Here is a 115,343-nt window from a genome sequence, read left to right as displayed (position 1 = left end):
AATGCGGCCGACGAACAATATGTCATTGACCAAAGAAGACCGCTTACACATGATTTAGAAAATATTATTCCCTATCGATTTCTTTATATGGGTAATGCGAGCAACATGATTAACTTATTTAACCATTTACCGCTGAACGAGGTTGAAAAGGACTTTGAACTTAAATCAGACGCCTTTACGATAATAGTTCATTATCACCAATCAGTTTCGGAAATTGGCACCAGCCTTGTCAATCAGTCGATTATTTATAACTCAACAGCTGCCTTTGCGCTGATTCGGAACTTGGAAAAAATCGAATACAGCTTCCCTGACCAATCCTTTGAAGTCAAAAGGAAGAATGTCGAAGGGCTTTATGATGAATTTTACAAGTTGACTAAAAGCAAAACTGTCTGGGAGAAACAAGTCCGTAACCCATTAAAGGATAAGGAATATATAGAGAAGTGTATCGGATCCATACTAAAATAAAATTATTTATATATTTTAGCAATCGGGCAATGTGGTAAAATTAACGAAATAGTCAAATTCTTGAACGAAGGGGAATAGCGATGGAAATTAGATTACTAAGCCCATCAGATGCGGAAAGTTATTGGGCATTGCGATTAGAAGCATTACAGCAAAATCCGGAAGCATTTTTAACAAGCTATGAAGAATCTGTAAAAAGGGAAAATCCAATTGAACAGCTAGCCCGCAACTTTACCACAGAAGGAAACTACACGTTTGGTGCGTTTGACAGTGGGGAACTAATCGGGGTTGTGACCTTACTTTTGGAGGAGCGGGTGAAAATCCAGCACCGGGCAAACATTTTTGCCATGTATGTCACACCCGGGAAACAAGGATTAGGCGTGGGGAGAGCATTGCTCACAGAAGCCGTCAATAAAGCGAGAAGTATAGAAGGAATTGAAAAAATAAATTTAACCGTAACCGCAAGTAATCAAAAAGCGAAAAAGCTTTATACTCGATTAGGATTTAAAGTCTTTGGATTGGAAGAAAAGGCCCTTATCGTAAATGGCGTTTATTATGACGATGAATTTATGGTTCTGCATTTGAAATAGAGATTACAAAATGACAAAGTGAACACGTGGGCTTGGAATTCCAAGCTCGTTTTTTTTGTTTAAAAATTTTCCACATTGTGCGATAAGTAAGTTTCCAGAGCGTCTAATATATAAGAATGATTTTTAACTGCAGGGAGTTGAAAAGTTGCAAAATAAAGATATTCTTGAATGGTTTGAATTATACAGTGATGATATATACCATTTCTTGATTTACCAATTAGGTTCTACAGATGTGGAGGATTTAGTTCAAGACGTTTTTATAAAAGCAATAAAAGCAATCGAAAACTTTGAAGCAAAAGCAAGTCCAAAAACATGGCTGTTTAGTATCGCACGTAATGTTGCAGTGGATGAACTTAGACGAATAAAAAGAACCAGACTAAAAGAGATGTATTTTCAAGCAGGTAAGGAATCCTCAAGTAGCAAAACACCAGAGGAAATCCTCCAATTGAATGAGGAAAACAGGGACATATTCCTGGCGATTCAATCGCAAAAATCAAATTACCGAGATGTCCTCATCCTAAGAGGGATTAAGCAGCTGTCTGTAATCGAAGTTTCCTTGATACTTGGTTGGAGTGAAAACAAGGTCCGTTCTACCTATCACCGTGCCCGAAAAGCGTTATTAAAGGATTTAGGGGGCTATTTAAATGAAGAATGATATGGATAAGATTGATAATAAACTAGCTTTACTGCCCAAACCTAGCTTGAATAATGATAGAAAACAGGAGATTAAACAATCTCTGGCGGAAATTATATCAGAAGACCATAAAGTCAAAAAGGAAGCAAAAATCATGGACGGAATGATTGTAAAAATGGCAGGAGTGGCTGCCATCACACTGTTTTTGTTACTGGCATTTATCCCAATGTTGCAAAATGAGGGTTCTCATCTTAATCAAGGAATAAAAAGAATAACAGATCATTCCACAAAAGAAACTGAAGAAACCGTGATATCAACTGGCTTTAAGGAGGTTAATCACCTGTACGATAATATGGACCGGGGACATCGTGAATATTATGGTGAAGTGGTAGTGGACGAAAAGGCATACGCCAAAAAGGTGCCAACGCGGGGGGATATCGTTTACTATCAAACCCCTGAATTTACCTATGATAAAAATCCGGATTTAAATCCAAGTGAGTATGAGATAGCAAGAGTGGTCGGTTTACCTGGAGAAAAAATTGAAATAAAACAGGGGCAAGTGTATGTCAATGGTGCATTTCTTGATACGTTTTACGGCAGGGAGTATCATACAGGAAAATTGGTTAAAAACAGCAAAGTTGAACTAAAAGAGGTCAAAATTCCCGATGGACATTATTTTATTCTTGGTGATAACTGGTGGCGAAGTATTGACAGCGCCGTCTTTGGTCCGCTAAAAACTCAGTTGATTATGGGGAAGGTATTAGGTGTGGAAAATGATACTGTCCTTTTGGAAAATAGCAAAGGCCATGTAAAAATTGATTTTGTTAAAACAGGTGTGATTGATTTTCAAGTAAGGGCAGAGGGGTTAGATCCAAATGAAAACTACACTATTTCTATTCACAATAATGGTGGGGGTGTCACCTTTGGGCCGAAAGAAAACGTTAAAATCCAAGCTGGAGAAGTAGTCGGAGAAGTAACCTTTAAACCAAATTCCGCTGGAGTTCTAGAGGTTTCCATGTTGAACCCAGTGAGAATAGTAGAGGGTAAAGGCGAGATAACAATTAATATCAAATCTGAAACGAAGTTAAAGGAAATCATAACATCGGAACCATTTGAAATATTATTTGGAAAAGCCGATGACCTTGATATTATCGTTGATTTATATAGTAACTGAGGGTGTCAGGCACCATGTGAATTTTTCACATGGTGCCTGACATCCTTTAATGCTGATATAATGACGATAGAGAAAGGCGGGATACAATGATGAAAATTTTGCTTGTGGAAGATGATAGGACAATCGCCGCTGGGCTTGAATATTCATTACAGCAGGATCAGTTTGCCACGGTTCTTTGCCATGATGCGGTATCAGCAAAAAAGGTGATAGTTGATGAAATTGAACAATTCGCGTTATGTTTATTTGATTTATCCCTGCCTGATGGAAGCGGCTATGAGTTGTGTCAGCTTGTGAAGGAGCGAAGCGATATTCCCGTCATTTTTCTAACGGCGATTGATGATGAAGTCAATGTAGTGATGGGGCTCGACATGGGCGCAGATGATTACATTACCAAGCCATTTCGAATTAGAGAGTTAATCTCAAGAATCAAAACAGTCTTAAGGCGCTACCAAAAGCAGACGGGGACAAAAACGATAATAGAAATAGAAAATGTCCGAATTAATACGCTTGAAGGTAAGGTGTATAAAAATGGCGAAGAAGTTCTATTAACTGCCCTAGAATATCGCCTATTCCTAATCTTTGCGAACCATATTGGACAGGTTCTTTCACGAAATCAGCTATTGGAGCGGATTTGGGATATAGCAGGGGATTTCGTAAATGATAATACCTTAACTGTTTACATAAAAAGACTGCGGGAAAAGTTAGAGGATAATCCGCAACATCCGCAGATTATTAAAACAGTGCGTGGTTTAGGCTACAAGGTCGGTGATTAGCATGCTCCGAAATCGCGAGATTCAAATATTTATAGTAACGATGTGTTTGCTAAGTTTTACCACCATCATAGCAGCGGCTTTTTTCTCGCTCGCTGCCACGGTACTTGTTTTTATCATTTCTGCATTGTTAATAGGTTGCAGCTTATTATTTACAAGCTGGCGATATCGTGAAATCGAAAAGCTGTCCGGCTATTTGCGGCAAATTAGCAGTGGCGATTATTCGCTTGATGTCCGTGATAATCACGAAGGTGAGCTAAGTATTTTAAAAAACAATATTTATAAGGTGACTATCATGCTATCGGAACAGCGCTCCCTTTTACAGCAAGATAAAATTAAACTCACCAATGCAATTTCTGATATCTCCCATCAGCTTAAAACTCCGCTTACTTCGATGATGATGATGGTCGATTTATTAAGTGATGCCAATCTGCCTGCAGTTAAAAGAACAGAGTTTACAAACAATATCCGTATTCAGCTTGAACGGATTGAATGGCTTGTTTCTTCTTTATTAAAACTTTCAAAAATTGACGCGGGAACGGTGCATTTTAAAAAAGAAGTGGTATCTGTGAAAAGGCTGCTACTAAAAGCGTTAGAGCCGGTCGTGATTCCGATGGACATTAAAGAACAAACCGTTTTGCTTGACGGTGATGATCGAGTTTCTTTTGTTGGCGACCTAAATTGGACGGCAGAAGCCGTAATAAATATATTGAAAAACTGTGTGGAGCATACACAAGAAGGCGGGAAGATTACCATTTCATTTTCAGAAAATGCTTTGTTTACGGAAATGGTCATAGCGGATAACGGAAAAGGTATCGCCAAGGAAGATCTCCCGTATATTTTTAAACGTTTTTACAAAGGAAAAAATGCCGGTGAGGATAGCATAGGCATCGGTCTGGCGATGGCACATAGTATTATCACAAGCCAAAATGGCGATATCGAGGTTAAAAGTAAGAACGAGGAGGGCACACAGTTTCGGATTAAGATTTATAAGCAGGTAATCTAGTGAGAATAGTAGGGAAGAGAAAATTTCTCGTAAATGTGTGGTTTACTGTCGGAAGACCGACTCCAACTGTCGGAAGACCGTCTTCAACTGGAGAAGCCCCACTTTTAAGAACAATGTTAAGTGACTAAACTGTCATTTTGCAGTCACTGGAAAGTCATTTTAAACAGATAAACTATGATTAACAGGAAAACGTGGAGGTTTTATCGCAATGGAAAATTTAAAAATAGAAAATCTGTCTAAAGTGTACGGAAAAGGTGAAACGGCAGTAAAGGCACTGGATGATGTTTCTTTTTCAGTAAAAAAAGGCGAATTTGTCGCGATTATCGGCCCGTCAGGCTCAGGGAAGTCGACGCTGCTGCATCTGCTAGGAGGTGTTGACCGGCCAACGAGCGGAAAAGTTCTCGTGGATAACACGGACATTTATAACCTAAATGAAACACAGCTGGCAATTTTTAGACGCAGGCAAATCGGACTCATATACCAATTTTACAACCTGATTCCAGTACTAACAGTCGAGGAGAATATTACTCTGCCACTCCTGCTTGATGAACATAAAGTCGACAAGAAACAGTTTGCTGATATCGTCAAGATCCTCAACCTGCAGGATCGCTTAAACCACCTGCCGAATCAGCTTTCCGGCGGTCAGCAGCAGCGGGTCTCGATTGGCCGGGCGCTGATAAGTAATCCCGCTATCATGCTGGCAGATGAGCCGACCGGCAATCTAGATAGCAAGAATAGTAGTGAAATCATCGACCTGTTAAAAATGTTCAATAAAACCTTTAATCAAACCCTCCTTGTCATTACCCATGATGAGCGGATTGCCCTCCAAGCTGACAGAGTTATTGCAATTGAAGATGGAAGGATTGCTAAAGATGAGGTGATTCGTCCGTGAATATCGTCAATAAACTAACGGTCCGGCATTTGAAGCAAAACAAGCGGCGGACGCTAGTAACCATTATTGGTGTCATTATCTCTGTCGCGATGGTGACGGCAGTGGCAACTCTTGGTGTCTCCTTTATGGAATTAATGCAAAGGCAGGAAATCGCTACTAATGGTGAATGGCATGTCCTTTACAAAGATGTAAATAAAGAGCAGCTTAAAGCGATTAAAAACGATAGGGAAACAAAAAAGGTTGTCCTTTCACGTGACCGCGGCTATGCCTTTTTAGAAGGTGGACAAAATGAAAGCAAGCCGTATTTATTTATTAAGGAGTATAATACCCAAGGATTTAAGCAGTTTCCGATTGAATTGAGTAAAGGCCGGCTGCCAAAAACAAATAATGAGGTTGTGATTTCGGAACATATTGCCACGAATGCCAAAGTAGAATACAAGATTGGCGATCAATTAACCCTTGAAGTCGGACAGCGTAAGATCCCACAAGTTACGGATCATATTTTTGGACAAGAGGATCCATTACAAATAGACGAAGATGGGAAACCGACAGAGAGTTTGACCAATAAAACAACGACAAATTATAAGATCGTAGGCTTCATTAAACGTCCGACATGGGAATCGACCTGGGCCCCCGGTTACACAATCATTAGCTATGTGGACGAAAGCATGATAAGTGCTAAAGATACTGTCAATGCGACGGTCGTGTTAAATAAGATCAAAAGCTCCGTATTCGATCACGCAAACCAATTGGCGAAGAAAAACAAAATAGCTTCTCCTCGATTTAATACTGAGTTACTACGATATTACGGGCTAATAAATAATGACGGTCTATACCGTACGCTCATGTCATTATCAGCCATTATTATGTCGGTCATTATTATCGGTTCCGTTTCCTTGATCTATAATGCCTTTGCAATTTCTGTCTCGGAACGGTCGCGTCATTTAGGGATGCTTTCCAGTGTCGGGGCAACGAAAAAGCAGAAACGAAACTCAGTGTTTTTTGAAGGAGTATTGATTGGCGTAATTAGTATTCCTATTGGAATCCTAGCAGGTCTTACTGGAATTGGAATTACCTTTTATTTCATTAACTCAATCATTCAAGGTGCCTTAGGGATGACGGAAAAGTTAACTTTAACAGTTACTCCATTATCACTCCTAATTGCCTGTGCAGTTTCGATGGTTACGATTTTGATCTCCACTTATCAGCCAGCGATCAAGGCATCAAGAGTATCCGCCATTGATGCCATTCGTCAAACAACCGAAGTGAAGCTCACAGGAAAAGTAGTGAAAACATCGAAACTCGTCCGTAGGCTATTTGGAATCGAAGCGGAAATCGGTTTGAAAAATTTAAAAAGAAACAAACGCAAGTACAAAGCAACCGTATTCTCACTGGTGATTAGTATCGTACTCTTTTTAGCCGTATCATTTTTTACAGAAAATATGAAAAAATCGCTTGTACTCGCACAGGATGGAATAAATTATGATATTTCTGTAGCTGTGCGCGGTAATATAACGGAATCAGACATTCGGCTGTTACAATCATTTTCTTCCCTTGAGGATGTAACGGAATCTAGTGTGGTAAATGAATTAAATATGAACACCTGGATAAACGAAGCATCGATTGCTGAAGAATTGCAAAAAGTGGTGAAGCAGGACAATAGTGTACTGGTCGATGGGAAATATCCTTATTATGTTAAAATTCTTTCATTAAATGAGCAAAATCTAAAGGCCTATGCAAAAACCGTTGGTATTGATTATGATAAACTGACAAAAAAAGAAGATTTAGCAGGAATAGTGATTGACACCATTCCATACGAGGATATGGAAGCAGGAAAATATGTTGAAACAAAGGCCATTCATACGAAAGTTGGCAACACTATCGATTTAACTTATACAGATCCGGAAACAGAAAAAGAAATTCATTTTAATACAGTGAAAATTGCCAGATTAACTGATCAATTTCCGATGGGAATCTTTCCTGTAGGGATTGGCGGATTGAATATTATTGTCTCAGAACAAGTCATGAACCAACTGGTAAACGAAAAGGTGAATGATAGGACCCAGACATTGCTTTACCTCAAAAGTAAGGATCCAATGAAAACCCAGCAGGAAATCGAAGAAATAATTGACAACAAGATGTTTGTTCAGAATGTATATCAAGGCAGACAGCAGGATGAACAAATCATCTTGTTAATGTCCGTCTTTACGTATGGATTTATTGCACTGATTACAGCGATATCGATAGCGAATATTTTCAATACGATTTCGACCTCAATTTCCCTTAGAAAACGGGAATTTGCGATGCTGAAATCCGTGGGAATGACACCAAAAGGGTTTAACAAAATGATCAATTATGAAAGTATTTTTTATGGCATCAATTCGTTGCTTTACGGACTTCCCATCAGTATTGCTGTGATGTATTTAATGCACAAAGCATTGATGAACAGTTTCCGCTATGGATTCACCCTTCCATGGATGAGCATAATGTATGTGATTGCTGGCGTATTTGTCATTGTAACTTCAGCAATGCTCTACTCCAGCGCCAAAGTAAAAAAAGAAAACATCATTGACGCACTAAAGCAGGAAAATATATAGAAACGGGTGTCAGGCTTCATGTGAAAAATTTTTTACATGGTGCCTGACACCTTATCTTTTAGTTTCTCCATTGTCCAGCATTTAAAAGAGGATGCCTGAAGGGGTCATTCATTGCTTTGGCAAATTTAATACATATTAGACAAACTAATTCCTTCACTCGTTGGCGAAGCGTTTTAGGTGGCTAAGAAAATAGAAGTTTTAGAGATTTATAATGGGATTAACGATTTTTAAAATGGAGGAGTTGGGATGAAGATTAGAAAAGCTGTGTTAGCTGATGCCGTTGGAATCGCTAAAGTCCATGTTGATAGTTGGAAAACTACCTATGCTAACATTGTTCCAGACGAATATTTAAACAAACTTTCCTATGAAAGCCGTGAGCAGTTATGGCAGGACAACATTCCTAATGGTGGTGTCTATGTTGCGGAAACCAAGGAAGGGAAAATTGTTGGATTTTCGTCTGGCGGCAAGGAGAGAACGGGCAAATATCACGATTACGCAGGCGAATTATATGCCATTTACATTTTAAAAGAATACCAAGGAAACGGACTTGGAAAGTCATTGGTGAAACCAATCATAGCCGAACTGCTGCAGCAAAATATCTCAACCATGTTGGTGTTAGTGCTTGAAGAGAACAGCTCACGCTTTTTTTATGAGGCACTTGGAGGTAAAAAAATTGATACCATTGAAGTAAACTTTACCGGTGAAAAACTAATTGAACTTGTGTATGGGCTGGAGGATATAAGGAATATCCTTTAAGGAATAAAAGGGGGAAATAGGCAGTGGTTATTAGAGAGATAAAAGTCTCAGATGCAGAAAACTTAGTGCGCCTTATTCTGCAAGTTGAGGCAGAATCAAAATTTATGCTGATGGAAGCTGGAGAAAGACAAGTTACCCCTGAACAGCAAAAAATTAGAATAGAGAATCTGAAAAAGAGTGAAAACTCTACTATATTCGTTGCAGAAAAAGACAACACCTTGATTGGATATTTGTTTGCGATAGGCGGTACTGTAAGAAGAACCAAACATTCAGCTTATATTGTTATTGGGATTCTAAAGGATTATCGAGGAAAAGGCATCGGAACAAAGCTATTTACAAAACTAGAAGAATGGGCGATTGGTAGGAAAATCCACCGTTTAGAGCTGACCGTTGTAGCTCGGAACGAAGCCGGTGTGGCATTGTATAAGAGAATGGGATTTGAGATAGAGGGGATTAAAAAACATTCCCTTTTAATTGCAGGCGAGTATATGGATGAATACTATATGGCAAAACTTTTAGCGATATAAGTAAGATTAAATGGACAAGGGGAAAAAACACTATGACTAAACAATTTTGGATTAACTTGCCGGTAAAAGACATTCATAAATCAAAAGAGTTTTATGCCAAACTTGGCTTTACAATTAATACTCGACATGGCAATCACGATCAAGCGCAATTAATCATCGGGGATCATAATGCTATGGTGATGCTTTTTCCTGATTCCACTTTCAAAAATTTTACCCAACATGAAATTGTCGACACAAAGCAAGCGACGGAAGTATTGCTATCCATTGATGCAGAGAGCAGGGCAGAAGTTGATGAAATGGCTAAGAAGGCTGCAGAGGCTGGCGGTACCATCTTTGGTGAGCCGGCAGTGAGCCAAGGCTGGATGTACGGCTGCGGTTTTGCTGATTTGGATGGTCATCGCTGGAATGTGTTGTATATGGATCTAAGTAAAATGCCAAAAGAGTAAGAACTTGAATACTCCATAAATCTGACTGACTCGTTACAATAACACCGTATAGTGGGCTTTTCTTTTTGATAAGCTTCTGCTCGTTTGGTTTACTAAAATTTCAGGCCAAGAGTAACCCGACTAAAAAACTATAAACCAAGATGTATTTTGACAAATTTCAAATACACCTTGGTTTTGTCATTTTCGGAAATAAAACTAGGCCGCATATTACTATAATAGACCTAATCAAAATAGATAGGCTCTTGAGGATTTTTTAAATAGTTAAAAGCCATTTCAATTTGTGATTTTGTATTCCGCGCTGTAGACAGCGGAGGCAGTTGATTTTCAGCAAAAAATGCAACTGCGCTTGTTTCAATACCCTCCGCAGCCTGCCCGCCAATAATTTCACATTGGATAAGCATTTTATAAATGTGATAGGAGGAAGGCGGATGGGGGTGGCATTTCATATCCATTACGGCTAACAATTTAACGGCTTTCACGTCAAATCCCGACTCTTCCTTGATCTCCTTAACAGCGACTTCACTTGGAGTTAGTCCAATATCGGCCCAACCGCCAGGTAATGACCAGCGTCCATCCATGTTTTCACGGACCATTAATATTTTCCCATCTTTAAAGACTACACCACGAATATCGACTTTAGGCGTCGCATACCCCGTTTCACTCGCAAATAGATCCTTGATAACAGTCCTGTCCATATTAGTGTGGTGTGTCAAAATGTCCACGCTAATATTGCGGATTAATTCAAATCGCTCTAAATCATACACATCTTTTGAATACGTTAAACCCGCTTGGGCAATGGATTGAAGCTGCTTTGCCCAGCCCAGCCATTTCGGTTCCACTATCATCACTCCCAGCTTGTCTTATCATCCTACTATTATATTGCCTCAACTGAAAATTTGGTTCGACTTTTGTACTAGTTCCGAAAAGAAAGTGGTGTCAGGCACTATGTGATTTTTTCACAGGTGCTGACACCTTTGTTTTTATTTTAGTGAAGAAGTAATAGTATTTATAGCAAATGACTAGAAGCAGGATGACTCTTACCATCATACTGTTGAGGAGGATGAAGGGGATGGCAATCATTGCGTCTGCGGTTAATAAAATGGTTAGTTTTTGTTTTAGTGTCATTGCTCGTTCTTTGACAAAGCTCTCCAAATGGTGCTGGTAGATTTTTGTCGCTTTAAACCAGCGTGCGAATCGGTCTGATCCCTTTACGAAGCAGAAGGATGCTAAAAGTAAAAACGGAGTTGTCGGCAGCAGCGGTAATATAATGCCTAAAATGCCTAAGCCAAGGGCAATGAATCCACCGGTAATATAGAGAATCTTAACAATATTATTTATGATGATGCCCCCTTTCAGATTTCAGTAATCTCCATTATAGCATTTGGTGGATGGCAAATTAATGGCTGAAAAAGGACAAAATCATGTGCACATTGCCAACACCATCACTTTTAAGATGATATTTATATGATAAAATAGGAGAATGCAGAGAATGGGGGGTGCACACCTGTGAGTACTATTTATACCATCATTGTTTTCATACATATTTTTTCAGCGATTTTGGGGATGGGCCCCGGTTTTGTTTTAACTACGGTTGTTAAATCGGGCAATACGATGACCGAGTTAAGACATTCTTATAAGATTAGGCATAAATTACATATATTTGTGATGATAGGGGGCATATTTTTACTCCTCACTGGTTTAGCGATGGGCTATTTAAATCCAAGTCTGTTTCGGATGGGGTGGTATGTAACAAGTCTCGTCCTCTTTTTAGCTGCGCTTGCGATGGGTCCGCTCGTATTATCACCAAGGTCAAAACCGGTAAAAGCCCTATTAGAATCCCATAAGGGCGAGGCTATTCCTGAAGAATATTGGCGCCTATCAAAAGCCCTATTTCGCTATGAAAACATTGAAAATGTGATTTTTCTAATCATTATCGCCTTAATGATATTAAAACCATTCTAATAGTAAGAAGGGTGTCAGGCACCATGTGAAATTTTCACATGGTGCCTGACACCCCTTTCCTTTTTTGGGGTAAATTTGAAAACGCTCTCTCGAAATAGAGGGAATTATTTACGAAGAATGGAATATTTAATGATAATGATTATTTATTTCTCTTGAGGGAAGTAGGTAACTTGAGTAGAGGTCAAGAAAAAATCTCTATGATTCAAACTTGTTTATGGAGATGATCAAATGTTTACCAATAAAACGCCGACTATTCCTAATGCACCAAACAGCATTGCTTCGCTTGAAAAGATAAACATTGGGTGTGTAGAGCAATGGCTGCTTCTCCGCGGCCACGATCAGAGCAAGCCTATCATTCTATGGGTACATGGGGGACCAGGCGGGGCGCAAATCGGTTTTATAAGCCGCTACACCGCAGAGCTTGAAAAGGATTTCCTGGTAGTGAACTATGATCAACGGGGATCTGGTCTTTCTTTTTCAAAAAAAACACCGAAAGATTCGATGACCATTAATCAAATGGTCGATGATCTAATTGATATAACAGGAGAATTGTGTGCTCGTTTTCATAAAGAAAAAGTCTATTTACTCGGTCATTCGTGGGGAACGATTCTCTCGTATTTGGCAATTGAGCGCCGGCCGGAACTATTCCATGGATATTTTGCTGTTTCCCAGGTCGTGAATATGAGTGAAAACGAAAGAATCTCTTATGAATACACGCTCAGAAAGGCGAAGGAAATCGGAAATGAAAAAGCCTATGCACAGCTTGAAAAATTAGGATCTCCGCCATGGAAAAGCTTGAACTCCGATCGTATCCACAATAAGTGGTTACAAGAATTTGGCGGAGGACTTGTCCACACGGGGAATTATGCTGGTACCATTATTATGTCAGTCATGAAAAGCCCTGAATATCGTTTCATTGATTTAAATAAATGGATTAGGGGACAAATATATTCGATGAATGTTTTTAAAGAGGAGTTGGAGAATCTTGACTTCTTTCAATCTAGTAAAAGCATTCTGGTTCCGATTGTTATATGTGAAGGACGTCATGATTTCACGGCTCCAAGTGAATTAGCAGAAGCTTTTTTTAACCAACTTCAGGCTCCTTATAAAAAATGGGTGTGGTTTGAGCAGTCTGCACATACATTGATTATAGAAGAAAATAACGCCTTTGTTCAATTAGTGAAAGAGACGGTTAATGAATGGGGCAGCACAAAATAGTAAAATAAAGGTGTGTCCAAAAGTGCTAATATAAGGACTAAAGGTGGTTGTTTTTTTGGTAATCCAATCAAATATGACTTCGAAGGCTATAAGCGGAGTATGGGAAGAAACATTAGAGGTTTTTCAAAAATACAATGTTCCAATTACAGAAAAGACCTTACAAGTATTAGTAAACGACAACATTTTTCAAGAATTGTTAACTGAATTAAATAAAGTTGTAGGAAGCTCCAACGCAACTTGTATAAAAGGCGGCTGACAAATGCCATCTAAAAAGGAGTAGGTTACTCCTTTGATACTTTTGGGGCTTAATTCAACAAAAAATCCACGATAAGTTTAAAACGCTTAGGGGCTCAGAACAGCCCCTAGGAATTTTTTGTGTGCTGATTAATTAGAGTAACATGCTCTTCGGACTCAGCATCCTCCCAGCCTTTACAAACATCCACCCATTCCTTAGCAAATGAATAGTGGAAAATTTCCTCGGTGGTCAATTCGATGGCAGAATTGGAACTGCCGCAAGCCGGGAACAGAGTCTCGAACCGTTTCATTGAGACATCAAGGTAAACATCAAGGTTATTTTCCAACCCAAATGGGCAAACTCCGCCAATTGCATGTCCGGTTTGTTCAAGCACTTCATCAGGATTAAGCATTCGGGCTTTAAAACCAAAGGTATCACGAAATTTCTTGTTATTGATTTTTGCATCTCCAGCGCCGACGATCAAAATGGCTTGTTCTCCGTCACCTCTGAACGATAATGTTTTCGCTATCCGGGCAGGGATGACACCAATTGCTTCTGCTGCAAGTTCAACGGTAGCACTCGAAGTGTCAAATTCCATCACATCTACATCACGATGCCACTGTTTAAAATGAGCTTTTACACTTTCCAACGACACTTTTCCAACATCTCCTATCGATATTATGTAGAAAGATAACATATTTTAAAATAAAGAAAACTACACTTCCTATTAATTTATCACAATTTTCACTCACATTTCAAAGTTATTATACCGAAAATTCCCAATGAGCTGTATAATGTGTATGCAATATCATGGCAAAAGGTAGTTTTAAATTTGTACCTGGGGTTCAAAATGTTGATGAGAAAACAAGTAAGATAACTTATTAACGGAGAAAGTAGAGTGGTAAATTTGAAAGATTATCAGATAAATACATATGAAGAAGCCATTGAAGTTATTAAGGAAGTTGGTTTGCTCCCACTGGCACAGCTCATCCCTGGTTACCCGTCGCTAGATAGCATTACCTTGAAAGAAAATTGGCACTCGGGTTCGGAATTAGATCCATGGATGTGGCGGGCTAAATTCCCGGTCGATGGTGTGGCTGCTTACGGAAAATTCATAAAGAAAAAATCAATTTTAATCTCAAGAGAACTCCTTCCATTCGTAAAGACCATATTGGGCTCCCAGCACTCGGTGAAAAAACGCTATGAGGATGGTCTCGTTTCAAGAGAGGCGCTGGAATTGTATACACTAATTAACGGGGAAGAAGGCATCGATACAAGAGTGCTTAGACTCAAAGCAGGAATGAAAGATAAAGAAAAGAAAAAGCCGTTTGATCACGCCTTGCTAGAGCTTCAGGGATCGATGGATATTGTTGTCTCCGGTACCAAGGAGAAAACGAATAATCAGGGAGAGAAGAATGGCTGGAGCAGTACATCTTTTGAAACGATGAGTTATTGGGCCGAAAATCATCATGTGGATGAGCGTCCTATTAACGTTGAAACGGCAAAAGCAGAACTCATGAACCATTTTGCAAAAATCTGCGGTCCAGAGTCAATGAACGCTTTGGCGAAGGTTTTTAAGTTTTAATAGACTTCAGGGCCCCTTTCTTTTGTAAATTCCGCCTTTTGTGATATTTTGGGTAATATACAATATTGACCATGGAGGGCTGCTTTGTGAAAAAATGGGCGTTTGTTTCGGATTTTGATGGGACGATTTCTAAACAAGACTTCTATATTGTGATGATGGACAAATACTTCCCGGAAGGCAGGGAGCTTTATAAGAACTGGAAAGCCGGCGAAATCATGGATATTGACTTCCTGGCGACGATTTTCAAGTCCATCAATCAGGAGGAAGAAAAAATTATCGAGGATACACTTGCCATCCCAATTGATGAATATGTTCCTGATTTTATTAAAAAGGTACAAGCGAGCGGTGCCGATTTTTATATTTTGAGTGCCGGTACTGACTATTATATTTATCATCTTTTAAAAAAGTATGGTGTTGAAAATGTAAAGGTTTTTTCCAATGAAGGGCACTACCGTGAGAAGAATGTCCATATGAACATTGATAAAAACCAATGGCATTATTCCGAACGTTACGGAATTGATAAATCCAAAGTGATTCAGAAACTAAAGGAAGAGTATGAAACGATTTATTTTATCGGCGATAGTGAACCAGATTCCCACCCAGCACAGTATGCTGATGTTACTTTTGCAAAAAATGGCTTGCAGAACCTGCTTCGTGATAAGAAGGTGCCATTTATTCCGGTTGAAACGTTTAAAGAAGTGGAAGAGTATTTGCTTGAAAAAGGGGTGCTGTCTTAAGTGTTGACACCTGTTACCAGTGTTCCGATTCCCGCAATTTTAGAAATAGGGAAGGGAACTGTTTTTAACCTTGATCGGATTTTGAAACAACATGGTTTTGCAAATGCCGTGTTCTTGTTCGATGAATTTACCTATCAAACGTACAGTCAAGATATTCTCAACTCTATTTCCGATGTGAAAATTTCGGCTTTACTCATGGAGTCGGGTTTGGACATCCAGGATCTCATCAAAAAAGCATTCGAAATGGAGCGCTATGATGTGGTGATTGCCATGGGCGGCGGGACGGTGATTGATTACGGAAAATACATCGCCTTTTCACGAAGAAGTCCATTCCTTAGCATTCCAACGTCAGCTTCCAATGATGGCTTTGCCAGCAGTAATTGCTCGCTGATCGTTAACCAAAAGAAAACGACAGTTCCAGCACGGGTCCCGTACGGAATTATTGCCGACCTTGAGATTATTCAGCATGTCCCGAATCGTTTTATCCTAGCGGGGATTGGCGATTTGCTATCCAACATAACGGCCCTTTATGATTGGGAGTTCGAGGAGCAGCATGGGGCGGCACGGATGAACCATTTCGCCTACATGCTAAGTAAAAAAGCGGTTAATAGTTTTATTCGAACACCGATGACCGACATTCGCAATCCGATTCTTCTAAAGGAACTCATCAGCTCACTTACACTTGGCGGTATCTCGACGGTTATTAGCGGAAACAGTTCACCAATCAGCGGTTCAGAGCATTTGATTTCCCATGCCCTTGATAAAATCGCGTTGCAGCCGCAAATGCACGGAATCCAAGTGGGAATCGCTACCTACATCATGGCCAATGTCCAAGATCATCGCGCTGAGCGAATGATGAAAGTATTCACAAGAACCGGCTTTTTCGATTATGTGAAAGGGCTAGGCCTAAATAAAGAAGAATACCGCCAAGCCATCGAAATCGCTCCAACGGTGAAACCCAATCGCTATACCTATTTGCATGATGAGGTTTTTCGCCAGAAAGCACTAAGATTTTTAGATGAGGATGAGATGCTTCAAGAGATTTTTCAATAAAGAAATGAGCAGGGGAACAACTCCGGCTCATTTCTTTTTATTATTCATATCCCTATAGCGTTCGAAAAAATATGGCGAAAATAAAGTGAATATGTGCTAGTTTTTAATTCGAATACCCACGTGACGACTGGCAAAAATCGCAGTGTAGCTCACTGCGATTTTTGCATGCTTTAAAGTGGTTCAAATTGCTAAAGGAAGAATAATCTCTACCTGAGTCCCCTCGTTAGGAACACTTTTTATAACAATTTTCCCGCCATAAGAATCAATAATTCGTTTGCAGACGGTTAACCCCAATCCCGAACCATCTTTTTTTAAGGTGAAGAAAGGTTTAAAGGCCTGGGTTATTTGTTCCTTCTTCATTCCGATTCCATTATCTGCAACGGTAATCAAACATGAATCGTCAAGTCTTTCTAGGTTAATAGACAATCTCCCGCCATTTGGCATTGCCTGCAAGGAGTTCTTCGCTAAATTAAGAAGGACTTGCTTTAATTGGTCTTTGATACAAGAAACAGGAAGAGTAGCCGAATGATAATGGATCGATAATTCGACATTCATAAAATTGGCTTCGGAATGAATAATTGGTTCAATTTCAGCGACAACTTCGTTGGCATTATATGTTTTAAGTGTGTAGGCGGTTGGTTTTCCCAGTACAAGGAGTTCACCAACAATCGTATTAATTCGGTCAATCTCCAATTGAATCACTTCAAAATAAACTTGTGCTTTTTCTTCCCGATATTCCTCGCTTAAGAGTTTCACTAACCCTTTAATTCCGGTTAAAGGATTCCTGATTTCATGGGCCGTGCTGGCAGCCAGATTGCCAATTAACTCAAGCTTATGAATTTCCATTTGTTTTTTTTCTTTGTTTACTTTTTTTCTTAATAGTAAATTCTGGACTGATAAAAATAATATGTTCGTAATCGTTAGAAAAATGATAAAGTATTGCAACAGAGCTTTCCGAAAAACGAAATCGTTTTCAGAAGTGACATACGCAGAAATTGTCCAAGGTATCTGGGTCACTTTCATGCTAGATTTTACTGAGTTTTTTTCGGGAATGAAACCGGCCTTTATTAAGGTTTGCCCTGTTTCATCGGTAACGACAATCATTTCATCGTTAATTAAAGTATTAATAGCTGCTCCTAATTCGTCTATCCGCAAGCTTGCTATAAGAACTCCTTTTACCTCTCCATAATCCATGATGGGTGTTGCAACAGAAATGATATATCTTCCCATGACCCTTCCTATATGGGCCTCGGATAAACTGGTTTGCTCCGTTTTTAGCGCCTGCTGAAAATAAGGACGATCACTCACATTGATTGGCTTGTTGATTGGATTTGAGCCGATTAACAAGTCACCATTGGAGTTAGACCAATAGAAACCGGAAAAACGGGAATCCTTTTCTTCCGTTTCCTGAAGTATTTTTTGCAAATCATCTTTGTTATTATTTTGAATTTTAATAGAGGTAGCAAGCATCTCTAATCTGCCCACTGTTTCACTCAGAAAATGCTCAATATTCATCGCATGAAAATCGGCATACTCTTGTGCTTCGTTTTTATATTCGTTTTCTACAGAGCTAACCTGATGCTGTGCTAATACAACACTAATGACAGCAGCAGGGACAAAAGTGAGAAATAGATAGATTAACCATTTCTTCTTCATAAATGAGTTAACAAGGGGGATGAAAACCAAAGGGAATCTACTCCTCCAAATATATATTATTCCTATTTTACTATGATTTAGGTATTTCGAAAATAGCTTTCTGTTTGGGTAAATGTTTGATTAGGTTAGGTTAATTTTTGGTTTGGCGGAATCCAGAGCCATAAAACAACCCTAATGGTGTATTATTTTTTGCAAAATGAATTCACCATTGGGATATAGCCATTCCAAAATTAACGGACTTTCATAGTTTATTAGTAAAGTAATCTTTTGGGAGGTGTTGTTGTTGCGAAGAAGAAGGCGTGGGTTCTGTATTTTCCCAGGATATAGATGGTGTGGTCCGGGCTGCAGTGGGCCCGGTGCTCCGATTAATGATGTAGATGCCTGCTGCATGGGCCACGACCTCTGTCTAAGCAGAGGGATTTCACCCTGCCAATGTGACTACCAATTCATAAATTGCCTCCGCTACAAAAAGAACAGTCATACGGATAAGGGAAGAAAGGCAGCTTTGATGCATGATTTCATGAAAGCGAAAGCAACGTTTACGTGCGGCTGGCGGCGCCGATATTAATTTTTTTTACATTAAACTGGTATCATCTTCATTGAAAAAGGGGAATTCTACATTGGAAATCCCTTTTTTCCTTTGTCGTTTATTTTTCCAATTCGTAATGTTTTCCCTCATTAGAGCTTTGGTTATCCGGAACACTCCATGCAATCTGAGAAATGTTATCATCATTAACCAAATAGGTATAAACCCATCCTTTTTCATTTTCAAACCTTACCTCTAGGTGGTATGGATTATATTGTCTGCCGATTTTTCGGTTAATCTCCCATTCTTCATAGGGATATTTTTGTTTCAAGTACTGGTTTAACTGACCCGTTTTTTCTCTAACCTGATAATTTATCCAAATAGGACGAATGGCAAAAAATAAGCCGATTATTAAAGATAAAATCGAGGCAATCAGCAAACTTTTCTTCCTAACCTTTTGAGGAACGAGCAGGGTAGCTGAAAAAAGTATGATAATGATAAGAGCAGATACAATAATTTCGATAACAGTTATCGGATGCATCGCGGGGTGAACCCTTCTTTAAACATAGAATACAGCTTCAAATCTTGGTTTTCTTCTTTGATAACCATTACTTTTCTGAGGACAAGCAGTTCTGTAGCCAAGGCAGGTAAATCAACAAATATGTTTTCAATTTCCATTACACTCACCTCATTAATGTTAGATAATCCTATTATATAGAATATTAAAAGTATAAAAGATTAACAAACTTATTAAATTAGCTGAAACTTTTTGTCAGGGATTCTTCTCTAATGGGCGGAAGGAGGTTAAGGGATGACTGAAATAAAATTGATAAAAAAAGCAATAAACGGAAACAAAAAAGCTTTCGAAAAGCTTTTAGTCTTACATAGTGACCAATTGTACCGGACGGCCTATCTATATGTCGGCAATCGCGAGGATGCTTTGGATGTTATTCAAGAAACAGCCTATAAAGCCCTTTTAGCTGTGGGTCAATTACGGGATGAAAAATTTTTCTTAACCTGGTTAACAAGGATCCTTATCCACTCTGCCTATGATTTGTTGAAAAAGAAGCAGAAGGAATTCCCGATTGATAAAATTATTGAGCTTTCACCTTCGAAAAGTGAAAAACGGGACGAAGCCCTGGATTTAGCTAATGCAATAGACAAATTAAATGAACATTATCGAAATGCAGTTATTCTCTTTTACTATCAGGACTTGCCGATAAGTGAAGTGGCTAAGTTAATGGATGTACCGGAAAATACGGTGAAAACCTATTTGTCTCGGGGGAAAAGCCAGTTGAAAAAGCTGTTGGGAGGAGAGGGCTATTATGAACAAGAAATTTTTTCAAGAGGAATATGAGAAGATTGAAGTACCGAAAGAGGCAGTTTTACAAGCGATAAAGGCAGGAGTAGGAAGGGCGAATCCTGGTGAAAAACCTAGAAAAAACAAGACCATTGTTTTATCGGCAGCCGCTGCAGCTATGATCCTGATTTCCACGAGTTTTATGGTCCCATCCGTATCGAAAGTAATGGCTGATATGCCTTTGATAGGGCAGCTTTTTAAAGACAAAGTCGGCGAAAATTTAGCCTCACAAAAGTTAATCACCCAATTAAATGAAACAGCCAGTCACAACGGGATTGATGTATCCATCACAAGTGCTTATTATGATGGGGCCGTTATCGGGGTAACTTTTGATGTGAGTGGAAAGGTGAAAACGGATCAAGAAGGTAATCTTAGAGGGATTTACGAGATATTTGAAGGTGATAAACGGATTGATGACAGTAAAGAGCTTGTCTATCTGGAGCACTCAGGTAACGGTTATACCGGGCAGATACAGTTAAATTATCCAAAACTAGAATTGCCTGCAGATACAACCTTACCACTTGAATTCAAAAGTATTGGCGATGAAGAGGGGTCCTGGCGATTCAATGTTCCCATTAAGCAATTAGCCTACGAAACATTAATGACGAATAAAGAAAGTGAAAAAGGAGATATAAAGGTTCACTTTGATTCGATTATCGCCGGGAAGGCCTCGACCGCAATTAATTATACGGCAGCATTTCCAAGTGAAGGTAAACATGATCAAGTCAGGTTAGCGGTTTTTGACGACAAAGGAAATCCAATCCATCTCTTAGCAGATGGAATTGATTTGGAGACGAAAAAGACCGGGAATCAATTCATTGTCAAAGGAAGAACGATTATTCCCCAGTGCTTAAAAGGAAAAACCGGCTATTTGGAGATTCGTCCTGCAGTAGCTCTAGAGGAACCGAATCAATTTTTTACAATAAACAATCATACTCCTGTACAAATAAAGTCCAACAGACAAGATCTATCAGTAAACGTGGAAAAGGTCAGCTTAAAGGGCAAGCGTTTTACAATCGATTTCCAAATTAATAACGGGGAAAATAAAAATGAGCCATTCAATTTCTTTCAGGATTTCGCCAAAAATGATGTTACATTAGTGAAAGAATCCCGGAAAAATATATATGAAGAACCAATTAACCATACAGTAAAAACCTTAGACAAAAACAAATTACGCTTCAGGAGCACTTTTGATCTGAGTGAATTAAACAATTTTAAACCCGAAAACTATGTGGTAAGAGTAAGATTAGGCTCTATGAGTGCGAATATGCCACTCGAATTAGAACCGGTGAAAATTGAATTACAGTACTAGTTTTTTCAAATTGTTGTTATTTTATTTAGCGAATTTCTGCAGGAACTAAGGAATCTTGTTACCGCAATTATCCAATCATAATCCATTTCCTAATAACCCAAAATAAAAAGGCTTGGTTTTATAGTCAAAGGGGGAAATGGTGTTGAAATGGCATAAAACGATACTCTCGATGATCCAGCAGCGTCAAGATAAGAAGATCGCATTAGTGGTGGATACTTCCACAAATGAAGCACCAACAATACTCATCAATAACATAGTAAAATTGTTTGAACAATTGAAGCCAGATACTATTTTGGTTCAAGCAGATTTCAAAATCCGAAGTATTTCCCAAGTTAAAAGTGATACGATTAAGTACTATACACACGGGAAATCTTCCTATACATTAGCGCTGGAATGGGCAGCAGAAGAGCAAGTGGATACACTATTTTATATAACGGACGTTACAGGCTTTTTTTCGGAAGAAATGGAGAATGTTGATTTTGAATTATTTTGGCTGGTGCCAGGCACGTTTTTACCACGAGTACCATTTGGCAAAGCAATTAAGGTAGCATAAAAAGGGAATCCCTCGTTTAGTTTTATGGGGGATTCCCCTTTTTGTGAATAAGGTATCTGAGTGGTGACTTTGTAGAAATTATTCGTGATTATACAAATTATAGGACAATAATCCGCAATTATTTATTGACATATACAGTCCGACTGTATAAACTAAAACTATATAGTTCAACTGTATATTAAAGTTGCACAGTTAGGAGGTAAGGATGAAAAGGGATAAACATATTCCGCTTACTGAAACCGTTTATTATATTCTCTTGTCTTTATTAGAACCGGCTCATGGGTACCTTATTCTGCAAAAAGTGGAGGAACTTAGTAACGGCCAGGTACGGATGGCTGCCGGTACATTGTATGGGGCAATTGAAAATTTACTAAAACTTAAATTTATTCAACCTGTCGAGAGCGGGGATAGTCGCCGGAAGGTCTATAAGATTACTGAGATGGGGAAAGAAATTTTGCGATTGGATTTAGAAAGAATGCAGCATATGATCGGAATTACTGAAGATTCTTTTAAACGAGGTGGGATCTCATGAGAAAGTTTAAATTGTTTTTAGATTTTGAAAAGGAAGCAAGATGGCTGAATGAAATGGCCTCAGAGGGGTATGAACTAGTTGGAACGTCATTTGGATATCGATTTCGCAAATCTAAGCCCGATAATGCTAATATAAAAATTGATTACCGTTTATTTAAAAAACAGGCGGATTTTGTAGATTACTGTACTCTATTTGAAGATAGCGGCTGGGAGCATCTGGCAGGGACAAAAAGTTCTGGGGCTCAATATTTTAAAAAAGTCAGTAATGATGCTGACGAAGATATTTTTTCAGATATCGATTCCAAAGCCGGCAGGTACAAAAGACTTTCGCAGATGTATTTATCATTAGCCATGTGCTATCTTCCTATTTTTGCAGCCTTAGTGACGACCAATGCCATAGACGCCAGTGCTTTCATTAACCCGAAACAATTGTACTTTACTCCTGGATTATGGGATAAAGCAGGAGCTGACTTTTGGGGGGCATTCCTTTTTGAAACACCATTTGCCTTCTTCAGAGGATTTGCCTGGCTGGCTTTTCCAATAATGATTGCTTTATGTCTTATCTTTAGTTACAAAGCGGAGCAGCGATATCAGAAAATAAAAAAGACGTAGTCACTTCTAGTTCGAGATCCTATACAATACTAGCTGTTCAATATTGCTATTTCCTTGGGGAGTAAATGATCTTTTTGTATTTATTATTAATCCATCCAACATAAGAAAAAGTCTATGAATAAAAATAATAGATACAAAACTCAAATCAAATTACTCCCAGTTATATTTTTCCCATAAATTATTATTTTCCACTTCAAAAATAATTTATTCTTCTGGGCTTACAACCTTCTTGTATTGCATCTCCAATTATCCTCAAATTAAGAAGGTATTCACTTCATAAAAAAGCAGGATTTCATTTCCAACTTGTTGAATATACCACTAATAAGGGAACATTTGAAAAAGATAAGGAGTGGTTGGAAATGTTAAATTTGAAAGCAAATAATGAATTGAAAAGATGGGTTAAAACATTATTTATTGCGTTAGGACTGGCATTGGTAATTCGAACATTTTTATTTTCTCCATACATAGTTGATGGTGCTTCAATGGAACCAACCTTACATAATCACGAAAGAATCTTTGTTAATAAAGTGTATAAATTCGAACAATTTAAAAGAGGTGACATCATCATTATTAAAGGTCCTGATGAAAACTATGTAAAAAGAATCATTGGTGTACCGGGTGATGAGATCGAAATGAAAGGCGACCAACTATTTATAAATGGGGTGTCATTTAAGGAAACCTATTTAGCTGAAAATCTTAAATTTGCGAAACTGCAAGGAAGTAAACTAACAGAAGACTTTGGCCCGATTGTCCTTCCAAAAAACCAATATTATGTCATGGGCGACAATCGATTAAAAAGCAGGGACAGCCGGAATGGGTTGGGATTTATTAAACAGGAAAACATTATCGGAAAAAGTGAATTTGTCTTATTTCCTTTTTCAAAAATAAGGAACATAAAATAGCGTTGGGATCAAATCAGGACGTATAAAGACTTTGTTTTCTATATACTTGTAGGAAAAGCTCGGAGGATCACCGAGCTTTTTTTGATGGCCGATAGGAAAGTACAACTTTCCCATCAGTGCAACTACGCCTCATGAACCGCCATAACGCGGCTCGCAAATCGTCAAGTTTTCTTTATTTAACATTTTTACAATCCACTTCATACAAATTGGTTTACTCATATTTACTTCTTCCTCGAAATGATAAACCCATTTTCAACCTTATCAAAGCCAATCCGAGGATAATATTCCATCGCAGCAGGGGCGGATAATAGCAATAACATGACCTCGTCGCCAATCTGTTTTTGGACAAGTTTGACTAATTCTTTACCGATTCCCCGTTTTTGATAGTCTCGGTTTACTGCCAAGTCTGATAAATAACAGCAATAGCTGAAATCTGTAACCGCTCTTGCTACTCCTACTAATGCTTGTTCATCCCATGCGGTAATGAGCAAGTCAGCGTGTTCAATCATTCGCTCCAGACGTGGCAGATCATCAACAGGCCGTGTTATCCCTGACTTTTTGAATACATCTGATAATTGCTCTGCTGTAACAGCGGCACCAACTTTAAAGTCAATTCCTTTACCATCTGAAAAATTCATCGTAAACATCATCCCTTCCAGCTTTATATCTATGATTATAGAAAATAACTGATATGCCCAAAAGGGTCAGCTATAATATAATTAACAATGCCAGATTGCCAGGGAGGCGAAGAGAGTGTTAGAGATAACCTTAGATTTAGATCCTAGGAGCGGGGAACCGTTATATATACAACTCTATAACTTTTTTAAAAAAGAAATCCAAACTGGAAGCATCGAACCCGGAGAAAAGCTCCCCTCGAAAAGAAAGCTTTCTCATCATCTGGGGATCAGTCAAAATACGGTTGAAACAGCGTATGAACAATTATTGGCAGAAGGCTATGTAGAAGGTGTTGAGAGAAGAGGAATCTACGTGAAGGAACTAAGTCGCGATTTGTTTCATCACATTGATGAATCTCCCAAAACCATAAAGGAAATGAATGATGAAAGTGTGCAATACGAGGTTGATTATAGCCATGGAGGAATTGCGCTTGAGCATTTTCCGTTTACGATTTGGCGAAAGTTAACAATCCAGAGTCTATATGAAGAGGAAAGTGCCTATTTTTTAAATGGCGATCCTCAAGGAGAAGTACCGCTCAGAGAGGCGATTGCGAAATATTTATATCAATCAAGAGGGGTAAGATGCTCGGCTAATCAAATTATCATCGGTGCCGGAACCCAATATTTAATTGGGCTTTTAACGATGATTATTGGGAGAGATACGATTTATTCGATGGAGGACCCTGGATTTCATCGAGCAAGGGAGGCTTTTATAGACCAAGGTGTGACCTTAAAGCCCATTCCACTCGATCAAAACGGGATTGATCTCAAACATTTAGTTGAAAGTAAGGCAAGTGTCACCTATGTTACCCCTTCACACCAATTTCCAAACGGAATGGTCATGCCGATTACAAGAAGAATGGAATTATTAAAATGGGCGGAGGAAGAGGGCAGGTATATTATTGAAGACGATTATGATGGAGAATTCCGCTATAAGGGAAAACCAATCCCTTCTTTACAAGGGCTTGATCATAACGGTAAAGTAATTTATTTAGGGACTTTTTCGAAATCGTTGATTCCTTCGATTCGCATTAGTTATATGGTATTACCACCTAACTTACTTGAAAAATACAGCCAACATTTTACCATCTATAAACAGACTGTTTCCAGGTTACATCAACACACACTATGGCAATTTATGATTAATGGACATTGGGAACGACATTTAAATAAAATGAGAACCGTCTATCGTAAGAAGCAAACCACATTGATACGATCCATTGAAAAATATTTTGGACGACAAGTCACGGTTATTGGTGATGAAGCAGGATTACACATATTGTTAAGTGTTAGGAATCAACTATCGGAAAAAGAACTAATTGAAGCGGCTAAGGCATATAAAGTAAGGGTGTATCCAACCTCGGTTTATTCTGAGAACGATCAGCCTGACCGAGAGCCTAGGGTCTTATTAGGTTTTAGTGGTTTAACGGAGGAGCAAATGGAAAAAGGGATACAATTATTAAAAGAAGCGTGGGAGATGAAAAACTCTTGTCATGAGTAATCACTTTAATCGGAAGTTCTTGTTAAACTATTAGAAATGAGGCAGAGTCATATGTATATGACGAGGAAACGGAGCACCAATTTGCTGCGAAGGCTGAACCGATAAAGCAGAGCTTTTGGAGTAAATTATTTGGCCGCTAACAAAGCATGAGATGATTTCTTTTCTCAAGTAACGGAAGCGAAAAAAATTCGTCTATTTTCTATAATAAGTAGGGGAGTGTTTTAAATTGAAAACGTTACTTTTATCGTCGTTAGCTTTGACACTAAGCGCCTCTTTATTTGGCTGCAGCCATACAGAAAAAGTACAAGAACAGGGCGCCATAAACCACGAACGGCATCAACAGAAAATCATCATTAGAAACAATGTAAATGACCCGCTGCCGCCAGAGATACAGGATGTAGACGCGATGCCAAATAACAGCGGACCACAACTGATTCCCAAAGCCGATCCCAATAAACCAATTGTCATTACCAAAATGCCTTACTCTAATAAAGGAAATGGAAATTCAACCGGAAGTGAGATGAATTCAAAATAGAAGAGAGTTTCAAGATATCCAAGGATGCTTTAATCAACGGGAGGAGAGTAAGTGAAGTTCAAGCTATTAATTGTATTTGTCTTATTTTTCACTGTAATAACATCGTTTTTATTGCCAAATAAGTCATTTGCAAGTTGGGTCAATTTGTTTGTGGTCTGGGATGGCTATACTTATGTCGTTAGCGATGAGAATGTAACAGAGATAGATAAAGAGATTGGGCATGTTACAAAGTATTCGGATATGGAAGGTACTTATTCGGGTAACTTTTCAAACATCTTTAAAAAAGGGACTAAATACTATTCAATTAAAGGAATTAGCACAGATGAAGCCATTGCCATTCAAGAAAAGGACGGTAAATACAAAAAGGCAACTAGAGAAGGGGAATATGCAGGAAATAAAAATGATTTCTTAGAATCTGGCCCCTCGATAATAATTATTGGGCTTGTATTTCTGCTGCTTGTTGTTGCAATTCTTTTTCACTTCGTTGGAAAGAAGGGGAAAAAGTGAATGTTACAAAGTGCTATTATAGGTTTAGAAAGATTTGAAATACCTCTGAATGATAGTATTACTTAGGTGTTTCCCTAAAGGTGACTTTAATGACCTTTTGTGTTTCATTGTTAAATTCAATATTAATAAAAACTCCAAATTCTTTTTGATTGTCTTTCAACCATAATTTGAATTTCTCCGTTGAGGTCTTAGGCCCAGGAGTTCTGCCAATATGAAGATAATCAATAATCTTGGCATTCGGATACCTTTCTTTCGTTTTCTCCATAGCAAATTCACCCCATTTTGCATATGGCGGAATTGGTTTCTGCTGTGCAAAGGCATGAGTGAGTAAATTCAGTTGTTCGCCACTTATAGAGCAAAAAAGTACTGTTATCAATAAACTAATTAGCAGCCTCTTCAAGTTATTACCTTCTTTTTTTCTATTATCATTGCACATTAAGGAGCAACTTATGTAAAGTAAATGGAAAGGGGGTCTCCAAATGGAATATAAAGGTTCTGAAGCTTACGATCACGAAAAGTTTTTCACGGATTATTTAAAAAGAAGACATCGGGAAGAAAGCCCAAACAATATTATCGAAAGGCCTGTGATAGTGGAGCTAATGGGGGATGTAACCGGGGAATATATATTAGATTTAGGCTGCGGTGATGCTGGGTTTGGGCGCGAACTATTTCAGCAGGGCTGTTCAAGTTATGAAGGGGTAGAAGGTTCGGCAAACATGGTGGAAATAGCCAGAGAAATGTTAAATGAGACAAATGGAAAAGTTCATCATAGTTCTATGGAAACGTGGGATTTCCCGGAAGCGAGATATGATAAAGTTGTTTCGCGGCTGGCCCTTCATTATTTAGCAGAATTAGGTCCAGTATTTAAACAAGTGAACAAATCTTTAAAAGCAAACGGCAAGTTTATCTTTAGCGTTCAACATCCGATTTTAACCTCTTCTATCAAAAGCGCTTCACACTCTTCGCAGCGGCAGAATTGGATTGTCGACGAATACTTTCATGTAGGCAAGCGGGTAGAACCATGGATTGAAAAAGAAGTGGTTAAATATCATCGAACGGTTGAAGAATATTTTAAACTATTAAAAAGTGAAGGATTTTCAATCGATGAAATCCGAGAATGCAGCCCACAAAAGGAGAATTTTAAAAGTGAGGAAGAGTATTTAAGACGGATGAGAATTCCACTCTTCTTAGTATTTTCCTGTAGCAAATCTGCGGTTTAACAGAACGGTGGCAGATATGCAAAAAATACATATTATTGGTTCAGTTGGCAGTGGAAAAACGACATTAGCAAGAAAACTATCTACTAAGTTGAAAGTTCCTCATTATGAGTTAGATAATGTTGTCTGGAAACGGTGTACGTCAGGAGATATAAGAAGATCCGCTGATGAAAGAAATGAATATTTGAATTCAATCATTCGTACGGATGCTTGGATAATAGAAGGTGTTCATTATGAATGGGTAGCACAAAGTTTTCAAAATGCGGATTTGATTATCTTTCTGGATACGGACTACTCTAAACGAATATATAGGATAATCAAAAGGTATTTTTTACAAAAGGCAGGGCTTGAAAAAGCAAACTATCAACCAACATTCAAGATGTTTAGGAAAATGTTCAAGTGGAATGCCTATTTTGAAAAAGAAAGTAAACCAGAAATACTAAAAACTTTAAGCAAATATAATAAAAAGTTGATAATTTTAAGGGATAACAAGGAAATTGAAAAATACTGTTCCCATCCTACATAAAGACCATTTTGTGTCGGCATTATAACAACTTTTCAATTTAAATGGAGGAGAACAATTTGAACCTACTACAAAAGGTCCTGGACCTTGATATAGCGTACCTTGACACCTTTACAAAGCGATTAAACACATCTTGGGGAAATATTTTTTACAATGAAAACCAACCGACATATTACGATGCCAATCATGCTCATCTTCATGAGGCACCGGAAAATCCTAAGGCTATTATTGAAGAAGTGATTCATTTCTATAATGAAAGAAATATTACTCCACGGTTTTATCTTTATAATCTTGAAAACCTATCCCCATTTGTGAAGGAATTAGATGCTTACAAATTTGGTTTTGAGGAATTAGTCAGTCCAATTCAAATCTGGAATAAAGAGATTAAGGACCATAAAAGAAGTGATCTAGTTACGATTGAAAAAGTGACAGAAGAAAATTTCAATGAAGCATTAGAGATTGAGTGCAGTATTAAAGAGTTTGGCGGAAGGGAAGTGAGGGAAAAGGCATTTCCCGAAGAGTTTAAGCACCCTGCTTTCACACATTATTTGCTTCGTTATGATGGTATTGCATGTGCGACAGCTTGTTTATTCGAACATAAAGACCAGGTTCGAATGGAAAGCGTAGCGACAATAGAAGAGTTCAGAGGAAAGGGGCTAATTGGCGAGCTCATCTATTTCCTGCAAGCAGAAGTAAAGAAAAGCGGCAAGGAAGATTTATGGGTTTTTCCGATCAATGAGAAAATCGAGAAGGTCTATGCAAAATATGGGTTCAATACAGCGGGGAAGTTTGTTACAGGCCATGCCTTCTTAGGTGGGAAAAGCATTAAAGAAATTCAGGAAGGTTAGGTAACGCAAATTACCTATTCAACCTTGACTATGTCTAAAAGTAACAGGATAAAAGGAAAAGCTGACCCCGAGGTTCATTTTTCAACGACCTTTTGGGACAGACTCTTTAATTTACACCTGATTCTAAATGAAAATTTTTTTTGAAGTTAATGATTCTGCTATAATCAAAATTTCATAGTTTTATTGGGGGATAACAATGAAGGTAACTCGGATTTTGATTGCCATTTTGGTTGTATTTTTAGTTTTTTGGTTCTATTATTTTTTGAAAACGGATGATTTGTTTTTTAAGGATGCCTATTTTACGAAGGAAAGAGCAATTCAAGCATGGATGAATGATGACAGACATACGGGACTGACGAAAGAATTTTTAGAGAATGCTAAAAGAGTCAAGACAGATGATGAAAGATTACTCATATTAGCAGGTGAAAACAAAATTTATCAGCTTCGTTTTCAAAAAGAATTTTTTCTTTGGATGTTGCCATCTGTTGATTGGATTGATAATGAAAAGTTAAAAGATATTAATGAATTTGATTCTGAATTTTATTTTTCCTATAATTGTGTAGCTACAGTGATTACAAAAAGCCCTAAAATCGATAAAGTTAAAATAGGCAAGAACGATGCAGAATTATTGCCATTGGGACCTTATTTTAAGGAAGCTAAAGATTTGAAATTTTGGTTTTATAATACAGCACCTGATGCTTTTGACTGCCAAGGACCTTCGGGAGAAACATTTACCTTTTATGATAACAGCGGCAGGGTCATCAAAAAGATAGAAGATAATTAAAATAGGATTAATTAAAAAGGGCGTATTTAATGAAATTTATTTATTGGCTTATAAAAATTGCACTACTGTTTGTGGTTTTGTATATCGGAGACACCTTCTTAAAAAGTCTCGGCTGGTGGTCTGTGATCATTTGTGTCGTCGCTTTTATCCTAGGTACTCGGTTTATCGATAAGAAAATTGACGAATACAATAAACAATATTTTTTAAAAAGGCTTCCGGTTTTAGCCGAATTAAAGCAAGGACAGATTATAACGATTGAATTGTTAAATGGTCAGAAATTGGCAAATCGAGTCTACATGGCTTCTCTTAGTACGGAGATATTAATTGACACTGAGCCTATCTTGACAAATGGGTTTGAGGAATTGGAGCAGGGAATGAAAAAGACCCGTTGGGTAAAACTCAAAAAAGTGAAATCTATCAAGATTGTGCAATGAAATAAACTCCCTGTTAGACAGTAAGTGTGGTCTTTAAGAAGGTAAAATTGAGATTGCACCTCTGAATAAGCTTCCAAATAAATGGAAAGGGTAACGTTAAAAAGATGTGAGTAAACCATGCACTTTATTTTTAATGGACTTTTTCTATTAGCGGGAATCAAATGGGGAAATTGGCGCAAGTGGCACGATTTTTATCCGACCATTTTATTCTTTATTATTGGCGACCTGCTGAAAAATTTTCTGTTTTATGACTACCGATTCTGGGTTTACAAAGAGACAATCCTTGCAGAAAACATCCTTAGAAATCACACATTTATCTCCATTATGATCATGTTTGTTGTCTACCCATCGACCATCATGATTTATCTTGGCCATTTTCCTCAAGGGAAGGTGAAAGCTGCTTTTTGGATATCTTTTTGGGTATTTCTTTTTTCATCGGTAGAATACATCAATCTTCACTATTTAAACTTGATTGAACATCATCACGGCTGGAGTATGTACTGGTCATTCTTTTTTAATATTGTGATGTTTTCTGTTCTACGAATACATTACAAACATCCACTCTTGGCGTGGGGACTTTCTGCAGTATGGATTCTATTTTTGTGGAACGTATTTGAGATACCAATTGAAAAAGTGAAATAGTAGTTTGTCACATGATTTTCCTTCCGTCTAAACAAATTAAATTTATTTCACCTGCCACAGTCCTTGATGCTGTGGTATTTTTTTATATAGAGACAAATTTACATAAATCTTCGTCTAAATAATGAAAGGGGGAAGAGAAATTGAGACATATATTAATTGTGGATGATGATAAAGAAATCGTCCAATTGATTGCGATTTATATGCAAAATGAAGGCTATAAAATTTCAAGGGCATTTAATGGCGAAGAAGCCTTAGCCCTTTTTGAAAAGAAAAAAATTGATTTGATTGTTTTAGACGTGATGATGCCAAAGATCGATGGTATGGAAGTATGCCGGATTTTACGAGAAAAAAATCATGTTCCGATTCTGATGATTAGTGCCAAAACAGAGGATATTGACAAAATAACCGGGTTAATGAGCGGGGCTGATGATTACTTAACAAAGCCATTTAATCCCTTAGAGCTAGTTGCTCGTGTAAAAACATTAATAAGAAGAACCTATTTATACCAAGAGGAACGGATTGAGGACGAGATTATTAAGGTTGGAAGTCTGGAGGTAAATAAAACCTTTCATACAGCAATGGTTAGCGGCCGTTCTATCCCATTAACCTCAAAAGAGTTTGCGATTCTATATATCATGGTTTCCAATCTGGGCAGAGTGTTTAGCAGTGAAGAAATCTTTGAACTCGTATGGAAGGAAACATACTATTCTTCAAATAATACGGTGATGGTCCATATCAGCAATTTACGCGAAAAATTGGAAAAGGAACTAGGTTATAAATTAATCAAAACCATCTGGGGAGTGGGGTACAAAATTGATGGATAAAAAATCACCTTCGCTTTATGCCAGGTTAATATCGTATTTGATATATAGCTTCCTATCTGCAGCAATATCAACGGCCCTAATAGGATATATCATCAGATATGTTTATCTGAAATTCCCCTTACCCTCAAGGGTCAATTATTTATACGTCTATTTGTATAAGAACTATGGATTTTGGAACTTATTTTTCATAGGAACGATTATATTGACGGTCATCTATTATTCACTAGCAATCAAAAAAGTGACATCGTATTTTACGCTGATTAGCGATTCGGTTCAGCTGCTTTCAGAGGGACAATTTGATGTAGATATTCCCGTAAAGAATCATGGAGGATTAGGTCGCTTTGCTCAAAACATAAATAGCATGGAAGAACAGCTTAAATCGTTAATTGAAGAAGAAAAGCGAGCTGTTCAATCGAAAAATGAGCTCGTGACCAATGTGTCTCACGATCTAAGGACACCATTAACCTCGATTATCGGTTATTTACGGTTAATTGAGGAAGACCAATATCGTGATGAAGTAGAGCTTCGCTATTTTGTTACCATTGCTTATGATAAATCAAAACGCTTAAATCGAATGGTCAACGACCTTTTTGAATTTACAAAAATCAATAATCGAGATGTGGCACTTAAACGGATAAGGTTTAACGTTTATGAACTGCTAAAACAACTCGCGGCCCAATTTAATCCAGAATTGCGAACTGCAGGAATGAGTATAGGGATTAAAAATCCTGGCGATGGAATCATGATTGAGGCTGATCCGGACAAACTCATGAGAGTGTTTGAAAACCTAATTTCCAATGCGATTAAATATGGAAAGGAAGGTAAAAAAATCGATCTCAATGTCGAAGAAAATGAACAATATGCGGTCGTGAAGGTCGTCAATTACGGGGAAGCAATTCCTGCAAACGCAATTCCCCATCTTTTTGATCGATTGTACCGTGCGGAGAAGTCGAGGTCGGACGAGACCGGCGGTACCGGCTTAGGCCTTGCAATTGCCAAAGGAATCGTCGAATTGCACCAAGGGGAAATAATCGTATCAAGTAATGAGGCAGAAACGATATTCCAAGTTCAACTGCCATTACCAATGGATCATTGAAGTTGGGTCGGAACCAATTGTGCGTTTTGTTTAAAAAATCACCCATTAGCTAATCTTAAGGTTTTCTTTAGGTTTATTTTTATTTCTCTTTAGAAATAATGGCTATATTTGGACTATACCATTTTTCTAGGAGTGCTGTATTTTATGAAAATAAAAAATGTAATGATTGTAGTGGCTGCATGTATGATTGTCGGTTTTGGAACCCATTTAAAAGGTTGGATTAGCTCCATAGGAGATATACCCAAAGATAGCTTATTAGAATCGATGAACTCAAGCCCTTCCATCAAGGGCGAAGCGGCATTGTTACTAGACTTAGATTCAGGAAAGGTTATCTATGCAAAAAACGATAACAAAAGGCTTTTTCCCGCAAGTACAACGAAAATCTTAACCGCATTATTAGCGGTTCAATATGGAAATTTAAATGATCAAATCATAGTAGGCAAGGAAATAAACCTAAAAACAGCGGAAGAAAGCTCAGCTTTTCTTTATGAAGGGCAAGTTCTCACGCTAAGGGAATTACTAGCCGGTCTGATGCTTCCTTCAGGTAATGATGCTGCCAGAACGATAGCCATTTACATAGCAAAAAAACAAATGGGTAACCCTCAAGTATCAGAAAAAAAAGCATTAGACTATTTCGTTGCGATGATGAACAAAAAGGCTAAAGAAGTTGGAGCATCAGACTCGAACTTCATGAATCCTCATGGGCTGCATGATCCCAATCATTATTCTACCGCCCATGATTTGGGGATCATCGCAAGAACGGCAATGGAAAATCTCGATTTCAAAGAAGTGGTTAGCAGTAAAATCTATTCAGATAAGGTCATTACGTTTCAAAATAGAAATAAACTTCTCGATTCAAGAAGCCCGTTTTATTTTGAAGGAGCCAATGGAATTAAGACTGGTTTCACCGATGAAGCAGGCTATTGCCTCGTATCTTCTGCCGAACGAAATGGGAAAAAGTTAATTGCAGTTGTTTTAAAATCTACCGAACAAAGCGTTTGGAACGACTCAATCACGTTATTAGCGAACGGATTTACTGCAGAATATGTGAAAAAATAGTGGTGTTCCCATAAAGCGCTTCGATAAAAATAAGAAAAACAGCTGAAAATGACGAAAAATATTTTCATCATCCAGCCAATAAAAAATAATAGATTAATTTTTCCCAACACCAAAGATGTATCTGGCGTTGGTTTTTTTATATAGATGGCATAAAACCCTCTGGTGCCTGACACCCTATCAGTCTCTTTTTTCCCAATTATGCAGATGGCTTTACCGTGATATGATATATTTTGAAAATTGCAATAAAATATATCTTTGGAAGGTGGAGGAAGAGATGAAGAAACGAACGTCACTTGTATTGGCATTGGGATTAACGATGGGGACTGTGTTACCGATTACGGCTGCGGCAAATACGATTTCGGAAAACGTTACGGTTACGAAGGAAGCGAAGCAGTTTGGGAAGGATGTCAAATTGAATTGGAAAACTGGACAAGCTGTCCCATCCTTCGTCCATGGGAAATTATCTACTAAAGCCCATAAAAATAAAGATGCTATTAAACAATTTTTAAAAGAAAATAAAGAACTCTATCAATTAGATGCTGACAAAGATTTGACTTTGCTAGATGTAGAAACGGACGAGCTCGGCAGCACTCATTATAATTTTGTCCAATCTGTCCAGGGAATTCCGGTAGATGGAGCGAAATTTAAGGTCCATACCGATAAAAATGGCATGATTACGGTTGTAAACGGAGACGTGTTCCCAGAAGCTTCTTCTTATTTTAAAGGGAAGCTGAAAGCGCAGATTGCGCAGGCTGGTGCTCTAGATAAGGCATGGAAATCAATCCATGTCACCAAAGCGGAAACAGAAACCAACGCCGAAGCGGGCCCAGATGGGAAAAAGTTTGAAGATACGGTCGAAAACGCAGACCTAGTGGTTTATAAAAAAGATAATGACTTTTACTTAGCCTATAAAACAACCCTCCAATTTATTCAGCCATACCCGGCAAACTGGGTAGTATATGTGGATGCTGTAAATGGTAATGTCCTAGATTCCTATAATGCGGTGAATGATGCAGGCAGCGGAGTTGGCGTTTTGGGGGATACAAAACCGCTTAATACCTATTTATCAAGCGGTACCTACTATTTGTACGATACGACCAAAGCGATGACGGGTGTGATTGAAACAAGAACGGCAGCCAATTCAACCTCATTACCTGGAAATTATTCAGTGGACCCAGATAATAATTTTAATGCTACCTCACAGAGGGCTGATGTCGATGCACATTACTATGCAGGTGTTGTCTACGATTATTTCAAGAATACTCATAACCGAAACAGTTTTGATAACAGGGGCGCAACGATTCGCTCAACGGTACACTACAGTAGAAACTACAACAATGCCTTCTGGAACGGCGCGCAAATGGTGTATGGTGACGGCGACGGTACAACCTTTAGAGCATTATCTGGTGCCCTAGATGTGGTGGCCCATGAATTAACGCATGCGGTAACAGAAAGAACCGCGGGATTAGAGTATCAATATCAATCTGGAGCATTAAATGAATCTATTTCGGACACATTCGGGGTGTTCCTAGATAAAAAGAATTACTTGATTGGTGAAGATGTATATACGCCGAATAAAGCGGGTGACGCCCTCCGCAGTTTATCCGACCCCGGCCTATATGGACAGCCGGATCATATGAGTAAATATGTGAATACGACTTCTGATAATGGCGGCGTCCATACAAATAGTGGAATTCCAAACAAAGCTGCCTATTTAACGATTTCTAAGCTGGGAACATCAGTAGCGGAGAAAATCTATTACCGGGCGTTAACGGTCTACCTATCACCAAAGAGTAACTTTAAAGATGCTCGTAGTGCTCTTCTAGCGGCTGCGGCAGACTTGTACGGATCAGGCAGCACCCAATATAGCGCAGTAGCCTCGGCTTGGACACAGGTTGGAGTAAACTAATAATAAAACGTCAGCCATCACAATTTATGGCGGCTTACATTTTCTTGAAATTGGTGCCTGACACCAAAAATACTATTGCGGTAGTAGAAAGGGTGTCAGGCACCAAAAAACAGGCAAAAAAAATAGATTGGTGCATTCACCAATCCAAAATGGGAAGTTTTAAGAAATGAGCTCAATGAACTTATTTCCTAATTAAGTTACCCTTATCATATGAAATACTTGTGTAGAACTTAGGGGGAACTTGTGTGGAAGTTATGAAGATGGTTTTTAGGCAAAAAAATAGATTGGTGTCAGGCACCAATCAAATTATGGGAAGTTTTAAGAAATGAGCTCTTCGAACCATTCCTTAATTAAGTTACTTTTATCTTAAAATAAAAATATGTAAAACTTATAGAGAAGTTATGTGGAAGTTGTGAAGATTCCCTTATGATGGTCTGCGCCCGTTTAACACGATTTCTGCCATAAATGGGGAGTACGTTTTCAAGATTTCAGCTGATTCCTCAGCTAAAACCCCGCCTAGATAGTGATGCAATCGCTTATTTATGTAGTCAATTGAATCGATGAAATGGGAAATATCCAGATATTTATCCTCTACAGCAAAAACAACATTCCGGATATTGCCCACAACTAGCGTGGATAAGCACATCATACAAGGTTCAACCGTTGTATAGAGAATGCACTCCCGCGCATGTTTCCGCAAATACGAAGCGCATCGATTCATCGCATTGATTTCCGCATGCTCTAGCTCGCTGTCCATCGTATTAATTCTGTTGGAACCTCTTGAAATGATAATGCCGTTGTGAACAATAACCGCACCGATTGGCCGGTCGCCACGTTTCCCAGCCTCTTCTGCTTCCTTTAATGCTTCCTGCATAAAGAAACGATGGTCGTTTTCATGAAAGTTTGTTACCAATAGGTCCCCCACCTTATTATTTTTCTATAATATAAAAATATCAGATTTTTTAAAAAAGAACAGCAATAGAATAAAAAACAGTGCTAAATTTATCGAGCACTTTATTAAATGGTATGGCAATTGTGGGCAGGAGTCTATTCTACATTGATTATGGACACATACACTATTTGGCAACCATTTGAGGAGGAGAGAAAAAATGTTAAGGCTATTAGGCAATTACGATGCTAATCAAGCACAAGGTTATCATCACGGCCATGGTGGATATTATCCAGGACTTGGCATCCATCATGGGCATGGCGGGTATTACCCTAGTCAAGTAGGGTATCAACATGGACATGGCGGGTATTATCCTACTCAAGTAGGCTACCATCATGGCCACGGCGGTTTTTATCCAGGACATGGCTATCACCATGGCCACACCGGATATTATCCAGGACATGGCATTCACCATGGTCACACCGGTTATTATCCAGGCCATGGCGTTCACCATGGTCACACCGGTTTTTATCCTGGTCATGGCATTCACCATGGTCACGGTACTGTTCATACCAATCGAGGATAATCACCTCAACCTCCAAAAAAGCATTCCTGTTGATGGATACACAACAGCCCTTCTCAATTTGAGGAGGGTTTATTTTGGGATTATGGAAAAGATACGTTGGTGATATTTAAAATTTGGAATTTTTTATAAAAAGATATTTACAAATATTACCTATGATGTTACTATTTCATTAAAAAGATTGATTAATCAATCACTTTTTAAAAATGGAAGGTGATTCAAATGGCTAATAAATTAACACCGCCAGGCACAATAATCAATATCGGAACACATTGCCTGCATATGATTTCGGGCGGGACGGAAAGTTCGCTGCCTACAATTGTATTTGAACATGGTGCCGGCGGCTCAGCACTCATGTGGAGTCTCGTTTATCCAGAGATTGCAAAATTAACGAGAGTCGTAGTTTATGACCGGGCGGGCTATGGCTGGAGTGAAGCCGGTCCAGTACCCCGTACGAATGAAAAATGTGTTGAAGAGTTACATGAATTGCTGATGCAGGCAAGAATTGACGGACCGATTATACTTGTTGGTCATTCGTATGGCGGCATTAATGCGCGGCTATATGCCAATCGCTATCCGAATCAAGTGAGAGGAATGGTATTAGTTGATGCCACACATGAAGATGAGCTGACAGACCGGTTTCCGCGTGAGCACCATAAGGGACAAGAAATGGGCGCAAAAATGATGAGAGTTTTTGCGTTTTTATCTAAGATTGGTATCTTAAGAGTATTGGCCGCGTGTAAAATGGTTCCAGGCTTTTCAAAAGCAATAGGCGGTTGCCCTCCTGAGGTGCAAAAAATGCTTTGGAAAAAGTCGTTTCAAACGAGTGCCTTGACTGCTACGGGAAGTGAGTTTTCCCATTTGCCTTTAGGATATGAGCTTGTTCGAAAAGCCCCGGATTTGGGCGAGATTCCACTAACAGTCATTGCAGCAGGCATCGTCGACCAATTCGCTCCCGGTACAACTAAGGAAGTACAGGGAAAAATCAAACAAGCGTTAAGGGATGCTGCTTCTGACACTAGCAAGTTATCGAAAAATGGAAAGCTGGTTGTAGCTGAAAATAGCAGTCATAACGTACAACTTGAGCAACCAGATATCGTCATAAACGCAATTAAAGAAATGGTTACGGCCAACACTTTTTAGAGGTGAATTTGAATTGAAAAGGGAACAAAATATGCTTGAGAAGCGAGCGAAAATACTTGAAGCTGCTATCCCGTTATTTGCAGACAATGGCTTAAGTGCGACCACCGTCGCAACCATTGCGAAACAAGCGGGTGTAGGATTCGGGACGGTATTCAACTACTTCGCGACAAAAGAGGATTTATTTAAAGCAGCAGTCCTTGAACCATTAGACGAACAACGCGAAATTTTAAAGCAAATTGTCATGGATCAGGGGACACCACATGAACGGTTAAAGAAAATGGTGATTTGTCATCTGCAACATTTTTCCCATCATCGTAATCAGATGCGCTTGATGTTTTACGTGCTAGGGCAGCCGGAACGTTTTCCTGAAATAGCGGAAGAGCTTTTTGCCTTTGCCCGTGATTTTTTTGCTGCTGTCGTTCCGATTGTGGAAGAAGGACAAACAAACGGAGAAATTCCTGCCTGTGATCCTCTCGGACTTTCGTGGTCTTATTTTGCCTATATTAACGGTGTCGTGATGACCATGTTGGACCCGCCCGATGACCCAAAGTGGGAACAGTTTATCCTTCATGGATGCCGGCTGTTCGGGATCCCCGACTGAGGATGGTATATCCGATGGTTTACTGGCGGAAAACGCAGCATAACTGGCGATAGCGTAGGTTTTACTGGTGGCAAAAACGCAGCATAACTGGCGATAGCATAGGTTTTACTGGCGGAAAACGCAGCATAACTGGCGATTGCATAGATTTACTGGCGGAAAAGCCACTATTACTGGCGAATTTAAGGGTTTGTGGAGTAATTCCCAAGCTCCTTTTTCATGTGAGAGGAGAACACCTTATTTTTTTAATAAAATTCAAAACTTTTTTTCTACTAAATGGTCTAATATGTAGTACAACAGGGTTGTGAGGGGGATGAGGGACCTGAGTGCATGTGAGAAATTAGTGAAAGAGGCAATCAATGGCGATGATACTGCATTTTTGCAGCTGATTCAGCTATACAAAATAGATTTATATAAAACGGCTCTTTCCTTTTTAAGGAGTGAGGAAGAGGCGCTGGAGGCGATTCAGGAAGTTACCTACCGTGCTTATAAGAGTATCCGCACCGTCAGGGATGCTTCATATTTCAAAACATGGCTGATTCGCATTATGATTAATTACTGCAATGATCAATTGAAAAAGAAAAAGCGAGTTGTATTTAGTGAAGAAATCTTAAGCCTGCAAGGCAAATCCGAGAACCATAACGAAATGGAGCTAAAAGATGCGATGCTGGGCTTGGATGAGCGCTCCCGTGAAATCATAACGTTGAAGTATTTTCAAGATATGAAAATAAAGGATATTGCCCTAACACTTCAATGTCCTGAAGGTACGGTCAAAACGTGGCTGAACAAAGCGTTGAAGGCCTTGCGGGATAAACTTGAAGGGAATGGCGGTGATCAGCATGTATGAAAAGGAAGAAGAGCAATTGAAAAGCATGTATGAAAATGTTCAAGTTCCGCTGGATTCATTGGATGAGGCTATTTTTGCAGGATTTCAAAAGGCTAAATCAGAAGAGAAACGGAAATTCCGCCGGAAAAGATGGCTGTTTACTCTGGCTGCCGCCGCAATTATTTTGCTAGGATTTTTTACATCGATACGGCTTTCACCGGCATTCGCAAATTATATTACCATCATTCCCGGGATGGAAAAATTGGTCGACCTCATCCGGGATGATAAAGGAAAGCTCCTGGCGGTTGAAAATGATTACTATGAAAAAATCGATGTATCTCAGGAAAAAAACGGTATAAAGCTTACCATCGATGGAGCGATTGCCGATGAAAATGGACTGGTTTTATTTTATACAATCGAATCGAAGGAAAAACTGGAGGGGCTGCGAAATGAGAATGTTCGCTTAGAAAGTTTAGATGGGAAAAAGCTTGATATCGGTACAATTTCAATGGGGAGTTCACTCTTTAGAGGAGAAACATCCCATAGTGACATGTTTGAATTTTATTTTCAATCACCTTTAGCAGCGAAGAACCTTGAATTAAAAGTAAGTGTAGAAGGGACAAATCTAAAAGAACAATTTACCCTAAAATTTGATCTTACAAAAGAAATCCAAGAGAAAAAATCTTACGCTTTAAATAAAACCATTACAATCGAAGGACAAAAGATTTCATTTTCAGAGGCCGATGTATATCCGCTGAGGGCGGCTATCCATGTTAAAATGGATCCTCATAACACCAAAAGAATTCTAAGTTTCGAGGATCTAAGGCTTGTTGATGAAAATGGAGAAATGTGGAATAAAATTAGCGATGGGGTGGTAGCAAGCCACATTTCACCTGACGAGATGATCATTTACTTACAAAGCAACTACTTCCGGGAGCCAAAAAAGCTATACCTGGTTCTAAACAAAATCCAAGCCGTTGATAAGGATGAGGTAAATGTAGTAGTGGATACAAAAAAACTCCAAATCTTGAAACAGCCAAAAGGGGGTCATCTAAGTGATTTGCGAGTAGAAGGTAACGACCTAATTTTCAATTTCCATATCGAAAAAGAGTTCAATTCTTTTCTCTTTACGACAATTAAAGATGGAAATGGGAAACAAATTGAATCGAATACAAGCTTTATGGGCGGAAGGATGGAGAAGGGGTACGCTGAAATTGGGGTTAATATTCCTGACATAAAAAACCAGCCAAACCCTATATCCCTTGAACTTACCGCCTATCCGTCATGGATTAAGGGTAATGAAAAAATAAAGATTAAATAATGAAAAGGTGCCTGCCAAACCCTCCCGGGTGTCAGGCACCTTTTTTATCAAAAATATTAATAAATGACTGAATCTTCCTACTTTGGTAAAATTGAATTATATAGGTAATGGTAAATTCATTCCCGCATGGACAAAGAAAAACCTTTATCAAAATAGCCTCAGGTTATTACACCGAGAAAATCCCATTCTCTTTAAAATTGCGAAACTATCAAACTAACACCATTTAGAATAGAACAGCGTAATCATCATAAAAATGTAACCCCAAAAGGAGCCAACGAAAATGAAAACAAACCTTCAACCGCATATCAGAATTGGAAACGGTCATGAAGTTCAGTACGCTTTACTGCCGGGAGACCCAGGCCGCGTCGATGAAGTTGCCAAATTTTTAGATCAGCCTAAAGAGCTTGCCTACAACCGAGAATACAAAACGATAAAAGGATTTTATAAAGGAATCCCTGTTTTAGTTACTTCAACAGGTATTGGCGGGGTGTCTGCTGGAATTGCCATCGAAGAGTTAAGAAATGTTGGCGTAAAAGTAATGATTCGGATTGGCAGTTGCGGCGCCTTGCAGCCACATTTGCATCTAGGTGACTTGGTAATTGCTTCTGGAGCGGTAAGAAATGACGGTGCCTCCTATTCCTATATTAACAAGGCTTTTCCAGCGATACCGGATCCAGAATTGCTCTTTCATGTGATGAACGCTGCAAAAAAGAATGATGCAAAAAATTACACAGGGATTGTCAGATGTCATGACAGCTTTTATACTGATAAAGAACAAGATATCGACAAGTACTGGTCAGAGAAGGGAATTCTCGGTTCAGACATGGAAACAGCTGCCCTATTTGTGATTGGCGGCTTGCGTGGCATTAGGACCGCGTCCATCTTAAATGTCGTTGTTGAAAAAGAGGGGAATTTAGAAGGGGGAATCAATGATTATATTGATGAGAAAAACAATAGCAAACGAGGAGAAGAGCTCGAAATCCTCACCGCACTTGAGGCGATTGTTTCCTATGATTCTACTATTTAAAAAATAAAAGGGGGTTTTTTTCAATGAAAAAACAAAGCATGTGGTCGTTACGCTTATCAACAGCCGCACTCGTTCTTATTCCGGTTGCAGTAGGTGTTAACTATATTGGTAAATTACTTGCAGCATTGCTAAAGCTGCCATTATGGTTAGATTCCATCGGGACCGTCTTAGCAGCAATGCTTGGTGGTCCAATTGTCGGTGCGTTAGCCGGAGCAATTAATAATATTATCTATGGCTTTACCGATCCTATCTCCTTTGTCTATGCGATTACAAGTGTGGCAATTGGTGTGGCAGTTGGGATTCTTTTTTACAAAGGGTTTATTACCGGCTGGGGGAAAGCGGTGGTCGCTGGGGTAATCATCGGGCTTGTGGCGACAGTTGTTTCAACACCTATCAATATCGGATTCTGGGGTGGAACGACAGGGAATGTTTGGGGCGATGCCTTATATACCTTTGTTCTAGCCAAAACCGATTCTACTTGGCTCGCCTCTTTGCTTGACGAAATTGTCGTCGATATCCCTGATAAAATAGTTGTCGTTCTGGTCAGCTATGGTATTTTTAAAGGATTACCGCAAAATGTTATCCAATTATACACTAACAATGAAAAGATAGAGACACTAGACTAACGCTTGAAAAAAGAAAGCCGGTGACAGTTCGTGAAATCGATTAGCTTATATGAGGAAAGGGCCTCTTTCATCCATGATGTTGATCCAATCACTAAGCTCTGGTACATTCCTTTTGCCATTTTAATTCCTATTATTCTGCCATTATTCACGGTTTCATTTCTATTAATTGGACTTAGTCTAACGTTATTGCTAGCGGGAAACGTGATCAGAAAAACAATCCCCGTTTTTGGATTTGTTTTTCTGATCCTGATTACAGTCGTCCTCATCCAGGGAATGTTTAAACCGGAAAATGAAACGGTTCTGTTTCAACTGGGGCCGCTAACGATGTACAAAGAAGGACTGCTCTTTGCCTTGACGATTACCCTTAGGGTCATCAATATTATTGGCGCCTTCATGATTCTTGTGCTGACAACAAAACCCTCGGATCTCGTAGAAGCCTTGGTGCGAAAGGGAATGTCACCGCGAATCGGCTATGTGGTTGTTTCCGTTTTTCAAATCATCCCCGAGATGATGGCGACAATGAGCACGATTACCGATGCACAACGGGCGAGAGGAATGGAGACAGAAGGGAAATTGCTGGTCAGGATCAAAGCATTTATACCATTACTGGGACCTGTCGTGCTTGGGTCGCTTATTAATACAAAGGAAAGAGCGATGGCCTTGGAGGTGCGTGGCTTTAATTCTCAAGCCCCGAAAACCTATTTATATGAAGAAAAAACGTATCAGTTCAGCAAGGTCCTTCAGATTGGAATGTTGTTGCTAACTGTGGCGGCCGTCTCTTGGAGGATATTTTTATGAAAAAAATTATTGTAGAAGGTCTCAAATACAAATATCCATTAGCGGATTCGCTCGCTCTTAATGACTTGACCTTCGATATAAACCAAGGGGAGTTTATCGGCATCATTGGGAAAAATTTAGCCGGTAAATCGACGTTATGCCAAGCGCTGGTTGGCCTTGTTCCCCATTTTTATAAAGGGGCTTACGGTGGTAAAGTGATTGTCGACGGGCTGGAAGTGAAGAATCATTCGATTGCTGAACTTTCATTAAAGGTCGGAATGGTGTTTCAAAATCCATTTACACAGGTGACGGGCTCGAAGCCGACGGTTTACGAGGAAATTGCCTTTGGCCTTGAGAATATTGGAATCCCCCGGTCTGAAATCATTGACCGGATTGATTCAGTGCTTGATTTGTTAAACATTGAGCAGGTAAAGGACCATAATCCCTTTGACTTATCTGGCGGGCAAATGCAACGGATGGCAATTGCGAGTATCATCGCGATGAAACCGGATATATTAGTGCTAGACGAGCCGACATCGCAGCTGGACCCAGCTGGTTCCGAGGAAGTGTTTCAGGCAATTCAAAGCCTAAGTAAGCAGGGAATAACAGTGATTTTAGCGGAACACAAAATGGAGAAGATTGCCCAGTATTGTGATAGAGTCTTACTGCTTAATAACGGAAAAGTTGTAGATTTTGATACGCCGGGAAAAGTTTTTTCAAGAGGAGACTTGGAGGAAAAGGGCGTAACCGCACCCGTTTATACAAGGGTGTGTAAGGCATTGGGTGTTAAAAAGGCGGGTACGGATGAGTATCCTGTTACTCTTGAAGAGGCTGAAAGGGTATTAAGGGGGGATGGGGCATGATCAAGGTAGCCAATCTTTCCTTTTCCTATAATAAAGAAATTCCGGTCCTTTCCGGGATTAACCTGGAGTTTGACCGTCGCGCTACCGCGATCATTGGCCAAAACGGGGCTGGAAAGACAACATTCGTAAAGCTGCTGAAAGGCTTGCTTAAACCAGATGAAGGGGAAATCCTGATTCATGATCACCATGTAAACAGGAAAACTGCCGCCCAACTGGCAAGAACGATTGGGCTTGTATTTCAAAATCCAAATGATCAGATTTTCAAACGAACGGTCTTGGATGAAGTAATGTTCGGCCCGCTGAATATAAAAATGGATAAGCAGACGGCAAAGGAAAAGGCTATCGAGGCATTAAAGATGGTTGAGCTTGATGGCAAACTAGAGATGAATCCGCATGATTTAAGCTTATCGGAAAAGAAGCTGCTCTGTATCGCATCGGTTGTTGCAATGGATACGGACATTATCATTTTCGATGAACCAACTATTGCCCAGGACCATGGAGGTAAGGAAAAAATCCGGCAAATCATCCAAGCCTTAAAGGACAAGAATAAACTAGTGATGACGATTATTCATGATATGGATTTCGTTGCCGAGAATTTTGAACGGACAATTGTGTTTAATGCTGGTCAGGTTTTGTTAGATGGAGAAACAAGATATGTGTTTTCGCAAAAGGAACTTTTGGAAACGGCCAGCGTAGAAGCTCCAGGAATCACAAAGTTGGCGGAAAGACTCGGATTTAGGGACACCGTTTTAACTGTTGAGGAGTTTATTGACATGAAAAAAACATGCAGCCCGCCACGATGATTAGTGGCGGGTTTTTATTATGGTAATATCCGCCAGTGTGTGAAGGTGTGAAAATTGTAGGGAATGGACCTTCTTTAGTGTTATGATTGTAGTATTGTGTTTAAAGCGCAAATCACTATCCTGTTGTCTATGTTTTTCTACTAGACTGATAGGATTAATAACATAGATGGGATGAACCGATGACTACTGAAATCTGTTTAAAAGTAAAATCAAATTTTGTAAATAAGCTAAAAAGCGGCTACCCGCTTATTTCTAAGGAAGCCATCATCAATGTGAACGATACAGTAAAAGAGGGTTCCATCGTCAAGTTGGTCGACGAAAGGAATCGCTTTATTGGCAAAGGCTATTATGGCAAACAAAATAAAGGACTTGGCTGGGTGCAGAGTAGAAAAGAAAACGTCTCTATTGATCAGAACTTTTTTAAGAAAAAGCTTAAAGAGGCGATTAAGGATAGAGAATCATTTTATAATAATACGGAAACAACGGCGTTTCGGGTATTTAATGGCGAAGGTGATGGAATCGGCGGTTTAACGATTGATTACTTTGCTGGGTATTATTTGTTAACCTGGTACAGTGTGGGTATTTATCACTTTCAGGAATATATTATTCAGGCCTTACAGGAACTGGTTGAATTTAAAGCCATTTATCAGAAAAAGCGATTTGATATCGCAGGTAAATACATTGAAGAAGATGACTTCGTTGCCGGTGAAAGAGGGCAGTTCCCGATTATCATCAAAGAAAATGGCGTCAATTTTGCCGTTTATTTGAATGAAAGTGCCATGGTCGGAGTGTTTTTAGATCAACGCGATGTAAGGCGGACGATTCGTGATGCGTACGCTAATGGTAAGACCGTATTAAATACCTTCTCCTATACCGGGGCATTTTCTGTTGTTGCGGCATTAGGCGGAGCCACAAAAACGACAAGTGTGGATCTGGCCAATCGAAGCAGGGGAAAAACGATTGAGCAATTTACTATAAATGACATTGACCATAAAACACAAGGGATTATTGTAGAAGATGTATTTAAATATTTTAAATATGCGGCCAAAAAACAGTTGAAGTTTGATGTGGTCATCCTCGATCCCCCAAGCTTTGCACGGTCTAAGAAATTTGTCTTTAGTGCGGAAAAGGATTATATGAATCTTTTAAAAGAAGCGATTGCGATTACTGAGGATAACGGGACGATTGTTGCCTCCACTAACTGCAGTACCTTTGGGATGGAAAAGTTCAAAGGATTTATTGAGACAGCATTTAATGAAACTGCCCATCGTTACAAATTAATGGAGGAATTTTCGCTACCCGCAGATTTTAAAACCATCAAAGAATTTCCCGAAGGAAACTATTTGAAGGTCGTATTTATAAAGAAAATGAAATAAGCACGGGTGTCAGGCACTATGTGAAAAATTCACATGGTGCCTGACACCTTTTTCTATTTTTTATGGTGTTGTACAAAGCATTTTTGCCATATAATAGAGGTGAGAGTGTTCACAAAATTGTTGGAATTGTCCTGTTGTTAGTATTGATATAGGAAAAACGAACGAATAAACAAATAAATGAGAAGGTTTTTGGGAGGAGAAAGAAATGATTAGAGCGGCTGCTGCGGGTGTTATTGGTTTTATCCTTATTTTTATCGAATCGATGATTGTGATGAAGTTAAAAGGTTACGTGACGATTGAGTTTGGCGGCTTAGCTCCATTCATCAACGTATGGGCAATGAATTTCTTTTTTGTCTTTGCCATCCTCACACAGGTAAACAATTGGTATATGAACAAGGAAAGTTTAAAAGAAGATAATAGCTTTTAAACAAATGGTATTTGATTGTGAAGAGGGACTTCCACTTATTTATGGAAGTCCCTCTTTTCTTATTATTCATTACTCTATACCAATATACCGTTTGAAAAAAGACTTATTATTTTTTCATTGCCTCAAACTGTACAGCAATTTTTGCGCCAACTACGGCGTTGTTATAAACAAGTTCGATGTTGGATTCTAGGCTCTTTCCGCCAGTTAGTTCCTTAACTTTTCCTAATAGGAATGGTGTTACATCCTTACCAGCGATGTGTTTCTCTTCTGCTTCCTTCAATGCTGTCTCAATCACATCCGTGATTGTCTTTTCATCCATTGCATGTTCTTCAGGGATCGGATTAGCGATGACTGCTCCGCCTTTCAGATTTAAATCCCATTTTGTTTTTAAAGTAGCGGCAACAGTTTCAACATCGTCTGCACGGAAGTTGACTGGGAATTGGCTTGTTCTTGTATAGAAGGCAGGAAGGACATCTGTTTGATAGCCAATAACCGGTACGCCCTTTGTTTCAAGATACTCCATTGTTAAGCCTAAATCTAAAATTGATTTTGCCCCAGCGCAAATGACTGCTACGTTTGTTTGTGCTAATTCTTCTAAATCAGCAGAAATGTCCATTGTCGTTTCAGCTCCACGGTGTGCACCGCCAATTCCACCGGTAACGAAGATATTAATTCCAGCTAACTCCGCACAGATCATCGTCGCTGCAACAGTTGTTGCGCCTTTTTTCTTTGTTGCAATCAAGTAAGCTAAATCACGACGTGATGCTTTTGCAACATCGGAACTCTTTCCAAACATTTCGAGCTCGTCATCTGATAAACCAATTTTAATTTGTCCATCTAAAATCGCAATTGTTGCTGGAACTGCTCCGTTATCGCGAATAATTTGTTCAACCTTACGTGCTGTTTCTACGTTTTGCGGATATGGCATGCCGTGAGAAATAATAGTCGACTCTAGAGCTACTACCGGTTTTCCTTGTTCTTTCGCTGCACGTACTTCTTCTGCTAATGTAATATACTGTTTCATGATAATTCCTCCATGTCTTTTTGTAGTTGAGTTGGTGATAAATCCTGGCGAACAGTGTAGGCGGATTGCAATGTCTTAGAAGCATTGACAGTGCCTGCTTTGGCAATATCGGTCAACTTATGACCTTCAAGCCACGAGTAAATGACAGCAGAGGAAAAAGCGTCTCCAGCCCCCGTGACATCAACAATTTCTTTTGTTTCAATCGAAGGAATATGAAAAATCCCTTCTTCTTTATTTCCAATCATGGCGCCTTTTTTTCCATTGGTAATTACTACATTGGCGATACCGAGTGCAAGCCATTTCTCTATTGCTTGTCTCCACTCGTCTTCTGTTTTGATTTTGCAATTTAAATACGTTTCTGACTCATCGCGGTTGGTAATTAACCAGGTCACTCCATCTAAATCAGCAGGCAGCCTGCTCATTTTCGGAGATGAAACCGGTATCAAAACAATTGGCCGTTCATGGATTTTGGCAAAATTGCATAAATACTGCAATGTTTCCTTCGGGCAATTTAGATCAGCCATGATACATTTTGCCCGACTCAATAAAACATCTTGTTTACGGAGTAAGTCAGGTGTGATCTCCTCATAGACTTCCATATCGGCAAGCGCAATGATTAATTCTCCATTTGTGTCAAGTACCGCCGTGTAGGAGCCAGTTGACATTCCCGGGATTTGTGTCACTTGATCTAGGTTCATATATAGTGATGATGATTCGGCAATGAATGACCAATCGCTGTCTGCTCCACTAGTTGTTAATAATGTCACTTTGGCACCAAGGCGTCCAAGATTTTCGGCGATATTACGCGCAACTCCTCCAACACTTTGTGAAGATTGAATCGGGTTGGAAGTACCAAGCTGAGCTTTCGCTTTCACATGGAGTTTTCGATCTATATTGGCTCCGCCAATACAAATGACCTGCTGGGACTCATTTAATACGTAAGCTCTGCCTACAATATGACCTTTTCTAGTTAAACCGGAAATAATATTGGCGATCGAAGGTCGAGATAGCCCTAAGATTTCAGCAATCTCCTGTTGCGAAATATAAGGGTTTTTACGAATCAAATCGAAAATCAACTGTTCCTTTTCGGTCAATTTTTCAAAATCTTTTTCAGCCACATAATCACCACCTAAACATTTGTTTAATTTATAAACTTATGTTCATAGTATACTCCTGACAAATTCAAAGGTCAACCATCATTTTTTAACTTTGCCTAAAGATTCTTAACAAATTCATGAACAGGTAGAAAAAAAGCGCCTCAATCTTCGAATTCATGAAGATTGAGGCGCTTCTGTTATTCTTATTTCCGATGCATCTTAAATTGCAAAAACAGCTCATTGTAATAGGCTAGATTCTTTTTACCGAGGTTTTCGTATACTTCTAGCTTTTCCGTCAGCTCTGGTGATGGATAGAACCGTTCATCCTCGACGACTTCTTTGGGCATGTATTTAAGAGCGCTCTTGTTAGGCGTCGAATAGCCGACGTAATCGGTATTTTTGGCGGCAACCTTTGGATCAAGCATGAAGTTAATAAATTTATGGGCTGCCTCGACGTTCTTCGCTGTTTTCGGGATGACCATATTATCGAACCAGAGGTTAGAGCCTTCCTTTGGCACCACATAGTCCAAATCCTCATTCTCTGACATGATTTCCGAGGCATCACCTGACCATACTAGACCGACGGAAGCCTCTTGATTGGCGAGAAGCATTTTAATTTCATCGCCGACAATCGCTTTGATATTCGGTGTGAGCTTGTCTAGCTTTTCCTTTGCCTCGACTAGATGCTGTTTGTTTGTATCATTCAACGAATATCCGAGACTGTTTAGACCCATGCCGATTACTTCGCGGGCACCGTCGGTTAATAAGATTTCATTTTTTAAATCAGGATTCCAAAGGTCATTCCAGCTGGTAATTTCCTTGCCGTGCAGCATCTTTGGATTATAAACGATGCCGACGGTTCCCCAAAAATAAGGAATGGAATATTTATTCTCTGGGTCAAACGGCAGATCCATAAACCGTTTATCAATATGTTTTAAGTTGGGCAGTTTCGAATGATCTAACGGAATGAGCAAATCCTCGTTCCGCATTTTATCAATCATATATTCAGATGGAACAGCGATATCATAATTTGTACCGCCCTGTTCGATTTTGGTCATCATCGCCTCATTTGAATCAAACGTTTCATAAATGACTTTGATTCCCGTTTCTTTTTCAAACTTCTTGATTAAATCCGGATCGATATAGTCGCCCCAGTTAAAAACCGTCAGCGTGTTGCCGCCGGAATAACCCTGCGAGGAATTCAAACTAGAAATCGCATATAGCAGCACGGCCGATACAACAGCAATGAACAGAAAAAAACGGACAAGTTTGTTCATCGTTTACGCACCCCCATTCCATTAGGCTTGTTGCGCTGGGTAATAAAGTAATAGATCACCACTAGCAGCAAGGTAAATAGGAACAGCAGGGTGGATAGGGCATTGATATTTAGGGAAATTCCCCGGCGCGCTAAGGAATAAATCTCAACTGAAAGTGTAGAAAAACCATTACCGGTTACAAAAAAAGTCACCGCAAAATCATCTAATGAGTACGTTAACGCCATAAAAAAGCCGGCAAAAATTCCTGGTGTAATAAACGGGATAATTACCTTTGTCATAACGTTCCAGCTGCTCGCGCCTAAGTCGCGGGCGGCATCAATCAACGTAGGACTCATTTCCATTAATTTTGGCAGTACCATCAAGACAACAATCGGTATGCTAAAAGCAATATGGGATAGCAAAACGGAATAAAAGCCAAGTTTCAGCCCAGCCATCGTGAACAAAATTAAGAACGAAGCGCCAATAATAACATCAGGGCTGACGATCAAAACATTGTTTAACGATAATAAGGTATTTTTTGTTTGTCTTTTCTTCGCCTGATGAATCGCCAAAGCTCCGAGCACACCAATGATGGTGGAGAAGAGCGCTGATAAAAAGGCAACCACAATTGTATTTAAAACGATGATCAACAGTCTCGTATCTTGAAAAAGCTCGCGGTACCATTCTAATGAAAAGCCCTTAAAATTATACATCGTTTCTCCGCTGTTGAAGGAGAAGATGACAAGAAAGAAAATCGGTGCATACAGGATAAAAAAGATGACCGCAAGAAAAATTTTTGATAAAGGGGTTATTTTTTTATCCATTCTATACACCTCGCTTTCGGGTACCAGTTACGACCATAATCAGCACCATAATAATAATCAAAAAGACCGCAATCGTTGAGCCCATGCCCCAATCCTGTGTCACGAGAAAATGCTGCTCAATCGATGTACCAAGCGTAATCACGCGGTTACCGGCGATTAATCTCGTTAACATGAACAATGAAAGCGCAGGAATAAATGTTACCTGACAACCGGACTTTACTCCGTCAATCGTTAATGGAAAAATAACGCGGCGAAAGGTTGTCCATTTAGATGCCCCTAAATCATTGGCAGCATCGATAAAGGTTGGGTTCAATTCATTTAATGCGTTAAAAATCGGCAAGATCATAAAGGGGATAAAAATATAAACCGATACAAACACAAAACTGAAATCGGTAAATAAGATTTGACTTGAGCCGATGCCAATCGCTTTTAAGAAGCTGTTTGCAGCTCCATACGTTCCGAAAATTCCTATAAAAGCATAGGCTTTTAACAATAAATTTATCCACGACGGGACAATAATTAATAACAGCCATAATTGTTTATGCCTGGTTTTTGTAAGTAAATATGCTGTTGGGTAGGAAATCAACAGTGAAATAGCTGTAATCAAAAACGCATACCAAAACGAACTGAGCGTCATTTTTAAGTAAACGGGTGTGAAAAACTTTTGATAATTGACGAACGAAAAATTCCCCTCAATATCAAAGAAAGAATAGTAAAGAACAAGTAAAATCGGCACAATCACAAATAGAAGTATCCACAGCAGATAAGGAATCCGGTAAAGACCGCTGGTTCGTTTATTCTCCATGGCGGTCCACATCAGCATAGGTTTCTAAACGGCGGTCGAATTCTTCCTCTGTTTCACCATGACGCATAACATGAATCGCCTCTGGGTCAAAGTAAAGCCCGATTTCATTGCCAACGGCCGCCTTTTTCGTGGAATGGACAAGCCATTCATTTCCATCCTTATCGTAGCAGCTGATTTCATAATGAACACCCCGGAACAGCTGGGAATCAACGCGGACCTGGAGCTTGCCCCGTTCTAACGTTGTGATTTCCAAATCCTCGGGACGGATAATAATTTCAACAGCTTCGTTCACGTTAAAACCTTTGTCGACACATTCAAACTCTTTGCCGACAAATTCCACTCGAAAATCTTGCAGCATTTTTCCATCAACAATATTCGATTCACCAATAAAGTCCGCAACAAAACGGTTAATCGGTTCATCATAAATATCAGTTGGTGTGCCGCTTTGCTGGATTTTCCCTTTATCGATGACAAAAATTTCATCGGACATCGCGAGCGCTTCCTCTTGATCGTGAGTGACGAAGATAAAGGTAATCCCCAGACGGCGCTGAAGCTCACGGAGTTCATATTGCATCTCGGTCCGCAGCTTTAAATCGAGAGCGGAAAGCGGCTCATCAAGAAGGATGACTTCCGGTTCGTTGACAATTGCCCGAGCGATGGCGACACGCTGACGCTGACCGCCGGACATTTCGCGGATTTCCCGGTTTTCATAGCCATTAAGGTTTACGAAGCTGAGCGCTTCCTTTACCTTCCGCTCTATTTCTGCATTCTTCATTTTTTTGATGCGTAATCCGAAGGCCACATTTTCAAAGACATTTAAATGTGGAAAAAGGGCGTAATCTTGAAAAACCGTATTTACCTGGCGCTTATTGGCCGGGATATTATTGATTTTTTTTTCGTTAAAATAAATTTCTCCCTTGGTGGGCTCGATAAATCCAGCGATTAACCTTAGAATCGTTGTCTTGCCGCATCCAGAGGGGCCAAGAAGGGTATAAAATTTTCCGCGTTCAATTTCAAAGCTTACATCGTCAAGAACTGGCGGATCGTTATCATATTGCTTGGTAACATTGTTAAATTGAATAATAGCAGCGTTTGTCATGGAAGCCACCTCCGTCTAAAAAAGTAAAGTTCTCTTTATTGATTCGGGAACAATTATACAGGATGTGACTAAAAATTCAATATTTGTTTATTATTTAACAACTCGCATAAGAAATTCATTTTAAAAATAATAGTAAAAAGGTGGAAAAAATAATTGATTTAACTAATTATGTTAGTTATAATAAAACTAACATAATTAGTTAAAGGGGGATGATTATTATGAGAATGATTAAAAATGGTTTTTTATATCAAGTGACATTCATGGCGAGTGTTTTTCCGGTAAATTGCTATTTGGTAGAAGAAGGGGACGGGTTAACCTTGATTGATGCTGCACTTGGTTTTTGTACAAAGGGGATTATGAAGGCCGCTGAAACAATCGGCAAGCCGATTACTAAAATTGTGTTGACACATGCACATGAGGACCACGTCGGTGCATTAGATTCGATAAAGGACTTGCTGCCTGAGGTACCGGTTTATATTTCAGTTCGAGACCACAGATTAATGAATGACGACCGTTCTCTAGATCCACACGAGGAGCAAACGCCGATAAAAGGCGGTGTTCCGAAAAAATTAAAAACGCGAGCGAATGTATTATTGAAAGAAGGGGACCTGATTGGCTCTTTGACAGCAATCGAAACGCCGGGACATACACCGGGTTCGATGTCGTTTTTCGATTTGAGGACGAGGGCATTGATTGCTGGTGATGCCTTCCAGACAAGAGGCGGAATTGCGGTGGCGGGAGATATAAAGCTATGGTTCCCGTTCCCGGCTTTTGGTACATGGAGTAAGAAGACGGCGCTAGTGAGTGCAAAGAAACTAGTGGGCTATGAACCAAAGCTTCTTGCAGTTGGGCATGGAGAAATGGTCGATAATCCTGTGAAAGTTATCGAACATGCGATTGAAAATTTAGAACGGAAAATAGGATAAAGGAGTAGCTAAGAATGTCACCTAGACCAAAGATTGGACTCGATTTAAAGACAATACTAGAAGCAGCGGGGGGACTAGCGGATCAACAAGGTATTCAAGAGGTTTCACTGGCGAATCTTGCTAAAAAATTAGGGATTCGCCCTCCTTCTTTATATAACCATTTTGACGGTTTGCCAGGGCTGAGGAAAAAGCTGGCGATTTATGGAATTGATAAGCTTCACGCGGTTATGGCTGACGCAGCCATTGGGGTGTCAGGCACCGAAGCCGTACTAGCGGTTAGTCAAGCCTATGTCAATTTTGCCCGGGAGCATCCAGGAGTTTATGAGGCGACCTTGCTCGCACCGGATCCAGAGGATGTTGATGTGCTGCAGGCAGGGGCAAAAATCGTAGAGTTGTCCGTCCGTATTTTGCAGGCTTATCATTTAGAGGGTGCTAGTGCTTTACACGCTGTCCGGGGATTGCGCAGCATTCTACATGGATTTTCTTCGTTGGAGCAAAGGGGCGGCTTTAAGATGGCACTGGATTTAGATGAGAGCTTGATGATCATTATTAAGGCGTTTCTTGCTGGATTTGCTGGTGATTCTCTAACAACCCCCGAATGAAATTACACCCGATGTGCCTAAATTTCAATATTGTTTTATTTCAAAAAAACAGCCTCTCTTCTCGTGATGAAAAGTAGGCTGTGTATTGATTTGCTATGCAGTTTGTTTGACCTTCTTGTTACCTTTAAATGCTGTGTTGCGGATGAATGGGATTACCCAGCGGTCAAGACCGATGCGGCCAGCGTTAAAGCCAGCGAACAGAATAATCGCACCGATGAAAAGGTCTGTTGGAATATGAGATACTGTTCCGGCTAGGAAGAACGCGAAGTTCATTACAAGACCGAAGAACATTGCTGCTGTTGTTAAGCAGCCAAGAATAAGGCCAAGTCCGATTAAGAATTCTCCAAGTGGAACGATTGTATTAAAAATATCTACGTTTGGTAAAGCGAAATGCTTTAAGAAATCAACATACCAGCCATAAACCATGGCGCCATCAGGACCTTTAACAGGATTAGCAATTACTGCTTTTAAATATCCAGATGCATCAAATCCGCCTGTCAGTTTGTGGAACCCAGCTGTTAACCAAGAATAACCGATATATAAGCGAAGAACTGTCAAAATTCCAGCCGCAACTTTGTTTTCTCTTAACCAATTGACTACCATGTGAAACACTCCTTAGTAATTAAGTTTTATATATTAAGTACACTGTTAATATAACAAATAAATTTTAAAAATAGGGAAGTTTGCTCAATAGTTCACATATCTGTAAAAATGATTTGAACAATTTGTTACAAGCAGGTGTTGGAAACTAAGACTATTTGGTTATCAATAGGAATATTTAGGAGATGCATTAGTTGGGTAAGCTTTGTTATAATAATAGAAAACTTAAGTATTAAGGAATGATGATGGTGCGTAGCATAGAAAAATATGGTTTGCTATTGGACGTGGAAACGACCGGATTGGGTCCTACTAAGGATGAAGTGATTGAACTGGCTTTAAAGTTATTTACCTATCGATCCGATTCTGGGGAAATCATCGAAATAATTGAGGAAGATTCCTTTTTACGGGAGCCGCTATCAAACTCAGCTCGAAATAATTATGACCAAGCATATAGAGTACACGGAATCCCTTACGAGTTGGTAAGAGGAAAAAGCTTTCATGATGGTAAAGTAAAAACCTATTTTCATCGCGCGGACACGGTGTTTGCACACAACGCTTCTTTTGATCGCAGCTTTCTTTATCACATGTATCCCGAGGTTAACGATTTAAAATGGTATTGCACGATGAGAAATATCCCTTGGAAAAACTATGGGTTCCCGAATGGTAAGCTCTTGACTCTCTTACAAGCACACAATATCACAAATTACCAAACACATAGAGCACTGGATGATATTACATACTTAATGGAACTGCTTAAAAAAACAAGTCAGAACGGGAACCTCTATCTTCAAGAAGTACTTGAAAAAGGACCAATGAGAAAATATCAGCCAGCATCTTCACGAACAAAAATGGGATAAAAACCTACCCCAACGCCAAAAACTGCGTTGGGGTTAGTTAGAGTGCCTGACACCATAACTACAATTCATTGTAGGTCCCAATATATTTAGATTGTGGTCGATAGATGGTGTTGTTTTCTGTTTGTTCAAGGACGTGTGCCGTCCATCCAACCATTCTGCTTGCAGTAAAGGTTGGAGTGAAAAGTTCCGCATCCATATTGATTGCTTTCATGATGGCCGCAGCATAAAACTCTACATTTGTATAAAGCAATCGACCGGGCTTCAGCTCCGCTAATAACTTAACAGCCGTTTTCTCTACTGTCATCGCTAGGTCAAGCCACTCATTCTTACCAACCAGCTCCATTAATTTTGCCTTTAGAGCTACTGCTCGCGGGTCATGTGTTTTATACACCCTGTGTCCAAACCCCATTAATTTTTCCCCGCGCAAAACCTTTTCTCTAATTACCGTTTCCGCATCTCCAACCATAGCAATTTCATCCAGAAGTTCGATGACTCCTGAAGGCGCCCCGCCATGAAGCGGACCTTTCATTGTTCCGACTGCTGATGTAATTGCCGAAACTAAATCTGATTCAGTGGATGCTGTAACCCTGGCAGAAAAAGTAGAGGCGTTCATTCCATGCTCTAAGGTTAGGATCATATAGGTTTCGAGTGCCTCGATATGGGCAGCTAAAGGCATGTTACCATTTAGCATATACAAGTAATTTTCAACAAAGTCTAAATCGCTTCGAGGTGGATAATAACTTTGCCCCTCTAAAAATCTTTTTCGATAGGCGATAATTGTAGGGACTAAAGCGGTTACCCGGATAGCCTGTGAAACACTAGGTTTCCACCCATAATCTGACTGAGCGCCTACTGCGGAAATAGCAGTTCTAATAACACTCATTAAATCCATGGCGGGTGGGAGTTGGTCGATGATTCCCTTTACATATTCGGGTAACTCACGATTAGATTTCAACTCGCCTTTTAGCGCGCTTAACTGTGCCTCAGTAGCTAAGTGGCCAAACCAAAGAAGATAGGCTGCTTCCTCAAAAGAAAATCTTTTCGTAATCTCACGTATTTCATACCCTCGATAAAATAACCGGCCATTTTCCCCATCAATATGACTGATTAATGTTTCCGCCGCAACAATTCCTTTCAACCCTCTTTGAATCATAAAAATCGCTCCCTTCCTTATTTAGTGTTATTTTATAGGAAAACAACAATTAGGAATATTGAATATTTTAGAAGCGATTAATTAAAATTTTTAATAAGGAGCGAAATATGGAATTTCAATGGATAAACACCTTTATTACGGCTGCTGATTGTGGCAATTTTCGCAGAACAGCAGAGCTCCTATATATTTCACAGCCATCCGTAACGGTTCATATTAAACAACTGGAAAAAGAAGTAGGGACTCAATTGTTCCATCGCGAAGGGAAAAAAATAAAACTGACAGAGGAGGGGAAAAGATATTTAGTTCATGCGAAGAGATTGCTGGAGGTTTATCAACATGGTCTTGAGGATTTATCTTCCTTTAGTCAAGGATACACAAGGAAATTATCACTTGGTATCTCACCCCTTATCGCAGATACCATCTTACCCTACGTTCTAAAGAGCTATACAAAGCAGTACCCAGAAGTGGAGATTTCAGTCAAAATAATTGAATCCGTTGATATTGAGCAGGCGGTCTTAAAGGAGGAGATAGATCTAGGGCTGTCTTGCTTAAACAGTAATCATCCAAGTTTGAATAGTGAGCTTTTATATAAAGATAAAGTCATATTGGTTGCCACGCATGATGGAAGGGATGCTGAATCAGCTCCCCCTTTAGATGAAGAGGAAGTATTAACAACCAACTATCTATTAACCCACAATCATCCTGGTTATTGGGAGCATCTTTGCAGAGTAGTGAAAATTAAATATCCAAGTATAAGAATGATGAAGGTTTCACAAGTCCATATTACGAAAAGGTTTATTGTTGAGGGGTTGGGGGTATCATTCCTACCGACATCAACGGTCAGGAGAGAATTATTAGAAGGAAGATTACTAGAGGTCGATTGTCATTCAATCCCAATGCCCGAAGCTAACACTTATGCCGTAATGAAATATGATCATTCCAAGCAAAAAGAATTTTTAAATTTTATATCAAACTATAGATTGTAGATTTTGATTCCAATTTGTGAAGGTACTTGTCTAGAAAAAGAAAAACGGCTCTGTCGCAATCGATGCGAACAGACCCGTTTTGTTTTGATAAAAATCTATTGTCGGCCTTCCGTGAAAATCTGAAAGGTTATTCCGAACTTGTCTGTTACACTGCCGTAAGCTGGGCTAAAGAAAGTTTCTTGCAGTGGCATGCCCACTTGACCGCCATCCTTTAACGCATCAAAAAACTTATGAGCCATTGCAGCATCGTCAGTTGTAATACAGATCGTGACTTGTGTTCCGCTTTGATGTGGCTGGCCAGGGAATGTATCAGAAAACATTAACTCTGTTTCACCCACTTTTATTGTCGCGTGACTCACACGGTCTTTTGCTTCTGCAGGTAGAGGAAATTCCGGGTTTTCCGGCATTTCTCCGAAAGATTGAAGAAAAAGAACCTCAGCATTCAATGCTTCTTTGTAAAAATGAATTGCTTCCTTAGCATTTCCGTCCATCACTAAATAGGGAATTAATCGTACCGTCATTAAAAATCAGCTCCTTGAGTTTTTTGTATCGATAGGTTGATAGCCAGGCATTAGAAAGTTGTCAATGAATGCAGCCCACTACACATTATTACCGATATTTCCATTATAAAACATAGAACTAACGTTCGCAAGTTTGAATTCTTGCTAAACCGAAAAAACGCAGGTGTCCACCCCAGGCGGACATTTGTCCACGAGTGGTGCCTGACACCATATAAATGACATCATTTGACTAACACCATTTGCACTGCAATCAAATGGTTTATTTAAATGCAGGCAGGTATCTTTCATGAATGATTTTCAGGTGGTGGATGGCATGGCCTGCAATGATGTAGGCGATAGCTCGGGTGGTGATTTCGGTTTCGTTGGCAAGACCCTTTCTGGCCCATGCATTTTCCGACATATTCTGAATTAACGTGATCGTGGCATTTCGTGTTGCTGCAAAGTCCTCGAGGATATTTTTATTTGGAAGATGATCGAACTGAGCCCCCGCAATAAAATCGTTCTCGTCAAATCCTGCCAAGGGTGTCTGGTCACCGCGGCCAATTCGCAGCAGGCGGTAACTCATGATTCTTTCAGTGTCTGCCATATGGCCAAGCACTTCTTTAATACTCCATTTTCCTAGGGCATAACGGAATTGACCGTTATCCTCTGATATTCCTTCAAAAAGAGCAGTCACCTCCGCTAAATTTTCCTTCAAAATCAGTAAAAGGTCATCATCTGATACTAGATTTACATAAGGTACATAATACTCGGGATATTCATTTTCTAATGGACGCTGTAACATTCCGTTCTCTCCCTTCTAATAATTCGAAATAACTATAACAAATTTATCCTACCACAATACTCGCAATACTCAAAAAATTAAATTTAACTATTACCATTCTTTAAATTTGTTTTCCTGTCTCAATATTTATTAAAATTATCCTTATTAGGGAGTTAAAAAGAGAAAGGTCGAGTGTTATGCCCAAAATATTCTTAATAGAGAGTTTAGTAGGTAAAACCTTTAAAATATTAAATGGCTTTCCTGCCTACATTACAATCGAACAAAAAGAAAAACCGACAGGCCTTATTTCTGAGCAAGAGCTCTCCATGGTAATTGATCTGTGTTCCAAGTGGGGATTTGAGCGAATTGGTGTTTCGTTGGATAAAACGTCAGAAGACTTCGACTGCCTATCGGAAATATTCCTAAGAAACGGGTTTGAACATTTTTCCTCTAGGGTTGAGGTTTATAAAGATTTAACGAACCTAGATAAAGGGGAAACACCGTTTACCTATGCTACCTTAGCTGATCAAAGCTTTTCAGAATCAAAATTTAAATCTCTCTGGGAAAGGTGTACGTCAGGTTCAGATAATAAACCAACAACCTTAACAATAGACCAGCACCTTATGGCGGTTAAAAGTGAATTAGGGGCTGACTGGGAAGAATCCTGCCACGTATATTATTTACAACATAACCCGATTGGAATTTCCATCCCGCACCTCGAGCCAGGTACAATGGATGAGGGGAGATTGTTTTATTTTGGACTATTACCTGAAGCAAGAGGGCAAGGTTTAAGTACTGCCCTGCATCTCCAATCGTTATGGGCCTTAAAAGAAATGGGAGCAAGCTACTACATTGGGAGCACACATCTCGGGAATAAGAAAATGCAAAGAGTATTTAAGAAAAATGGCTGCATTATCCGGACACAAACAGAAACGTATTACAAATATTTTTCCAATTAAGAAGGGATGAAAATTGAGCAAAGTAGAGATTATCGTCTTAAATGAAGAAGATGCAAAAACGGCTGAAGCCAATGGGGCGGACCGGCTTGAGTTAGTTTCCGCAATCGCTGAAGGCGGTCTGACACCAAGTTACGGAACGATTAAAAAGGTTGTAAAGAGTGTGGGAATTCCTGTAATGGTTATGGTTCGGCCACATAGCTATTCATTTGAATACCGTAAGAGTGAATGGGATGCTATTAGAGAAGATATTAAAATAATTCAAGAGTTAGGTGCTGCTGGAATCGTTTTTGGAGGGCTAACCGAAAAGCATACAGTTGATTTTGATATTCTCGCCATGGTTTTAGAAGTGGCCCAAGGTCTTTCCGTAACCTTTCATCGAGCCATTGATCAAACGGATGCTTTAGAAGCGTATAGGTCCCTTTGCCACGCACCGTATCATGTTGACCGTATCCTCACTTCAGGTGGGAAACCAAAGGTACTGGAAGGTCTTGACCCATTAAAGAGGATGTTAACGGAGTCGAAGAAAACACCTGACCAGCCAATCATCATGCCGGGTTCAGGTCTCTCTTCCAGTAATATTGAGTATATACATAAACAGCTCCAGGCATCGGAATACCATTTTGGCTCAGCAGTAAGAATCAATGGGGATTTTCGCAATCAAATAAATGGGGATGAAATCCAAAAGATAAAAAGAATGGTCAACTAGTTTACAACAAAAAAGAGCTGCTGCTTTATTCACCTTTAGCAGCAACTCTTATGATAGTTAAACCATTTTTTCAAAATGGACGCGTTTGTTAATAGCATACATAATCGGCATGCCGACGGCCATCACGACCAATTCACCAACTGCAGTTGTCAGCCATGTAAACATGAAAGGTAAACCAAACGCCAGGTGAAGTTCAAGGGCAATCAAGAACATTGTAAACGTGAAGACAAGTGTATTGACGACCATTCGTGCCCAGATGCCTTTGATAAAGCGGGCGCATACAATCGCAATCAACAAGGCAATCACCGATTGGCCGACACCGAAAATCAGGTCATATGCCTTCATTGGTGAAAAGAATAAATTCGTCAAAAATACACCAAGAACGATTCCATAAATGTACTTTTTGTTAAAAACGATCAGATGATTAAACATTTCCGAGACACGGAACTGGACTTGGGTAAAGCCAAACGGCTGAATTAAGGCTGAAACAGCAATGTATAATGCGGCGACAATCCCGCCCACAACAACTCCATGCACTTTGTTGTGTGCCTTGCCGGCTGCAGCAGTTTCAACAGAACCAATACCTGGTTTGGCACCAATTGGTTGTGCTGCTGTGTTAGTTGTTTTCTCCATATTCATTTCTCCTTAGTTTTTTTTCGTGGGAGGATCTCGAACCACGTTAAGGTAAGATGCTTGCAAACTAATATATTAATACTAATAATAGCATGAGTCAATGACAGTTTTTTCAAAAGAATAAAGGAAGCCGTCCAAAACGGCTTCCTTGCAGCACTAACTTTGTACCTCGCTCATTAGTGCATGGGTATTGTCTTCAGTGTCTTTGAAGAACGACATCCATGTTTCTGTTTGACCCATTTTGGCGACAATGTGCGGTTCGTCGATAAAGACGACCCCTTTTTCAACTAATCCTTGATAGCTTTCCTTAATATCCGCAACTTGAAAATAGATAACCGAACTTGGGTGAGCAAATTGCACCTGTTCAGGTAGGCTCAGCAGAAGGCGCAGGCCGTTACATTCAAAGAATGCCAGCGTTTCAGTATTGAACAGCAGAGGAAGTTCCAGTAAATCCTTATAAAAGGTAGTCGCTCTATCAATATCCTTCACGGGCACTCCAATTTGTCCAATATTTTGAATTTTAGTCATCTAACTCTCTCCCATCCTAAATAATCCAATCTCATAAATTATAATTTAAATACTCTTTATTTTCAAAAAAGATTCATGCGTCGGAGCATTATTGTGAAGAGAGAAGCTAGACAACTATTTTCCGTGAACATTTTCAGAAATTTTGCCGGTAATGTTCAAATAATGCGTTATCACCTTTATTATTGCTGCAAATATGTAAAAATAGAGATTGGAAGACAGGGCTGCTCAGTCCTTTTTTTAAAAATATTATGTTCAGCCTGAACACTGAAGAAATGGAGGTTAACAAAACATGCTCCACCATCTTGAAATTTATGTTTCCAATCTTACTAAAACCATTGAATTCTGGGAGTGGTTTTTAACAGAATTAGGATACGAGCGATATCAGAAATGGGACTCGGGTATTAGTTGGAAGGATCGGGATACTTATATCGTTTTTGTCCAAGCAGAGGAACGGTTTATGGATGTCCCTTACCATCGCTGCAGGGTAGGGTTAAACCATCTGGCATTCCATGCGAAATCGAGGGAACAGGTTGATGAAATCACCGAAAAGTTAAAGATGGAGGGAGTAGGAATCCTCTATCAAGATAAGCATCCTTACGCTGGCGGCGATTCTCATTACGCTGTTTATTTCGAAGACCCCGATCGAATCAAAGTGGAACTCGTTGCACCGGAAAAATACGGACAATTAATATAAAGGGGAATAGGGAATGGCTGCCTGAATAAAAAGGCCTTTTATTTTTTAATTACTTGTGTAAAATAGTTGTAGACCTATCAAGGGGTGCAGGAGGACTATTTCATGGTAACAATTAAGGAGATTGCTGAGAGGGCGAATGTTTCCCGGACAACTGTTTCAAGAGTTTTAAATAGTTCCGGATACGTAAGCGAGGAGGCAAAAAAAAGAGTTTTAAAGGTAATAGAGGAAACTAGTTATGTCCCGAGCGAAAATGCGAAATCTTTACGGACGAAAAAGACAAAGGTCATTGGCGCGGTTCTTCCCAAAATTAGTACAGAAACATCAAGCCGGCTTGTAAAAGGAATGGATGAAATTCTTGCACCGGAAGGCTATCAAATTCTCCTGACGAATACAAATCTTGAACCTGAAAAGGAAATTGAATATTTAAAGCTGCTGAAAAGTCGGCATGTTGATGGAATTATTCTATCGGCCACTAACATCAATCGTCCTTTAGTTGAAGAAATATATAATTTGAAAATCCCATTTGTCACCGTGGGACAAACGATCTCCGGTTTAGCGAATGTCATTTTTGATGATTATCAGGCTACCAAAGACATGGTAAATTTCCTCGTTCAAAAGGGGCATAACAATATTGCTTTTATTGGTGTAGATGAACAGGATCGTGCTGTAGGATATTTACGCAAATCCGGATACCTCGACGCCATGAAAGAAAATAACTTATATATAGAAAACAACTGGGTGAAAAAGGGAATATTTAATGTTGAATCCGGTTTCGAGTGTATGAAGGCAATCCTTGATGCTTCGCAAAATAAACCAACAGCCGTGTTAGCGGTAACAGACCGCTTAGCTATTGGTGCAATGCAGTATTTGAAGGAGGCGGGAATCACGATTCCGGATGATATCGCACTAGCGGGAATGGGAGCTTCTGAACTATCAAAATACATCACGCCAGCCCTAACAACGATCGATTTTTCCATCGAAGAGGCAGGACGGGAAGCAGCATTATTAATTCTTAAAAAGATAAATGGGGAAAATTCCCACGAGATAATTAAAAAAATTCATTATAGACTAATAGAAAGAGCCAGTATATAATGAATTGTGTAATCGATTCCATTCAGTAATTTCCATCGGTTACACTATTATTTTTTCTTTTTATGGAATCGATTCCATAGGGATTGATGCGTAATTTTTCTGGGTATTTCTAAACTATGGATAATCTTTTTTTCTTCTATGTGTAATCGATTCCACATATTAAAACAGGGGTGAGATCAATGTCTGAAAATCGCAAGATAGCAGAAGACGTAGTCGAGGCTGTTGGGGGCCAGGGGAACATTCAATCTGTAGCCCACTGTGCTACACGTCTTAGGATTATGGTTAACGATAAGGAAAAAATCAATCAAGAGAAAACAGAGAAAATCAATAAAGTAAAGGGAGCCTTCTTTAATTCCGGGCAATACCAAATTATTTTTGGAACGGGAACAGTCAATAAAATTTACGAAGAAATTTCCCAGCTTGGACTTGATACAATGTCTGCTTCAGACCAGAAAAAAGAAGCGGTAAAAAGCGGCAGCAGATTTCAAAGAGCGATCAGAACCTTTGGAGATGTGTTTGTGCCGATTATACCGGTTCTAGTAGCAACAGGACTATTTATGGGGCTTCGAGGTTTAGTGATGCAGGAACAAATACTGGCCTTGTTCGGCATGAAGCCGGATGACATTTCGCAAAACTTTATCTTATTTACACAAGTCTTAACTGATACGGCATTTATTTTCCTGCCTGCCCTAATTGCCTGGTCAACATTTAGAGTGTTCGGTGGAACGCCAATCATCGGATTGGTCCTTGGCTTGATGCTTGTATCCCCAGCATTGCCAAATGCCTGGGCCGTAGCCGGTGGCGATGTGAAGCCGCTTCACTTTCTAAACTTTATTCCTGTTGTTGGTTACCAAGGTTCTGTTTTACCTGCGTTTATTGCTGGAATTATCGGGGCAAAGCTTGAGAGATTAATAAGAAAACGTGTACCGGAAGCTTTTGACTTAATTCTCACACCATTTCTAACGCTTCTCGTTATGATTACCTTCTCACTATTAGTGATTGGACCTATCTTCCATATTGTTGAACAAGATATTTTAAAGGTTGCAACGAACGTCCTTTCCTGGCCGTTTGGAATTAGTGGAATTCTAATTGGTGGACTGAACCAGCTAATTGTTATTACAGGGGTTCACCATATCTTCAACATGTTAGAGATTCAACTATTATCTCAATTTCATAATAACCCGTATAATGCCATTATTACATGTTCGGTTGCTGCCCAAGGCGGTGCAGCACTTGCTGTAGGAATAAAGACAAAGTCAACGAAATTAAAAGCACTTGCATTTCCTTCCGCCTTGTCAGCATTTTTGGGAATTACCGAACCGGCTATTTTTGGGGTTAACTTACGGTATGGTAAACCATTTATTATGGCGTTAATTGGCGGCGCAGCCGGCGGATTTTTATCATCCATCTTAGGTCTTAAAGCTACCGGGATGGCGGTTACAGTAATTCCTGGGACCCTGCTGTATTTAAATGGGCAAATTTTGTTGTACATCCTAGTCAACCTGGTTGCCATCGCTGTTGCTTTCCTTCTAACCTGGATGTTTGGCTACTCAGATAAAGCTAAGAAGGAAATCGAACAATAATATTTATTAACAAAAGGCAAGACATGGCTTGCCTTTTTCCTTTAAAAAAAATACATCAAGGAGGGTCTTGTATGGCAGAAAGAGAAGGTCTCCTTATAGATCAGGCATATGAAGAAGTAAAAAAATACAAGGATATCGTTCAACAGGATCCTTATCGATTAAGCTATCATCTAATGCCCCCAGTTGGGCTATTAAATGATCCAAATGGGTTAATTCAATATAAGGGTGTTTATCATGTGTTTTATCAATGGAACCCGTTTGAAACAGCACATGGAGCAAAGTTTTGGGGACATTACTCATCAATGGATATGGTCCACTGGAAAGAGGACCCAATCGCCCTGGCGCCAATTGAGTGGTATGAAATAAGCGGCTGTTACTCCGGAAGCGCATTGGAGTCAGACGGAAAACTCTATCTGTTTTATACTGGTAATGTAAAGTTGGAAGACGGTATCCGCGAGACCTATCAATGTCTGGCAGTTTCGTCCGATGGAATTCACTTTGAAAAAAAGGGGCCGATTCTAAGGCTTCCTGAGGGGTATACAGCCCATTTCCGCGACCCGAAGGTTTGGAAGAAGAACGGGCGCTGGTATATGATTATTGGTGCGCAAACATTGTCGGAAAAAGGGGCAGCTGTTTTATTTACTTCTAACGATTTATATCATTGGGATGAACTTGGCCCGATTGCTGGATCAGGAATGAATGGTCTCGAAAACTTTGGGTATATGTGGGAGTGCCCCGACCTTATTCAATTAAATGGCAAAGATATCTTATTGGTTTCTCCACAGGGATTAGAAGCAGAAGGTTATTTGTACAATAATTTATTTCAATCTGGCTACTTCATTGGTAAATTAGATTATGAAGCTGTCCAATTCCAGCATGGATCGTTTACAGAGCTTGACCGTGGTTTTGATTTTTATGCCCCGCAAACCTTTACAGACGAATCGGGGAGAACCATTCTTTATGGGTGGATGGGTATAACGGACGAGAGTGAGCCATACCAGCCGACCATTCGTAACAAATGGCTACATGCTTTGACAATACCGCGAGAGTTGGAATTTCGGAATGATACTGTTTTTCAAAAACCAGTCGAAGAACTGAAAAAGCTTCGAACAGATGAATTAAGCATGGAAAATGGTAATCATACTAGTCTGGATGGGGTTTGTACAGCAGAATTAATCCTCGATTTTGTTCAGTTTGGCGAAGGAATATTTGAAGTTAATTTCCGTCACGAGGCATACCTTCGTTATGATTCACTTAAAAAGGAAATCAGTTTACACCGCAGGAATGTAAAAGACGAACAGATGGAAAAAAGAGTTTGCTGTATTGATTCTCTTTCTAAGCTTCACATCTTTATGGACCATTCTTCTTTAGAGATTTTCATCAATGATGGACAAGAGGTTTTTACGGCGCGCTATTTTCCTACTCCAAATGTTAAGACGATTAGCTTTAATGGAAATGTAGTTTTTACTTTAAAAAAGTGGAATCTAGAATCAGATTAAGAGGTGGGTGTTATGAAAGGTATAATATGTTTAGGTGAGGCTTTAATCGATTTTATCCCACTGGATGCGGAAAATTTGACGTACCAAAAAGCTCCGGGCGGTGCACCTGCAAATGTAGCGGTTGGCATTGCCAAGCTTGGTGGATTGTCGACTTTCGTTGGGAAAGTCGGGAATGACGTGTTAGGCCATTTTTTAAATGAGACTTTAGCGGACTACGGAGTCAACGTAAGTACAATGATTTTCACTGAGGAAGCTAGGACGGGGGTTGTGTTTGTAACGTTAGAGCCTTCCGGAGAACGTCAGTTTAGTTTTTATATTAATCCAAGTGCGGATCGTTTTTTAAAAAAGGAAGAATTAGCACCAGAGGTTTTTCAAGGTCAAAAGATTCTTCATTTTGGCTCCATCTCACTGATTAGTGAACCGGCAAAATCAGCGACCATACATGCGATAGAGCTGGCAAAAAAAGCGGGAATGCTCATTTCGTATGACCCTAATCTCCGCTTAGGGTTATGGGACTCCGCAGAACAGGCAAAAGAGACAATTATTAAAACCCTCTCTTATGCGGATATATTAAAGGTGTCGGAAGAAGAGCTGGCTTTTCTAACAGACTGCGACAATCTGGAAGAAGGAATGGCTCTGTTGCCGGATTTGCCTCTCATTTTGGTTACATTAGGTGAAGAAGGGAGTTTTTATCGTTTTAAAGGAGAGATTGGAAGGGTTCCTGCAATGGTTTGTAAGGTTGTTGATACAACTGGTGCAGGAGACGCTTTTGTTTCCGGTATCCTCTATTCGTTAAATGACTCTGAGAAAACGCTAGCCGAACTTTCTACTTCTGAAATAAAGGAAATAATTCGGTTTGCCAGTGTTTCCGGCGGATTAGCCACGACGAAAAAAGGCGCCATGACCGGCCTGCCAACACTGGCAGAGATTCAAGCTGTTTTGAAAAATAGGTAAATTTTCACCAAAAGAATACCATTGCATAAATGGTATTCTTTTATAATAGATACGGAGCCTTTAGTTGGGATTGATGATACTATAAAGGTTCATTAGCTGCCTCTATGTGGAAAAAGCAGCAGCTGGTCGATAAGTGTAATTCACTAAATCGGTTTTTTTCTTAGGAAAATGCCTTTAATCCCATTACCCCAATGATAATTAAAACAACACTTAAAATGCGCCCGATGTTTTTTGATTCCCCAAAAAGGAAGATGTTGATTAGCACAGCCCCAGCCGTTCCAATGCCGACCCAAACGATATAGGCAATACTTAGCTGTAAATAATGGAATGATGCATATAAAAAAGCAAATGATGCGCCGAATCCGCCAATATAAAGTACTCCATTTCTTACTGTTTTCCGTTGACTATACAATTTCAGCCCGGCAGCACCGGTGACCTCACTAGCTGCTGCCAAAAGAACAAACAACCAGCCCATACTTAGGCAGCTCCTTTCGAGGATTTTTTTTCCTCTGTTGTGTTATCCGCAAGGTTTAGACCAATGACTCCGATTACGATCAGAGAAACAAACAGAATCATGCTCGGATTGAAACTCCCGCCAAAAAGGAAGACATCCATTAACACAGTTCCAATAGTTCCTACTCCTGCAAAAACTGCATAAACAGTACCTGTCGGGAGGCTTTTACATGCTTTGGGAAGAAAGTGAAAATCGATAAAAATAATCACCAAAACCATCACCCACTGCCACCATGTAGTAGCTGTATTAAATCCGTACACCCAAATTAATTCAAACAAACAGGTTAAAGCAACGTAAATCCAGGCTTTATTCATTCAACTCACCTCTCAAAGACGATAAATCATAATATATTTCCCGTTAAGCGGTTTTCATATTATTTTAGAATACCATATTCATTCAAAATGGCGACATAAATTGAGTGCACCTTGTAGGAAACTTATGTAAATCAAACCTTAGTGTGATTTAAATCACGAAAATCCATCGGGTTTATTATTATAATAATCATTAACAAGGGAAAAATAATAGTGGATGGTGAAGAAATTGGAATATAATTTTAAATCACTTTATAGCGAAATAGGCGGACAAGATACGATTGATAAATTAGTCAATGCCTTTTATCCGCGTGTATATGACGATCCTGAGCTGGCCCCATTATTTGAAGGGGATATGGAAGAGATAAAGCGGAAGCAGCGGATGTTCCTGCCGCAATTTTTAGGAGGTCCAGCCCTTTACAGCCAAGAATTCGGGCCGCCGGCCATGAGGGAGCGCCACCTGCCGTTCGAAGTCACGCCGAGACGAGCACAGTGCTGGCTTCGCTGCATGAGAGAGGCCTTTGAGGAAATTGGCCTCGACCAAAACCCGGCAGGACTGGCCTTTTATGACCGTCTAACCCAAGTAGCTGGAATTATGGTGAATAGTCCGGATAGCGAATAATATAACAATAGAATCCTCGTCCAGTTTTTATTGGATGAGGATTTTTCAGTTTTACTGCATCTTTGTGATATAGTTGGTTTGTTTAAAGTGAGGAGGTTAGCGTAGTGAAAACCAATGACCAATGGTGGGAAAAGAGTGTAGTATATCAAATTTATCCCCGAAGCTTTAATGATTCGAACGGCGATGGAATTGGTGATATTCAAGGCATTATCGAGAAACTGGATTATTTAAAAATATTAGGAGTCGATGTGATTTGGCTCAGTCCGATTTACGATTCGCCAAATGATGATAATGGCTATGATATCCGTAACTACCAAGCTATTATGAACGAGTTCGGAACAATGGCTGATTTTGACCGGATGTTAGCAGAGTTGCATAAACGTGAAATGAGACTCGTCATGGATTTAGTGGTGAACCATACTTCTGATGAACATGAGTGGTTTGTTCAGTCGAAAAAATCAAAAGACAATCCGTACCGCGACTATTATTTTTGGCGTAAAGGAAAAGACGGAAAAGAACCGAATAATTGGGGTTCTGTGTTCAGCGGCTCGGCGTGGCAATATGACGAAACAACCAATGAATACTTTTTACATTTATTTTCGAAAAAACAGCCTGACCTCAACTGGGAAAATCCGAAACTCCGGGAAGAAGTGTACCAGATGATGAAGTTCTGGCTCGATAAAGGAATTGACGGCTTCCGGATGGATGTCATTAATATGATATCGAAGCAGGCGGAGCTGCCGGACGGCGAGCAGAGCGTTGGTCAATTATATGGCGATGGCGGGCAATACTATATGAATGGACCGAGAATCCATGAATTTTTACAAGAAATGAACCATGAGGTTTTGTCTAACTACCCCGTCATGACCGTTGGCGAAATGCCAGGTGCGACCCCAGAGGATGCTAAAAAATACACGGACCCTGACCGGAAAGAAGTCAACATGATTTTCACGTTTGAGCATATGGACTTAGACAGTGGTCCGGGCGGAAAATGGAATTTAAAACCGTTGAATTTAGTCGATTTGAAGGAAAATCTTACGAAGTGGCAGACGGCGTTACATAACAAAGGCTGGAATAGCCTGTATTGGAATAATCATGACCAGCCGCGGATTGTTTCCCGATTTGGTAATGACGGTGAGTATCGAGTAAAATCGGCGAAAATGTTAGCAGCCTGCCTTCATTTTATGCAAGGGACACCTTATATTTATCAAGGGGAAGAAATCGGAATGACCAATGTTAAGTTTGAATCCCTTGAAGATTATCGCGATATCGAAACCATTAATATGTATAACGAAAGAATAGCGTTAGGCTATCCGCATGAGGAGATCATGGCTTCGATTTATGTAAAAGGCCGTGACAATGCTAGAACGCCGATGCAATGGGATGATGCTGAACATGGCGGCTTCACGTCTGGAACCCCATGGATCAAGGTCAACCCTAGATACAAAGAAATTAATGTAAAAAATGCCTTGGAGGATTCGGAATCCATCTTTTATTTTTATCAAAAATTGATTTCTCTTAGAAAAGAAATGGATATTGTTATAGAAGGTGATTTTCAATTACTGCTAAAAGATCACCCTGCATTGTTTGCTTACGAACGAAAGTGGAACGATAAAGCCCTCCTTGTGCTGTGTAATTTTAGTGGAGATGAAGTAATCATTGAGGATGTTGAGCTTAGAACAAGGCTAGCTGAGTATAACGTTGTCCTTTCTAACTATGATATAGGCAGCCAAAACAATCTCCGTCCATATGAGTCCATTGTGTTAAAAAATAAATAAAAACTAAGCAAAAAGGACAAGGATGCTCAATGGGAGCTCCTTGTCCTTTTTGTTAATATTCCAAAATAGCAAAGCCATTTCCTTGTAATTGAATCGTCAACTCAGGGCCAGAAAACGCTAAAACTCTATTCTCCCACAGGTCTTTAACAGCTTTACCGTTTAAATCAAATGGAACTGTATATGCAGCCTTTTCACTGTTTGTATTCAAAATAACGGTAATTGTTTGCTCGCCATTGGACTTGGTATAGGCCAGACATGTATCATGCTCCCTAGGTGAAATGAAGCTAAGCTCACCATCATTCGCTAGTAATGGATTTTCACCGCGTAACCGAATTAATTTTTGAATATGGCTAAGCAACTCCTGATTTTGTTTGTCAGGGTCCCACTCCATGCACTTGCGGCAGCCAGGATCCATGCCGCCAGTCATCGCAATTTCATCACCATAATAAATACATGGTGTCCCGATAAAGGTCAGAAGCAAGGTGAAAATCTGCTTTACCTGTGCCAAATCCTCGCCGCATTCTGTCAAGATTCTTGCTGTATCATGGCTGCCAACGAGGTTAAAGGCAACTCCATTAACATTCTTCGGATACATATGAATCACACTTGTCATATTTTCAACGAATTCTTTTGCTGTAATTGTTTGCTTGGCAAACAGGTTAAGGATATTCGTTGTAAATGGATAATTCATGACCGCATCAAATTGGTCACCGCGGAGCCATGGCATTGAATCGTGCCAAATTTCTCCGAGGATATACAAGTCAGGCTTTAGGGCCTTTACTTCCCGACGAAATTCACGCCAAAATGCATGATCGACTTCATTTGCCACGTCGAGACGCCAGCCGTCAATATCAAACTCTCTAACCCAGTAGCGGCCGACCTCCAGCAAATATTCCTTTACTTCTGGATTCTCCGTATTTAATTTTGGCATAAACGGTGTAAACGCAAAGGTATCATAATTTGGCCGCGGCTCAGTCACTAATGGAAACTCATGAACATGGAACCAATTCTTAAAACGTGAATTTTCACCGTATTTAAGAACATCCTGAAACTGAGGGAAATAAAAACCGCTATGGTTAAACACTGCATCAAGCATGACTTTGATGCCATTTTGATGGCAGACTGCTATCAATTCTTTAAAGGCTTCCTTCGTTCCAAATTGCGGATCTAACTCCATATAATCAATCGTATCGTATTTATGATTAGAATGGGCTTTAAAAATTGGCGTAAAGTAGATTCCGCTGATGCCCAAATCCTTCAGGTAGGGAACTTTGTGCAGGACACCCTCGATATCACCGCCGAAAAAATTAGTTGGTGTCGGTTCTGTACTGCCCCAGGGAAGGACACCTTCTGGGTCATTGTCTTTATTTCCGTTTGCAAATCGTTCAGGGAAAATTTGGTACCATACTGTATTTTTTACCCACTCGGGAGCCTGGAAAATATCTGCCTTGTTCATAAATGGAAAACAAAAGTAATAAGCGGTATCGTCAACTGGAGGCTCAGCGTAAAAGCCCTTTTCTGTAAAACATACCGTTTCCGTTCCATCATTTAAGAGAAACCCATAACGTAATCTTTTAAAAGGGGGGATTACTGAAGCAACCCAATAGTCAAAATACTGATCAGAACCGCTTTTTTTCATAGGGAGTGCGTCAGTTTTCCAATGTTTCCCTTCCCAATTGTATGGGTCACCTTGGATAAGAGTTACCTTTTTAATATCCATTTTTTTTGTACGAATTTGAATATGTAATTCATTGTTTGTGCAAACGTATGCGTAGTTATCCTTTGGTCGATGATAGATGGCTTCTTTAAACAAGCTAGTCAACTCTCTTTCTTGAAACGTTATTTTTAAGGCTATTTTACTAAAAAGTAAGAAAAAATGATATAAATTCAAATCCAATCTAGCATTTCCATTTTATCTGGATAAAAAAAGTATTTTACAAAAACTAGTTGTAAAATTAAAAATAGGTATTATAATGAAAGTAAGTTGTGCAACCGTTTTCGCAAATGTAAGCGCTGTTCATTATGTTTATGGTTCGCGGAATGGCCAGAACTCAAATCACTCTACATTTTACAGGAGGGGAAAAAATGAAAAAAGCACTAGCAATCTTTATGATGGCTGTCTTGATGCTTGGTGTTCTGTCTGCATGTGGTCCAAAGCGTGATACTACAGACAAGAAAGACACTGGCAAAAAGGAAGAAACAGTAGCAAAACCGGATAAATTAGTTGTATGGGAAGATAAAGACAAATCCGGCTGGCTTAAAAAAGTAGCAGCAGATTTCGAAAAGAAAAATGACATTAAAATTGAATTCAAAGAAGTAGAAATGGCAACAAAAATGCGTGACCAGCTCCGTCTTGACGGTCCTGCCGGGACAGGCCCAGATATTGTTACCTTACCGCATGACCAAGTAGGGCAAGTTGCAACAGAAGGTCTTATTGCTGAGCTTAAGGTCGACAAAAAGGTAACGGATCAATTTTCACAACCTTCAATTGATGCAGAAACGTACGATGGTAAATTATACGGACTTCCAAAAGCTTCGGAAACACCGGTATTTATTTATAACAAAGATTTAATGAAGGAAGCTCCAAAGACGATGGATGAAGTTTACAAATTCTCTAAAGACTTCACAAAAGGTCAAAATTACGGCTTCCTAGCGCTTTGGGATAACTTCTATTTCGCTCATGGGATTATCGGCGGTATGGGCGGATATGTTTTCAAGAACAACGATCCAAATGATATCGGCCTAAATAATGAAGGTGCTGTGAAAGGAACTGAGTACATCCAAAAATGGTATACAGAAGGATTATTCCCTAAAGGTATCATTGGTGAAAATGGCGGCTCCGCACTTGATGGTCTTTTCACAGAAGGTAAAGTGGCTTCTGTTATGAACGGACCATGGGCATTTAAACCATATACAGATGCAGGCATTAAAATTGGTGTTACAGCACTTCCAACACTTCCTAACGGTGACCATGTAAAAACATTCATGGGGGTTAAAGGCTGGCATGTATCTGCTTATTCTAAGAATCAAGAATGGGCAACAAAATTCGTCGAGTTTATTACAAACGATGAAAACTCTAAATATCGTTTCGAACAAACATCTGAAGTACCAACAAACGCAGCTTTACTTGATGACCCAGCAATTAAGGATAACGAAGGTGCTAAAGCAGTAGCTGAGCAATCACAATACGCTGTTCCAATGCCAAATATCCCTGAAATGGGTCAGGTTTGGGATCCAATGGCAAAATCCCTTCAAACTGTTGTAACTGGAAAATCAAAGCCGAAAGCGGCACTTGATTCAGCAGTAGAACAAATTAAAGCCAACATCAAATCTACAAAATAATCTAATGTCAGCAGTACCTCACCTTCATGAGGTACTGCTATCTATTCATACTATTTTAGTTGTTTTATGAGGGAAAAATCATTTTTTCTTGATAAAGCAACTAAGCTTACTAATTAGAAAGGGGAGTATAGGATGTCAAACGATATAACCTATCCAACCAGCCATCGTAAAAAAGCGTTAATCCTTTCCATTATCCCTGGGTTAGGTCAACTGTATAACAAGCAAGTGTTAAAGGGAATCTCCTTTCTCATCTTAAGTGCAGCTTTTATTTATGTATTTATGGATTTGATAAACATTGGTTTATGGGGATTAGTAACATTAGGAGAAATACCATTTGAGGATCATTCGATTTTTCTTTTAGTGTATGGGATTTTGGCAATCATTGTTCTTATCTTTGGGATTGGGTTTTACATATTTAATCTGCGTGATGCATACAACGTAGGAAAAAAACGCGATAGCCAGGAACCCATCAATACCGTAAAGGACCAATACCGAAACCTTATTGATAATGGCTTTCCCTATTTAATTATGTCACCGGGATTTCTATTATTAGTATTTGTTGTTATTTTTCCGATTATTTTCGTTGTATTACTTGGATTTACAAACTATGATCTCTACCATACGCCGCCGGCTAAGCTTGTTGATTGGGTAGGGTTTAAAAACTTTGTTGAAATCTTTCAAGTAGACATGTGGCGTAAAACGTTCTTCTCTGTATTGGCATGGACATTAGTTTGGACATTTGTTGCGACCACTTTCCAGGTGGCGTTAGGAATTTTCCTGGCGATTATTGTCAATCAGAAGGATGTCAAAGGCAAAGCGATAATGCGTACTGTATTTATTCTGCCTTGGGCTGTTCCGGCATTCGTCTCGATTCTAGTGTTTGCTGGGATGTTCAATGAGTCATTTGGGGCAATAAACAGAGATATTCTTGGGTTTTTCGGCATTCAAGGACTGCCATGGATGACAGAACCGATATTCACAAGAATTGCGTTAATCTTAATCCAAACATGGTTGGGGTTCCCATTTATTTTTGCGATGACAACAGGCGTCCTGCAATCCATTCCGGCGGACTTATATGAAGCGGCTACCGTTGACGGTGCTTCTAACTTTCAAAAGTTCAAAAACATTACTTTACCGTTAGTTTTATTTGCGACAGCACCAGTAATCATTACACAATACACGTTTAATTTTAATAATTTCAATCTTATCTACTTATTTAACGGCGGAGGTCCGGCAGTTACAGGACAGAACGCTGGAGGTACCGATATCCTGATTTCATGGATTTACCGCCTGACGATGACTTCGGCACAATATTCAAAGGCCGCAACGCTTACAATGCTATTATCTGTGATTGTCATATCCGTTGCGATTTGGCAGTTTAGAAGAACGAAATCATTCCAAGAAGAGGATATGATGTAATATGAATATGAAAAGACAGAAAATCATTAGACTTACCCTGACATATTTAGTAGTCCTCATCATGTTTGTGATTATTTTATATCCATTGGCGTGGATAATTGGCTCATCCTTTAACCCAGGGCAGAGCTTATCTGGTTCAAGTATTATTCCAAAACATGCGACAATTGCCCATTATAAGTATCTTTTTGACATGGGTAAAAGTAACTACATTTTCTGGTATATTAACTCGTTAAAAGTAAGTATTCTAACGATGGTATTTACCGTTATCCTGGTAAGCTTAACCGCCTATTCCTTTTCTCGCTATCGCTTTGTGGGGCGTAAAAATGGCTTAATGACCTTTTTGATTTTGCAAATGATACCCAACTTCGCTGCTCTAATTGCTATCTATATTTTAGCGACGCTTACCCATTTAATCGATACCCACTTAGGTCTTATCTGTGTCTATGTTGGCGGCCAGATTCCAATGAATACATGGCTGATGAAGGGGTATCTCGATACAATTCCGAAAGAGCTGGATGAGTCCGCGAAGATTGATGGTGCCGGACACTTACGAATTTTTTTCCAAATTGTCATGCCGCTGGCTAAACCAATTATTGCCGTTGTGGCGCTGTTCTCATTTATTGCCCCATTTGCTGATTTTATTATTGCAAGCATATTGCTCCGGACTGAAAAAAATTATACATTAGCTGTGGGTCTATATGAAATGGTTGCTAAACAATTTGGTGCAGAATTTACCACGTTTGCTGCTGGAGCCGTCTTGATTGCCGTTCCGATTGCGATTCTCTTCTTGTCCTTCCAGCGTTTCTTCGTGTCTGGATTAACAGCAGGGGGAACGAAAGGATAAGTGTATATTATGATTAGACCCTTTGAGGGGGAGAAACAATGAACGTAACGATTAAGGATGTAGCAAGCTTAGCAAACGTAGCACCATCAACTGTTTCGCGAGTTATTGCTGACAGTCCGCGTATAAGTGAAGCTACAAAGGAAAAAGTCAAACAGGCAATGGAGCAGCTCGGCTACCACCCAAACTTAAATGCGAGAAATCTGGCGAGCCAATCGACACAAGCATTAGGGCTTGTGATGCCGAGCTCGAAGGATGTAGGTTTTCAAAATCCCTTTTTTCCTACTGTGTTACAGGGAATCAGTGAAGGTGCGCAAGAGAAGAATTATGCCTTGCACATGACAACCGGGAAATCGGAAGAGGAAATTCTTCATGCTGTCGTTCAAATGGTGCAGGGAAAACGAGTCGACGGGGTTGTCCTCCTGTATTCAAAGGTAGAGGACCAGGTCATTTCCTATTTAAAAAAGAGAAATTTTCCCTTTGTTCTTATTGGGAAACCATTTACAGATATCGAAGAAATTACTCATGTAGATAATGATAATGTTCGCGCTATGAAAGATGCGACTAATTATTTAATTGGACTTGGCCACAAGCAAATAGGTTTTATCGGCGGAAGTCTCGAGTTAATAGTAACGGCCGACCGCCTGAATGGTTATAAAAAGGCATTAGCTGAAGCAGCTATTGAGACAAGAGGTGAATATATCATTCATCAGGAATTTTTAAGAGAGGGCGGGCAGGAGGCTGTTCGGGAGTTAATGCAACTTGAAAATCCCCCGACTGCCCTTGTGGTAGCAGACGACTTTATGGCGCTAGGTGTCCTGAATACCCTTGATGAATTAGGAATTAGCGTTCCGGATGATATTTCGATTGTCGGCTTTAATAATGTTCTGCTGGCAGAAATGGCGAAACCGCCATTAACTTCTGTTGATATTAATATTTTTGAGCTTGGCTATCAAGCTTCAAAAAATTTAATCCAAAAAATTGAAAACAACAATGAACCGACTAAGCGCCTGATTATCTCGCATCGTTTGGTTGAACGTTTATCATGCAGTCAGCCAAGTGCAGAGAAATCAGACAAAAGTAACGATTAGTGAGGAATTTAATATGAATAAATTATGGTGGAAAGAAGCAGTTGCTTATCAAGTTTATCCTCGCAGTTTTATGGATTCCAATGGGGATGGAATTGGTGATATAAAGGGAATCATTGCAAAGCTCGACTATTTAAAGGATTTAGGGATTGATGTCATCTGGGTCAGTCCAATGTATCAATCTCCGAATGATGATAATGGCTATGATATCAGTGATTATCAGGAGATTATGGCCGAGTTTGGAACAATGGCCGATTTTGATCTTCTATTAAAAGAAACACACCAACGCGGGATGAAATTAATCTTGGATTTAGTCATCAATCACACTAGTGATGAGCACCCTTGGTTTATCGAATCCCGTAATTCTAAAGACAATCCGAAACGGGATTGGTATATTTGGCGAGATGGTAAAGACGGGAAAGAGCCGAATAACTGGGAAAGTATTTTCGGTGGCTCTGCATGGAAATACGACAAACAAACCGGACAGTATTTCATGCACATTTTTTCTAAAAAGCAGCCTGACCTCAATTGGGAAAATCGAGAGGTTCGGAAGGCACTTTATGAAATGGTTAATTGGTGGCTTGATAAAGGGATTGACGGCTTCCGTGTTGATGCCATCAGCCATATCAAGAAGGAGCCAGGACTCGAGGATATGCCAAATCCTGAGGAGCTGTCGTATGTTTCTTGCTTTGACAAAATGATGAACGTTGAAGGAATTCATACGTTTTTGCAGGAGTTAAAGGAAGAAACATTTGCTAAATATGATATTATGACCGTTGGCGAAGCGAACGGAGTAACGGTTGATAATGCCGATGATGTTGAGCAGTGGGTAGGTGAAAACCATGGGAAATTCAACATGGTCTTTCAATTTGAGCATCTTAACCTTTGGGATGCAGAAACAAAAAAGGAACTTGATATCGTCGAGTTAAAAAATGTATTATCCCGCTGGCAAAAAGGCTTAGAAGGCAAGGGCTGGAATGCGCTTTTCATTGAAAACCATGATAAAGCACGTGTCGTCTCCACATGGGGAAATGATCAGGAATACTGGCGTGAAAGCGCGACGGCGTTTGCGGCAATGTACTTTCTAATGCAGGGGACACCATTTATTTATCAAGGTCAGGAAATTGGGATGACCAATGTCCAGTATGAATCGATTGATGATTATGATGATGTTTCGGCGAAAAATATGTACCGTTTAAAACGAGCTGATGGGGTTCCCCACGAGGAAATTATGGAAATCATCTGGGCGTCAGGCCGTGATAATTCCCGTACGCCCATGCAGTGGTCTGATGGAGTGAATGCTGGTTTCAGCAATGGAACACCATGGTTGAAGGTGAATCCGAACTACAAGAAAATCAATGTAGAAGCACAGCAAAAGGATGCTGATTCTATCTTGAATTTTTATAAAAAAATGATTCGCTTGAAGAAGGAAAACGAAGTGTTTACCTACGGCACTTATGAATTACTGCTAGAGGATAATCCGCAAATTTATGCCTATACTAGGGACTTGGGTGGCGAAATGGTAATGGTGATCACAAACCTTTCTACTAAGCCGGCAGAAATCATGGGTGTTTCCCTGAAATATCAAAATTTACTACTGCATAACTATGAAGTAGATGCGCATGAATTACTTCAAGGGCTAATATTGAAACCGTACGAAGTAAGAGTATATCGTGTTTAAAAGTTAGAAAAAGACGATTCGGAAACCGAGTCGTCTTTTTCTAACTTGTTTTTTAAAATACCGTTCGACAAGAGATCGAAATTAATTATGTATTGCGGAAGTTGAGTAAATTACTAAAAAGGAACAATTTATTCTAGCTGCCTGTACGTTCCAGGTGCTACATCATACTTCTTTTTAAAGACCCTGTGAAAATAAGGATAGCTTCCAAAGCCGCAATCTACAGCAATCTGCTCCAGTGTCATGGAAGTATATTTCATTCGCTCCATGGCCGCGGCTAGCCGAATTTCCTGTGCATATTCCATCATTGTTTTCCCGACGCTGCTTTTGAATAAATGAACAGTCCGAGAGATACTAAGACCAGCATGCCGAGCAACATCTTCTACTTTAAATACTGTCATGGCATGCTCTTCAATATAACGCATCATCCGTGTAACTGGATACGGGTGACTGAAAGAGGGACCAGTTTCACTGATGACTCGTTCCAGAGATAAACAGAGCGCTCGAAGCAAATAGCCGCTAAGCTCTTCATTTTGGCTGGACTCTGGACGGCGTTTTTCAATCATGATATGGCGCCATAAAGCTAGCAATTTTTCATCCAAATCGATTCGGGAAACATCCGGTTTGGCGGCACGGCCCCACCATTCGTCCACCCAAGCACCATCAACGACTAAGTGATAGTCCCCGCTGATTTGCCCCTCTTTAACCAGTAGTTCATAGTGATCCCCTGGTTTAATTAGTAGAAGGTCACCCTTCTCAAGGTCCATTTTTCTTCCCTTTACCACAACTTCACAGAGCCCTTCTGTTTGGAGACGGAATAGATACGAGGGGTATCCGAATTTATGTTGGGAATGGTATCCGTTAGTGTGATAAGAATAGCCGCAAAAAAATATGTTCGTAGTCAATTGTTCACCTTCTAAAAATAAAAAATAGCAAAATAGTAGATGTTTTAATTATATTGTTTATGTTTATTATAGGGAACATCATATAAGATTATATTAAATCGAAAACCGTCACGAACAAAAAAACGGTTGTCGGGGACATATACCCAAAAACCGCTAGAAATGATTAAAGGAGGAAACTGAGAATGGAAAAATTACGAGTCGGAGTAATCGGCTGCGGCAGTATTGCTCAGCATCGTCATTTACTTGAGTATAAAGCGAACAAATTTGTGGAGCTTGTTGCGGTTTGCGATATTAATGAAGAACGGGTAAAAGAAGAAGCAGAAAAATACGGAGCAACGGCCTATATAAACTATGAAGAATTATTGAAAAAAGGTGAAGTGGACGCAGTTAGTGTTTGTACGCCAAATTATCTACATGCTCCCATCTCGATTGCGGCATTGGAAGCAGGCATTCATGTTCTTTGTGAAAAACCGATGGCAATCTCTAAGCAAGAAGCGGAAACGATGATTGCAGCAGCAAAGATTAGCGGCAAAAAGTTAATGATTGCCCATAATCAGCGCTTCGTTACGTCCCATCAAAGGGCACGTCAGTTAATTGCTAGCGGTGAAATCGGAAAAATTTATAGTTTCCGTACGGCATTCGGACATGGCGGTCCAGAAGGGTGGAGTGTCGAAGGAAAAGAGGGCTGGTTTTTCCAAAAGGAAAAAGCGTTCGTTGGAGCGATGGGCGACTTAGGAGTCCATAAAATAGATTTACTTCGGTACATATTAGGAGAGGAAATTGTAGAAGTCGGTTCCTTCGTGGAAACAAGCGCTAAGGATTTTGCCGATGTTGATGACAATGCGGTTTGTGTGTTGAAGACAGAAAGCGGAATTATCGGAACACTTGCCGCAAGCTGGGCGTATGTCAGCAAGGAAGATAATTCTACTATTATTTATGGAGAGAAAGCAATCCTTCGCATGGAAGATGACCCGGTTAATTCACTCGTTGTCCAATACGCGAACGGTGAAATCGTTAATTTTCAGCTTGGGAAAATTCAGTCCAATGACGAGGGCGGACAAAGTACATCACATGTTATCAATCATTTTGTCGATTCAGTGCTTCAAAATCAAGAGCCGCCAGTTCCTGGAGAGGAAGGCATGAAATCTCTTGCTGTTATTTTGGCGGCACTTGAATCAAATGAAACCAAACAAATTGTAAGAGTTATAGAACGATGAAAAAACTACGCATAGGAATTATTGGGGTTGGCGGCATTGCACAAAGCCGCCATATCCCCGCTTTTCTTCAGCTCCGTGACGTATGTGAAATAACGGCCCTAAGTGATGTGAATATCGAACGAGCAAGAGAGACGGCTGAAAAATATAATATTCCTCACGTCTTTGAGGAATACAAAGAGCTCTTTTCAGAAGTGGATGCTGTTTGTATTTGTACACCAAATAAATTTCATGCGGATATTACAGTTGCTGCCTTTGAGGATGGGATCCATGTGCTGTGTGAGAAGCCGATGGCTCTAAGTGCGGAGGAATGCGAGGCAATGATCGCTGCTTCCAAAAAAGCGGATAAGGTGCTTGCAATCGCTTATCATTATCGGTTTATGAAGGAAGCACAGGCGGCCAAAAAAGCAATGGAAGAAGTAGGGACGCCGCTTGTGGTAAGAGTCCAAGGATTAAGACGCCGTAAAGTACCAGGCTGGGGTGTCTTTACCAACAAAGATCTACAAGGCGGCGGCAGCCTGATTGACTATGGCTGCCATCTTCTTGATTTAGCTCTTTGGCTGATCGGAAATCCAAAACATATCGCGGTGTCAGGCACCATGTATAATACATTAAGTAAAATGCCGAACCAAGTGAATCAATGGGGTACGTTTAATCACGAAACGTTTAATGTCGATGATCATGTCACAGCCTATGTGAAATTTGAAAATGGGGCATCAATGCTGTTTGAAACCTCCTGGGCGGCGAATATCAAAGTTGATCAGGAGCATTTAAGCATTTCTGGAGTGGATGGCGGTTTAAGTGTCTTTCCGTTTGAGTTTTACACAACAAAGAACGGAATGCTGTTAAATAGCCAGGCAGCATGGCTTCCTGGTGAGGAAAATCAAGGACTGCCACAGGCGAAAAATTTTATTCATGCATGTCTTGGTGTTGAGGAGCTTATTGTCAAGCCAGAGGAGGCACTACAAGTTTCACAGATTATTGATTGTATTTATGAGAGTGGGGGAACTTCAATATGAAACTAGGTGTATTTACTGTCTTATTTGGGGAAAAATCATTCGAAGAAATGTTGGATACGGTAAAAGAAGCTGGACTGAATGCAGTTGAAATTGGAACGGGCTGCTATCCTGGTAACAGTCATTGCGATTTAGATGGGTTATTGGAAAGTGAAGAAGCACGCCTTAAGTATATCCAAAAAGTCGAAGAACGTGGTCTTACGATTAGTGCTTTCAGCTGTCATGGTAACCCAATTTCACCTGAAAAAGAATTTGCTAATCAGTCCCATGAAACCCTTTTAAAAACAATTAAACTGGCTTCACTTCTAGATGTTTCGGTAGTGAACTGTTTTTCAGGAACCGCAGGTGATCATGATGGAGCAAAATTTCCTAACTGGCCGGTTACGCCGTGGCCGAATGAATACGGTGATGTGTTAAAGTGGCAATGGGAAGAGAAACTGATTCCTTATTGGAAAAAAGTTGGTCAATACGCCAAGGATCACAATGTAAAAATTGGTCTTGAACTTCATGGCGGCTTTTTAGTTCATACACCATATACATTGTTAAAACTTCGCGCGGAAACCTGTGATGCCATCGGCGCAAACCTAGATCCAAGTCATTTATGGTGGCAGGGAATTGATCCAGTTGCGGCGATAAAAATTTTAGCAAAAGAAAATGCCATCCATCATTTCCATGCAAAAGACACATATATTGATCAGGAAAATGTGAATATGTATGGTTTAACCGATATGCAGCCATATGGGGAAGTGCGCTCGCGGGCATGGTCATTCCGTTCGGTGGGCTGCGGGCATAGTTTAAAAGAATGGTCTGACATGATGAGTGCACTTCGTACCTATGGTTACGATTATGTAGTCAGTATCGAGCATGAAGACCCGATTATGTCGATTGACGAAGGCTTTAAACGTGCGGTCGCAAATTTAAAATCTGTCTTAATTGAAGAGTCCGTTACGCAGATGTGGTGGGTATAAGGGAAAATTAAGAGTTCCCCTTATTTGCCGAAAAAAAAGACGATTCGGGGTTCCGAATCGTCTTTTAGTTTGGTTCGTCATGCTGCAGCTTTTGGTTTTTCATGACCGACACGTTTTTTGCCAATGTTTCTGATATAAGGAATGAACCATCTGTCTAAACCGATTCTACCTGCATTATAACCTGCTGTTAAGATGATAAATCCTAAGAAGATGTCTGTTGGGTTGTGAGAGACAGTGCCTGCTAGGAAGAAGCTAAAGTTCATCACTAAGCCAAAGAACATAGCGGCTGTAGTTAAGCAGCCTAAGAGAAGTCCTAAGCCAATTAATAGTTCACCCCAAGGGACGATGAAGTTAAAGATATCAACGTTTGGAAGGGCAAAGCTTTTTAAGAATTCAACATACCAACCGTAAACCACGGCACCGTCTGGTCCTTTAACGGGATTCGCTGTTACTCCTTTTAAGAATCCTGCAGCGTCAAAGCCTCCAGTTATTTTGTGTAAACCTGCTGTGAACCAAGAATATCCAAGGTATAAACGAATGACTGTTAAGATGGCAGCTGAAATCTTATTCTCTCTTAATAATTTGTTAAACATGTTTCATTCCGCCTTTCATTTTTTATTTGTTTCTTTCTACTTCCAATATATTAGATTTCTACATAAAAAACATGGCAATAGTGATAAGTTCAAAGTTTGTTCGAAATGTTTTGACAAAAAAATGAACATCACCCAAAAAGCTACTATAGAAGGTGTGATATTCCACTAATAAAAGCCAACGAGCTTTACATCGATAATATATTAATGAAATCGGTTGGTTTGTAATCGTTTACAAAATTTACAAAACTATTATTGTTAAGTAAGTAAATTTTTGTTACCTTAAAGATGACTCATATTTTTTTATGTCGTAATCAATAGCTTCGAATAAGGGAGAAAACAAACATGGGAACCCCCAAAAAAGTAAATGAAAGACTGCATTGGATACTAATATTTTGTTTGCTGCTTTTAACAATGCTGCTGGATGTCGTTATATCAAGCCTCTATCCATCGATTACGTTCATTAAGTATGTTTCCATATTCATTCTTATCGGAACGTTACCATATCTTATTCGCACTTTAATCAAGGGGCGAGAATTAAGCAAAGAGCTTCGGGAAAATAAACTTAAATTGAAAAATATTTTTGATACACTTGATGTCGCCATTTGGTCGCATGATTTAAAATCAGATAAGCTGTTAATTACACCAGGAATTGAAAAATTGTATGGCTATTCATATAAAGATTTTTATAACGATTTTGAACTCTGGAAAAAAGTCATCTATCCTGATGATTTATATCTAGTCCAAGCTAGAGGAAAGAAATTAGCTGCTGGGGAAACCGTCACAAGTGAATACCGAATCATTCGTCCCGATGGGGAAGTGCGCTGGATCCAGGACAGGGGTTTTCCAACGTTAGATAAACAGGGAAATTTTGTTGATTTTAATAGTATCTTGTTTGATATTACCGATCGCAAGGAAAGTGAAGACCGCTACCGCAGTTTAGTAGAAATGTCCCCTGACATCATCGCCGTCGTAGGCAGCAAAAAAGTAGAATATATGAATGAAGCCGGCTGGAAATTAGTTGGAGCATCCAGCCCCGATGAAGTCATTGGGGAGTCTGCATTGAAATTTGCTTCATCGCAAATTATTGAGACCATTAGAAGTAAAGTAGGCAGAATCGATAATCGTGAACCCGAAAGAGTAAGATTTGAATTTCAGGTAAAACGGCTCGATGGAGAGACGCTTGATGTAGAAATGGCGGCAACGTCGATATTTTATGAGGGCAGATTTGCCATTCAAGTGGTCGGCCGTGACATTACCGAGCGTAAGAAAACGGAGAAAATCATTCAAAATATGGCCTATTTTGATTCGCTGACAGGTTTGCCGAATCGAAATAGGTTTAGACACCATCTGAACGAGGCATTAACACAACAAGATGACCAAATGCTTGCAGTCTTATTTTTGGACTTGGATCGATTTAAGATTATTAATGATACGAAAGGTCATACAGTTGGAGATATCATTCTCCAAAAGGTTGCGAATAGATTAGAAATGGCCGTTCAAAATGAAGGGTTTGTCTCTAGACAGGGCGGAGATGAGTTTATTATTTTGCTCGAGGACATCGACAAGGAGAAAGCTACGAAGGTGGCCAAGCAAATTTTGAATGAATTCATCCACCCAATAGAAGTAAATAATCAGGAGTTTTATGTCACACCAAGTATTGGCATCAGCATTTTCCCTTTTGATGGCATGGATGAGGAAACCTTAATAAAAAATGCCGATACAGCGATGTACCAAGCGAAAGAAAGAGGGAATAGTTTTTGTTTCTATTCCTCGAGTTTGAATGGGATATCGATTCGAAAAATGGAGCTGGAAAACGGCTTAAGAAAGGCATTGGAGCAGAAACAGCTAATGCTTTATTATCAGCCGCAGGTATCCTTGACAACAGGGGAATTAGTGGGGATTGAAGCATTAATTCGTTGGCAGCATCCTGAACTTGGCTTTATTGCTCCTTCTGAATTTATCCCGCTGGCAGAGGAAACAGGGTTGATTGTTCCAATTGGGAAATGGGTTTTGCAGGAAGCTTGCAAACAAAGAAAAGTATGGGAGAATGCTGGATTTCTTGATTTTCCTATCGCTGTAAATGTCTCTGTTCGTCAATTTGAGGATGATCATCTCGTCGAGTATATTTCAACGGTATTAGCTGAAGTCGGACTTGAAGCGAACCACTTAGAGCTTGAAATTACCGAAAGTATCATGCAAAACCTTGAAAATTCCATGATTATTTTAAATCAATTGAAAGAGCTGGGCGTCCTGCTTTCCATTGATGATTTTGGGACAGGTTATTCTTCCTTAAGTTATTTGTTGCACCTCCCGATTGATAAAATCAAAATCGATAAGTCGTTTGTCGATGATATTCTTTACCATTCAAATCAGGGAATAATGGTGAAAACCATTATTGATATGGGGCAAAACCTAAACTTTGCCGTAATTGCAGAAGGAATCGAGACAGATGAACAGCTTTCCTTTTTAAAGAAAAACGATTGCAGGACAGGTCAGGGATATTTGTTTAGCAGACCAATACCGGTCGAGCAAATGGACGAGTACCTCGTCAATCGTAATCGAAAAAGTGGAATCCCGAATTTATAGGGATTCCACTTTTTTTAAAAATATTTATCGTAAAGCAAGACCCTTCACTTTTTTTCTCCGCTCCCAAGGTTTCATGAGCCAGCGTCTCAAGGCAAAACAGCCCCGGAGCCATTCGTCTGTCCCTTGTGCAAGCCATATACCTAAAAGTCCTAAGCCATAATGAACCCCAAGCAGGTAGCTAAGTGAAACTGCGACACCCCACATCGAGATAATCCCAATTATAACGGGGAACCGAACATCGCCAGCTGACTTTAACGAACTCATCAAGACAATATTCATTGCTCTGCCCGGTTCAACAAACACAATTGCCCATAATACAGGCAAACCAATAGCAATGATGATTGGGTCCATAGTAAACGTCTCCAAAATAGGCGAGCCGATTAGGGCGATTATTAATGATGTAACCAACGAGGCAACCATGGCAATCTTTAATGTACGAATTCCACGCTGAAGTGCCCGGCTGAACTGTCTGCCGCCAATATAACGGGCTACAAGCAACTGCGTGCCTTGAGCAATCGCTAGTGTGAATAAATAACAGAGCATGTTAATGTTTAAAATATAGACACGCGCTGCAAGGGAAGCAGTGCCCATCGAAACGACAAAGCTTGTTATCACGAGTTGAGACAATTGATAGGAAAGATTTTCACCCGCTGATGGAATTCCAATCGAAAGCAGTTCTTTCATATCCTCTTTTTTTGCTTTAAAAATATCTCTGATTGTTAGTTTCAAAGCAAGCCTGTTATACACGAGGTAGATGAGCGCACATACTGCATAGGCACGCGCCGCAACAATAGCCCACGAAACACCGGTTACTCCTGTAATGGGTAAGCCAAAAACTCCTGAAATAGCCACGATATTTCCGCCGGCGCTGATTAGGTCCATGACCACGGTCACGACCATTGATTCCTTTGTATACCCATGACTGCGCAGGACGGCACTTAGCGCCAGTGAAATCGATTCGAAAAAGAGGGAGATACCGCATATTCGGACGAACGTAAGTCCATAATCAAATACTTTTCCCTGAATGTCGAATAGACGTAATAGCTGTTCTCCAAAGAGGAAGACGATGACGGACACAACAATCCCAAACCAAAAATTTAAACCAAAAACAGAGCGGGATAACTGTCGTGCTTTTTTCAGGCGTCCTGCTCCGAGGTTTTGGCTGATTAATACCGTTGCCCCAATCGATGTTACGGTGAACACTAAAATAAATATATTCAAAAGCTGATTCGCGACACCTACTCCAGCGGCAGCAGCATCCGAGTAGTGACTTAACATGAATGTAGCAATGATGCCCATACCCATATGAAGAGCCAGCTCAATAAAGAGCGGCCAAGAGATACTGAAAAGAGATTGTTCTTGATACTTATTAGTCAGATTATCCAAAGGTGATACACCTATTTCCTATTAACTTATTAAAGTATCATTTTACACCTAATTCAATAAGATAAAAATAGAAAATAATCACCATTGAACATAAAAATGATAATCAGCTAACCTTAGTCATACTCCCCATTTCATTGCAATGGTTAAGGAGCAGCAATTAACTGATTGGTTTTGGCTGGTATCAGTGGATAATATGAAATCCACACCAGTAGGCGTAAACTTGGTTGTCACGGGGACTTTTAGGCCAATGGATTTAATCATCCTGTCGACCTCAGCATTTTTCCCTTGCTGCGCGGCAGTCATCATTTTTTGGGCAAACGCTAAGTTGCCCAATCTATCTAGTAAAATACTTCCTTGTTCCATTAATAACCGAAACGATTTGACTGAGCCGGCAAATATTTTTGTATCCACTGGTGGATAAGTACGGGGAACTTGATAGTTAACCATATATGTCGGGTAAGACGGAACCCAGGGATAGGTTGGATAATGTAATGGGCGTTGATACATGTTACCACTCTCCTTCCATACGAAACTTAATCCGTTTTTGCGGCAGGCAATATACGTTATGAATTATTAGGAGTAATGGTTACCAGTCATTTTTTTGAAAAAAAGAGACGCTTGGAGGTGGTAATCCATGCGCCCTTTTAAAATTAATGAATTCTAATGTTGCCGCTTGAGACATCCAGCTTGATTTGATACTTGCCAGAGCCGTGTGCACCTTTAATTGATTTCTTGTTTAGGTCCTTCGTTGTCAATGGGAAATCGCAGGAAATATTGCCGCTGCTCACGTGTCCGTTTAAAGTGAAATCGGCCTTATCCGGTAAGTCAAGTTCGGCATTACCGGAACTTACATCCATTTTAATGGAATCAATTAACTTATCCAGTTGTATAGTAAGCCTGCCGGATGCTATTTCCGCATTTATTGCCCCAGTATAATGCTTGATATCAAGATTGCCAGAGGCAATATCAAAAGTGCCTGTTTTCGTTTTTAATGAATCGATATCCACATTCCCAGACCCGCCGCCATGATCAAATTGCTTCACGTTCAGATTTTTGAGTTTCATGTTGCCAGATCCAATATTGATTGTTAATTCTTCCAACTTTACCGGCTTGTTTTTTGACTCCCCAGAAAAATAGATATTTCCCGAGCCTAAATCGATGGACATGTTTCGTTGATAATCTTTCGGAATGTAGATTGTCAGCTTACTCTTTTCGGAAAAGGAGCTCCAGTCAAACCAATTAAAGCCCTTGCTTTTAAGTGTAACTTTGACTGTATCTCCATCCTCCTTAACCGTTAGCAATTGTTTTCCCGAATAAACAGCTTTCAAATCTTTTCTGTCTTCAGGAATTATAGTTGTATTTCCACTCGAAACATCAATCGCCAGCATCCTGGTATTTTTTGATATGGCAGCCTGCTTGTCTGTGTTGCTATTGTTACTGTTGCTGCCAAACAGATTAAAATGAACGGACTGATTAAAGACAATATATAGCCCGGTAATGACCAATAAAAGTATCAAAATTCTTTTCACTGTTTTCCATCCCCTTTTTCAACTATCTTCTATATATATGGTAAGAAATCCTTCGTCTTTCCTCAATGAACTAGGGATTTATTTTTCCCTAAGGCTTGAGGCGTATTTCTCTGTTTCAATTTATCGATTCCCGAAATATTTTTATTCAGCCCATGATTTATTTGAAAAGAAATTATGGTATTCTTTGTAATGGAGGTGTGCGGAATGACAATTAAAAGAATTACGCCGAAGGAGCTCCATGAAAGGATGAAAGGTGGAGATAAACTAGTCCTTCTCGATGTTCGGGCAGAAGAAAAATACCATGAGTTTCATATAGATGAAAGTCGTAACATCCCAAAAACGACTATCTTTGATCTTGATGGGGACGGGTCGGATATTCAGCTATCTTTACCGAAAGCCGCGGAAATCATCATCACCTGCACAACGGGAAATTCTGCTGCAAAATGTGCAGAAATTCTCGATACCCGCGATTATAAAGTAACTGTTTTAGACGGAGGTCTTACTGCTTGGAAGGCCTATATGAGTTTGCTGAAGGACTAAGGGGAGAGGTAATACATGCTGCACAAGTTAAATAAACAACTAGAAAAAATTATGCCTCTTATTACACCAGTTAGTGTTGTAACGGGAGTACTGCTCAGTGCTTATCTGAAGGATTTCTCCTATTTAATTCCTTGGATTTTTGCCTTTATGACATTTGCCGGAAGTTTAAGCTCCAATTTCCGTTCATTAAAAGAAGTTATAGTACATCCATTTCCAATTTTTCTAGCGATGTTGATCTTACATGCCTTGATGCCGATTTGGGCCTGGGGCGTCGGTCATATCGCTTTTTCTGATGATGCTTACACGATTACTGGGCTCATTTTGGGAATGGTCATCCCAACTGGGGTCACGAGTTTCATTTGGGTTTCTATCTATAAAGGAAATATACCGCTCGTCTTATCGGTCATTTTAATTGACACCCTGCTATCGCCAATCCTTGTACCATTCTCGCTTTCGCTATTTATCGGTCAACAAGTTGAAATGGATTTCCTACATATTATGAAAGGTCTTCTAGGCATGGTTGTCATCCCTTCCCTGATTGGGATGTTGTTAAATCAAATAACAAAGGGGAAAATTAACCAGCAATTAGGAATACGTCTCGCTCCGTTTTCAAAAATCAGTATTGGCTTTGTTGTCATGCTTAACGGGGCAGTTGTTGCTCCCTATTTAAAACATATAAATTTAAAACTTGTTAGTATTACGATGACCGTCTTTTTCATCGCCTTAACAGGGTACATGTTTTCTTTCCTGTTGGGCTTGTTAATGAAAAGGGATCGAGATACGGTCATCACACTGACCTTCACAGGTGGGATGAGAAATATCAGTGCAGGTGCTGTACTTGCCGTCTCCTTTTTTCCGGCGGCAGTTGCCGTGCCGGTAGTTGTAGGCATGCTTTTTCAACAAGTCCTGGCATCAACAAATGGACATTTTCTCGATCGCTATTATAATAAAAAAGTAGAAAAACAGGAATCAGTTATTTTATAGAAAAAAGAGGGTGTTTTAAAAAATGAATGACTTAACCAAAAAAGATAGCGGATTTTTGTCAGGAGTGCAGGGCATTCAGTGGGCTGTCTTTATGCTTACGAATATTATCGCGGTGCCTGTTGTTGTTGGAGCAGCCTTTCATATGTCACCTGCAGAAATTTCAACCTTTATGCAGCGAATGCTCTTAGTTTCTGGCGCCGCCACGCTAATTCAAGTGTTTATTGGTCATCGCCTGCCTGTCGTCGAAGGAGCAGCCGGAATGTGGTGGGCCATTTTTATTCTTCTTGGGACGATGTGTGCTCCAGGGGAACAGGGGCTGCTTCTGCAGCAATTGGAAATGGGCCTTATCATCGCTGGGATATTTCTTGCCATCCTAGGTTTTCTCCCGATTATTGAAAAAGTCCGCAATCTATTTACCCCAATCGTGACAGGTGTTTATTTAATCCTGCTGGTTGCCCAGCTAAGCGGCTCCTTTTTCAAAAGTATTCTGGGCATCACCGCAACAAGCCAGCTAAATGGGAAAATTGCTGGAATTTGTTTCATTGAAATTGTCATTATCTTATTCATTTCCTTGAAAGCAAAAGGGATTTGGAAGAGCATGGGACCGCTTATTGGGATTGTTGTCGGCTGGTCACTGTTCCATTTTTTCGGATTCAATCATGTAGGAAAAACATATGAGCCTGCAAGCTGGTTTGCGATACCGCAACTTCTAGAGTGGGGATTCCCTAAATTTGATGCTGGGATTGTCTTGACATCGATCATTACCTCGGTCGTTCTGATTTCGAACGTCATTGCCAGTATATTAGTAGTTGGAATTGCCTTAGAAAAAGAAGTGAAGCCAAAACAGTATCAAAAGGGTATTTTTGGGAATGGGGTAAATTTATTCGTTTCCGGCATTTTTTCTGTTGTAGGAGTGGTTCCCTTGTCCGTCTCGGCCGGATTTATTACAACAACGGGAATTAAAAAGATGCGCCCATTGATTATAGGTGCTGTATTAATTATGGCTGCGGGATTTTTCCCTTATATTGGCGGGTTTTTAGCTACGCTGCCATTAGAAGTTGCCTATGCTTCCTTATTTATTCCCTTTTCGCAAATGATGGGCTTTGGTATTCGCGACCTTATGGGGCAGGAGCCGTCTCCTCGAAATTTATTGGTCATTGGCCTTTCACTTATGGTCGGGATTGGGATGATGTTTTTGCCTCCTGAAGCGTTTGAAAGTGTCGCACCATGGCTTCGTAACATCGCCGCAAACGGATTGCTCGTCGGCTTAATTTTCTGTTTATTGCTGGAGCACGTGCTGTTTCGGGAAAAGAAGCGTACAGAAAGTACAAACAATTAGAAGATCATTTATTAAAATGGGGCTGGGGATATTTTTACCCTGGCTCTTTTCGACCGATAGGAAAGTATCCTTTCCTTATCAGGCATAAGTGCAACTACGCCTCATGAACCGCCCTAACGGACTCACCAATCGGCGAGTTTTCTTTATTGTGTTAAACTATTAATAAAAAGGAGTCCACACCAGATGAATATCATCGACCTACATTGTGACGCATTGATGAAACTTCAAGAGGCAAAAGGGAGATTACGATTTGCGGATGCGCCTGAATTGCAAACGAATAAAGCTCGATTACATCAAGGGAAAGTTAAGGTACAATGCTTTGCGATTTTTATTGAACCGGAAATTAAGGTTGAACAGAAATTTCAGGTTGCCCTCGAGCAAATCGATTATTTTTACAAGGAAGTGCTTGGAAAAAACCCAGATATGGTTCATATAAAAGAATGGTCTGATTTTGACCGGCTCAAAATTGGTCAGATTGGAGCGATGTTAACACTTGAAGGCGTGGATGCGATTGGCAACGATTTAACAAAGCTGCATATTCTTTATCGGCTTGGTGTCCGGTCTGTCGGTCTGACCTGGAATAATGCGAATCTTGCAGCGGACGGTGCTGGTGAACCACGAGGGGCCGGGCTTACGCTTTTTGGAAAAGAGATTGTCGAGTTTAATAACCAGCATCAGATCCTGACAGATGTCTCTCATTTAAGTGACAAGGGGATTTGGGAGGTCATTGAATCGGCCAAATATCCGATTGCGAGTCACTCCAACGCGAGGGCGCTTTGCCAGCATCCGCGTAACTTAACGGATGAACAGGCGGGTGCAATGTTTGCGAAGGGCGGAATGATTCATGTTGTTTACCATCCGCCTTTTATAAAAGAATCAGGAGAGGCGAAGATTTATGACCTTGTGAAGCATATTGATCATTTTTGCTCATTGGGCGGGGTGAAGCAAATTGGCCTTGGTTCCGATTTTGACGGCATCTCAATCTTTGTTAAGAACTTAGAGGACGCTTCAAAAAGTCAAAACCTCATTAATGAACTGTTAAAGTACTATAAAGAGGAAGAGGTAAGAGGCTTTGCCTGCGAAAATTTCCTTGACCATCGACCGGGGGTAGGACGATGAAAGCTAGAGAAAAAGGAATCACTGTTGGCAAGCTGTCAACAGGGGTGAAAAACTGCATTACAGATGTTGAAGGTGTAATGGTTGGCCATGTGACACTTGATTTCTCTCTTGATAACGATGGAAATGAGTATGCATGTACAGGGGTAACGGCAATTTTGCCTCATGGAGGTAATTTGTTTAAAGAGAAAGTCACGGCTGCTAGTTATGTCATAAACGGATTTGGGAAAACGACCGGGCTTGTGCAATTGAATGAATTAGGGGTGCTTGAATCGCCAATTATGTTAACCAATACTTTTGGTGTTCCGGCTGTGACCCAGGGAACGTTAGAGTATATGCTGGCGGAAAGTCCCGAGATTGGCGAGACAACGGGTACCATCAATATTGTGGTTGGGGAATGCAACGACAGTTACTTGAATTCAATTCGTCTGTTCCCTGTTAAACCGGAGCATGCTATTGAAGCAATTAAGAACGCCTCCTGTGATCAGGTTGCCGAGGGGGCTGTTGGAGCGGGAAAAGGGATGATTTGCTTTGGCTATAAAGGCGGGATTGGATCATCATCTAGAATCGTTGAAGAGTATACGGTTGGCTGCTTAGTTCTCAGCAATTTTGGCAAGAAAGAAGAACTGCAACGGCTGCGTTATTCAGCAGGTGATGGATTGTCGGAAACCTCCGATGGCTCGATTATTATTGTCCTGGCAACCGATACCCCGTTAAGTGACCGGCAATTACTGCGGGTAGCGAAACGATGCGGTATTGGACTTGGCCGAACGGGAAGCCATTTCAGCCATGGCAGCGGCGATATTGTCATTGCTTTTTCAACTGCGCAAAAAATGGCGCATTTTTCTGATGAAATGGTGGAGACCCGGACACAGCTTCGCGAGGACCATCTAATAATGAACCAGCTATTTACGGCTGCATCCGAAGCTGCAGAGGAAGCCATTCTAAATTCACTGTCTCAAGCAGCCACAACTAAAGGAAGATTGGGACGAATCGTAAATCATCTTAATTTTTACAAAGAGGAGTAGGGACATTGTATCTTACCATAAAAGAAACAGCAGAATACTTATCGGTTCCTGAGGCAACCATCAAGAGCCTCATCCAACAAAAGAAAATTCGAGCCCTGTTTGATGGCAGCGAGTATTTAATTTATAAAGACCAATTCACGACCCATCTAAAACAAGTAGAAAAATACAAACACTTAGTCGAAGAAATCCTTAGCGAACCAATCCCGGAAGATCTTGATATAAAGGACGAAGATTAAGTGCAGCAAAAAGTCCATAAAGCGTGAGGCAATAATATGATAAATATTTTCCTAAAAAGAGTCTATGAACCTGTTGACGAAGCGGACGGGCAGAGAATTTTAATTGACCGGCTCTGGCCGCGGGGAATATCGAAAGAGGAAGCTAGAGTGACCTATTGGCTTAAGGATGCAGCACCAAGCAGCGAGCTAAGAAAGTGGTTCGGACATCTGCCTGAGAGGTTCGAGGAATTTCAACGCCGCTACCTTCAGGAGCTTCGCACCAATGAACAGCAATCCCGTGCTGTAGACCAAATTATTGAATGGTCTTCAAACAGGACAGTGACACTGCTATATGGAGCTAAAGATCCAATACATAATCACGCACAGGTTCTAAAGGAAGAATTGATCTTTAGGATGGACAAATAGACGAAAGCAATAAGATTACTAAAAGGAGGCTGAAAATTCAGCCTCCTTTTGGTACTAATTTATAGGATCATGTATTTAAATCACGTAAAGAAATACACTTAGAAAATGGGCCAGGCTTCCAAGCAAAATAAAAATATGAAAAATCTCATGAAAGCCCATGTATTTTGATTGTAAAAACTTCGGCTTTGCTCCGTAAATAACCCCGCCGATGGTATAGAAGATTCCCCCAAGGATTAATAAAAACAAACCGACCGGGTTTAATCTACCGGTTAGCGGCGAGAAAACAAATACAATCATCCAGCCCATTGCTAAATACAAGGCAGTCGAAATCCAGCGCGGGCAATTAAACCAAACCATTTTAAAAACAACTCCGCTTAATGCCACCGCTGCAATAATCGAAAATAGAATCGCACCCGTTTTTCCGTTCAAGCTAATAAAACAAAAAGGAGTGTAGGTACCGGCAATTAACACAAAAATCATTGAATGGTCGAGTCGTCTTAAAAAGGCAATCACCGTATCCCTGGCAATGACCATGTGATAGGTGGCCGATGCCGAATAAAGCAGGATCATGCTTACGCCGAAGATGATAACCGCTGTGATGGTTAAAGGTGAGGTTGTTGTCATTGCAGCCTTGATCACCATCGCAAGGAGTCCGACAAATGCCAAAACAGCTCCTGCTAAATGGGTCAGTCCATTGATAGGTTCCCGAATATAATTGTTCATTTTAATATCCTCCTAGCGCAACATGTGGTTTTGATAACTACGTATAATGATACTAACATATCTACATCTAGTCAACACCCAAATAGTTAGGTATAATAAAAAATATTACGTTAATGAGCGGGGTTTTTTACGATGGAAAATATCATTCAAATTATCGATTCGCTTGGCCTGGAAACGAGTTTAAACTTGGAGGAGATTCCAAATATTGATTTATATATGGACCAAGTGATTCAATTATTCGAAAATAAATTTAATGATACAAAGAGGAATGAGGATGAAAAAATCCTTACCAAAACGATGATTAATAACTATGCAAAAGGAAAGCTTATTTTTCCGATTCAAAATAAGAAATATTCGAAAGAGCATCTGATCTTAATGAGCTTGATTTATCAGCTTAAAGGGGCACTTTCTATCAATGATATTAAGGTAACCCTTGATGGGGTTAATAAGAAGATTATCAAAGAGGAGGTAAATTTAGATTCTTTCTATTCTAGTTATCTGAATTTAACGAGCCAAAATGTCGCGGACTTTAGAGGGGACATAGAGGAAAGAGTGAAGGATGTTAAGGAAGAAATTACTGAGAATGAACAAGGGAATTCGCCCTATCTTGAGCAGGTGCTTATGATTTCATCGCTCGTGCATATGAGCAATTTGTATCGAAAAGTGGCGGAAAAGCTTGTCGATGACATCGTTGTTGAAAAGGAAGGAAAGCGTCAAAAGTGATGATTGACGCTATTCTTTGGTATCAATACTAATATCTTTGATGCCTGACCCGACTTCGATTTTTTCAGATGAGCAATTTTGAATTTTTATAGAATCTGCCCGATTGTTGCCCCCATAAACTTTTATTGCGGCCCCGGCTTTTATAAAATTATTGAAGGAAATATGATTCAAAACCACATTCCTGGCCCGATACTGAACGGCAATCACGGGGTTTCCTTTGTAGTCATAATCGGAGTCACCAATCAAGGTAAAATGGTTAATGACTACATTTTTATAGGCGGAAACCACCATCCCGCGGGGTGGGGAATCTTTATATAAATCGGAAAAAATCGGTGCAATCGCAGCAAGATTTACAGCGCTGATATTGAAAGCTGACTTCGATTCCGCATCAGTGCTTTTGTGATGGCCGATATGGCGGAAATTATAGGACCGGTTATCATTAACAGAAATATGGCCAACGATTGCGATGTTGGAAGCGGCAGAGGAATTTTGATGGGCTTTAATTTCGACCCCTCCAAAGCACCTCGCCGAAGAGTTATAAACTAGCAAGACATTTCTTGAGCCATCATCAATTTCAAAACCATTAGAATTTGAAAAACCTTTCCGATGGGCCCGGCCGCTTGTGTCGCACATATGGCAGCGAGAGATAAAGATATAATCGCTATGATGGGTGGTAATTCCGTCATCTCCAAAGCCATAACCAGTTAAGTTGTCGAGCCAAACATACTTGCTCCCGCCCCTGGCCCGATAACCGTCGCCTGCATAATTGTACAGTGTCGACGAAATATCAAAACAGTGAAGCCCCGGATTCATTGCTTCGACATCTTTGACCCAGCCATATGTAACATTTGCGTAGGTCAAACAACTTGAATGATTGCCCCATGTACTTGTTTTTGCCACGTTGCCGAGCCTTTCCACATTCCAGTCCAAGGTCATCCCCTGAACGACAAGATGGTGATTTCCACGCCAATGGTTTGAGTTGGTTATCAATCTAGTACCCTTAACAGCCTGGTCATGCAGCCGAATCGTTGTGACTCCTTTTCCAGCTCCAACGAGCCATGTACAAGATGGCAGACGGATTCCCTTAACGATAAAGACACCCGGAGGTACAATCACCTTTATCCGTCCGCGGCCGATTGCCTTTTTAAAAGCAGCTGTGGAGTCAGTTTTTCCGTCACCGACAGCACCAAAATCTGCAACATTCACTTCCTTTGTTATATTTCCCCTCAAACGGTCATATTCTCGATCCAGCTTGTCTTTCCAATCAGGAATCACATTCCCTTCAACATCCATAAAAATCCGCGTTGGTTCTAAAATCCCTGAACGTTTAGCTGAAAGACGGAATAAGCCCTCGTGAATTTTTTCTGAAAAAGAAAGCGGATGCCCTTTTACAGTGATTGATGAACTTAGATTCTTGCGGCATTGCTCAAATAATTGTTCTGTTTCTTGTAGCACCTGTTTCATATCAAGACGTTTTCCGGTAATTTCAGCAAGCAGCTCTTTATTTTTCCGCGGATCATGGGTTTCATCGTAAGTAGTCATTTCTATTCACTCCCTAAGAAGCCTGTTACGACCTATTATAGCCTGTTGAACGATTAAAGGAAAAGGTACCGTTTTCGTCGAAGTTTAAGTAATGGTTAAAGCTGTTTATACTGTATGCTGAGAAATGGCTCCATTACATCGCCCTCCTAATTGGACAATGATGAAAGTTTTTTGTTCGTTTCTGTAAATTTTAACAAGTTTCTGACACTTTGAAGTCCACGGATAATTTTTTCAAAAAGAAAAATACTAACAAATGTTCGGAGGTGGACATTTAATGGAACAGGATTTTGAAAAAATATACGAACAATACAAGCAGCAAAGTGAGCAGCAGGCCCAAATGGAAGCGAATCAACCTAATAAGGATGGAAAAGAAGCGTTCGTCGCGGTCAGAAAAAACGATGGTGGAGATCTTATTGCTTTTAAGACAAATACAGGGCTGGAGCTGGATTATATAACGGCCCTAGAGGAAGCAAAGGAAGGAAAGATTGCCAATATCGATGTTTTTCATAAGTACTGGAGAGACATCATCCGAAGCGCGCCGGACGGGATTAGAGAAAATAATCTTGATCATTTACCCGAATTCTAATGAGCACCTAAGTATGAAACAGAGCTTTACCCCAAGGGGTAAAGCTTTATCCTACAATAAGACAACTAAGATTTTTTTGCATGATTATATATAAACTTAATAGCAAAGTATATTACATATACACTAGAAAGGTTTAAATTTATGTCAATTGAATCTATTGTCATCATACTTATGTGGGGTATGGGCCTTGTTTCCTTCCTATTTATACCGAAGAATCGCATGAGAAGATTTATCCTTGCCCATCTTTTTTGTCAATCACTTACGTGGCTGTCTTCTTTATTTCATGTACAATTTGACCTGCTAACATTTCCGTTTAGAGAGTTTCCAAACGCCACAGACTTACTAGTAACTACTGAATACTTTTTTTATCCAACCTTTTGTGCGTTTTACATCATTTTTGAGCCAAAAGAGAACTATTTCTTTCGTCTAATCTATTTATCCTTCTGGATTACAGGGTTAACAATGATCGATTTATTGGTTGAAAGGTATACAAACTTGATTGAATATGTCCATTATTCTTGGTATTGGACATGGGTGAATTTCTTTATTTTGTTTGCTGTTACGAACATTCTCTACCAATGGTTTTTTAAAGATAAAGCACTGTTTCGAGAGGATGAGGGGGTCACAAGATGAAATTAGAATGGGGCATTTTAATTTCTGTGTGGCTTGTTATTACAGGATTGATATTTATTATTCCAAGAAATAAACGACGTTTAGCGATTGTCGCCTTCTTTTTCAAACAAGTAATAACCTGGATTGCAGGGTTAGTTGTAGTTGAATATCAATTACTTACGTATCCCATCCGTCTTTTTTCAGGAATAAATCGATCAAGCTTTACTTATGAGTATTTTGTATACCCGGTTATTTGCGGTGTATTTAATGCGTATTACCCTAATTCCCGCGGAAAAATATATAAGTTCTTGTACTATATTGCATACTGTACCGTGCTTACAGTTCCAGAAGCTTTTTTAGAAAAAAAGACAGACTTGATCCATTATATCCATTGGAATTGGTATTGGTCATGGATCACATTATTTATCACATTTTGGATGACTAGATGCTTTTGTGTATGGTTTTTCAATGGTCTGGCAAAAGAAATGGATTAAATTTCACCTTAGGAATAGTTTTGTTTTTCGGAAAGGATAAGCTTTCAGCACAAAAACACATGGCGATTTCTAGGAAATGCCATGTGTTTTTGTGATTGATTTGATTATTTGTCTCACTCTGCTAAATTAGGCTTAAGTTCGTATTGCTTGATTTTTTCCTCATAACTTAAGGTAACGCCAATTTCATCCCAGCCGTTAAGGAGCATTTGTTTCGGGTATGGTGCAATCTCGAAGTTTATTTCAAAGCCCTCATTATCATAGACCATTTGTTCCTCAAGGTTTACGGTTAATGTGTACTCCTCGGATTCGGCTTTTTTCATAATCGTTTGGACTTGTTCCTCGCTAACTTGAATCGCGAGGATGCCATTTTTCACGCAGTTGTTTTTAAAAATATCGGCATAGCTAGGGGCGATAATGATTTTGAACCCAAAATCTTGTACAGCCCAGGGAGCGTGTTCACGAGAGGAACCGCAGCCAAAGTTTTCTCCAGCTACTAAAATAGATGCGTGTTTATATTTTGAATCATTTAAAGGAAAATCGGGACGAGGCTTCCCATTGTCGTCAAAACGCCAGTGGTAAAATAAGAATTGCCCAAAGCCGGTGCGTTCGATTCGCTTTAAAAACTGTTTCGGAATTATTTGGTCAGTGTCGACATTGGTCCGGTTCAAGGGACAAACAAGGCCTTGGTGAGTACGAAGAGGTTCCATTTATATTACCTCCTGTTCCTGTGCAGTAAACTTACGGACATCAACAAAGTGACCAGCAACCGCGGCAGCCGCAGCCATTTCCGGACTGACAAGGTGGGTGCGTGCCCCGTTTCCTTGACGACCTTCAAAGTTACGGTTAGAAGTTGACGCACAGCGCTCTCCGGCGGGGACAATGTCATCATTCATTGCCAAGCACATACTGCATCCGGCTTCGCGCCATTCAAAGCCAGCTTCTTTAAAGATTTGATCCAAGCCTTCTTTTTCGGCTGAGAGCTTGACACTAAAAGATCCGGGAACGACAATTGCTTTCACAGTAGGGCTAACCTTCCGGCCCCGAACGACCTCGGCTGCTTTTCGTAAGTCACTTAAACGTGAATTTGTGCACGAGCCGATAAACACATGATCGATTTTTACAGTAGAAATTGGCTGTCCAGCTTCAAGCCCCATATAGGAGAGAGCCCTGCTGATTTCATCCCTTTCGCTCGGCTTGTCTCTTTCGGCAGGATTCGGAACGGCTGCTGTAATCGGGATACACATGCCTGGATTCGTTCCCCAGGTCACCTGCGGCTCGACTTCAGCAGCATCGATTTCAACGAATGCATCATAGGCGGCGCCTTCATCGGTAGCAAGGGCGCGCCATTTAGTCACTGCTTCGTCGAACGCCTCACCTTGTGGGACATGTCGTCTCCCTCTTAAGTATTCAAATGTCGTTTCATCCGGAGTGATGAGTCCTGCTCTGGCACCAGCTTCAATTGACATATTACAAACAGTCATCCGCTCTTCCATAGATAGGGCGCGAATCGCTTCACCTGTGTATTCCATCACATAACCGGTTCCAAATTGCACGCCAAATTTCCCGATGATTGCTAAGATTAGGTCTTTCGCAGTAACACCTATTCCGAGCTTCCCATTTACTTTGACATTTAGCGTTTTTGGCGGTGCCTGCCAAAGGGTTTGTGTCGCAAGGACATGCTCAACTTCGCTAGTGCCAATTCCAAAAGCAAGAGCCCCGAATGCTCCATGTGTTGAGGTATGGCTATCACCGCAGACAATCGTTTTTCCGGGCTGGGTTAGACCAAGCTCTGGACCAATCACATGGACAATCCCGTTATCCGGGTGATGAATATCAGCTAATGTTACGCCGAATTCTTGGCAATTTTGTTGTAAGGTATCGATTTGCTTTTTCGAAATAGGATCATTAATTACTTGACGTTGGCGGGTTGGGACATTGTGATCCATCGTCGCGAAGGTAAGGTCCGGGCGGCGGACCTTGCGCCCGTTCATTCGTAAGCCCTCAAATGCTTGAGGAGAGGTCACTTCGTGAACGAGGTGCAAATCAATATAAAGTAAATCCGGTTTCCCTTCTTCCTGATGGACAACATGCTGTTCCCAAATTTTTTGGATAATCGTTTTTGGTGTCTGCATAGCTTCCTTCCTCACGTTAATAGATTTATATATTGGTGTAATTGGCGGAAAAGCCGCTTTACTCTGGGATAGCGTGCTTCAACTGTTGGATAGCGTGCTCCAACTGTCGTAAAGCTTACGCCAACTGTCGGATACGCAATTCAACTGTCGCCAAGCACACGCCAACTGTCGTAAAACCCACACCAACTGTCGGATAGCGTGCTTCAACTGTCGGATAGCGCACTCCAACTGTCGATTAACCTCATTTCAATAGATTGTAAGGGTAAACCGCCAATCTAAGTCGGTTTACCCCCAAAAATAATCAAAAATAACAACTTGCGATACACTTAGAAGCTGTTTGCGTTTTAATAAAATCGACGATTAGCTTCGTCATTTCCGTGGTGCCTACCTGGCGGCCATTTTCAACCCGCAGATCAGCGGTATGGAAGCCGGCATCAAGCGCACTTTGGACAGCATCCTCTATCATTTTTGCCTCATCATTCAATCCAAAGGAGTATCTTAGCATCAGTGCTGCTGAGAGAATCATCGCGACTGGATTAGCAACACCTTTACCGGCAATGTCCGGCGCCGATCCGTGCACTGGTTCGTATAGACCAACCCCAGACTCATTTAAGCTGGCAGAAGGGAGCAAACCTAGTGAACCTGTTAACACTGACGCTTCATCGCTTAAAATATCGCCAAACATATTCTCGGTAACAATGACATCGAAATGAGTTGGATTCGTAATTAGCTTCATCGCAGCAGCATCGACCAAAACATGTTCAACCGCTACATCTGGATACTTAGCTTTTTTTTCTTCAACAATTTCCCGCCATAGCTTGCTGGATTCCAGCACATTCGCCTTATCAACAGAAGTTAGACGGCCGCGGCGGCCTTGAGCAGCCTCAAAAGCTTTGTCAACAATTCTCTCAATCTCACAACGGGAATAAGCAAGCGTATCAACCACCGACTGACCATTATCCCGGCGTTCACTTGGAGTTCCAAAATAAAGTCCGCCCGTTAATTCACGGACAATAAGGAGGTCGCTTCCAGAAATGACTTCTTCCTTAAGCGGCGAAGCATGGAGCAGGTTTTTGAATCCTTTAATCGGTCTTAAGTTGGCATATAAGTCAAGTGCTTTGCGAATGCCAAGTAAGCCGCGTTCAGGACGTAAGTGGGAGGGATTTTGATCCCATTTAGGCCCGCCGACAGCTCCAAGTAATACAGCATCGGCATGCTTACAGGCATCAACAGTTGATTCCGGCAGAGGAGTGCCATAAAGGTCAATGGCTGCTCCTCCGATTTCATGAGTCTCGAAACTAAACGAGTGATTAAATTCTTCAGCAATGGCATTTAATACATCCTTGGCAGATTCAATAACTTCCTTGCCGATCCCATCACCGGGAAGTAAGACAATATGCTTTTTCACTAGAAGCAACCTCCTTATTTATTAAAAAAATATCTTGGTGCCTGACACCATTTGGTAAAAAAAACCGGAAGGTGCCTGACACCCTTTAACAAAAATTAACAAAAATTAAAGTTTTATAGTGCTGCTGGTTGTTTTACCATTGCTGTTTGGTTAAAGAATACTCGGTTTACGGCGTTTAGGAATGCTTTTCCTGATGCTTCTAATACGTCTTGTGCGGAGCCGCGGCCGCTGACGTTAGTTCCGTTCACGGTCATTTTGACATGGACCTCTGCAAGGGCATCGCGGCCGCGCCCCACTGAACTTAGGTTAAAATCAGTCAAATGAATTTCTTCTTTAATAAGTGCCTCTAAAGTGTTATATAGTGCTTCAACACTTCCGCTGCCTGTACGAGCAGTTTCCACATGGACCCCCTCAGGTGTGGTCAGGGCGACAGTTGCCGTCGGGAGGTTCGCTGAGCCATACTGAACCTGAAAAGCAACAAGCTCGTATTTTTTCACATCGACAGCTGCAGTTTGAATATCGATTAAAATCGTAAACAAGTCTTCGTCGGTTACTTCTTTTTTCCGGTCTGTTAACTGTTTAAATGACTGAAACGCTTCATTTAGTTTCTCAGGAGACAATTCAAAGCCCATATGCTCAATTTTATCCTTGAAGGCATGGCGGCCTGAATGCTTACCTAGAACAAGGTCATTGGAACTAACGCCGACTAATTCTGGGGTAATAATTTCATAGGTTAAGGTATTTTTTAGCACGCCATCCTGATGGATACCGGATTCATGGGCAAAAGCATTTTTTCCGACAACGGCTTTATTAGCTGGAACCTTCATACCGGTAAAGCGGCTCACTAAGTCGCTAGTTCGTTTAATTTCTTTTAAAACTAGATTTGTAGTGAAAGGGTAGCGATCCTTACGAATATTTAAAGCGACGGCAATTTCCTCCAAGGAGGCGTTGCCAGCCCGTTCGCCGATTCCATTAATCGTACCCTCCACTTGGGTAACGCCGTTTTCGATAGCTGCCAGCGAATTTGCCACGGCCATTCCTAAGTCATCATGGCAATGACAGGATAATGCGGCTTTATGGATATTGGGGACGTTTTCCCGCACGTAGCGGAACATTCGACCATATTCTTCCGGTGTTGTATAACCAACCGTATCTGGCAGATTAATAACAGTTGCCCCTGCATCGATGACTTTGGTTATGATTTGCACGAGAAAATCAAGATCCGACCGGGAAGCATCTTCTGCTGACCATTCAACATGCGGGAACCTTTTTCTTGCATAAGATACCATGTCGACGGCTATTTGCGAGACTTCCTCAGGTGTTTTCAATAGTTTATATTGCATATGAATAGGGGAGGTGGCCAGGAAAACATGTAATCTTGGTTCAGCTGCATCTTTTAAAGCATCCCACGCAATGTCAATGTCCGATTTTGTTGCCCTTGCTAGTCCTGTGATCGAAGAGTTTTTAATCGTTTGGGCAATCGCTCTTACTGCTTCGAAATCTCCTTGGGAGGAAGCCGGAAAGCCGGCCTCCATAATGTCCACACCAAAGCGCTCAAGCTGTCTGGCAATTTCCAATTTCTCCAGCTGGTTTAAATTAACACCAGGGGATTGCTCACCATCGCGTAAGGTTGTATCAAAGATGTTAACGTGAACCATGGACCACCACTTCTTTCTTTGCATTTACTGGTTTTTTAATAAATGGCATTAACGCGCGAAGCTCGCGGCCGACTACCTCAATTTGATGATTGTTTTCACTGCGATTGATTGCGTTAAACTGCGGGCGATTCGCTTGGTTCTCTAAAATCCAGCCCTTTGCGAATGCGCCTGTTTGGATATCTTTTAAAATATCTTTCATCCGCGCTTTCGTATCTTCGTTAACAACGCGAGGTCCTGAAACGAAATCGCCCCATTGTGCTGTATCAGAGATAGAGTAGCGCATGTTTTCTAAGCCGCCTTCGTATAAAAGGTCTACGATTAATTTCAATTCATGTAAACACTCAAAATAGGCAACTTCAGGCTGATAACCGGCTTCGACAAGTGTTTCGAAGCCCGCTTTGATTAGAGCAGTAGTTCCGCCGCAAAGAACGGCCTGTTCACCGAATAAATCTGTTTCGGTTTCTTCTTGGAATGTCGTTTCAAGCACACCCGCACGAGCTGCCCCGATTCCTTTCGCGTAGGCTAGGGCAACATCCCGTGCCTGCCCGCTGTGATCTTGGTAAACGGCATAGAGGGCCGGTACTCCAGCGCCTTCTGAATAGGTGCGGCGAACCAAATGTCCCGGTCCTTTTGGCGCTACTAGAAAAACATCGACATCGGCCGGAGGTACGATTTGGCTAAAATGAATGTTGAAGCCATGGGCAAAAACAAGGGCGTTGCCAGCTTCCAGATTTGGTTTAATGCTTTCTTCATACACCTTTGGCTGCATTTCATCGGGAAGGAGGACCATTACCACATCGGCTGCGGCTGTTGCTTCGGCTACTGAACGAACGTCAACACCATCTTCAACTGCCTTATCCCATGATTTCCCGCCACGTAATCCAACTACGACATCAAAGCCGCTTTCCTTTAAGTTAAGAGCGTGGGCATGGCCTTGTGAACCATAGCCGATAACTGCGATTTTTTTCCCTTGTAAAACTTCCTCTTGAATATCTCCGTTATAAAGTACTTTTACCATTATTAATCATCCTTTCAAGAATATTATTATTTTAATAGTGAATATGTTGCTAGATCGTTAACCTGTGGCTGGTGGCCGCGTAAAAAGGCGGTTAATCCTGTTCTGGCAATTTCTTTAATTCCATAAGGGCGCAAGAGTTCGATTAGGGCATCAATTTTTTCCGGCCTGCCAGTGATTTGGACGGCTAAGCTTTCCTTGCTGACGTCGATAATCGAAGCGCGGAATGGATCAATAATGCCGTTGATTTCGCTGCGGAGCTGTGAGCTGCTCGCCACTTTGATAAGCGCCAGCTCTCTAACGACAATCGCCTTATCGGTAATATCGGAAACTTTTAACACATCAATTTGCTTGTTTAATTGTTTTGTTACCTGTTCGAGACGCTGCTCATCTTCAATCTCAACAACAAGGGTCATTTTTGAAATACCTTCCGTTTCGGCAGGACCGACTGAGATACTTTCGATATTAAATTGCCGCCTTTGTAATAGGCCGGTAACACGATTGAGGACACCGCTTCGGTCTTGAACTGTTAAGGTTATGATTCGTTTCATGAAGGTTTCACCCCAATCATTTCATGGATTCCTTTTCCAGGAGCAATCATTGGAAAAACTTTTTCCTGCTGCAGCACGCGGCAATCTACAAGAACTGGGCCATCATGGGCAAACAGCTCAGGCAAGGAGGTGATGAGGTCCTCCTCGTTGTCAATTTTCATCCCGCGAATCCCATAGCTGTCAGCGAGCTTAACAAAATCAGGCTGAGTATGGAGAATCGATTCAGAAATCCGGTTGCCGTGCAGTAATTCCTGCCACTGCCGAACCATACCAAGAGCTCCATTATTAACGATGATAATTTTGACTGGCAGGTTTCGTTCGTATATAACGGATAGCTCTTGCAGTGTCATTTGGAAACCGCCGTCGCCGACAAAAGCTACAACTGTACTTTCCGGTGAAGCTATTTGTGCCCCAATGGCAGCAGGGAAGCCGAAGCCCATTGTTCCTAGTCCGCCTGAAGTAATCCAGCGATGCGGCTCTCTAAAAGTGTAGTACTGGGCTGCCCACATTTGGTGCTGGCCAACATCTGTTGTAACAATAGCCTCCCCGTTAGTGACTTTATGAACTGCTTCAATCAACCACTGTGGACACATTCCGTCTGGATTGTGTTTATACCAAAGTGGATATTCCTGTTTATATTGATGGAGTGTTTCCAGCCATGCCATGATTTCGGGTGATTCCGCTGTTTGATCGATTAATTCAACTAATGCCTCTTTTGCATCGGATACAATCGGTATTTGGGTTGGTACATTTTTACCGATTTCCGCCGGGTCGATATCGATGTGGGCGACCTTCGCATGGGGCGCAAAGTGTTTAAGATTACCTGTTAACCTGTCATCGAACCGGGCGCCAAAATTGACGAGTAAATCAGTTTCATGTAAAGCCATATTTGCTGCGTAGGTTCCATGCATGCCGCCCATCCCTAACGAGAGCGGGCTATCAGCCGGAAATGCGCCAAGTCCAAGTAATGTCGTCACGACCGGAAGCTGATGTTTTTCGGCAAAAGCAGTTAATTCTCTGGACGCTTTTCCATGGAGTACCCCTGCTCCTGCGAGTATGACGGGCTTTTTTGCTTTGGCAATTGAATCTGCCAGTTTTTTAATCTGCAATGGATTTGGCTTTGTTGTTGGCTGGTACCCTGGTAAATCGATACATGCTTCTTCAGGTTCCTCAACTAGAACTCCAGCCGAAATGTCTTTTGGAATGTCGACTAAAACTGGGCCCGGCCGGCCGGTAGAAGCAATATGAAAAGCTTCCTTCACGATTCTTGGCAAGTCAGAAATGGATTGCACCTGATAATTATGTTTGGTGATTGGCGTCGTAATCGCCATTACATCAGCTTCTTGGAAGGCATCAGTTCCAATGACGCTGCGTGCAACCTGCCCTGTGAATACCACGAGCGGTAAGGAATCCATCATCGCATCTGTAATTCCAGTAACCAAGTTTGTAGCACCCGGTCCTGAAGTAGCAATAACTACACCAGGCCTGCCGGTAATTCGGGCATATCCCTCGGCCGCATGGATCATTCCCTGCTCGTGACGGAAAAGAATGTGTTTAATGGTGCCTTGGGCCCGATAGATAGCGTCGTAAATCGGCAGGACAGCACCTCCCGGATACCCAAATAATGTGTCAACACCTTCGCTTTTTAATAGGTCAATGAGAAGGTCTGCACCTGTTTTAGGTGCGGTACTGGTTAGGAATTCCAGCTGTTTTGCTTCTACTTTCACGTCGTAATCCCTCCTTATGGATGATTGAATATTTGAAAAATTGAGTGTGTAACTTTGTTTTCAATACATAGTAAAAGGCCTTTTCGTCCCCGAATAAACTGCAATCTAGAACATCTAAGCAGAATAATCGGGGAGAAAAGACCTCTTTTTCTCGGTACCACCCGGTTTTACAGTAACCTTACGGATACTGACTTATGAAGCGACAACTAAATTAGAAAACGCTTCTTTTGGTAACAGGTGATCGGTTAAGACCACCCGATTGAGCCTACTAAAGTAATAATGGTTCAGCTCAACACTCAGGGATGATGTCGGAATAAGTTGTATTACTGGGCTTCCAGCAACCCCAGCTCTCTGAAAATACCATTTCTTATTCCTTTATTCCCGTCATCGATTTTTTTATTAAAATGTCAGTTTTTTTAGTACCGTAACTTCTTAGGAAGGGGAGGGGTACTAGTGAATCCCTATATTTTCATAACCCCGCCCGTATTAGCAGAGGTGACAAGTTTTGCATATTTTGCTAGATAACCAGTTTTGATTTTCGGCTCAGGCTTCACCCATGAACTGCGTCTTTCTGCCAATTCCTCCTCATCAACGAGGAGTTCTATGGAACGTGCTGGTAAATCAATTAAAATTTTGTCACCATTTTTAACTAGTGCGATTGGACCGCCTTCGGCTGCTTCTGGTGAAATATGACCAATGGAGATTCCACGGCTGGCACCTGAAAAGCGTCCGTCGGTGATCAGCGCAACTTCTTTACCTAATCCACGACCCATAATAGCGGAGGTAGGAGCAAGCATTTCAGGCATTCCTGGACCGCCTTTTGGCCCTTCATAGCGAATTACAACAACGTGCCCTGCTTGAACAGTACCATTATTAATGTTTTCCTGTGCTTCTTCCTGCGATTCAAAAACAATCGCTTCACCCAAGAATGTTTGAATGGATGGATCAACAGCGCCAACCTTGATAACTCCGCCATCTGGAGCAATGTTTCCATAGAGAATGGATAAGCCGCCAACAGGGCTATATGGATTCTCTTTCGGGCGAATAACCCTTTCATCCGTGATTGTTGCATCCTTCACATTTTCAGCTAGCGTTTTTCCGGTAATCGATAGGCAATCAGGGTGCAATGCCCCCTCAACCTTACAAAGCTCATTCAAAATCGCACTTACGCCGCCAGCTTTATGGACATCATCCATTGAATAATCAGATGCTGGCATTATTTTTGCTAAGTAAGGGACTTTTTCAGCAATTTTGTTAATATCGCGTAAATCATAGTCAATTCCAGCCTCATGGGCGATAGCCAAAGTATGTAACACAGTGTTGGTTGAGCCACCCATGGCCATATCTAAAGCAAAGGCATTGTCAATTGCATCCCTTGTAATAATGTCACGCGGGCGAATATCTTTTTTCACGAGATCGATTAAATGTCGTGCAGCTTGGCGAATGAGTTTATGTCTTTCATCAGAAGTAGCAACGATTGTTCCATTTCCAGGAACCGTCATCCCTAAAACTTCCATCAGACAGTTCATTGAATTGGCGGTAAACATCCCAGAACAAGATCCGCAAGTAGGGCAAGCCTGAGTTTCGATTTCAAGCAGCTGCTGCTCGGTCATCGAACCGTTATGATATGCACCAACTCCTTCAAAAACAGATGTGAGAGAAAGGTTCTTCCCAGTTGATGAGGAAACACCGGCTTCCATTGGCCCGCCTGAAACAAATACCGAAGGAACATTAGTCCTAGCTGCAGCCATCAGCATTCCCGGTGTGATTTTGTCACAGTTTGGAATGTAAAACACACCATCGAACCAATGGGCATTAATGACGGTTTCCGCACTGTCGGCAATAATTTCACGGCTTGGCAGCGAGTAACGCATGCCGATATGCCCCATGGCAATGCCATCATCAACGCCAATCGTATTAAATTCGAACGGAATCCCGCCGGCTTCACGGATGGCCTCTTTGACAATCTCACCGAAATGATTAAGGTGTTTATGTCCTGGGATAATTTCAATAAACGAGTTGCAAACACCGATAAATGGTTTTTCTAAATCTTTCACGGTAACCCCGGTCGCGTATAAAAGACTGCGGTGGGGGGCACGATCAATCCCCTTCTTAATCATATCGCTTCGCATTTTGGCTATCTCCTAACTTACAACGGCATGGTTTGTACTAGCTGGATAACAAGCCACTCCGTCTGTTGTAACAATTTTTCTGAATTCCTCTAAAAGGTCTTTGGTAACGACTCCAGGTTTTCCGTCCTGAATCACGCGGCTGTCTACTTCAATAACCGCAATGACCTCAACTGCTGTTCCGGTTAAGAACACCTCATCAGCAACGTATACATCATGCCTTGTAAATGGTGATTCCCGAACCTCATAGCCTTTGGCCCTAGCCACATCAATAATGGCGTTGCGGGTAATTCCTTCTAAAGCGCCTAAGTAAACAGGCGGGGTATAGACAACTCCATTTTTCACAATGAAGATATTGTCAGCTGAACCTTCTGTTACATAGCCTTGGTCGTTCAGCATCAATGCTTCTTCAACTCCGGCTTGATTAGCTTCTAATTTAACTAAAATATTATTTAAATAATTTAGCGACTTAATCTGAGGGCTTAGAACATCTGGACGATTCCTGCGGCTTGCGACAGAGGCAATTTTGATGCCGCGCTCGTAAAACTCCTTCGAATACATTGTCAATTCTTCAGCAATAATGATGACATTTGGTATTGAGCAGGAAGAAGGGTCTAGGCCGAGATTTCCTTTACCTCGTGAAACAACGACACGAATATAGGCGCTTTGAAGTTCATTTTTTCTGATGGTCTCAACGATTAATTGCGTCATTTCCTCCTGTGTGTATGGAATCTGCAGCATAATGGATTGAGCTGATTCAAATAGTCTTTTTAAGTGAGCATCGAGCCTGAAGACATTTCCGCTGTAGACGCGAATACCTTCAAACACTCCATCACCATATAAAAAACCATGATCATAAACTGATACGACAGCATCCTCTTTCTTGACGAAATCGCCGCCAAGGAAAATCCATTGACTTCCCAACCTAACCACTCCTCTTTAATGGTAAACCGCTTTAAATGATTAAACCTAAATTTTAAAAAGAATTGCCTTGACCCATCCCGCGTTAAATGGCGGTGATGACCGAAGACAGTGTTAACTTATAGATAATTATTTTCGATAATCATACAACCAATTGAAGACATGGTCAAGGTAAAAATCAGACAATTCAAATTAGTCAAAATAATTGGTAGCGTTTTCATTCCTGACATCATAAGGTTAAGAGGGCAAAAAAAATTTTTATTTTTTATTAAAATATTCAGAAAATCGACAATAAAAAAACCTCACTCTTAAAAAAGGTGAGGGTGAATCATTTATTTCGTACAGCTATAATTACTGTTTTCTTATCCCAAATTGGGCATTAAGCTGTCCCTGAATCATTTTTCTGCGAATTTCCTCTTGGTTTTGTTTCTTTTGTTCACGCAGCATTTCTTTTCTAATCTCATGTGTTTGAATCCCGTCTTCAATTTTATTAGCAATCTCCATCAATAATTCAATATCAGAAAACGAAAATTTACGACTTCCTCCGGCAGACCTTTCAGGGAAAATCAGTTTCCGTTCTTCATAATATCTGATTTGTCTTTCAGATAGACCTGTTAGTTCCCTGACAACCCCAATTGTAATCACTTTCTTATCTTTAAAAGACAAATCTTTTCCCATGTTAGGCTCCCCACTTACACTTGTTTACTGTAGTATATTAAAAATCTTCAATTTAACAACTATCATGTTAGATTTTCTGACATGGGATTTAGATCTGGAGAATAAAAAACCCACTCAAATTAATACGTGAATGGGAGCAAATTCTAAATGTCTAATAATAGGGAGAATGTTTTGGACAAGGTCAACGTTTGATGGTACAAAGCGTTTTTTTCCTGGGTTCTATTACAAAAACCTTTTAACATACGAAAATAATAAATAAAAACAATGGAGGTCAAGTAATGAAGAAATTAAAAATGGTCACAACCGTTTTGCTCGTTTCGCTAGCTCTTATTCTATCAGCCTGTGGAACAAGTAAAACAAGTGGGGATGGTGAAAAGAAGACGTTGAGGGTGGTAACAGATGCAGCATATGCACCGTTTGAATACCAGGATAAAGGAGAAGTTGTCGGTTTTGATATTGATTTCGTCAAGGCAGTAGCAAAGGAAGCCGGTTACCCGGTCAAGGTTGAAAACGTCGGGTGGGACCCCGTTTTTATTGAAATTGAAGGGAACACAGCTGATATTGCCATTTCCGCAATTACCATTACACCTAAACGACAACAAACCTATGATTTTACCGTTCCGTACTTTTTATCTAAAAACGAAATCCTCGTCCCAAAAGGCAGCTCTATAAAGAGCGCCAAAGATTTAGAAGGAAAAAAGATTGCCGTTCAAAATGGAACGACAGGTCAGGAAGCGGTTGAGAAACTTTTTGGCGAGAATAATGATAAACTTAAAAAATTTGAAAACAACAATCTAGCCATCCTTGAGTTAAAAAAAGGCGGCGTGGATGCCGTTGTAGCGGATAATACAGTTGTTGAAACCTATGTGAAAAATAATCCGAAGGACGATTTCGTTGTCATAGAAGACGATGGTACGTTTGAAAAAGAATTTTACGGCCTCTTGTTGCCGAAGGGAAGCAAGCTCAAGGCAGATTTAGATAAGGCTGTGAACAAACTGTTAGATAATGGCACGTATGAAAAGCTTTATGAGAAATGGTTCAAAATCAAGCCTGATATAAAAATATTAAAAGAGCAGCAATAGCGGATGAAATTGCGTAACTAGTTTTCCCAAGCAGTTACGCAATTTTTGATTAGTTTAGGAGCTAACACGTTAAAAGCAAATTTCCACAATTGGCAGGGGGATCGATAGATGGATTTTCGTTGGTATCTTATTGTAGAATACGCTCCTCTTTTCCTAAAGGGAACGTTATTAACCATTGGCCTTTCCATTGCGGGTATTTTGATCGGAACAGTACTCGGATTATTTATCGGTTTAGGAAAAATGATGCGAAAAAAGCTGTGGGCTCTGCCCTTTAAATGGTATATTAATTTTTTTCGCGGGACTCCCTTTATGGTGCAAATCTTATTAATTCATTTTGCGGTTGTACCAGCATTTTTAGATACAACCAATGCGATATTGGCAGCGATATTAGCTCTTTCGTTAAACTCGGCAGCCTATGTTTCAGAAATTTTCCGCGCCGGGATTCAATCGATCAATAGGGGGCAGATGGAGGCTGCGCGGTCGCTCGGCATGACACATGGACAAGCCATGAAATATGTCATTTTGCCACAAGCCTTTAAACGGATGATTCCGCCGCTTGGCAATGAGTTTATTGTCTTAATTAAGGATTCCTCGCTTGCGGCGTTAATTGCCGTCCCGGAGCTCATGTATTGGGGCCGAGCGATGCAAGGTCAATATATGCGCGCGTGGGAGCCGTATCTTACAGCAACGGTCATCTATCTTGTATTAACTCTCTCGTTAAGCTCCCTATTATCTCTCCTTGAAAAGAGGTTAGCCACCGAATGATAGAGGTGAAAAATTTAAAAAAATTCTTTGGCACTAATGAAGTTCTTAAGGATATCAATGTGACCGTCAAGCCCCAAGAGGTAGTTGTTG

General features: G+C 40.3%; 126 protein-coding genes and 1 riboswitch (2 of these 127 cut by a window edge). Of the genes, 85 read left to right on the top strand and 41 right to left on the bottom strand.

Annotated elements, in window-relative coordinates; all coding sequences use genetic code 11:
• The 11 genes from ACIQCO_RS07765 to ACIQCO_RS07715 all read left to right on the top strand — a co-directional run.
• Window positions 1-465, top strand: partial view of a DUF4825 domain-containing protein gene (locus tag ACIQCO_RS07765; protein ID WP_400427236.1) — the 3' portion only. The gene continues 90 nt to the left of window position 1, outside the view; only the last 465 of its 555 coding nucleotides appear in the window; its start codon lies off the left edge, out of view; the stop codon is at window positions 463-465.
• Between the two features lie 80 nt (window positions 466-545).
• Window positions 546-1,052 carry a GNAT family N-acetyltransferase gene (locus tag ACIQCO_RS07760; protein WP_400427235.1) on the top strand — a complete coding sequence of 169 codons (507 nt, stop codon included), beginning with the start codon at window positions 546-548 and terminating at the stop codon, window positions 1,050-1,052.
• 145 nt (window positions 1,053-1,197) lie between these two features.
• Window positions 1,198-1,707, top strand: a complete 510-nt coding sequence (locus ACIQCO_RS07755; RefSeq protein ID WP_400427234.1) for an RNA polymerase sigma factor — start codon at window positions 1,198-1,200, stop codon at window positions 1,705-1,707.
• Window positions 1,697-2,860: a signal peptidase I gene (lepB, locus tag ACIQCO_RS07750; protein WP_400427233.1), complete on the top strand. Its 1,164-nt coding sequence runs from the start codon at window positions 1,697-1,699 to the stop codon at window positions 2,858-2,860. The genes ACIQCO_RS07755 and lepB (ACIQCO_RS07750) overlap by 11 nt, the downstream gene beginning before the upstream one ends.
• Window positions 2,861-2,949: 89 nt before the next feature.
• Entirely contained in the window at window positions 2,950-3,633 is a 684-nt protein-coding gene (locus ACIQCO_RS07745; RefSeq protein ID WP_400427444.1) for a response regulator transcription factor, read from the top strand.
• 1 nt (window position 3,634) lies between these two features.
• On the top strand, window positions 3,635-4,636 hold the full coding sequence (locus ACIQCO_RS07740; protein ID WP_400427442.1) for a sensor histidine kinase: 1,002 nt from the start codon (window positions 3,635-3,637) through the stop codon (window positions 4,634-4,636).
• Between the two features lie 208 nt (window positions 4,637-4,844).
• Entirely contained in the window at window positions 4,845-5,528 is a 684-nt protein-coding gene (locus tag ACIQCO_RS07735; RefSeq protein WP_400427231.1) for an ABC transporter ATP-binding protein, read from the top strand.
• Window positions 5,525-8,125, top strand: a complete 2,601-nt coding sequence (locus tag ACIQCO_RS07730; RefSeq protein WP_400427230.1) for an ABC transporter permease — start codon at window positions 5,525-5,527, stop codon at window positions 8,123-8,125. Before ACIQCO_RS07735 ends, ACIQCO_RS07730 begins: the two co-directional genes overlap by 4 nt.
• 246 nt (window positions 8,126-8,371) lie before the next feature.
• Complete coding sequence (locus tag ACIQCO_RS07725) at window positions 8,372-8,881, top strand: GNAT family N-acetyltransferase (protein WP_400427228.1); 510 nt, start codon at window positions 8,372-8,374, stop codon at window positions 8,879-8,881.
• 23 nt (window positions 8,882-8,904) lie between these two features.
• Window positions 8,905-9,408 carry a GNAT family N-acetyltransferase gene (locus ACIQCO_RS07720; RefSeq protein WP_400427226.1) on the top strand — a complete coding sequence of 168 codons (504 nt, stop codon included), beginning with the start codon at window positions 8,905-8,907 and terminating at the stop codon, window positions 9,406-9,408.
• Window positions 9,409-9,440: 32 nt separating this feature from the next.
• The gene (locus ACIQCO_RS07715; RefSeq protein WP_400427225.1) at window positions 9,441-9,854 is read left to right on the top strand and encodes a VOC family protein; all 414 of its coding nucleotides are present in this window, start codon (window positions 9,441-9,443) and stop codon (window positions 9,852-9,854) included.
• 221 nt (window positions 9,855-10,075) lie between these two features.
• On the opposite strand, the gene ACIQCO_RS07710 is transcribed toward ACIQCO_RS07715, so the two are convergent.
• Together ACIQCO_RS07710 and ACIQCO_RS07705 are read right to left on the bottom strand one after the other, a co-directional pair.
• The gene (locus tag ACIQCO_RS07710; protein ID WP_400427223.1) at window positions 10,076-10,693 is read right to left on the bottom strand and encodes an NUDIX hydrolase; all 618 of its coding nucleotides are present in this window, start codon (window positions 10,691-10,693) and stop codon (window positions 10,076-10,078) included.
• 97 nt (window positions 10,694-10,790) lie between these two features.
• Window positions 10,791-11,165, bottom strand: a complete 375-nt coding sequence (locus ACIQCO_RS07705) for a YbaN family protein (RefSeq protein ID WP_400427440.1) — start codon at window positions 11,163-11,165, stop codon at window positions 10,791-10,793.
• A 195-nt stretch (window positions 11,166-11,360) separates the two neighbouring features.
• On the opposite strand from ACIQCO_RS07705, the gene ACIQCO_RS07700 reads away from it, so the two are divergent.
• From ACIQCO_RS07700 to ACIQCO_RS07690, 3 genes are all read left to right on the top strand, one after another.
• On the top strand, window positions 11,361-11,816 hold the full coding sequence (locus ACIQCO_RS07700; RefSeq protein WP_400427221.1) for a DUF2269 family protein: 456 nt from the start codon (window positions 11,361-11,363) through the stop codon (window positions 11,814-11,816).
• Window positions 11,817-12,044: 228 nt separating this feature from the next.
• Window positions 12,045-13,034, top strand: a complete 990-nt coding sequence (locus ACIQCO_RS07695) for an alpha/beta hydrolase (protein WP_400427220.1) — start codon at window positions 12,045-12,047, stop codon at window positions 13,032-13,034.
• A 55-nt stretch (window positions 13,035-13,089) separates the two neighbouring features.
• Window positions 13,090-13,290, top strand: a complete 201-nt coding sequence (locus tag ACIQCO_RS07690) for a hypothetical protein (RefSeq protein WP_400427219.1) — start codon at window positions 13,090-13,092, stop codon at window positions 13,288-13,290.
• A gap of 106 nt (window positions 13,291-13,396) precedes the next feature.
• Here ACIQCO_RS07690 and ACIQCO_RS07685 read toward each other — a convergent pair whose 3' ends face one another.
• Window positions 13,397-13,924 (bottom strand): YbaK/EbsC family protein, encoded by a 528-nt coding sequence (locus ACIQCO_RS07685; RefSeq protein WP_400427217.1) that lies wholly within the window; start codon window positions 13,922-13,924, stop codon window positions 13,397-13,399.
• Window positions 13,925-14,167: 243 nt separating this feature from the next.
• On the opposite strand from ACIQCO_RS07685, the gene ACIQCO_RS07680 reads away from it, so the two are divergent.
• The 3 genes from ACIQCO_RS07680 to ACIQCO_RS07670 all read left to right on the top strand — a co-directional run bounded on the left by ACIQCO_RS07680 (window position 14,168) and on the right by ACIQCO_RS07670 (window position 16,644).
• Complete coding sequence (locus ACIQCO_RS07680; RefSeq protein WP_400427215.1) at window positions 14,168-14,854, top strand: AlkZ-related protein; 687 nt, start codon at window positions 14,168-14,170, stop codon at window positions 14,852-14,854.
• Between the two features lie 86 nt (window positions 14,855-14,940).
• Entirely contained in the window at window positions 14,941-15,591 is a 651-nt protein-coding gene (locus ACIQCO_RS07675) for an MtnX-like HAD-IB family phosphatase (RefSeq protein WP_400427214.1), read from the top strand.
• Entirely contained in the window at window positions 15,592-16,644 is a 1,053-nt protein-coding gene (locus ACIQCO_RS07670) for an iron-containing alcohol dehydrogenase family protein (protein ID WP_400427212.1), read from the top strand. It abuts the gene before it with no gap.
• Between the two features lie 180 nt (window positions 16,645-16,824).
• On the opposite strand, the gene ACIQCO_RS07665 is transcribed toward ACIQCO_RS07670, so the two are convergent.
• A complete protein-coding gene (locus tag ACIQCO_RS07665) occupies window positions 16,825-18,330 on the bottom strand; it encodes an ATP-binding protein (protein WP_400427210.1) in 1,506 nt (501 codons plus the stop codon).
• Between the two features lie 244 nt (window positions 18,331-18,574).
• On the opposite strand from ACIQCO_RS07665, the gene ACIQCO_RS07660 reads away from it, so the two are divergent.
• Window positions 18,575-18,868, top strand: a complete 294-nt coding sequence (locus ACIQCO_RS07660) for a phospholipase A2 family protein (protein WP_400427208.1) — start codon at window positions 18,575-18,577, stop codon at window positions 18,866-18,868.
• Between the two features lie 79 nt (window positions 18,869-18,947).
• Here ACIQCO_RS07660 and ACIQCO_RS07655 read toward each other — a convergent pair whose 3' ends face one another.
• Both ACIQCO_RS07655 and ACIQCO_RS07650 read right to left on the bottom strand, forming a co-directional pair.
• The gene (locus ACIQCO_RS07655) at window positions 18,948-19,367 is read right to left on the bottom strand and encodes a hypothetical protein (protein WP_400427206.1); all 420 of its coding nucleotides are present in this window, start codon (window positions 19,365-19,367) and stop codon (window positions 18,948-18,950) included.
• Entirely contained in the window at window positions 19,355-19,504 is a 150-nt protein-coding gene (locus ACIQCO_RS07650; protein WP_400427204.1) for a hypothetical protein, read from the bottom strand. The genes ACIQCO_RS07655 and ACIQCO_RS07650 overlap by 13 nt, the downstream gene beginning before the upstream one ends.
• Window positions 19,505-19,637: 133 nt before the next feature.
• Between ACIQCO_RS07650 and ACIQCO_RS07645 the strand changes: the two genes are divergently transcribed.
• The 6 genes from ACIQCO_RS07645 (at window position 19,638) to lepB (ACIQCO_RS07620) (ending at window position 24,096) form a co-directional block, all read left to right on the top strand.
• Entirely contained in the window at window positions 19,638-20,183 is a 546-nt protein-coding gene (locus tag ACIQCO_RS07645; RefSeq protein WP_400427203.1) for a sigma-70 family RNA polymerase sigma factor, read from the top strand.
• On the top strand, window positions 20,152-21,498 hold the full coding sequence (locus ACIQCO_RS07640) for a DUF4179 domain-containing protein (protein ID WP_400427201.1): 1,347 nt from the start codon (window positions 20,152-20,154) through the stop codon (window positions 21,496-21,498). Before ACIQCO_RS07645 ends, ACIQCO_RS07640 begins: the two co-directional genes overlap by 32 nt.
• 136 nt (window positions 21,499-21,634) lie before the next feature.
• Window positions 21,635-22,051 carry a vWA domain-containing protein gene (locus tag ACIQCO_RS07635; protein WP_400427200.1) on the top strand — a complete coding sequence of 139 codons (417 nt, stop codon included), beginning with the start codon at window positions 21,635-21,637 and terminating at the stop codon, window positions 22,049-22,051.
• Between the two features lie 205 nt (window positions 22,052-22,256).
• A complete protein-coding gene (locus ACIQCO_RS07630; RefSeq protein WP_400427199.1) occupies window positions 22,257-22,583 on the top strand; it encodes a PadR family transcriptional regulator in 327 nt (108 codons plus the stop codon).
• Complete coding sequence (locus ACIQCO_RS07625; protein WP_400427198.1) at window positions 22,580-23,194, top strand: DUF2812 domain-containing protein; 615 nt, start codon at window positions 22,580-22,582, stop codon at window positions 23,192-23,194. Before ACIQCO_RS07630 ends, ACIQCO_RS07625 begins: the two co-directional genes overlap by 4 nt.
• Before the next feature lie 359 nt (window positions 23,195-23,553).
• The gene (gene lepB / locus ACIQCO_RS07620; RefSeq protein WP_400427197.1) at window positions 23,554-24,096 is read left to right on the top strand and encodes a signal peptidase I; all 543 of its coding nucleotides are present in this window, start codon (window positions 23,554-23,556) and stop codon (window positions 24,094-24,096) included.
• A 221-nt stretch (window positions 24,097-24,317) separates the two neighbouring features.
• Here the strand turns inward: lepB (ACIQCO_RS07620) and ACIQCO_RS07615 are convergent, their stop codons facing one another.
• Window positions 24,318-24,734 (bottom strand): GNAT family N-acetyltransferase, encoded by a 417-nt coding sequence (locus tag ACIQCO_RS07615; protein ID WP_400427196.1) that lies wholly within the window; start codon window positions 24,732-24,734, stop codon window positions 24,318-24,320.
• A gap of 115 nt (window positions 24,735-24,849) precedes the next feature.
• On the opposite strand from ACIQCO_RS07615, the gene pdxR reads away from it, so the two are divergent.
• The 3 genes from pdxR to ACIQCO_RS07600 all read left to right on the top strand — a co-directional run bounded on the left by pdxR (window position 24,850) and on the right by ACIQCO_RS07600 (window position 27,313).
• A complete protein-coding gene (gene pdxR, locus ACIQCO_RS07610) occupies window positions 24,850-26,271 on the top strand; it encodes a MocR-like pyridoxine biosynthesis transcription factor PdxR (RefSeq protein WP_400427195.1) in 1,422 nt (473 codons plus the stop codon).
• A 226-nt stretch (window positions 26,272-26,497) separates the two neighbouring features.
• Window positions 26,498-26,806 carry a hypothetical protein gene (locus ACIQCO_RS07605; protein ID WP_400427193.1) on the top strand — a complete coding sequence of 103 codons (309 nt, stop codon included), beginning with the start codon at window positions 26,498-26,500 and terminating at the stop codon, window positions 26,804-26,806.
• 51 nt (window positions 26,807-26,857) lie between these two features.
• A complete protein-coding gene (locus ACIQCO_RS07600) occupies window positions 26,858-27,313 on the top strand; it encodes a hypothetical protein (RefSeq protein ID WP_400427192.1) in 456 nt (151 codons plus the stop codon).
• 58 nt (window positions 27,314-27,371) lie between these two features.
• Here ACIQCO_RS07600 and ACIQCO_RS07595 read toward each other — a convergent pair whose 3' ends face one another.
• On the bottom strand, window positions 27,372-27,749 hold the full coding sequence (locus ACIQCO_RS07595) for a YqzG/YhdC family protein (protein WP_400427190.1): 378 nt from the start codon (window positions 27,747-27,749) through the stop codon (window positions 27,372-27,374).
• Window positions 27,750-27,792: 43 nt separating this feature from the next.
• On the opposite strand from ACIQCO_RS07595, the gene ACIQCO_RS07590 reads away from it, so the two are divergent.
• From ACIQCO_RS07590 to ACIQCO_RS07545, 10 genes are all read left to right on the top strand, one after another.
• The gene (locus ACIQCO_RS07590; protein WP_400427188.1) at window positions 27,793-28,533 is read left to right on the top strand and encodes a class I SAM-dependent DNA methyltransferase; all 741 of its coding nucleotides are present in this window, start codon (window positions 27,793-27,795) and stop codon (window positions 28,531-28,533) included.
• A 16-nt stretch (window positions 28,534-28,549) separates the two neighbouring features.
• Complete coding sequence (locus ACIQCO_RS07585) at window positions 28,550-29,056, top strand: AAA family ATPase (RefSeq protein ID WP_400427438.1); 507 nt, start codon at window positions 28,550-28,552, stop codon at window positions 29,054-29,056.
• Between the two features lie 56 nt (window positions 29,057-29,112).
• A complete protein-coding gene (locus ACIQCO_RS07580; RefSeq protein WP_400427186.1) occupies window positions 29,113-29,901 on the top strand; it encodes a GNAT family N-acetyltransferase in 789 nt (262 codons plus the stop codon).
• Window positions 29,902-30,163: 262 nt separating this feature from the next.
• A complete protein-coding gene (locus ACIQCO_RS07575) occupies window positions 30,164-30,685 on the top strand; it encodes a hypothetical protein (protein ID WP_400427184.1) in 522 nt (173 codons plus the stop codon).
• A gap of 29 nt (window positions 30,686-30,714) precedes the next feature.
• The gene (locus tag ACIQCO_RS07570; RefSeq protein WP_400427182.1) at window positions 30,715-31,119 is read left to right on the top strand and encodes a hypothetical protein; all 405 of its coding nucleotides are present in this window, start codon (window positions 30,715-30,717) and stop codon (window positions 31,117-31,119) included.
• Between the two features lie 117 nt (window positions 31,120-31,236).
• A complete protein-coding gene (locus ACIQCO_RS07565; protein ID WP_400427180.1) occupies window positions 31,237-31,761 on the top strand; it encodes a CBO0543 family protein in 525 nt (174 codons plus the stop codon).
• 140 nt (window positions 31,762-31,901) lie between these two features.
• Window positions 31,902-32,585: a response regulator transcription factor gene (locus ACIQCO_RS07560; RefSeq protein WP_483873878.1), complete on the top strand. Its 684-nt coding sequence runs from the start codon at window positions 31,902-31,904 to the stop codon at window positions 32,583-32,585.
• A gap of 202 nt (window positions 32,586-32,787) precedes the next feature.
• Window positions 32,788-33,681: a HAMP domain-containing sensor histidine kinase gene (locus ACIQCO_RS07555; protein WP_400427178.1), complete on the top strand. Its 894-nt coding sequence runs from the start codon at window positions 32,788-32,790 to the stop codon at window positions 33,679-33,681.
• A 144-nt stretch (window positions 33,682-33,825) separates the two neighbouring features.
• Window positions 33,826-34,740, top strand: a complete 915-nt coding sequence (locus ACIQCO_RS07550) for a D-alanyl-D-alanine carboxypeptidase family protein (RefSeq protein ID WP_400427177.1) — start codon at window positions 33,826-33,828, stop codon at window positions 34,738-34,740.
• A gap of 274 nt (window positions 34,741-35,014) precedes the next feature.
• Window positions 35,015-36,649, top strand: coding sequence for a M4 family metallopeptidase (locus tag ACIQCO_RS07545; protein ID WP_400427175.1), 1,635 nt, complete (start codon window positions 35,015-35,017; stop codon window positions 36,647-36,649).
• A gap of 424 nt (window positions 36,650-37,073) precedes the next feature.
• Here ACIQCO_RS07545 and ACIQCO_RS07540 read toward each other — a convergent pair whose 3' ends face one another.
• Complete coding sequence (locus ACIQCO_RS07540; RefSeq protein WP_400427173.1) at window positions 37,074-37,562, bottom strand: nucleoside deaminase; 489 nt, start codon at window positions 37,560-37,562, stop codon at window positions 37,074-37,076.
• Window positions 37,563-37,758: 196 nt separating this feature from the next.
• On the opposite strand from ACIQCO_RS07540, the gene ACIQCO_RS07535 reads away from it, so the two are divergent.
• From ACIQCO_RS07535 to ACIQCO_RS07480, 12 genes are all read left to right on the top strand, one after another.
• Window positions 37,759-38,124, top strand: a complete 366-nt coding sequence (locus ACIQCO_RS07535) for a hypothetical protein (RefSeq protein WP_400427171.1) — start codon at window positions 37,759-37,761, stop codon at window positions 38,122-38,124.
• A 219-nt stretch (window positions 38,125-38,343) separates the two neighbouring features.
• A complete protein-coding gene (locus ACIQCO_RS07530; RefSeq protein WP_400427170.1) occupies window positions 38,344-39,264 on the top strand; it encodes an alpha/beta fold hydrolase in 921 nt (306 codons plus the stop codon).
• A 13-nt stretch (window positions 39,265-39,277) separates the two neighbouring features.
• Entirely contained in the window at window positions 39,278-39,865 is a 588-nt protein-coding gene (locus tag ACIQCO_RS07525) for a TetR/AcrR family transcriptional regulator (protein ID WP_400427168.1), read from the top strand.
• Window positions 39,866-40,205: 340 nt separating this feature from the next.
• Window positions 40,206-40,709 carry a sigma-70 family RNA polymerase sigma factor gene (locus ACIQCO_RS07520; protein ID WP_400427167.1) on the top strand — a complete coding sequence of 168 codons (504 nt, stop codon included), beginning with the start codon at window positions 40,206-40,208 and terminating at the stop codon, window positions 40,707-40,709.
• On the top strand, window positions 40,687-42,009 hold the full coding sequence (locus ACIQCO_RS07515; protein WP_400427165.1) for a DUF4179 domain-containing protein: 1,323 nt from the start codon (window positions 40,687-40,689) through the stop codon (window positions 42,007-42,009). Before ACIQCO_RS07520 ends, ACIQCO_RS07515 begins: the two co-directional genes overlap by 23 nt.
• A 280-nt stretch (window positions 42,010-42,289) precedes the next feature.
• Window positions 42,290-43,036 carry a nucleoside phosphorylase gene (locus ACIQCO_RS07510; protein ID WP_400427164.1) on the top strand — a complete coding sequence of 249 codons (747 nt, stop codon included), beginning with the start codon at window positions 42,290-42,292 and terminating at the stop codon, window positions 43,034-43,036.
• A gap of 23 nt (window positions 43,037-43,059) precedes the next feature.
• On the top strand, window positions 43,060-43,662 hold the full coding sequence (locus ACIQCO_RS07505; RefSeq protein ID WP_400427163.1) for an ECF transporter S component: 603 nt from the start codon (window positions 43,060-43,062) through the stop codon (window positions 43,660-43,662).
• Between the two features lie 30 nt (window positions 43,663-43,692).
• The gene (locus ACIQCO_RS07500) at window positions 43,693-44,460 is read left to right on the top strand and encodes an energy-coupling factor transporter transmembrane component T family protein (protein ID WP_400427161.1); all 768 of its coding nucleotides are present in this window, start codon (window positions 43,693-43,695) and stop codon (window positions 44,458-44,460) included.
• Window positions 44,457-45,302 carry an energy-coupling factor ABC transporter ATP-binding protein gene (locus ACIQCO_RS07495; RefSeq protein WP_400427160.1) on the top strand — a complete coding sequence of 282 codons (846 nt, stop codon included), beginning with the start codon at window positions 44,457-44,459 and terminating at the stop codon, window positions 45,300-45,302. The genes ACIQCO_RS07500 and ACIQCO_RS07495 overlap by 4 nt, the downstream gene beginning before the upstream one ends.
• The gene (locus ACIQCO_RS07490) at window positions 45,299-46,105 is read left to right on the top strand and encodes an energy-coupling factor ABC transporter ATP-binding protein (protein ID WP_400427158.1); all 807 of its coding nucleotides are present in this window, start codon (window positions 45,299-45,301) and stop codon (window positions 46,103-46,105) included. The genes ACIQCO_RS07495 and ACIQCO_RS07490 overlap by 4 nt, the downstream gene beginning before the upstream one ends.
• A 179-nt stretch (window positions 46,106-46,284) precedes the next feature.
• On the top strand, window positions 46,285-47,481 hold the full coding sequence (locus ACIQCO_RS07485; RefSeq protein WP_400427157.1) for a class I SAM-dependent rRNA methyltransferase: 1,197 nt from the start codon (window positions 46,285-46,287) through the stop codon (window positions 47,479-47,481).
• Between the two features lie 205 nt (window positions 47,482-47,686).
• The gene (locus ACIQCO_RS07480; protein WP_400427156.1) at window positions 47,687-47,908 is read left to right on the top strand and encodes a hypothetical protein; all 222 of its coding nucleotides are present in this window, start codon (window positions 47,687-47,689) and stop codon (window positions 47,906-47,908) included.
• A gap of 106 nt (window positions 47,909-48,014) precedes the next feature.
• On the opposite strand, the gene ACIQCO_RS07475 is transcribed toward ACIQCO_RS07480, so the two are convergent.
• The 6 genes from ACIQCO_RS07475 to ACIQCO_RS07450 all read right to left on the bottom strand — a co-directional run bounded on the left by ACIQCO_RS07475 (window position 48,015) and on the right by ACIQCO_RS07450 (window position 54,013).
• On the bottom strand, window positions 48,015-48,932 hold the full coding sequence (locus ACIQCO_RS07475) for a pseudouridine-5'-phosphate glycosidase (RefSeq protein WP_066083297.1): 918 nt from the start codon (window positions 48,930-48,932) through the stop codon (window positions 48,015-48,017).
• Complete coding sequence (locus ACIQCO_RS07470; protein ID WP_400427155.1) at window positions 48,929-50,050, bottom strand: PfkB family carbohydrate kinase; 1,122 nt, start codon at window positions 50,048-50,050, stop codon at window positions 48,929-48,931. The genes ACIQCO_RS07475 and ACIQCO_RS07470 overlap by 4 nt, the downstream gene beginning before the upstream one ends.
• 182 nt (window positions 50,051-50,232) lie before the next feature.
• Window positions 50,233-51,306 carry an ABC transporter substrate-binding protein gene (locus tag ACIQCO_RS07465; RefSeq protein WP_400427154.1) on the bottom strand — a complete coding sequence of 358 codons (1,074 nt, stop codon included), beginning with the start codon at window positions 51,304-51,306 and terminating at the stop codon, window positions 50,233-50,235.
• Window positions 51,303-52,109, bottom strand: a complete 807-nt coding sequence (locus ACIQCO_RS07460) for an ABC transporter permease (protein WP_400427153.1) — start codon at window positions 52,107-52,109, stop codon at window positions 51,303-51,305. The genes ACIQCO_RS07465 and ACIQCO_RS07460 overlap by 4 nt, the downstream gene beginning before the upstream one ends.
• A 1-nt stretch (window position 52,110) precedes the next feature.
• Window positions 52,111-52,914: an ABC transporter permease gene (locus tag ACIQCO_RS07455; RefSeq protein WP_400427434.1), complete on the bottom strand. Its 804-nt coding sequence runs from the start codon at window positions 52,912-52,914 to the stop codon at window positions 52,111-52,113.
• Entirely contained in the window at window positions 52,904-54,013 is a 1,110-nt protein-coding gene (locus ACIQCO_RS07450) for an ABC transporter ATP-binding protein (protein WP_400427151.1), read from the bottom strand. Before ACIQCO_RS07450 ends, ACIQCO_RS07455 begins: the two co-directional genes overlap by 11 nt.
• Before the next feature lie 218 nt (window positions 54,014-54,231).
• Between ACIQCO_RS07450 and ACIQCO_RS07445 the strand changes: the two genes are divergently transcribed.
• Together ACIQCO_RS07445 and ACIQCO_RS07440 are read left to right on the top strand one after the other, a co-directional pair.
• Window positions 54,232-54,939: an MBL fold metallo-hydrolase gene (locus ACIQCO_RS07445; protein ID WP_400427150.1), complete on the top strand. Its 708-nt coding sequence runs from the start codon at window positions 54,232-54,234 to the stop codon at window positions 54,937-54,939.
• 14 nt (window positions 54,940-54,953) lie between these two features.
• Window positions 54,954-55,541, top strand: coding sequence for a TetR/AcrR family transcriptional regulator (locus ACIQCO_RS07440; RefSeq protein WP_400427149.1), 588 nt, complete (start codon window positions 54,954-54,956; stop codon window positions 55,539-55,541).
• Window positions 55,542-55,634: 93 nt separating this feature from the next.
• Here ACIQCO_RS07440 and ACIQCO_RS07435 read toward each other — a convergent pair whose 3' ends face one another.
• Window positions 55,635-56,144 (bottom strand): DoxX family membrane protein, encoded by a 510-nt coding sequence (locus ACIQCO_RS07435; RefSeq protein WP_400427147.1) that lies wholly within the window; start codon window positions 56,142-56,144, stop codon window positions 55,635-55,637.
• A 245-nt stretch (window positions 56,145-56,389) separates the two neighbouring features.
• Between ACIQCO_RS07435 and ACIQCO_RS07430 the strand changes: the two genes are divergently transcribed.
• Window positions 56,390-56,998 carry an exonuclease domain-containing protein gene (locus ACIQCO_RS07430; protein WP_400427145.1) on the top strand — a complete coding sequence of 203 codons (609 nt, stop codon included), beginning with the start codon at window positions 56,390-56,392 and terminating at the stop codon, window positions 56,996-56,998.
• Between the two features lie 58 nt (window positions 56,999-57,056).
• On the opposite strand, the gene ACIQCO_RS07425 is transcribed toward ACIQCO_RS07430, so the two are convergent.
• On the bottom strand, window positions 57,057-58,151 hold the full coding sequence (locus ACIQCO_RS07425; RefSeq protein WP_400427143.1) for a citrate synthase/methylcitrate synthase: 1,095 nt from the start codon (window positions 58,149-58,151) through the stop codon (window positions 57,057-57,059).
• A 107-nt stretch (window positions 58,152-58,258) separates the two neighbouring features.
• Here ACIQCO_RS07425 and ACIQCO_RS07420 point away from each other — a divergent pair, with 107 nt between their 5' ends.
• Entirely contained in the window at window positions 58,259-59,137 is an 879-nt protein-coding gene (locus ACIQCO_RS07420) for a LysR family transcriptional regulator (RefSeq protein WP_400427141.1), read from the top strand.
• A gap of 95 nt (window positions 59,138-59,232) precedes the next feature.
• Here the strand turns inward: ACIQCO_RS07420 and ACIQCO_RS07415 are convergent, their stop codons facing one another.
• A complete protein-coding gene (locus tag ACIQCO_RS07415; protein WP_400427140.1) occupies window positions 59,233-59,658 on the bottom strand; it encodes a VOC family protein in 426 nt (141 codons plus the stop codon).
• A gap of 259 nt (window positions 59,659-59,917) precedes the next feature.
• Window positions 59,918-60,442, bottom strand: coding sequence for a DinB family protein (locus tag ACIQCO_RS07410; RefSeq protein ID WP_400427138.1), 525 nt, complete (start codon window positions 60,440-60,442; stop codon window positions 59,918-59,920).
• Between the two features lie 176 nt (window positions 60,443-60,618).
• Between ACIQCO_RS07410 and ACIQCO_RS07405 the strand changes: the two genes are divergently transcribed.
• Both ACIQCO_RS07405 and ACIQCO_RS07400 read left to right on the top strand, forming a co-directional pair.
• Window positions 60,619-61,380, top strand: a complete 762-nt coding sequence (locus ACIQCO_RS07405) for a GNAT family N-acetyltransferase (protein WP_400427136.1) — start codon at window positions 60,619-60,621, stop codon at window positions 61,378-61,380.
• Between the two features lie 13 nt (window positions 61,381-61,393).
• Complete coding sequence (locus ACIQCO_RS07400; protein WP_400427134.1) at window positions 61,394-62,086, top strand: copper homeostasis protein CutC; 693 nt, start codon at window positions 61,394-61,396, stop codon at window positions 62,084-62,086.
• 57 nt (window positions 62,087-62,143) lie between these two features.
• Here ACIQCO_RS07400 and ACIQCO_RS07395 read toward each other — a convergent pair whose 3' ends face one another.
• Together ACIQCO_RS07395 and ACIQCO_RS07390 are read right to left on the bottom strand one after the other, a co-directional pair.
• A complete protein-coding gene (locus tag ACIQCO_RS07395; RefSeq protein WP_400427133.1) occupies window positions 62,144-62,719 on the bottom strand; it encodes a QueT transporter family protein in 576 nt (191 codons plus the stop codon).
• A 6-nt stretch (window positions 62,720-62,725) separates the two neighbouring features.
• Window positions 62,726-62,770: riboswitch (PreQ1 riboswitch) on the bottom strand.
• Between the two features lie 105 nt (window positions 62,771-62,875).
• Window positions 62,876-63,247, bottom strand: coding sequence for a VOC family protein (locus ACIQCO_RS07390; protein WP_400427132.1), 372 nt, complete (start codon window positions 63,245-63,247; stop codon window positions 62,876-62,878).
• Window positions 63,248-63,536: 289 nt separating this feature from the next.
• Here ACIQCO_RS07390 and ACIQCO_RS07385 point away from each other — a divergent pair, with 289 nt between their 5' ends.
• From ACIQCO_RS07385 to ACIQCO_RS07365, 5 genes are all read left to right on the top strand, one after another.
• Complete coding sequence (locus tag ACIQCO_RS07385; protein WP_400427131.1) at window positions 63,537-63,941, top strand: VOC family protein; 405 nt, start codon at window positions 63,537-63,539, stop codon at window positions 63,939-63,941.
• A 102-nt stretch (window positions 63,942-64,043) separates the two neighbouring features.
• The gene (locus ACIQCO_RS07380) at window positions 64,044-65,033 is read left to right on the top strand and encodes a LacI family DNA-binding transcriptional regulator (RefSeq protein ID WP_400427129.1); all 990 of its coding nucleotides are present in this window, start codon (window positions 64,044-64,046) and stop codon (window positions 65,031-65,033) included.
• Window positions 65,034-65,212: 179 nt separating this feature from the next.
• Window positions 65,213-66,616 carry a sucrose-specific PTS transporter subunit IIBC gene (locus tag ACIQCO_RS07375; RefSeq protein WP_400427127.1) on the top strand — a complete coding sequence of 468 codons (1,404 nt, stop codon included), beginning with the start codon at window positions 65,213-65,215 and terminating at the stop codon, window positions 66,614-66,616.
• 71 nt (window positions 66,617-66,687) lie between these two features.
• Window positions 66,688-68,115 (top strand): sucrose-6-phosphate hydrolase, encoded by a 1,428-nt coding sequence (locus ACIQCO_RS07370; protein ID WP_400427125.1) that lies wholly within the window; start codon window positions 66,688-66,690, stop codon window positions 68,113-68,115.
• A 12-nt stretch (window positions 68,116-68,127) separates the two neighbouring features.
• The gene (locus ACIQCO_RS07365) at window positions 68,128-69,069 is read left to right on the top strand and encodes an aminoimidazole riboside kinase (RefSeq protein WP_400427124.1); all 942 of its coding nucleotides are present in this window, start codon (window positions 68,128-68,130) and stop codon (window positions 69,067-69,069) included.
• A gap of 160 nt (window positions 69,070-69,229) precedes the next feature.
• Here ACIQCO_RS07365 and ACIQCO_RS07360 read toward each other — a convergent pair whose 3' ends face one another.
• The gene (locus ACIQCO_RS07360; RefSeq protein ID WP_400427123.1) at window positions 69,230-69,544 is read right to left on the bottom strand and encodes a DMT family transporter; all 315 of its coding nucleotides are present in this window, start codon (window positions 69,542-69,544) and stop codon (window positions 69,230-69,232) included.
• A gap of 2 nt (window positions 69,545-69,546) precedes the next feature.
• Window positions 69,547-69,897 (bottom strand): DMT family transporter, encoded by a 351-nt coding sequence (locus tag ACIQCO_RS07355; protein ID WP_400427122.1) that lies wholly within the window; start codon window positions 69,895-69,897, stop codon window positions 69,547-69,549.
• A gap of 214 nt (window positions 69,898-70,111) precedes the next feature.
• On the opposite strand from ACIQCO_RS07355, the gene ACIQCO_RS07350 reads away from it, so the two are divergent.
• Both ACIQCO_RS07350 and ACIQCO_RS07345 read left to right on the top strand, forming a co-directional pair.
• Window positions 70,112-70,516, top strand: a complete 405-nt coding sequence (locus ACIQCO_RS07350) for a globin domain-containing protein (RefSeq protein ID WP_400427120.1) — start codon at window positions 70,112-70,114, stop codon at window positions 70,514-70,516.
• A 104-nt stretch (window positions 70,517-70,620) separates the two neighbouring features.
• Window positions 70,621-72,294 carry a glycoside hydrolase family 13 protein gene (locus ACIQCO_RS07345; RefSeq protein WP_400427118.1) on the top strand — a complete coding sequence of 558 codons (1,674 nt, stop codon included), beginning with the start codon at window positions 70,621-70,623 and terminating at the stop codon, window positions 72,292-72,294.
• A 52-nt stretch (window positions 72,295-72,346) separates the two neighbouring features.
• Here ACIQCO_RS07345 and ACIQCO_RS07340 read toward each other — a convergent pair whose 3' ends face one another.
• Window positions 72,347-74,107: a glycoside hydrolase family 13 protein gene (locus ACIQCO_RS07340; RefSeq protein ID WP_400427433.1), complete on the bottom strand. Its 1,761-nt coding sequence runs from the start codon at window positions 74,105-74,107 to the stop codon at window positions 72,347-72,349.
• Window positions 74,108-74,379: 272 nt separating this feature from the next.
• Between ACIQCO_RS07340 and ACIQCO_RS07335 the strand changes: the two genes are divergently transcribed.
• The 5 genes from ACIQCO_RS07335 to ACIQCO_RS07315 all read left to right on the top strand — a co-directional run bounded on the left by ACIQCO_RS07335 (window position 74,380) and on the right by ACIQCO_RS07315 (window position 80,665).
• On the top strand, window positions 74,380-75,636 hold the full coding sequence (locus ACIQCO_RS07335) for an extracellular solute-binding protein (RefSeq protein ID WP_400427117.1): 1,257 nt from the start codon (window positions 74,380-74,382) through the stop codon (window positions 75,634-75,636).
• Between the two features lie 132 nt (window positions 75,637-75,768).
• Window positions 75,769-77,055 carry a sugar ABC transporter permease gene (locus ACIQCO_RS07330; RefSeq protein WP_400427116.1) on the top strand — a complete coding sequence of 429 codons (1,287 nt, stop codon included), beginning with the start codon at window positions 75,769-75,771 and terminating at the stop codon, window positions 77,053-77,055.
• A gap of 1 nt (window position 77,056) precedes the next feature.
• Complete coding sequence (locus ACIQCO_RS07325; RefSeq protein ID WP_400427114.1) at window positions 77,057-77,899, top strand: sugar ABC transporter permease; 843 nt, start codon at window positions 77,057-77,059, stop codon at window positions 77,897-77,899.
• A 38-nt stretch (window positions 77,900-77,937) separates the two neighbouring features.
• Window positions 77,938-78,987: a LacI family DNA-binding transcriptional regulator gene (locus tag ACIQCO_RS07320; RefSeq protein WP_400427113.1), complete on the top strand. Its 1,050-nt coding sequence runs from the start codon at window positions 77,938-77,940 to the stop codon at window positions 78,985-78,987.
• 13 nt (window positions 78,988-79,000) lie between these two features.
• Complete coding sequence (locus tag ACIQCO_RS07315; protein ID WP_400427111.1) at window positions 79,001-80,665, top strand: glycoside hydrolase family 13 protein; 1,665 nt, start codon at window positions 79,001-79,003, stop codon at window positions 80,663-80,665.
• A 128-nt stretch (window positions 80,666-80,793) separates the two neighbouring features.
• On the opposite strand, the gene ACIQCO_RS07310 is transcribed toward ACIQCO_RS07315, so the two are convergent.
• Window positions 80,794-81,567 carry a helix-turn-helix domain-containing protein gene (locus ACIQCO_RS07310; RefSeq protein WP_400427110.1) on the bottom strand — a complete coding sequence of 258 codons (774 nt, stop codon included), beginning with the start codon at window positions 81,565-81,567 and terminating at the stop codon, window positions 80,794-80,796.
• A gap of 182 nt (window positions 81,568-81,749) precedes the next feature.
• Here ACIQCO_RS07310 and ACIQCO_RS07305 point away from each other — a divergent pair, with 182 nt between their 5' ends.
• From ACIQCO_RS07305 to ACIQCO_RS07295, 3 genes are read left to right on the top strand one after another with little or no spacing between them, the layout of a single operon-like run.
• Window positions 81,750-82,784 (top strand): Gfo/Idh/MocA family protein, encoded by a 1,035-nt coding sequence (locus tag ACIQCO_RS07305; RefSeq protein ID WP_400427108.1) that lies wholly within the window; start codon window positions 81,750-81,752, stop codon window positions 82,782-82,784.
• Window positions 82,781-83,800 (top strand): Gfo/Idh/MocA family protein, encoded by a 1,020-nt coding sequence (locus ACIQCO_RS07300; RefSeq protein ID WP_400427106.1) that lies wholly within the window; start codon window positions 82,781-82,783, stop codon window positions 83,798-83,800. The genes ACIQCO_RS07305 and ACIQCO_RS07300 overlap by 4 nt, the downstream gene beginning before the upstream one ends.
• Window positions 83,797-84,765, top strand: coding sequence for a sugar phosphate isomerase/epimerase family protein (locus tag ACIQCO_RS07295; protein ID WP_400427104.1), 969 nt, complete (start codon window positions 83,797-83,799; stop codon window positions 84,763-84,765). The genes ACIQCO_RS07300 and ACIQCO_RS07295 overlap by 4 nt, the downstream gene beginning before the upstream one ends.
• Before the next feature lie 77 nt (window positions 84,766-84,842).
• Here the strand turns inward: ACIQCO_RS07295 and ACIQCO_RS07290 are convergent, their stop codons facing one another.
• Window positions 84,843-85,358, bottom strand: coding sequence for a DoxX family membrane protein (locus ACIQCO_RS07290; protein WP_400427102.1), 516 nt, complete (start codon window positions 85,356-85,358; stop codon window positions 84,843-84,845).
• A gap of 342 nt (window positions 85,359-85,700) precedes the next feature.
• Between ACIQCO_RS07290 and ACIQCO_RS07285 the strand changes: the two genes are divergently transcribed.
• A complete protein-coding gene (locus ACIQCO_RS07285) occupies window positions 85,701-87,944 on the top strand; it encodes a sensor domain-containing protein (protein WP_400427101.1) in 2,244 nt (747 codons plus the stop codon).
• A 24-nt stretch (window positions 87,945-87,968) separates the two neighbouring features.
• On the opposite strand, the gene ACIQCO_RS07280 is transcribed toward ACIQCO_RS07285, so the two are convergent.
• The 3 genes from ACIQCO_RS07280 to liaG form a co-directional block, all read right to left on the bottom strand.
• Complete coding sequence (locus ACIQCO_RS07280) at window positions 87,969-89,330, bottom strand: MATE family efflux transporter (protein ID WP_400427099.1); 1,362 nt, start codon at window positions 89,328-89,330, stop codon at window positions 87,969-87,971.
• Between the two features lie 117 nt (window positions 89,331-89,447).
• Window positions 89,448-89,837, bottom strand: coding sequence for a YuzC family spore coat inner layer protein (locus tag ACIQCO_RS07275; RefSeq protein WP_400427096.1), 390 nt, complete (start codon window positions 89,835-89,837; stop codon window positions 89,448-89,450).
• Window positions 89,838-89,980: 143 nt separating this feature from the next.
• Window positions 89,981-90,859, bottom strand: coding sequence for a LiaG family protein (gene liaG, locus ACIQCO_RS07270; protein ID WP_400427094.1), 879 nt, complete (start codon window positions 90,857-90,859; stop codon window positions 89,981-89,983).
• Between the two features lie 204 nt (window positions 90,860-91,063).
• On the opposite strand from liaG, the gene ACIQCO_RS07265 reads away from it, so the two are divergent.
• From ACIQCO_RS07265 to ACIQCO_RS07235, 7 genes are all read left to right on the top strand, one after another.
• Window positions 91,064-91,399: a rhodanese-like domain-containing protein gene (locus tag ACIQCO_RS07265; RefSeq protein ID WP_400427093.1), complete on the top strand. Its 336-nt coding sequence runs from the start codon at window positions 91,064-91,066 to the stop codon at window positions 91,397-91,399.
• Between the two features lie 15 nt (window positions 91,400-91,414).
• Window positions 91,415-92,383, top strand: a complete 969-nt coding sequence (locus ACIQCO_RS07260) for a bile acid:sodium symporter family protein (RefSeq protein ID WP_400427091.1) — start codon at window positions 91,415-91,417, stop codon at window positions 92,381-92,383.
• Between the two features lie 22 nt (window positions 92,384-92,405).
• Window positions 92,406-93,722 carry a purine/pyrimidine permease gene (locus tag ACIQCO_RS07255; RefSeq protein WP_400427090.1) on the top strand — a complete coding sequence of 439 codons (1,317 nt, stop codon included), beginning with the start codon at window positions 92,406-92,408 and terminating at the stop codon, window positions 93,720-93,722.
• 183 nt (window positions 93,723-93,905) lie between these two features.
• The gene (locus tag ACIQCO_RS07250; protein WP_400427087.1) at window positions 93,906-94,841 is read left to right on the top strand and encodes a dipeptidase; all 936 of its coding nucleotides are present in this window, start codon (window positions 93,906-93,908) and stop codon (window positions 94,839-94,841) included.
• The gene (locus ACIQCO_RS07245) at window positions 94,838-95,866 is read left to right on the top strand and encodes a DmpA family aminopeptidase (RefSeq protein WP_400427086.1); all 1,029 of its coding nucleotides are present in this window, start codon (window positions 94,838-94,840) and stop codon (window positions 95,864-95,866) included. The genes ACIQCO_RS07250 and ACIQCO_RS07245 overlap by 4 nt, the downstream gene beginning before the upstream one ends.
• Window positions 95,867-95,871: 5 nt before the next feature.
• Window positions 95,872-96,102: an excisionase family DNA-binding protein gene (locus ACIQCO_RS07240; RefSeq protein ID WP_400427084.1), complete on the top strand. Its 231-nt coding sequence runs from the start codon at window positions 95,872-95,874 to the stop codon at window positions 96,100-96,102.
• A 36-nt stretch (window positions 96,103-96,138) separates the two neighbouring features.
• Window positions 96,139-96,507: a DUF488 domain-containing protein gene (locus tag ACIQCO_RS07235; protein ID WP_400427083.1), complete on the top strand. Its 369-nt coding sequence runs from the start codon at window positions 96,139-96,141 to the stop codon at window positions 96,505-96,507.
• A gap of 75 nt (window positions 96,508-96,582) precedes the next feature.
• On the opposite strand, the gene trhA is transcribed toward ACIQCO_RS07235, so the two are convergent.
• Complete coding sequence (gene trhA, locus ACIQCO_RS07230) at window positions 96,583-97,230, bottom strand: PAQR family membrane homeostasis protein TrhA (protein WP_400427080.1); 648 nt, start codon at window positions 97,228-97,230, stop codon at window positions 96,583-96,585.
• A gap of 132 nt (window positions 97,231-97,362) precedes the next feature.
• Between trhA and ACIQCO_RS07225 the strand changes: the two genes are divergently transcribed.
• A complete protein-coding gene (locus tag ACIQCO_RS07225; RefSeq protein ID WP_400427079.1) occupies window positions 97,363-97,953 on the top strand; it encodes a DUF1836 domain-containing protein in 591 nt (196 codons plus the stop codon).
• A gap of 9 nt (window positions 97,954-97,962) precedes the next feature.
• Here the strand turns inward: ACIQCO_RS07225 and ACIQCO_RS07220 are convergent, their stop codons facing one another.
• Window positions 97,963-99,495 (bottom strand): glycosyl hydrolase family 28-related protein, encoded by a 1,533-nt coding sequence (locus ACIQCO_RS07220; protein WP_400427078.1) that lies wholly within the window; start codon window positions 99,493-99,495, stop codon window positions 97,963-97,965.
• 274 nt (window positions 99,496-99,769) lie between these two features.
• On the opposite strand from ACIQCO_RS07220, the gene ACIQCO_RS07215 reads away from it, so the two are divergent.
• From ACIQCO_RS07215 to ACIQCO_RS07205, 3 genes are all read left to right on the top strand, one after another.
• The gene (locus ACIQCO_RS07215; protein ID WP_400427077.1) at window positions 99,770-100,081 is read left to right on the top strand and encodes a DUF3892 domain-containing protein; all 312 of its coding nucleotides are present in this window, start codon (window positions 99,770-99,772) and stop codon (window positions 100,079-100,081) included.
• Window positions 100,082-100,222: 141 nt separating this feature from the next.
• Window positions 100,223-100,714: a CBO0543 family protein gene (locus ACIQCO_RS07210; RefSeq protein WP_400427076.1), complete on the top strand. Its 492-nt coding sequence runs from the start codon at window positions 100,223-100,225 to the stop codon at window positions 100,712-100,714.
• A complete protein-coding gene (locus tag ACIQCO_RS07205; protein WP_400427075.1) occupies window positions 100,711-101,187 on the top strand; it encodes a CBO0543 family protein in 477 nt (158 codons plus the stop codon). The genes ACIQCO_RS07210 and ACIQCO_RS07205 overlap by 4 nt, the downstream gene beginning before the upstream one ends.
• A gap of 113 nt (window positions 101,188-101,300) precedes the next feature.
• On the opposite strand, the gene leuD is transcribed toward ACIQCO_RS07205, so the two are convergent.
• From leuD to ACIQCO_RS07155, 10 genes are all read right to left on the bottom strand, one after another.
• The gene (gene leuD / locus ACIQCO_RS07200) at window positions 101,301-101,894 is read right to left on the bottom strand and encodes a 3-isopropylmalate dehydratase small subunit (RefSeq protein ID WP_400427073.1); all 594 of its coding nucleotides are present in this window, start codon (window positions 101,892-101,894) and stop codon (window positions 101,301-101,303) included.
• Window positions 101,895-103,319: a 3-isopropylmalate dehydratase large subunit gene (gene leuC, locus ACIQCO_RS07195; RefSeq protein WP_400427071.1), complete on the bottom strand. Its 1,425-nt coding sequence runs from the start codon at window positions 103,317-103,319 to the stop codon at window positions 101,895-101,897.
• Window positions 103,320-103,620: 301 nt separating this feature from the next.
• Window positions 103,621-104,727, bottom strand: a complete 1,107-nt coding sequence (leuB, locus tag ACIQCO_RS07190; RefSeq protein ID WP_400427069.1) for a 3-isopropylmalate dehydrogenase — start codon at window positions 104,725-104,727, stop codon at window positions 103,621-103,623.
• 113 nt (window positions 104,728-104,840) lie between these two features.
• The gene (locus ACIQCO_RS07185) at window positions 104,841-106,385 is read right to left on the bottom strand and encodes a 2-isopropylmalate synthase (RefSeq protein ID WP_400427067.1); all 1,545 of its coding nucleotides are present in this window, start codon (window positions 106,383-106,385) and stop codon (window positions 104,841-104,843) included.
• On the bottom strand, window positions 106,372-107,403 hold the full coding sequence (gene ilvC, locus ACIQCO_RS07180; RefSeq protein WP_400427065.1) for a ketol-acid reductoisomerase: 1,032 nt from the start codon (window positions 107,401-107,403) through the stop codon (window positions 106,372-106,374). The genes ACIQCO_RS07185 and ilvC overlap by 14 nt, the downstream gene beginning before the upstream one ends.
• Before the next feature lie 26 nt (window positions 107,404-107,429).
• Window positions 107,430-107,951: an acetolactate synthase small subunit gene (ilvN, locus tag ACIQCO_RS07175; protein ID WP_066083402.1), complete on the bottom strand. Its 522-nt coding sequence runs from the start codon at window positions 107,949-107,951 to the stop codon at window positions 107,430-107,432.
• The gene (gene ilvB / locus ACIQCO_RS07170; RefSeq protein ID WP_400427064.1) at window positions 107,948-109,678 is read right to left on the bottom strand and encodes an acetolactate synthase large subunit; all 1,731 of its coding nucleotides are present in this window, start codon (window positions 109,676-109,678) and stop codon (window positions 107,948-107,950) included. The genes ilvN and ilvB overlap by 4 nt, the downstream gene beginning before the upstream one ends.
• 461 nt (window positions 109,679-110,139) lie before the next feature.
• Window positions 110,140-111,810 (bottom strand): dihydroxy-acid dehydratase, encoded by a 1,671-nt coding sequence (gene ilvD / locus ACIQCO_RS07165; protein ID WP_400427062.1) that lies wholly within the window; start codon window positions 111,808-111,810, stop codon window positions 110,140-110,142.
• A 12-nt stretch (window positions 111,811-111,822) separates the two neighbouring features.
• Window positions 111,823-112,731 (bottom strand): branched-chain-amino-acid transaminase, encoded by a 909-nt coding sequence (gene ilvE, locus ACIQCO_RS07160; protein WP_400427060.1) that lies wholly within the window; start codon window positions 112,729-112,731, stop codon window positions 111,823-111,825.
• Window positions 112,732-113,079: 348 nt separating this feature from the next.
• The gene (locus tag ACIQCO_RS07155) at window positions 113,080-113,406 is read right to left on the bottom strand and encodes a MerR family transcriptional regulator (RefSeq protein WP_400427058.1); all 327 of its coding nucleotides are present in this window, start codon (window positions 113,404-113,406) and stop codon (window positions 113,080-113,082) included.
• 278 nt (window positions 113,407-113,684) lie between these two features.
• Between ACIQCO_RS07155 and ACIQCO_RS07150 the strand changes: the two genes are divergently transcribed.
• The 3 genes from ACIQCO_RS07150 to ACIQCO_RS07140 form a co-directional block, all read left to right on the top strand.
• Window positions 113,685-114,488 (top strand): basic amino acid ABC transporter substrate-binding protein, encoded by an 804-nt coding sequence (locus ACIQCO_RS07150; protein WP_400427057.1) that lies wholly within the window; start codon window positions 113,685-113,687, stop codon window positions 114,486-114,488.
• Window positions 114,489-114,596: 108 nt separating this feature from the next.
• A complete protein-coding gene (locus ACIQCO_RS07145; protein WP_400427056.1) occupies window positions 114,597-115,253 on the top strand; it encodes an amino acid ABC transporter permease in 657 nt (218 codons plus the stop codon).
• Window positions 115,250-115,343, top strand: partial view of an amino acid ABC transporter ATP-binding protein gene (locus ACIQCO_RS07140; RefSeq protein ID WP_400427055.1) — the start only. Its footprint extends 629 nt past the window's final position; the window shows 94 of its 723 coding nt (coding positions 1-94); the start codon lies at window positions 115,250-115,252; its stop codon lies beyond the right edge, outside the window. The genes ACIQCO_RS07145 and ACIQCO_RS07140 overlap by 4 nt, the downstream gene beginning before the upstream one ends.

It is taken from the genome of Neobacillus sp. NPDC093127 (assembly GCF_044754175.1).
Lineage (GTDB): Bacteria > Bacillota > Bacilli > Bacillales > Cytobacillaceae > Neobacillus.
The sequence above is the reverse complement of the archived record's forward strand: the minus strand, read 5'-3'. Positions and strand labels throughout refer to the sequence as shown.

Coding starts and splice junctions, on each gene's coding strand:
- ACIQCO_RS07330 (WP_400427116.1), top strand. CDS start 75,769: ATGTCAAACGATATAACCTATCCAACCAGCCATCGTAAAAAAGCGTTA.
- ACIQCO_RS07460 (WP_400427153.1), bottom strand. CDS start 52,109: ATGGATAAAAAAATAACCCCTTTATCAAAAATTTTTCTTGCGGTCATC.
- ACIQCO_RS07490 (WP_400427158.1), top strand. CDS start 45,299: ATGATCAAGGTAGCCAATCTTTCCTTTTCCTATAATAAAGAAATTCCG.
- ilvD (WP_400427062.1), bottom strand. CDS start 111,810: ATGCGAAGCGATATGATTAAGAAGGGGATTGATCGTGCCCCCCACCGC.
- ACIQCO_RS07565 (WP_400427180.1), top strand. CDS start 31,237: ATGCACTTTATTTTTAATGGACTTTTTCTATTAGCGGGAATCAAATGG.
- leuD (WP_400427073.1), bottom strand. CDS start 101,894: ATGGAACCTCTTCGTACTCACCAAGGCCTTGTTTGTCCCTTGAACCGG.
- ACIQCO_RS07650 (WP_400427204.1), bottom strand. CDS start 19,504: ATGGAAATTGAAAACATATTTGTTGATTTACCTGCCTTGGCTACAGAA.
- ilvN (WP_066083402.1), bottom strand. CDS start 107,951: ATGAAACGAATCATAACCTTAACAGTTCAAGACCGAAGCGGTGTCCTC.
- ACIQCO_RS07455 (WP_400427434.1), bottom strand. CDS start 52,914: ATGGAGAATAAACGAACCAGCGGTCTTTACCGGATTCCTTATCTGCTG.
- lepB (WP_400427233.1), top strand. CDS start 1,697: ATGAAGAATGATATGGATAAGATTGATAATAAACTAGCTTTACTGCCC.
- ACIQCO_RS07725 (WP_400427228.1), top strand. CDS start 8,372: ATGAAGATTAGAAAAGCTGTGTTAGCTGATGCCGTTGGAATCGCTAAA.
- ACIQCO_RS07205 (WP_400427075.1), top strand. CDS start 100,711: ATGAAATTAGAATGGGGCATTTTAATTTCTGTGTGGCTTGTTATTACA.
- ilvC (WP_400427065.1), bottom strand. CDS start 107,403: ATGGTAAAAGTACTTTATAACGGAGATATTCAAGAGGAAGTTTTACAA.
- ACIQCO_RS07410 (WP_400427138.1), bottom strand. CDS start 60,442: ATGTTACAGCGTCCATTAGAAAATGAATATCCCGAGTATTATGTACCT.
- ACIQCO_RS07380 (WP_400427129.1), top strand. CDS start 64,044: ATGGTAACAATTAAGGAGATTGCTGAGAGGGCGAATGTTTCCCGGACA.
- ACIQCO_RS07155 (WP_400427058.1), bottom strand. CDS start 113,406: ATGGGAAAAGATTTGTCTTTTAAAGATAAGAAAGTGATTACAATTGGG.
- ACIQCO_RS07370 (WP_400427125.1), top strand. CDS start 66,688: ATGGCAGAAAGAGAAGGTCTCCTTATAGATCAGGCATATGAAGAAGTA.
- ACIQCO_RS07245 (WP_400427086.1), top strand. CDS start 94,838: ATGAAAGCTAGAGAAAAAGGAATCACTGTTGGCAAGCTGTCAACAGGG.
- ACIQCO_RS07285 (WP_400427101.1), top strand. CDS start 85,701: ATGGGAACCCCCAAAAAAGTAAATGAAAGACTGCATTGGATACTAATA.
- ACIQCO_RS07505 (WP_400427163.1), top strand. CDS start 43,060: ATGAAAAAACAAAGCATGTGGTCGTTACGCTTATCAACAGCCGCACTC.
- ACIQCO_RS07740 (WP_400427442.1), top strand. CDS start 3,635: ATGCTCCGAAATCGCGAGATTCAAATATTTATAGTAACGATGTGTTTG.
- ACIQCO_RS07365 (WP_400427124.1), top strand. CDS start 68,128: ATGAAAGGTATAATATGTTTAGGTGAGGCTTTAATCGATTTTATCCCA.
- ACIQCO_RS07590 (WP_400427188.1), top strand. CDS start 27,793: ATGGAATATAAAGGTTCTGAAGCTTACGATCACGAAAAGTTTTTCACG.
- ACIQCO_RS07545 (WP_400427175.1), top strand. CDS start 35,015: ATGAAGAAACGAACGTCACTTGTATTGGCATTGGGATTAACGATGGGG.
- ACIQCO_RS07390 (WP_400427132.1), bottom strand. CDS start 63,247: ATGACTAAAATTCAAAATATTGGACAAATTGGAGTGCCCGTGAAGGAT.
- ACIQCO_RS07570 (WP_400427182.1), top strand. CDS start 30,715: ATGAAATTTATTTATTGGCTTATAAAAATTGCACTACTGTTTGTGGTT.
- ACIQCO_RS07255 (WP_400427090.1), top strand. CDS start 92,406: ATGAATGACTTAACCAAAAAAGATAGCGGATTTTTGTCAGGAGTGCAG.
- ACIQCO_RS07210 (WP_400427076.1), top strand. CDS start 100,223: ATGTCAATTGAATCTATTGTCATCATACTTATGTGGGGTATGGGCCTT.
- lepB (WP_400427197.1), top strand. CDS start 23,554: ATGTTAAATTTGAAAGCAAATAATGAATTGAAAAGATGGGTTAAAACA.
- ACIQCO_RS07405 (WP_400427136.1), top strand. CDS start 60,619: ATGCCCAAAATATTCTTAATAGAGAGTTTAGTAGGTAAAACCTTTAAA.
- ACIQCO_RS07615 (WP_400427196.1), bottom strand. CDS start 24,734: ATGAATTTTTCAGATGGTAAAGGAATTGACTTTAAAGTTGGTGCCGCT.
- ACIQCO_RS07235 (WP_400427083.1), top strand. CDS start 96,139: ATGATAAATATTTTCCTAAAAAGAGTCTATGAACCTGTTGACGAAGCG.
- ACIQCO_RS07510 (WP_400427164.1), top strand. CDS start 42,290: ATGAAAACAAACCTTCAACCGCATATCAGAATTGGAAACGGTCATGAA.
- ACIQCO_RS07185 (WP_400427067.1), bottom strand. CDS start 106,385: ATGGTTCACGTTAACATCTTTGATACAACCTTACGCGATGGTGAGCAA.
- ACIQCO_RS07625 (WP_400427198.1), top strand. CDS start 22,580: ATGAGAAAGTTTAAATTGTTTTTAGATTTTGAAAAGGAAGCAAGATGG.
- ACIQCO_RS07445 (WP_400427150.1), top strand. CDS start 54,232: ATGAGAATGATTAAAAATGGTTTTTTATATCAAGTGACATTCATGGCG.
- ACIQCO_RS07745 (WP_400427444.1), top strand. CDS start 2,950: ATGAAAATTTTGCTTGTGGAAGATGATAGGACAATCGCCGCTGGGCTT.
- ACIQCO_RS07220 (WP_400427078.1), bottom strand. CDS start 99,495: ATGACTACTTACGATGAAACCCATGATCCGCGGAAAAATAAAGAGCTG.
- ACIQCO_RS07530 (WP_400427170.1), top strand. CDS start 38,344: ATGGCTAATAAATTAACACCGCCAGGCACAATAATCAATATCGGAACA.
- ACIQCO_RS07585 (WP_400427438.1), top strand. CDS start 28,550: ATGCAAAAAATACATATTATTGGTTCAGTTGGCAGTGGAAAAACGACA.
- ACIQCO_RS07760 (WP_400427235.1), top strand. CDS start 546: ATGGAAATTAGATTACTAAGCCCATCAGATGCGGAAAGTTATTGGGCA.
- ACIQCO_RS07325 (WP_400427114.1), top strand. CDS start 77,057: ATGAATATGAAAAGACAGAAAATCATTAGACTTACCCTGACATATTTA.
- ACIQCO_RS07485 (WP_400427157.1), top strand. CDS start 46,285: ATGACTACTGAAATCTGTTTAAAAGTAAAATCAAATTTTGTAAATAAG.
- ACIQCO_RS07355 (WP_400427122.1), bottom strand. CDS start 69,897: ATGAATAAAGCCTGGATTTACGTTGCTTTAACCTGTTTGTTTGAATTA.
- leuC (WP_400427071.1), bottom strand. CDS start 103,319: ATGCAGACACCAAAAACGATTATCCAAAAAATTTGGGAACAGCATGTT.
- ACIQCO_RS07595 (WP_400427190.1), bottom strand. CDS start 27,749: ATGTGCAATGATAATAGAAAAAAAGAAGGTAATAACTTGAAGAGGCTG.
- ACIQCO_RS07415 (WP_400427140.1), bottom strand. CDS start 59,658: ATGACGGTACGATTAATTCCCTATTTAGTGATGGACGGAAATGCTAAG.
- ACIQCO_RS07360 (WP_400427123.1), bottom strand. CDS start 69,544: ATGGGCTGGTTGTTTGTTCTTTTGGCAGCAGCTAGTGAGGTCACCGGT.
- ACIQCO_RS07315 (WP_400427111.1), top strand. CDS start 79,001: ATGAATAAATTATGGTGGAAAGAAGCAGTTGCTTATCAAGTTTATCCT.
- ACIQCO_RS07735 (WP_400427231.1), top strand. CDS start 4,845: ATGGAAAATTTAAAAATAGAAAATCTGTCTAAAGTGTACGGAAAAGGT.
- ACIQCO_RS07300 (WP_400427106.1), top strand. CDS start 82,781: ATGAAAAAACTACGCATAGGAATTATTGGGGTTGGCGGCATTGCACAA.
- ACIQCO_RS07265 (WP_400427093.1), top strand. CDS start 91,064: ATGACAATTAAAAGAATTACGCCGAAGGAGCTCCATGAAAGGATGAAA.
- ACIQCO_RS07515 (WP_400427165.1), top strand. CDS start 40,687: ATGGCGGTGATCAGCATGTATGAAAAGGAAGAAGAGCAATTGAAAAGC.
- ACIQCO_RS07630 (WP_400427199.1), top strand. CDS start 22,257: ATGAAAAGGGATAAACATATTCCGCTTACTGAAACCGTTTATTATATT.
- ACIQCO_RS07495 (WP_400427160.1), top strand. CDS start 44,457: ATGAAAAAAATTATTGTAGAAGGTCTCAAATACAAATATCCATTAGCG.
- ACIQCO_RS07440 (WP_400427149.1), top strand. CDS start 54,954: ATGTCACCTAGACCAAAGATTGGACTCGATTTAAAGACAATACTAGAA.
- ACIQCO_RS07335 (WP_400427117.1), top strand. CDS start 74,380: ATGAAAAAAGCACTAGCAATCTTTATGATGGCTGTCTTGATGCTTGGT.
- ACIQCO_RS07385 (WP_400427131.1), top strand. CDS start 63,537: ATGCTCCACCATCTTGAAATTTATGTTTCCAATCTTACTAAAACCATT.
- ACIQCO_RS07350 (WP_400427120.1), top strand. CDS start 70,112: ATGGTGAAGAAATTGGAATATAATTTTAAATCACTTTATAGCGAAATA.
- ACIQCO_RS07420 (WP_400427141.1), top strand. CDS start 58,259: ATGGAATTTCAATGGATAAACACCTTTATTACGGCTGCTGATTGTGGC.
- ACIQCO_RS07215 (WP_400427077.1), top strand. CDS start 99,770: ATGGAACAGGATTTTGAAAAAATATACGAACAATACAAGCAGCAAAGT.
- ACIQCO_RS07225 (WP_400427079.1), top strand. CDS start 97,363: ATGGAAAATATCATTCAAATTATCGATTCGCTTGGCCTGGAAACGAGT.
- ACIQCO_RS07450 (WP_400427151.1), bottom strand. CDS start 54,013: ATGACAAACGCTGCTATTATTCAATTTAACAATGTTACCAAGCAATAT.
- ACIQCO_RS07320 (WP_400427113.1), top strand. CDS start 77,938: ATGAACGTAACGATTAAGGATGTAGCAAGCTTAGCAAACGTAGCACCA.
- ACIQCO_RS07150 (WP_400427057.1), top strand. CDS start 113,685: ATGAAGAAATTAAAAATGGTCACAACCGTTTTGCTCGTTTCGCTAGCT.
- ACIQCO_RS07260 (WP_400427091.1), top strand. CDS start 91,415: ATGCTGCACAAGTTAAATAAACAACTAGAAAAAATTATGCCTCTTATT.
- ACIQCO_RS07250 (WP_400427087.1), top strand. CDS start 93,906: ATGAATATCATCGACCTACATTGTGACGCATTGATGAAACTTCAAGAG.
- ACIQCO_RS07305 (WP_400427108.1), top strand. CDS start 81,750: ATGGAAAAATTACGAGTCGGAGTAATCGGCTGCGGCAGTATTGCTCAG.
- ACIQCO_RS07375 (WP_400427127.1), top strand. CDS start 65,213: ATGTCTGAAAATCGCAAGATAGCAGAAGACGTAGTCGAGGCTGTTGGG.
- ACIQCO_RS07535 (WP_400427171.1), top strand. CDS start 37,759: ATGTTAAGGCTATTAGGCAATTACGATGCTAATCAAGCACAAGGTTAT.
- ACIQCO_RS07435 (WP_400427147.1), bottom strand. CDS start 56,144: ATGGTAGTCAATTGGTTAAGAGAAAACAAAGTTGCGGCTGGAATTTTG.
- ACIQCO_RS07145 (WP_400427056.1), top strand. CDS start 114,597: ATGGATTTTCGTTGGTATCTTATTGTAGAATACGCTCCTCTTTTCCTA.
- ACIQCO_RS07290 (WP_400427102.1), bottom strand. CDS start 85,358: ATGTTTAACAAATTATTAAGAGAGAATAAGATTTCAGCTGCCATCTTA.
- ACIQCO_RS07655 (WP_400427206.1), bottom strand. CDS start 19,367: ATGCATCCGATAACTGTTATCGAAATTATTGTATCTGCTCTTATCATT.
- ACIQCO_RS07395 (WP_400427133.1), bottom strand. CDS start 62,719: ATGGAGAAAACAACTAACACAGCAGCACAACCAATTGGTGCCAAACCA.
- ACIQCO_RS07275 (WP_400427096.1), bottom strand. CDS start 89,837: ATGTATCAACGCCCATTACATTATCCAACCTATCCCTGGGTTCCGTCT.
- ACIQCO_RS07640 (WP_400427201.1), top strand. CDS start 20,152: ATGAACAAGAAATTTTTTCAAGAGGAATATGAGAAGATTGAAGTACCG.
- ACIQCO_RS07550 (WP_400427177.1), top strand. CDS start 33,826: ATGAAAATAAAAAATGTAATGATTGTAGTGGCTGCATGTATGATTGTC.
- ACIQCO_RS07480 (WP_400427156.1), top strand. CDS start 47,687: ATGATTAGAGCGGCTGCTGCGGGTGTTATTGGTTTTATCCTTATTTTT.
- ACIQCO_RS07635 (WP_400427200.1), top strand. CDS start 21,635: ATGGTGTTGAAATGGCATAAAACGATACTCTCGATGATCCAGCAGCGT.
- ACIQCO_RS07715 (WP_400427225.1), top strand. CDS start 9,441: ATGACTAAACAATTTTGGATTAACTTGCCGGTAAAAGACATTCATAAA.
- ACIQCO_RS07645 (WP_400427203.1), top strand. CDS start 19,638: ATGACTGAAATAAAATTGATAAAAAAAGCAATAAACGGAAACAAAAAA.
- ACIQCO_RS07695 (WP_400427220.1), top strand. CDS start 12,045: ATGTTTACCAATAAAACGCCGACTATTCCTAATGCACCAAACAGCATT.
- ACIQCO_RS07465 (WP_400427154.1), bottom strand. CDS start 51,306: ATGAACAAACTTGTCCGTTTTTTTCTGTTCATTGCTGTTGTATCGGCC.
- ACIQCO_RS07475 (WP_066083297.1), bottom strand. CDS start 48,932: ATGAAACAGTATATTACATTAGCAGAAGAAGTACGTGCAGCGAAAGAA.
- trhA (WP_400427080.1), bottom strand. CDS start 97,230: ATGAACAATTATATTCGGGAACCTATCAATGGACTGACCCATTTAGCA.
- ACIQCO_RS07295 (WP_400427104.1), top strand. CDS start 83,797: ATGAAACTAGGTGTATTTACTGTCTTATTTGGGGAAAAATCATTCGAA.
- ACIQCO_RS07425 (WP_400427143.1), bottom strand. CDS start 58,151: ATGATTCAAAGAGGGTTGAAAGGAATTGTTGCGGCGGAAACATTAATC.